The sequence below is a fragment of the Acidimicrobiales bacterium genome, from assembly GCA_036378675.1.
Classification (GTDB): domain Bacteria; phylum Actinomycetota; class Acidimicrobiia; order Acidimicrobiales; family Palsa-688; genus DASUWA01.
This window is the reverse complement of the sequence record DASUWA010000005.1, coordinates 57,672-151,587: the sequence shown is the minus strand read 5'-3', so window position 1 is coordinate 151,587 and position 93,916 is coordinate 57,672. Positions and strand designations below refer to the sequence as shown.

Genomic DNA, 93,916 nt, shown 5'->3' with positions numbered 1-93,916 from the left:
GATCTCCAGTTCATCGCCCCTGCCAGAAAGCACCCCGTAATCCCGGAGAGCAGCGAGCTTCACGCGGAATGCCCCGCTATTGGTGGTGCTGTGACCGAGGTACCCAGCGATCTCGGCCACGGTGTGGTTCCATCCGTGCTGGGCCGCCTTTGTCAGGACGGTTGTGACCTCGGAAAGTCCGATCATCGGAAAGCCGGTCGAGGGCTTACGGCGACGCTTCTGCGTCTCTGGGGCACCCTGGGCCTTAACCGCCCCAGCCATCTCAACCTCCACTTGACTGACTCTACTGCTCGAACTATAGCATAGTCGAATCAGTTGAGTCGGTAGAGCAGCTGAGTCGCCAATCCAGGAGCGGCAGCCCAGTGGGCGGCCGAGTCCACGACCGGATAGCGGTGGTTATCGGCAACAGTCTGATGCAGCTGAGTGGCGCGCTCCATTCCTCAGCAGGTGACTGATTCTGATCAAAGCCGAGCCGCATCGCTGCATCGTATGTAGCCGGTTCCGACTGGAACACGAGCGGGCCGACTCAGTCGGAACCAACCCACTCGTGCGACTCGTTTCAGACCAGATCGTAGACCTCGGGCCAGAAGAGAACGGTCGTGGGACGGTGAGCATTCTGGCGCGGGATGCATGCCTTGGTCACGAGCGGGATTGAGCGCGCAATCGCCGAATCGGGCGTGACGAGTAGTGGCGGGGGCTGGATTTGAACCAGCGACCTTCGGGTTATGAGCCCGACGAGCTACCAGACTGCTCCACCCCGCGGCGGAACAGTCAATCTATCACTCCTCGAAAGTCAGGGGTCAGAGCGAAAAATTTCCTTGACGTTGTCGCACTCGTGTCATTACTATACGAACAGACGTTCGATGCTCGACGTCGAACCGTCGAACCGTCGAACCGTATCGTCGGCGCAGAGCCGGCCTGGTGATCCCGAACAGCCGCCCATGCGGCTCGACCCTCGGACGTGTGCCATGTGCCGTGAGCTGCGCGCTCTTCGACAATCGATCAGCGATTACGCCGGCCGCTTCGACGTTCACGCGCTGGTGCCTTCGCAGGCGGGCGAAGTGGTCAGGGAATGTTCGCGGATTGAGGCGTCGATCGCGGCGATCAAAGCATTAGCGGCCGCCAAGTCGGCGGAGGGGACCGCCTGGAAGCACGCGGGCTACCGCTCCCCGGCCGATCAGCTGGCCCAGGAGACGGGGATGAGCCCCGGCCGGGCCAAGAGAGCCTTGGAGACGGGTCGGCGAATGGCCGAGCAGCCGGAGGTCGCTGCGGCCGCCCTTGCTGGCGATCTCTCCCCCGAACAGGCCGACGCGGTATCCGATGGAGCCGCAGCTAACCCTGACAAGGCGAAAGAGCTCGTCGACAAGGCCAAGAAAATGTCGATGCCGGAGCTGAACGAAGAGGTCGCTCGGACCAAAGCAGCGGTGACCGATCTAGAAGCTCGTCGCCGGCACCTTCATGAGAACCGGTCGTTCCGCCACTACACCGACCAGGAAGGGGCCGGTCACGCTCACCTGTTTGGCAACCCCGAACACAACATCACCGTCTGGGAAGCCATCGACCCCATCAGGCGGCACCTGGTACTTCGAAGGCGTGACAGCGACCACCCCCGAGAGAGGTTCGAGGCGATCGACCACGACGCTCTGATGATCCTCGCCTCGGCAGCCACAGGCAAACCCGCCGAACTGTCCATCACCGACCTACTCGGTCTCGGCCTGTTCCCCGAACTCGACCTGTCAACCCTCGGCAATCGAACCCCTAAGGCCACGCACGCAACGCCAGGCGAGCTCAACCCGCCCAACGCCCATGCGCCCACGACAATCGCGCCGCGGCTCCAGCCCGATCTCCTATCCGGGCTCGCAGGCGACAACGTTCCAGCCCTCGCAGACGCGACTCCCTGCCCGGCCGACCTCCCTCCGTTCCTCGAAGCCGATCCAGATCCCCCGCCCACGCAACCCGGCAGCAGCAAACTGCGCCGCAAGCTCGCCGGCAGACCGGTCAAGCTAGTCATTCGCGTCGACTACGACGTGCTATTGCGCGGCTATCCGCTCGAAGGCGAGCTCTGCGACATCCCCGGCTACGGACCGATCGCGGTATCGCTCATCGAGGACCTGATGGCCACCGGCAACGTCTTCATCGCCGTCGCGTTCATGAAGGCTCTCGAAGTCAAAAGCGTCTACCACCACGGACGCCGCCCGAACGCCTACCAGAAGACCGCCCTGGAGCTGATCTACCCCGAGTGCGCGGTAAAAGGTTGCAACGTCCGGTACGGGCTGCAATACGACCACCGCGAGGACTGGGTCAAGACCCACTACACCGTCTTGGACCTCCTCGATGGTCTCTGCCAGCACCACCACAAGCTGAAAACCCACAAAGGGTGGGCGCTCGTCGAAGGCCGCGGCAAACGGGACTTCGTGCCTCCCGACGACCCCCGCCACCCGCGCAACAAAGCGAGCAGGTCCGAGTCCAATCCCCCTCCGATCCCAGCCGGGTCCAAACCAGCCCCTGGCCCGGCAGTCAACTCCGGCGGACCATGATCTTCCTCGCCGAATCCACACCTTCGCCTATCGACGGCACCCGCCAGGCCGGTCAAGGTCGCAGGAGCGACCACACGACCCGACCCTTCACCGAGCCGGGTGCGACTAAGTGCCTTGACGGGCCGGGAACGTCGAGAACCGCCACAATCGAATCGCTCCGCCGTCAGGCGGGGCATGATCGCCACGGGCTTTGGCTCAAGTCGAGAGCCTCGGCCAACTCCCAGTCCGGTCCCGATGTGGGACGATTTCTCCTGGCTGGAAGGGAGGGAGCTTGAGCCGAATCGACCTTGCCCGCCTCGACGACATCGCCGACGTACTACAGCAAGTGCGCTCCTGGGACGGTGTCGAAGACCGAGGAGGAGGCACCTTCTACTTGAAGCGGAAGCCGTACCTTCACTTCCATGTCGGTCAAGACAGCCGTCGGGCTGATATCCGCCGGTTCGATGGTTGGGTCCAGTTCGACCTACCCGAGCCGCTTCCGGCCGGCCTCAAGCAAGAGTTTCTTGTTCTTCTCGAGGACGAGTACGCCGGCCGCTGACACCTAGCCGCCGAGCACAGACCCCAACACTCAGTGCCGCACAAGCGCGGGCTCCATGACATAGTCGAAACCATGGACCTTTCAGACTTCGAGAAGATCGGCGCCGAGGACAAGTACCTGGCCGTCGTTGCGACAACCCGTGCCGATGGAACCGCACAAGCATCGGTCGTCAACGCGGGGGTACTTCCGCACCCGGTCTCGGGTGAGCAGGTCGTCGGATTCGTAACCTACGGCCCGACAAAGCTTGCCAACATCAGGAAGCGGCCGTGGACGACGGTCGTGTTCCGATCCGGATGGCTATGGGGTGCCGTCGAAGGGCCCGCCGACATCATCGGACTCGACGACGCGTTCGAAGGATTCGATCAGAAGGAGTTGCCCGAACTCCTACGAGCAGTCTTTCGGGCTGCGGGCGGAACCCACGACGACTGGGAGGAATACGACCGGGTCATGGCCGAGCAAAGACGGGCCGCCGTCTTCGTTCATGCCCAACGCGTCTACTCAAACCGCTCCTGACCGAAGCAACACGCGCACGCCCCCCTGCCGACTCCGTAGAAGTTTCAGCCGGCTTCGAGCCGTTTGATCATCCACTCGCCGGCCTGGGCGACCGCCTCGTCAGCTTCCGGTAGCAGTCCGGCGAGCATCTGGAACACGTGGAACGCTTCCGGCCACACCTCGGACTCCACCAGCACACCCGCGTCGCGCGCTCGATCGGCGAAGCGCACAGCGTCGTCAAGAAGCACCTCCGCGTCGCCCACATGGACCAATAGCGGGGGCAAGCCGGCGAGATTCGCATACAGCGGGCTGACCATTGGGTTCCACACATCTCCGTCGGGGACGTAATAGCCCGTGATCCGCTTCGTATCGGATGGATCGATCATCGGATCGACCGCAGCGCGGCTCTTGATCGAATCGCCCGTTGAAGCCAGATCCGTCCACGGCGAGATGAGATAGGCACCGGCCGGGAGTGGATCACCGGCGTCACGCAAATAGACGAGCAGAGCTGCGCTCAGTCCACCACCCGCCGAGTCGCCCGCGACGATGACCCGCGACGGATCTTCGCCACCCGGTCCTATCAACCATCGGTACGCCGCAGCAGCGTCTTCGACCGCGGCAGGGAACGGGTACTCAGGGGCGAGCCGGTACTCCACGCTCAGGCCGCGGACTCGGGCGGCACGACATAACACAGCGACCAATCGCCGGTGGGTAGCGATCGATCCCTCGAAGTAGCCGCCGCCGTGCAGATACAAAAGAGTCCCACGAGACCCGCCTCCCTCCAGCGCCCGAGTCCACTCGACGGGAACCCCGTCCGCATCGGCCGGTTCCATCGCCACACCTGGTATCGGAGGCAGAGCAGCCATCATCTGCTCGAACCCGGCCCGAAGCTCCGCGACCGTCAACGCAGGGCTGCCGCTAGCGAGACTGCGGCGCTCGAACATCAGCCCGGTGAAGTCCTTCATCTGCTGGCTGGCCATGACAGTTCCCCCCGTTCCGGCGTGCAGCGCGACCGTACATGCCGGCGGAGCATGCCGGCGGACCATGCCGGCGGAACACGCCGGCGGAGCATGCCGGCGGAACAATCGGACAAGCCCCTTGCAATCGCAGTAAAAGGCCTGGTATGTCACCGGACCGGAGGGTCGCCGACGGCGACAAGCAGATCAAAAGGGGGTCGCGAGTGCTGGCGATCCGGGCAAGGCGTGTGTTCGACGGCGTGAGACCGATCGCCGGCGGCGCGACGATCCTCATCGACGGAAGCAAGGTCGCGGGCGTCACAGCGTTCGAAGCGGAGCTACCCGAAGGCTGCGAACAGATCACGTTCCCGGACTGCACCGTTCTCCCGGGTCTGTTCGACATGCACGTCCACCTCGGAGGAGACGGTCACCTTGGAGCACTCGACCGCTTGGCACAGTACGACGACGACGAATTGGGCGAAGTGATCACCAGGGCCTTGGAGTCCCAGCTCCGGGCCGGCGTGACGACGGTGAGAGATCTGGGCGATCGCCGCTGGAGCGTGGTCGACCGCAGAGACCGCCTCCTCAACCCTGACGGGACTACGCCGAGCCCGACGATCCTGGCGTCCGGGCCACCGATCACATGCCGCCAAGGACACTGCTGGTCGATGGGCGGCGAGGCGACTGGGCCCGAAGAACTCCGCCGCGCGGTTGACGAGCGAGCCGAGAGAAAGGTCGACGTGATCAAGATCATGGCCAGCGGCGGAGCGTCGACGCCGGGCACCGACATGCTCGATTGCCAGTTCAAGCTCGAGGAGATGCGGGCCGTGGTCGAACGCGCCCACAAGGCGGGGCTGCCCGTGACGTCGCCCTCCCACGGCCTGCCCGCCGTCCAGCGATCGGTCGAAGCAGGTGTCGACGGAATCGAGCACTGCAGCTGCATGACCGATTCGGGCATCACAGTTCCGGAAGGACTTCTCGACGCGTTCGTGGACAAGGGAATCGTCATATGTCCCACGCCGGGAGCGGTCCCCGGGTTCGTGCCACCCCCCCACATCCAGGCGATCCTGGACAGGACCGGCACGACCCGAGAAGCGCGGGTGGCGGCGGTCGGGAAGATGCACCGTCGTGGGGTGCGAATCGTTTGCGGAGTGGACGCCGGGGTCGGCGACTCCAAGCCACACGGGATTGTCGCTCTCGCGATGGCCGACCTCGTCGAAGCGGGCTTCACAAACTCCGAAGCCATTGCATCAGCGACGTCGATCGCCGCCGACACCTGCGGTCTCGGGCGCAGCAAAGGCCGCCTGAAGCCGGGCTACGACGCCGATGTTCTCGTCGTCTCGGGCGATCCGCTCGAGGAGATCACCGACCTGACTCGAGTGGAGGCCGTCTTCGTCGCCGGCCGGAGAGTAAGCCCACCAGTAGGCCCACCAGCCGGCCCAGTCAGCAACCTCACCGCCGGCTAACCGCTTCCCCCATGGCTTCGACGGCCTGGGCGAGGATCGATCTCGACGTCGCGAAGTTGAACCGGACATGCCCCTCCCCCGGGGCCCCGAACGCGGGACCGTGATTGGTAGCCACCCGCGCCTTCTCGAGGAAGAAGTCCGCCGGCTCAACGTCCAGTTCGAGTCCCCTGCAGTCGAGCCAAGCGAGGTAGCTCGCCTCCGGGGGTGTGTAACTAACCGCGGGCAAGTGCGTAGCCAAGAGTTCAGCCAGGTACTTGCGGTTGCCGTCCAAGTAGGTCACCACCGCGTCAAGCCAAGATCCTCCATCCCGATAAGCAGCGAGATTTGAAGCGATGCCCAGCGTCGACGCGCCGTGAGTGTCCAGCATCGACAAGGAGCTCCATCGCTCCCCGTCGAGCGCATTGCTGATTATGAGCTGCGCGCACTTGAGCCCCGGGAGGTTCCAACCCTTGGAAGCGGACGTCAAGGTGATGGTGTGCGAAGCGGTCACATCGGAAAGGCTCGCGTAGGGAGTATGGCGCCGGTCCGGATATGTCAGCGGCGCGTGGATCTCGTCGGCCACCACCCTCCCTGCGTGCAGATCCACCACCGAAGCAAGCTCCGACAGCTCAGCCCGCGAAAACGACCGCCCCAACGGGTTGTACGGATTGCACAGCACTACCGTCCGCGCGCCAGCAGCGAGGTTCGACTCGATCCTGTCGACGTCCATCCTGTAGACGCCGTGATCGAACAACACCGGTACCTCGACGATCCGGCGCCGGGTGACATTCGGCAGTTCGAAGAAAGGCATGTATGCGGGCGTCGAAAGAATGACGGGCGATCCCTCGGGCGAGAAGTGCCTGATCGCAAGCTCGATCCCTTTCAGCACGTCCGGCAACGTGTGCACCCGGGATGGTTCGACGGTCCAGCCGTAACGACTCCGCTGGAACTCGGCGACCGCCTCAGGCAGGCCGTTCATCTCATCGCGCGCCGGGTAGCCGAACTCCTGCCGCTCTACCGCTGCCCGCACCGCTTCGCGTACCGCTGGTGCCGTCGAGAAATCCATCTCCGCGACCCAGCATGCGATGACATCCGGCTCGAACAGAGACCACTTGATCGTCCCCCGCTGCCGAAGGGTCTCCGAGCTGAAATCGTCGAAGACGAACTCAGTCTCTCGATCAGCCATACACCCGCATCACGCGTACGTTCGGACCAACGACAGGACAGCGTCCGCATCAGGGCCTTCGGCGCTCAAACCAGTCGCAGACGCTCGCAAGCGCCGCGCCGCAACAAGACAGAACTCCACGCCGTCCCCCCGAACGACAGTCGTCGGAGATTCGGAGGGAACGAACGACCACGGGTCACCGTTCGGGCCGATCAGCTCGAACGCAACCGGACCCGACAGCGCGACACCCTCGCGCGCGAACGCGTAGGGAAGCGTCCGCCAAGCAAGCCGGGCGATGTGGCGCAACCGGTCATCGGGCTTCAGCTCGACACCAACCGCGTCGGCGATGTCACCGGTGTGGATCCAGGCTTCGGCGAGCCGGGTCGAGATCAGGGTCCGGATCGATAGCTCGCCGACGACCCAGACCACCCGCCGGTGGGAGTCCGCCCCCACGAGCATCTCGTCGAACCGGCTCGAAGCATCACGCCATCGACCGAGCAACACGTCAGGGGAAGCGCCGCGCTCCTGCGAAACCATCCAGTCAGCACCGTCGTCCACCGTGCCGGCCGGGGCTCCTGAGACGTGCCCTGCGATGAAACCGGCGGTCCTTCCTTCGAGACAGGCCACCGCCATCTCGTCGGTCTGCGACAGATGGAGCACCACGTCCGCCACGGTCCACCCGGGACAGCGGGTCGGCCGTTCCCAGTCCTCAACCGCGAGCGACTCGAAGAGCCCAGCCATCTCGGCGTGCTGAGCAAGAAGCGCTGCGGCGGCGTCGACGGAGTCTTTTTCCAACCCCAAACAGCCCCTTCTACGCCGACGGAGCCTTGGGCCGAAGGGCGGGAACGACCGCGCCGATGAGCCCCCTTATCGTCGCGACGATCGTGTCGCCCCAATCGAAGTAGTCCTTCCAGCGGACGATCTCGCCGCCGCGCACGTCGAAACGGCCGCAGACCCAGATCTGGATCCGCACCGGGCCGAAGACGAGCACGTCGGTCCGCTCGGTGAGCACGGTCGGGCCGTCGGCTGAGATCGCGTGGAAATACACCTCGAACCCGGCGCTCGGCCGGCCGAAGGTCATGGTCAAGGCGCGGCGCACCCGTTCCCGGCCCCGGATGGTGGGGAGGGACGCATTTATGTAGTCGACGTCCTCGGCGAGCAGCTCGGTCGCCGTGTCGATGCGGCCGTCTTCCAACAGGAGAAGGAACCTCCGGACGAGGTCTATCGCTCCTGGGGAGACGGATCCGTTCGTTTCGGTTGCTTCGGACAGAGTGTCGGGCACGTCCAGAACGCTACCCCCGTCGTCACTAGATACCGCCGGCGGCATCGCCGGAAATATTCCGACGCCGTTCCACGCTGGAAACCGTATGGTCGGTGGGGTGCAGCGGCTGCGGATGCTCAAGGCGGGACAGGCCACCGACGGGATGGTGCTGGCGCTGGCGTGCGTGGCCCAGTTCATGGTCGTGCTCGACGTCTCGATCGTCAACGTCGCACTTCCCCAGATCGGCAGGGAGCTTCACTACTCCTCCGTGGGGCTGCAGTGGGTGGTCAACGCGTACGTCCTGACCTTCGCCGGCTTCCTCCTCCTCGGTGGGCGGGCGGCCGATCTGTTCGGGCGGAAGCGGGTGTTTATTGCGGGATTGGGTCTGTTTTCGTTGGCGAGTCTCGCGGGTGGGCTCGCCCAGACCGCGGGCGAGTTGACCGTCGCCCGGGCGGTCCAGGGCCTCGGCGGGGCGATCCTGTCCCCCGCCACCCTGACCATCATCACCACCACGTTCACCGACGGGCAGAGCCGCACGAGGGCGATCGGAATCTGGAGCTCGGTGGCGGGCGCCGGCGGGGCGACAGGAGCCGTGTTCGGCGGGATCCTCACCGGCTATCTGGGCTGGCGGTGGGTCCTGTTCGTGAACGTGCCGATCGGTGCGGTTGCTATCGCACTCAGCGCGCTGGTCCTGACCGAGGCGCGGCGTCCGGCAGCCGGAAAGCTCGATATCGCCGGAGCGATCACCGTCACGGGCGGGCTCGCACTTCTCGTGTACGCGATCGTCAGCACGGATACACACCCGTGGGGATCCGGACGGACGATCCTGCTGTTGGTGGCCGCGGCGGTGATCCTTGGACTGTTCGTGTTGATCGAAGCGCGCGGCGCATCGGCACCGTTGATGCCACTTTCGCTGTTCAAGTCGCGTTCTCTCAGCGTGGCCAACCTCACCATGCTGCTACTGGGGGCATGCTTCTTCTCGATGTGGTACTTCCTCACCCTCTACCTGCAGGAAGTCCACGGTTACAGCCCGCTGAAGGCAGGGCTGCTGTTCCTTCCGATGGGCCTGGCGATCATCGCCGGCGCGCAGGGAAGCATCAGGCTCATCAGCCGCTTGGGCGCGCCGCGCGTGTTGACGCTGGGCCTGGTTCTCGTCGCAGTGGGGTTCGTCTGGATAGCCCAACTGAACGCTTCGAGCATGTACCTCTCCGGTGTCCTGCCGGGAACGTTGATGACGTCGTTCGGGGTGGGGCTGTCGTTTACTCCTCTTGCTCAGACGGCGACGAGCGGGGTCCCCATGCAAATGGCGGGCTTGGCGTCAGGGCTTTTGAACACGTCCAGGCAGGTTGGTGGCTCCATTGGCCTCGCGGCACTGGCGACAGTCGCGACCGCCCGGACGCACGCGGTCATCCACTCGACTTCGGTGAAGCAGGCGCTCACCTCCGGATACGACCGCGCGTTCCTCACCGCCTCCATCGTGACCCTCGTCGCGCTGGCGGCTTCCTTCTTCATTCCGAGGACGCATCCGGTCGTCCCCGAGGCCGCACCGGCTCTCAGCCTCGAGCCGGCCACTGCGCCGGCCGACTGACCGACTCGACCAACCAACCAGTCCGACCAGGCCGACAACCCGACCAGGCCGACCAGGCTCAGCCGCTCCCGTACGGCCGAGTGATGATCTCGAGCAGGTGCCCGTCGGGGTCACGGAAGTAGCAGCCTCGCCCGCCATCGTTCCGGTTGATTTGTCCGCTGCGGCTGAGCATCGGATCGGCCCAGTACTCCTGGCCTCGCTCCTCGATCCGCCCGAATATCTCGTCGAACTCCGCTTCCGAGACGAGAAACGCGTAGTGCTGAGACTCGATTTCGGCTTCGGGATTCCAGTGGTCGTGGAAGTCGAGCGACACGCCGTTGTCCACCTCGACGACGAGAAACGGCCCGAACGCTTTGGGTTCGCCCAGCCCCAGGATCTCCGAAAGGTAGCCGGAGGAAACCTTCTTGTCCCGGCACAAGACGATGGTGTGGTTCAGTGCGGGCGCCATGGGTGTCCCCCTTGCCGACAGCCGAGTCGATGTCCGAGTCGATGTCCGGGTCGATGTCCGAGTCGATGTCCGGGTCGATGTCCGGGTCGATGTCCGAGTCGATGTCCGATTACCTGGTCAACTCTACGTTCTCGCCCCCGGCTCTGCCCTCTGACACTGCACTCCGACACTGCCCCCCGACTCTGCCCCAGGAGGCAGACTTCAACATGTGACCGGTTTCGCTTTCCCGGGTCCGCCGTCACCGCTACCCTCGGCCCCACCGGCTCACGTCAGGCAACGAGTTAAAGCGAGTTAAGGGGACACCATGAGGATCGTCATCTCAGGCGGCGGAATGGTCGGGCTCTGCACCGGGATGCTCCTGGCAAAGGACGGGCACGACGTGACGCTGCTGGAACGCGACGGCGCGGCGCCACCGGATCCGGACCAGTCGTGGACCGCTTGGGAACGTCGGGGAGTCAACCAGTTCCGCCTGCCCCACTTCTTCCTCGCCCGCTTCAGGTCGATCGCCGAGGCGGAGCTGCCGGAACTGGTCGACGCCCTAGCCGCCGCCGGCGCGTGCCGCTACAACATCGCCGACAACATCCCCGACGAGATGAAAGGCGGGTCTCGCCCCGACGACAACCGATTCGATGTGATCACCGGTAGGCGCACGGTGGTCGAGTCGGTCACGGCCCGTGTCGCGGAGGAAGCTCCTGGCCTGACCGTACGCAGAGGGGTCGCGGTCCGGGGCCTGGTCACCGGCCCGGCCGCGAACGGCAGCGTGCCCAACGCGGTCGGGGTAGAGCTCGAGAACGGGGAACGCATCGACACCGACCTTGTCGTCGATGCGACCGGGAGGCGTTCGCCCCTGCCCAGGTGGATCGCCGACGCCGGCGGGCCGGCGGTTCCCGAAGAGCTCGAAGACTCGGGCTTCAGGTACTACGGAAGGCATTTCCGGTCCGCCGACGGTTCCCTCCCGGCGATGTTCGGTCCGCTGAAGCAGGACTACGGCAGCGTCTCGGCTCTCACCCTCCCCGCGGACAACGGCACCTGGTCGGTAACCATCATCGCCAGCTCCAAGGATTCGGCCCTGCGAGCCGCGAGCGACCCGAAGAAATGGGAATGCGCCATCAGGACGCTGCCCCTCGCCGCCCACTGGATCGACGGCGAGCCGATAGACGACGGCGTTGCAGTCATGGCGAAGATAGAAGACCGGATTCGCGAATACGCGCCCGGCGGCAAACCCGTCGTGACGGGGGTCCTGGCCGTCGGCGATTCGTGGTCGTGCACGAACCCTTCGTTGGGGCGCGGCGCGAGCATCGGGCTGATGCACGCGGCACTTCTGCGCGACGTAATACGCGACAACGGCGATGCGGACCCGTGGAAGCTGGCGTCGGTCTGGTACGAGCTGACCCGCACGGAGGTCGAGCCCTACTACCGCGCAACTCTCGGGTTCGACCGCGCTCGGCTCGCCGAGGTCGATGCGATCATCGCCGGCAAGCCGTTCACCGACACCAACTCGGAGTGGAGCCTCACCAAAGCTCTCGAAGGACTCTCGCTCGAGAACCCGGACTTCCTTCGCGCCAACCTAGAAATCGGGATGCTCCTCCGGCGTTCGGACGAAGTAGCGCAAGACCCCACCGTCATGGAGATCCTCGACCGCGACGTCGAGGCATCCGACCAGCCGCCGCTCGGCCCGACGAGGACCGAGCTGCTCGCCGCGATCTCGTAGAGGAGAAGCTCTTATGCAAGTCGACAGTGGAGGCGTCAAGCTCAACGTGGAGCTGTACGGTCCGGAAAAAGGAACACCGGTGTTGCTGCTCCATGGCTTTCCGGATACCGGCCGGTTGTGGACGAAGCAGATCGAGCCGCTCGCCGCGGCGGGTTACCGATTGATCGTTCCCGACCTGCGCGGCTACGGGTTGTCCGACAAGCCGGCCGGCGTGGACGCGTACAACCTCCTCTTCCTCGCTGCCGACCCTGTCGCGATCCTCGACCGGCTCGGGGTCGAGAAGGCGCACGTGGTCGGCCACGATTGGGGGTCGGCAGTGGCGTGGGGAATGGCCTCCTTCGCCGCCGACAGAGTCGACCGGTTGGTGGTCCTGTCGGTGGGGCATCCACTTTCGTTCGCGTCGGCGGGGTTCGAGCAGAGAGAGAAGAGCTGGTACATGCTTCTCTTCCAGTTCGAGGGAGTCGCCGAGCACTGGTTGTCCGACAACGACTGGGCCAACTTCCGTGCCTGGGCCCACCACCCGGACACCGACGGTGTGATCAGAGACCTGGAGAAGAACGGCTCGCTCACTCCGGGACTCAACTACTACCGAGCCAACGTGCCCCCACAGACGCTGATCGACCCGCCGCTCGAGCTGCCGAAGGTGACCGTCCCCACCATGGGCGTCTGGAGCACCGGGGACTTCGCCCTTACCGAACACCAGATGACCGGATCCTCAGAGTTCGTCGCCGCTCCGTGGCGTTACGAACGCGTCGAGGGACCCGGCCACTGGTTGCAGTGGGAGGCCCCGGACCAGGTCAACGCGCTGCTTCTGGACTTTCTGTCCGGCTGACAAGCTGGTGTGGCTCCCGGCGCCGCCGGGGGTAAGAACAGCGTCGGGATTCCGAGCAGGAGAGGTGACGATGGCCCGCGAGTGGCACAGGGGCTCTATCGAACTCAGGGACGGCTACACGATCATGGACGGCAGCGGGAACATGGCCCATCAGGTCCCCAACGCCAAGTTCAGCATCGAGGGCGGCTTCCTCTACGTCGACGTCCACGGGGCTGATGACGTGCAGGTCGTGTCGTCGGAAGCGGTCCGTCTGTTGACGTACCAGCGCAAGGCCCGCGAGTAGAGCCTCGGCCGGATCCCCAGCCTGGGTTTCCCCGTCTCGCTTTCCCCGTCTGGTTCCCCCGTCTCGTTTCATAGTCTGGGGCGATGCGCTTCGCCTTCAAGACCGCCCCGCAGAACACGGCCTGGGAGGACATGCTCGCTGTCTGGAAGCTGGGCGACGAGATCGACGTGTTCGAGTCAGGCTGGACGTTCGACCACTTCTACCCGATCTTCTCCGACTCCACCGGACCTTGCCTCGAGGGGTGGGTCACCCTGGCGGCCCTGGCCCAGGCCACACGCAGGCTGCGGTTGGGCGTGATGGTCACGGGCATCCACTACCGCCATCCTGCGGTTCTCGCCAACATGGCCGCGACCCTGGACATCGTCTCGGGCGGACGTCTCGACGTCGGGTTAGGCGCCGGATGGAACGAAGAGGAATCGGGGGCCTACGGGATTCCCCTCGGGACGCCTCGTGAACGGAGCGACCGGTTCGAGGAGGCCTGCCGGATCCTCATCGGGTTGTTCCGCGATCCGACGACCGACTTCGACGGTCGGTTCTACAAGCTCACCGCTGCCCGGTGCGAACCCAAGCCGGTGCAGTCGCCACTTCCGATCTGCATCGGCGGCAACGGCGAGAAGCGGACACTGCGAACAGCCGCGCGCTACGCGAACCACTGGAACTTCGTCGGCGGGACGCTCCAAGATTTCGTCCGCAAGCGCGACGTACTCCGGGAGCACTGCGCGGCGATCGGCCGCGACGCCCGCGAGATCACGCTGTCGGCCCACGTCCCGTTGGGACCGGACAATGACCCCGGCCCCGGGATCGAAACGGCCAACCGCCTCGCCGACGAGGGATTGGACCTGGCCATCTTCCAGCTGCGCCCGCCGCATACGCCCAAGGTCCTCGAAGAGATAGCCGAGGCGATCGCCGGGTCCCAGTAACCAAGACGATGCCAATCAGACGACCCAATCAAACTACGGAGTTGCAACGGTGACTGAAACAACTTCTCGGACGCAGGCCGCGACACCCCCTGGGAAAGACTCCTCCCCCCGGCATCTCGGGATAGCGCTTGCGGTCATCGGAACCGCTCAGCTCATGGTCGTCCTCGATGCGTCGATAGTCAACGTGGCCCTGCCCTCGATCCAGCGGGCCCTCCACTTCGGCGGAGCAAACCTCGAGTGGGTGATCAACGCGTACACCCTCGCGTTCGGCGGCCTGCTGCTGCTGGGCGGCAGGACCGGTGACCTGTTCGGACGCCGGCGCATGTTCGGCATCGGGGTCGGGTTGTTCACCGTCGCATCGCTGCTGGGTGGCCTCGCCAACAGCCAGGCCTGGCTGATCGCCGCCCGCGCCGCTCAGGGAGTCGGCGGCGCGATCGCCGCGCCAACCGCGCTTTCGCTCGTGGCCGCAAACTTCAGGGAGGGCCGGGAACGCAACCGGGCGATGGGCGTCTACAGCGCGATGTCGGGAGCCGGGGGTGCCATTGGTGTTCTCCTCGGCGGCATACTCACCTCGACGATCAACTGGCGGTGGGTGCTGTTCGTCAACGTGCCGATCGGTCTCGCGGTCATCACTCTCGCGCCCCGGGTGCTCGTCGAAACCGAACGTAAGCAAGGAAAGCTCGACCTGTTGGGTGCGCTCACCGCGACGGCGGGCATGTCGCTCCTCGTGTACGGCCTGGTCCACGCCGCGACGCACCAGTGGGGCAACGCCGGCACAATCGTGCCGATCGGCCTCGCCGGGGTCTTCCTGCCGTTCTTCGTGTTGTGGGAGACGAGGGCGCCGGAGCCGTTGATGCCGCTGCATCTGTTTTCGAACAGGAGCCGGTCTGGCGCGTACGCGGTCATGCTGGCGATCGGGACGTCGATCTTCTCGATGTTCTACTTCCTGACTCTGTTCATGCAGGACGTCCTCGGCTTCAGCGCGTTGAAGACAGGAGTTGCTTACCTACCGTTCGCGATCTCGATCATCCTCGTCGCGACGACAGTCGCCCGGGTCGTGACTCGGATCGGGCCGCGGCCCCCGATCATGGTCGGCACCCTGCTCGGTGCGGGAGGCCTGTTCTGGATGTCCCAGCTGACCCCGAGCAGCAGCTACGGGGGTTCGATTATCGGGCCGATGATCCTTGTCGCAAGCGGGATGGCCGCTTGCTTCGTCCCGCTGACGATCACGACGGTGGCGGGGGTGGCACCGCAGGAGTCCGGAATCGCGTCTGCGCTGCTGAACTCCGGGCAACAAGTCGGCGGGTCGCTCGGACTCGCCGTTCTGGGCACTGTCGCCGCGACGGTCACGCGCAACCACTTGATCAGCAGCGGCTTCCCTGCCCTGTCACGCGTCCCCGCAGGCGCCGGCCCGGTGCTCAAGCACCTCCCGCCCCAGATCCACCACACCGTGAACCAGGCCTTCACCAACGGATACGTCGCCGCGTTCCGCGTCGGCACAGTGATACTGCTCACTGCGTTTGTGGTCGCGTCGCTGGCGATCCGGGTGAGGCCGCCGGCCGCGCAGGCCGCCCAGGTGCCCGCCTTGTAACAGGGCTAGAGCAAATCCAACGGTTGGGTCCACACCGATCACCCGGTCGAGCACTGTTGGGCGATCTCGAATCCTCGGTTAGGACCACATACCCGGGGCCGCGTACGCTCTGCCGGCGTGCCCCACCCACGAAAGTTTCGCTTCGGAGTCCAGCTCACCAACGCCGGCTCGCACTCGTCCTGGGCCGATGTGGCCCGAAAGGCCGAGGACCTCGGCTACTCCTCCCTTTTTCTTCCCGATCACTTCGGGGACCAGCTCGCACCGGTTCCTGCGCTGGCCGCGGCCGCCGCGGTCACGACTCAGCTGCGCGTCGGCGCCCTCGTTTGGGACAACGACTACAAGCACCCCGTCGTCCTCGCCAAGGAGGCGGCGACCATCGACGTAATGTCGGGAGGGCGGCTCGAGTTCGGCATCGGCGCCGGCTGGATGAACACCGACTACGAGCAGTCCGGCATCCCGAAGGACCCGGCTTCGGTAAGGATCGAGCGGCTCGCCGAGGCGATCTCGATCTACAAGGGCCTTTGGGGCCGGGGAGAGTTCTCCTTCGAAGGTAGGCACTACCGGATCAGCCACCTGGACGGGCTTCCCAAGCCGGTCCAGCAGCCGCATCCGCCCGTGCTGATCGGCGGAGGCGGGCCGAAGATGCTGGCGCTTGCGGCGCGTGAGGCCGACATCGTCGGGCTCAACCCGGCGATCCCCAAGGGTTTCGTGGACGCGTCGGCGTCGGCGGAGCTTGCCCCTGCACAAGTTGAGAAAAAGGTGGAGCGGGTGCGGGAAGAGGCTGGTGATCGTTTTCGGGATCTGGAGCTGAACGTACTCGTCTTCGTCACCACGATCGGTCAATCAGCGCGCACCCAACGCGAGTCGGTCGCGAATCTGCTCTCGATCAGTGTCGAGGATCTCGACGCGTCGCCTCACGCGTTGGTCGGGGAGACCTCGGCTGTTGCGGATCAGCTGCGTGCAGCGCGTGACCGTTGGGGCACCTCGTACTTCGTGTTGCAGGGAGAGGCCCCAATGGAACAGGCCGCGCCGGTGGTGGCCGAACTCGCCGGTACCTGAGGATCAGTTTGATGCAGTGATCTCTTGCGGGCTTCGTGCTCTAACGTTCGGCGGGTGAAGACGGGAAGGCCGTCCTGGACAGCCCGGTGGGTCGCCACCCGGCGAGCCGCTCTCCACGACAGGCGTCCCGCACGGGGAGACGCCGAGGCAGAGCGGCGGGTCTACGAGGACCTGTCGATCCCCCTCCTCCTACCGGGCTTGGCCCGCCCCGCCGGAATGTGGACCCGTACCCGGTTCATAGATCGTCGGATGGTGGAAGGCTTCGACGGGGGCGTCGCACAGGTCGTGGTGGTCGGCGCCGGGTACGACTGCAGGCCGCTCCGGTTCAGCGAAGCACCGGTCAGGTGGTTCGAGGTCGACCATCCGTCGACCCAGCAAGACAAGCTCCGGCGCTTGGCAAGAACCGGCGCCCGGGCCGATCACATTTCGTTTGTTTCTCTCGATCTCAACGAGGGCGACCTCAGCGCGGAGCTGGATGCTGCGGGGCACGATCCTGAGTCGTCGACGTTGTGGCTGTGCGAAGGCCTGTTCCCGTACCTTTCGCGAGATGTGATCGTCCGTTTGTGCGGGATCTTGCGATCCCGGTCGACCGCTGACAGCGTGCTGGTTTGCAACGCGCTGGTGCGCGGGTCCGGCAGAGCCTTGAGCAGGCTCTTGAGAGCTGGCGTCGACACCGTGCTCGCTGCTGCCGGCGAGCGGCGGAAGGCGGAATTCGCGCCAGGCGACCTCGAGGGCCTCCTCGCCGACTCTGGGTGGTGCATAAGCGAGAAGGAGCTCACCACTCCGGCACGCAGCGACGAGACGTATCTGGTGGCTATCGCGGCGTTCCCCAAGCCTCCCGTTCCCTAGGCGCCGGCGCTGCGGCTGCGCCCATGCCACTACGCGGTGGACATATCCCAGCAGAATGGCTGAATGGAAGGACACCTGATCACTGTTGACGGCGAGAGCCACGAGGTCACGACGGACGCGCTCAAGGGGCTGATCGACTCAGGAGCAAGGTTCTGGCTAGACCTCGCCGGCTTGGACGAGCAGACGGCAAACACGGTCCTGCGGGATACCTTCGGGTTCCACCCGCTCGCGGTGGAGGACGCCGAGCACTTCGGCCAACGCCCGAAGATAGACCCTTATGACGGCTACGCCCTGATCGTGGTGTACGGAGTGTCGCCAGCAGGATCGCTTGTCGAAGTTCACTGCTTCTACACGGAGAACTACCTGGTCACGGTCCATCACGATCCTTGCCCCGATCTCACCAAGCTGGTGGAGCGGCTCCGCGCCAAAGCCGGGCCCCGCCCGGACCACGTGATGCTGCTGTACCGGGTGATGGACCTGCTCATCGACGGATATTTCCCGGTTCTCGCTCATATCGACGACGAGATCGACGAGCTCGAAGACGAGATTCTCGCGCGGCCGACCGAACAGCAACTCGGAACGCTCTTCGACCTCAAACGATCTCTTATCGCGATGAGGAAGGTCGTCACCCCTCAGCGGGACATGTTCGCATCCCTCCTTTCCGGCCGAGACTCCCTGCCCGGGATGACCCCCGACGCGGAGCGCTATTTCAGGGACCTCTACGATCACCTGATCCGCATCAGCGATTTGGTCGACAGCTATCGCGATCTGCTGAGCGGGGCGCTCGACACACACCTGTCGACAGTGTCCAACCGGCTCAACGTGGTAATGAAGCAGCTCACCATCATCGCCACGATCTTCCTGCCGTTGAGCTTCCTGACCGGTTTCTTCGGGCAGAACTTCGGATGGATGGTCAATCGACTCGACAGCTTCCCGGTATTCGTCGGGGTCGGGATCGGGCTGCAGGTGCTGGCCGCCGGGGGGCTGCTAATGGTCTTCCGGCGAAGGGGGTGGATGTCCTCCGAGGGGACCGTGCCCTCGGCGGTCCCCGCCGAGCGGCGGCGCGTCGCCGGCAACAAGCGCTGGAAGATCGTCCACCCAGCGCCTGATCGGCTACCGGCCCTGCCGCATCCGGAGGTTCCTCACCCGCACCTCTCGCTGGAGTAACCCGCACGCCGGCGTGGGTACGATGCTCGTGTGGGTCACGGCATGATCGACGGCGACAAGTGGATCGCTCAGCGCTTGGCCTTCCTGCGTGAGCTTCTCAAAACCGAACTCCCCGATGACCAGCGGAAGGCGGTCGAGGACGAAATAGAGAAGCTCCGAGGGGAGCGAGGGATCCACATTGGAGGGCCACGGCACCGCTGGTTCCCGTCGAGGTGGATCGGCCGGCGCAGAGCCGGCAGTTAGATCCCCGGCGCAGAGCCGGCAGTTAGATCGCCCCTGCCTGCTCAGCCCCAACCGAGCTCCTCGAGCCGGGCGTCCGAGATCCCGAAATGGTGCGCCACCTCGTGGATCACCGTCTCGGTGACCATGCTGACCAGCTGCTCCTCGGAGCGGGCGATCGACGAGATCGGTCCCCGGAAGATGGTTATGCGGTCGGGCATGACCGCCCCGTAGGACAACGGCGACCGCCTGGTGAGGTCGACTCCCTGGTACAGGCCGAGCAGCGTCCCTCTCCGCCCCTCCAGCTGCTCCGGTGTCGGCCAGTCTTCGACGAACACAGCGACGTTCTCCATCAGCCGCCCCAATTCCTCGGGAATGCTGTCGAGAGCGTCGGCTACGAGCTGTTCGAACCTGGCCCGATCGACGTCGATCACAGCTGCGACCCTACGAGCACGCAGCTGATATGGCCGTCGTGAGTGTCGTCGCTTAAGGCCGAAGCTCGAGCCCGTAGCGGGATGCAATCTGGCTCAGCCGTTCCAGGTCCGGCGGTGCCGTCATCGGCGGAGGCACCTCGCGGCGCGGCGCCGGCTCGCCGGCTTCTTCGAAGAACTTGTCGACGCCTCCGGGCGTGTAAATGATCAGGAGCCGCAGCGGCCCCGGGCCGATCGGCTCGAACGTTTCGAGTGTTCCTTTGGGGAAGTAGACAACCGTGCCGGCGTGAGCCTCCCGCTTCTCACCGTCGAACTGGTAGACCGCTGATCCCTCGATGATGTAAGTGATCTCGCCCCCGGCGTGAGTGTGGGGCGGCGGGCCGCTCCCCTCCGGGATCGTCATCTCCATCACGGTCGCCGAGCCACCGGTCTCGTCACCGGAAGCCTTCACCTCGTAGAGGCCACCGAGCATCCAGATCGGCTTGCCCTCTCCCTGCGGCCTGATCACGGTCTTGTCGCTCATCCACTCTCCCCCATGGTCGGTTTGTCCAGCACGGAGCACTGACGGAGGCACCGTACGCTCGCCGCCCAATCACCGGAGCGATCTATGTCCGAAAGTATGGGTTACGGAGGCTACGCTCCGCCGCAAGCAAGAAGGGAGTACTGGTGAGCAACCTGGCTACCGTGCAAGGAATCTACGAGTCTTTCGGTAAGGGCGACGTGCCGGCGATACTCGATGTTCTGGCGGACGACGTCGAATGGGAGTCCTGGGAGAACAACTCAGCCGTCAACGCGGGCGTGCCGACCATGATCCCGAGGCGGGGCAAGGCCGACGTGGTTCATTTCTTCGAAGTCGCGGGTCAAATGGAAATAACCGACCTGCAGATCATCAGCATGATGGAAGGCGGCAACCAGGTCGCGGTGGAGTTCGTGCTCGAGGCAAATCTACCGTCGTGGGGCGGTGGCCACTACCGTGACGAGGAGATTCACCTTTGGACCTTCAACGATGAGGGCAAGATCACCCGCCTGCGCCACTACATCGACACGGCCAAGCACATCGCCGCTTACAAGCTGTAGCCCTCACGCAGCGATGAGCGCTTCGAGTCGAGACGCGTCTCCGCTATCGAGATCGCGGAAGGCGACGCGGTAGCGCCACCCGTCATCGAGCTCTTCGGCTGCGACGGTGGAGGTGGCGCACACGATCGTCGTCCCGTCCGGCAGGCGGAGAATCACCATCGGATCTCCTTCGCCCTCGACGGCCCGCAACGTTTCGATGCACGCTCCTCCGACGCTTATGTCAACCGTCCTGCCGGCGACGCCGTGCACCGACGCCGCGTCGGACACCGGGCACAGCGTGACTGGAAGGTCCATCTGGCGGCGGGGCCACTTACGCCGCTGAATGCGTTCGATCACCATGTCGGTGCACCGCAAGGTCTTCTCGTCAGAGCTGACGTCGCCGATCAGCTTGTAAAGCGCGTCGGGCGCGAACACGCTTACCGTCGCGTGGTTGCGGTCACCGATCGAGAGGAGTCCCCCGTCCGGCAGGACGGTGACAATCGTTCCCTCGACGGACTCAACAGTGCCTGTCAACGCGATCCCGTCGCATTCGATCAGCGCGGTCTGACCGAGTAGGTGATCGAACCAGTCGAGGTGCTCGCTCGGCAACCCGACGATCTGTTTTGTGGCTGGTGGGTCATTCACGTATCAAATTCAAACAGCGACTGCGCACAACCGCAATGGGCTGGGGCTTTTGTCGGATACAACCCAACTGGTCCTTCTCAGGGACCGCTGATCCGCCTGACAACCGCGTCGAGCCTGCGGTCCGGCAAAAGGCGTCTCATCGACGCCATCAAATGCGCATCGCGGCCGACCAGATATCTCGTCTTCGGCCGGCCCGACAGGAGTGCGTGCTCGACCGCTTTGGCGACCTTCTCGGGCGGTACCGCGTTCTTGATCTGAAACTCGAGTCCCTTCTTCACGCCCTCGATGTGGCGCGAATAGAGCTCCCGCGCGTCGGACGGGTATTCCGCTTCCAACCGTGCGACGGTCTCGCTGGCCTTGTTCCATATTTCGGTCCTGATCGCACCCGGTTCGACGATGGCGACCTGGATACCCCAGGGATGCAGCTCCTGACGCAGCGAGTCACCGATCGCCTCTATCGCGTGCTTCGAAGCGTTGTACGGGCCGAGCGACTGCGTCGACACCCTGCCTCCGATCGATCCGATGAACACGATCCGGCCCGCCGCGGACTTCCGCACCAGGGGCAGCATCGCCTTGGTCACCGCGACCTGGCCGAACACGTTCACCTCGAACTGGTCGCGCCATTCGTCGAGTTCGAGGAACTCGATGGGTCCTCCGCGCCCTACGCCGGCGTTGTTGACGAGCCCATCCAGGCGGTCGACCTCGCTCTCCACCCGTTTGGCCGCGGCCTCGATCGAGGCCTGGTCGGTGACGTCCACGATCACCGGAGTGAGCCGGTCCGATCCCTGGGAACGCAACCGGTCGCCGTCGCTCTCACGCCGAACACCCGCGTACACCTGGTGTCCCAGCCGGTCCAGGTGTAGTGCGCAGGCTTCGCCGATGCCAGTGGAGGAGCCGGTGATGAGGATCGTCTTCATATCGAGAACCTAGCCCACCCATGTGGGCGACTCAGGAGGTTCTGGACCTTTTGACGTGTTCGCGAAGCTCGTACTTCAGGACCTTTCCGGCCGGATTGCGCGGCAGCACTTCGACGATGTGCAGGTGGCTCGGCAGCTTGTACCTGGCCAGGGACCGTCCCCCGAAGTCGCGGAGCTCATCCAACGTGAGGGATGCGCCCGGCTTCAACGCAACCACCGCTGCAACCGCCTCACCCCATCGATCGTCGGGCACCCCGATGACGGCCACCTCCGCGATTGCGGGATGCTCGTAAAGCGCACTCTCCACTTCCGCCGGGTAGATGTTCTCGCCCCCGCTGATGACCATGTCCTTTACCCGATCGGCGATGAACAGGAATCCGTCGGCGTCCAGGTAGCCCACGTCGCCGGTATGGAACCAGCCCTTCTCGTCGATCGCGTCTCGTGTCGCGTCCGGCCTGTTCCAGTAGCCCTTCATGATGTGGGGGCCACGGGTGCAGATCTCGCCGCGGATGTCGGGCTCCTCGATCACGTCTCCTTCGGCGTCGACGATCCGAACCTCGACGAACATCGGAGGGCGGCCCGCCGACCCGAGCTTGGCGAGTGAGTACTCCGGGCCGAGGAACGAGACCGCCGGCGACGTTTCGGTTAGCCCGTACCCCTGCTGGATCGGTATGCCGCGTCCGTTGTAGAGCTTGATCAGCGGTTCGGGTACCGGGGCACCACCGCATATCAGCATTCGGAGGCTGGTGAGGTCCGTCGTGTCGAACGCGGGATGCTGGCTCATGAAAAGGAACATCGCGGGGACGCCGAACATCGAGGACACGCCGTAGCGAGGTATCGCTTCGAGGCACGCACCCGGATCGAAGCTGCGAAGCAGCACGACCTCGCCGCCCTTCTGCCACGTGACCAGCGTGTTGACGTTCAATCCACCGATGTGGAACAAGGGCGCCACGACGAGGCTCACGTCGGTCGCGAGCACGTCCATCATGTGAAGGACGTTGGTGTTGTTCCACCAAAGGTTGCCGTGGGTGAGCATCGCCCCCTTCGGCCTCCCCGTCGTGCCGGAGGTGTACATGATGAGCGCCACGCCACCGGGGTCGCCGGGCTCGACAAGCTCGATGGGTTCGTGCGCGCCGACCATTTCCTCGAACGATCTCCAGCCATCCGTCAGAGCACCCTCAACTGCGAGGTACGCGCGGACGGGCAAATCCGAACGTACCGAATCGATCAACCCGCGGTGGTCCGCGTCGACCACGAGAGTGTGCACTCCGGCGTCGTTGATGATGAACGACAGCTCCGGGCCGGTGAGCCTGAAGTTCAACGGCACGAAGATCGCACCGAGACGAGCCGCGGCGAACATGGTCTCGAAGAACGCCGGATGATTGAGCCCGAGGTAACCGACCCGGTCCCCGTTGCTCACACCCCTCGCGCGAAGGCCCGCCGCGAACCTGTCGATCCGCTGAGCGAACTCACCAAACGTGATCGTGGATCCTTCGAAGGTGAGAGCCCGCGCCTCGGGCGTGGCCTGAGCCCGTTTGGCCAGCCAGCTGCCGAGGGTTATGTCGGGAGTGGATCTCATAGCGACTTCAGCCATTCGAGAAGGAGGTCGTTGACCTCGGACGGACGTTCCTGCTGCACCCAATGCCCGCAGCCGGAGAGGATGTGGCTTCCTCGCAGCCCGGGCAGTGTCGTCGGAAAACGGGAGATAGCGTTCGCGCCCCAGATCGTCGGACCGTCAAGCTCACCTCCGATGAACAATGACGGAACCGTGATCGGCCGTCCCTTCCAGGGCTGGAGGTCGAGCCAGTCGCGGTCCACGTTCCGGTAACGGTTGAGCGGGCCGCGAAATCCGGTGCGTTCGAACTCGCCCACGTAGAAATCAAGATCCTGCTGGGTGAGCCACGAGGGCAGCGCATCCGGAATGGTGAACCTGTCCCGGACCATCCCGCCGGGCCGCACGGTCGCGATGGTCCCGCCGTCGGGAGCCCGGATCGCGTCGCCCGAGGCGGCCACCAGGAATCCGAGCACCCAGTACCGCACGTCCAGCTCCGCCTCGGCCTCCGCCCTGCCCGGCTCCTGGAAGTAGAGGATGTAGAACTCCTCCTCTCCGCCCATCGCCTTGAAAGCCTCGGTCGGGCGGCGGCTGCTCGGCGGGCTGTACGGGACGCTCAGCATGGCCACCGCCCGGAAGACGTCCGGTCTCAGCAACGCGGAGTTAGCTGCGATGGGCGAGCCCCAGTCGTGTCCCACGACGACGGCGCTGTCGTGGTCGAGGGCCTCGACGACGCCGAGGTTGTCGTTGACGTGCTGAAGCATGCCGTAGGCGGAGACCTCGATCGGCGCAGAAGACCTCCCGTACCCTCGAACGTCGATGGCCGCTACGTGGTAACCGGCCTCGGCGAGCGCGGGAATCTGGTGACGCCACGAGTACCACGACTCCGGAAATCCGTGCACCAGCAGGATGAGCGGGCCGGCCGGGTCGCCTTCCTCGACCAGGTGAATCCTCGACCCGCGGGCATCGACGATGCGGCTGTTCCCCATACCGGCGACAATAGACAGCGGCGCCCCCCGCCGCGCTGCCGAACGGAACCTGCCGCCAGCTGCCTCGACGCACGACGAGATCGGTAGCGTTTCCAGATGGCCGGCGACCGCGTGCTCACCCCCGCAGAGCAGAGACGGGCGGTGCTTCTCAAACGGACCCGCGGGCAGGCGACCGGCCTTCTCATCGCGGTCACCGTTGTTTTCGCGGCCGCGACCGTCGCGCTGGCCGTCACGGGCTCCTCCGGCCGGTGGCTGACCTGGATCCAGGCGACCGCAGTCGGCTCGATGGCGGGCGGGCTGGCCGACTGGTTCGCGGTGACCGCTCTCTTCCGCCGGCCACTCGGGCTGCCCATCCCGCACACCGCCATCGTCGTGGAGAGGAAGGACCGCTTCGCTGAGACGCTCGGCTCGTTCGTGCAGGAGAGCTTCCTGTCCCCCGAGGCGGTCAGCGAACGGATCCGCGCGGCCCACGCGATACCGCGTACGGCCGCGTGGCTCGCCAACCCGGAGAACGCCGATGTGGTCGCCGCGCGCATTGCAAGCGTCATGCGGAGTGCCGCAGAACTTCTCCGAGACGAGGACGTCAACGAAGTTCTCGACTCGCTGGTCCGCCAGCGCCTCGACCAGGTCGCCCTCGCGCCTCTCGCCGGCCGCGCCATCGAAGAGCTAACCCGCGAGGATCGGCACGAGCCGCTTCTGGACGCGACGCTCGAGGCGTTGGGCCTGTATCTGCACCGGCACGGTGCCGAGCTGCACGAGCGGCTCGGCGTTTATTCTCCGTGGTGGCTCCCCGACCGGCTCGGCAACCGCATGGTGGGACGCCTCCTCCTCCGCACTCAGATTGTCGTGGACGAGATGGCGCGGGACCGAAACCATCCGCTGCGCCAACAGCTCGATGCCGGCCTGGTCAAGCTCGCTCAAGACCTCCAAACGTCGCAGGAGATGCGCTTGCGCGGCGAGAAGCTGAAGGCCGAACTTCTGTCCCAGCCCCAGGTGCGCAACTTCGCCGCGGCGGTTTGGCGAGACGTCAAGGAACAGATCGCCGAGCAGACCGACGACCCGAACTCGGAGCTCCGATCTCGCATATCCGGGCTGGTGGTCCAGACCGGCGAACGCCTGCAACACGACCCCGCGCTACAGCGGGCTGCCGAGCGCGGCCTGGACGCAGCCGCCAGGCTTGTCCTGACGAGCTATGAGAGCGAACTGGTGGCTCTTGTCAGCGGCACCATCGCCCGTTGGGACGCGGTCGAGACCTCACGGCGCCTGGAGCTTCTGCTCGGGCCCGACCTCCAGTACATCCGGATCAACGGAACGATCGTCGGAGCGCTCGCCGGTCTGGCGCTGCACGGCCTGGCTAGCGTCTAGCCGCGATGCGAACCGCCAACATCAACGGCCGCCTGAAGGTCGTCTCCGGCGACGTCGCCTGCGACGTCGCCAACGCGAGCAACGGGCGTTTCAGCCCTGACCCGGCCGCGGTCTACGACCGTTGGGACGATTTCACCGCGTGGGCTCTGGAAAAAGACGCCGACACCATGGCAGCAGAGCCTTTCGACCCGGCAAACGCCGGCCCGCCGAGCCCGCGTCCTAGGCAGGTGTTCGCGGTAGCCCTCAATTACGTGGATCACGCGGCCGAGTCGGGGGTGAAGCCACCGGACGACCCGCTGTTCTTCACCAAATACGTGAGTGCGTTCGGGGGAGCGCACAGCACGATCGATCTTCCGCCCTTCGGCAACGTCGACTGGGAGTGCGAGCTCGTGGTGGTGATCGGCAGCGAGTCCCACCGAGTCGAACCCGAGCGAGCGTGGTCTCATGTCGCGGGAGTGACGATCGGGCAGGACATCTCGGAGCGTAAGCTTCAGCGGTCCGGCCCGTTGCCGCAGTTCTCTCTTGGCAAGTCATACCCGGGGTTCGCGCCACAGGGTCCGGTCCTGGTAACCCCGGACGAACTGGCAGACCGCGACGATCTGGCCATCGGTTGCGATGTGAACGGCGCGCCGATGCAAAAGGCACGAACGTCGGACATGATCTTTCCGGTACCGGAGCTCGTCGCCTACCTGTCCAAGGTGGTGACGCTCTACCCCGGAGATGTGATCTTCACCGGGACGCCACCGGGCGTCGGCATGGGCCGCGACCCTCAGGTGTTCCTCAAGCCGGGTGACCGGCTACGCAGCTACATCGAAGGGATCGGGGAGATGGTTCAGGACTTCCGCTGACCGCCTTGAAGCGATCCGTCCCAGAACGACCGGAGCGAAGTGAGGCGACCTTTACCGTCGGTCTTGTAGATGTTAACGACGTCCATGTCCATGGTCCCCCCCGCAGTGGTGATGTGGAAGGTCACCACTGCCGCAGCTTCGTCGCCACAGACGTAGCAGCGCTCGATCTCGTACTCGAAGTCCTCCATCGTCGCGATGACCGTGTCGCGAAAACGGGCGATCGCTTCCTTCCCCCGATTTCCCCCCACTCCCCCGTCGAAGGGCGACACACCGACCGGGTCCTCCACGACGGCGTCGTCGGTGAACAGCGCCAGCCAGCCGTCGCGATCGCCTTCCTTGGTCAGACGCAGCGAGGTTTCGGCCAGTTCCCTAACTCCCATGGCAGTTTGCATATCAGTCGACGATATCCGCCAGTGCCTCGGCACCACTTAACCAGTGCCTTCCAGCCGTTCGGGCCGCCTCCCATTTGGGGATGCTGACCGAGTCGTCCTGACCGAGGTCGCCCGGAGTCGGGCCTATCCGCTTGACCAGCGGGGCGAGCGCGTCGGCGTCGAAGGTGTACACCTCCGCCGCGGCGAGTCCGAGCATCTCGCGGGTCTCCTCGACGGGTATGTCGTGGAATGAGCGCTTCAGCCATTCGAGGGTGTGCGGCCAGGTGCCCTCGGGATGGGGGAAATCGTTTCCCCACAGCAAGTTGGAGACCCCGATCTCGTAGCGGCGGGCGAGCTCCCTTCGCTCCGTGGTGGTCGCCCCGATGAAGCAGTTGCGGTCGAAGTACGCGCTCGGGGGCATGGTGAGGTCGCCCTCCATCTTGTGGCTCATCTTTTTCGCCGAGTGCTCACGGAGGTAACGGGTGTCCATCAGCCACAGCAGGTCGTTGGCCCAGAATGCGCCGCATTCGGTGACACCCCAACGCAACCTCGGGAAGCGTTCGAACACCCCCGACCACAACGCGAACCACATCGGGCGAACTCCCCACCAGCGGACCTCGGTGACGTAGATCCCCAGGTGCTCGCCGTAGTCCTCCCGCGGCGCCGGTCCCGAGTGGGTGTGCACCGGCATCTGGAGGTCCTGGCAAGCGGCCCATACCGGGTCGTAGCGCCGGTCGTGGTACGGGGGATACTTGCCCCACGTGGCGGGGATGAGTATCCCTCCGCGCAGCCCCGCTTCGGCCGCACGGGTGATCTCTCCGACGGCGGCGTCGATGTCCTGCAAGATCGGCACGACGGCTACACCTGCGCGCCGCTCGGGGCTGTGTGAGCAGAACTCCGCCAGCCAGCGGTTGTGTGCGCGCGCCCCTGCGAAAGCGCGTCCCGGGTCGAGGTCGCCCGTCTGGCCCAGCCCTGCTCCGAACGGCGCGCCTGCCACGCCTGTCACCGCGTCGGCATCCGGGAAGATGACCTCCCCGGCAACGCCGTCCCCGTCCAGCTCCTTGTCACGGCGGGCGACATCCCATCCCCCGGCGATTCCCTCACCGTTTTCTTCGAACCACTTCTCCGCGAACTCTGCATCCATGAAGTCGCCCAGGCGCGACAACTCCTCTTTTTCCCGAAGGTACGCCTCGAACTCCTCGCGGAAGTCGGGATCCAGGTACTCGCGGTACCGCTCGGTCGGAAGTTCTGCGTGGCAGTCGGCAGAGATGATCAGGTAGGGGTCCAACGGTGGTTTCCTTTCACCAAGCCCGGATCGGGTCGGGTTCGAAAGCTGTGCTGCTCGCCCCGGCCGGGACGGCATCGAGAGGAGTGGAGACCTCGTGGGCGGTCGGGCCGATCTTGGCGGCTAGGGGAGCGAGCGCATCCAGGTCGAAGCCGTAAACCTTCGCTGCGTTGCCTCCGACCATCGCCGCGACGTCCGCGGGGTCGACGTCGCTGAACGTGTGTCGCAGGGCCTCCCGCGTATACGGGGACGTCCCTTCGTAGTGGGGATAGTCGGTGCCCCACATGATCCGGTCGATCCCGATGCGGTCGCGCAGGGCGCACTCGACAGGGCGCATGAAGCTCGCCCCCACGTAGCACTGGCGCCTCCAGTAGTCGCTCGGCTTCAATGGAAGCGAACCGGCGGTGGGCCCCGCGAACCGGTTGATCGCCGAACCGGGCCGCCCGTATCGGGCTGCGGTCACGTCCAGCGAGTCGAGGGTCGCCGGCACCCAGCCGGATCCTTGCTCGGTCAGCACCAGAGTCAGCTCGGGGTAGCGCTCGAGGACTCCGCTGAAGATCAGGTGCCACAACACTCGGTGCGCCCACCAATGCGTCTCGTACACCCAGATCGCGAAGTCGCTGCCCCATTCCCAGTTCGGAGAGGGGCCGGCGTTGCCACCGTGGTGGTTCACGACGACACCGGTCTCCGCGCACACGCGCCACAGCGGCTCCCAGTGCTCCGCGTAGAGCGGTGGAACGCCAGTTCCCGGCGCCACGCCGGGAAGCAGAACCCCGCCTCGCAGGCCGGCCTTCGCGATCTCGTGCACGCCGGCTACCGCCTCGTCGAGGTCGCCGAGCAGGATCTGCCCGACGCCGGCGCGCCGTTCAGGTGCCTCGGCGCAGAAGTCGGCGAGCCACCGGTTGTGCGCCCGAAGTCCCGCCCACCTCAGCTCGAGCTCGCGCGCGTCAACCGGGGGAGGTGCGGCCAGGCTCCCTCTCGGGAAGAACGGCGGCACGGTGTTGGGAAAGATGATCTCTCCGCAGACTCCCTCGCGGTCGAGGTCAGCAATCCTTCGTTCGGTGTTCCAGTTGCGCTCCGCGTCCGGTTCGGTCAGGTCGGCGAACGGGTTGATGAACGATGACGCCCAGCTGTCGAACTCTTCGCGGTACGCGGGGTCCAGGTACGGCCGGTAGTGCTGGATATCGGCGCCCGCGTGGCAGTCGGCGGAGATGATCGTGTAGCGGTCGTCCCTGTTGATGATCGGGTTCATTACCGGGCTGTCATGACTCGCGGCGAGGCGCTGCGAGCAGCGCGACGTCGTCGTAACGCTGGTGCACGAAGGGGAGAATCCAGTCCTGAGGGATTCGCTCGGCGATTCGGGCGGTTTGAATCGTGCGCCGCCTGCACCATGTGATCGAGCGAACCTCTTTGACGGACAGATCGGCGACAGGATCCAGCGGAGAATCACCTAGCTGCACGTCGCCGTCGACCGATTCGAACACCTCGTAGTGGCGGTGGTAGCTGCCGTAGACGAGATGCGGATCGGTGATGCCTTCGCCGTCCGGAGCGCGCAGGAACTTGAAGTAGAACTCGACGTTCACCTGGTCGGGCGGGGGGTCGAGCGCACCGGTGACCCGTCCGTTCACGCCGATCAGTTGGTAGCCGAGCCTGGCTACCCGGGCGCGTACGTGGTCGCCTTCGCGATCGACGGTTATCTCGCCGAGCTTCTTCGGCTCGCCGAACGTCTCGCGCCCGCCGATGACCGACTGCTCCGTCGATTGCGGCATGAACAGCGGGTAGTCCCCTTCGACGTCCCCGTGCCGTGCGGCAACCGAGAAGACCGCCGAACCGAACGGAGGCCTCCCGTCGATGACCACCCGTTGCAGGGATATGCGCACGATCGGCTCGGCCGCCGGTTCCAGAGGCTTCGGCAGAACCTCTTCGACGATCGACGGCTCGGTGAGGTAGGTGATCGTCACGGCTTCCGTTGCGATCGGCGCCTTGGTCGCGTCGATCTCGTGGTCGACCCGCTTCTCCGGCGGACGAGGTCCATACCTAACTGTCATTTCGCGTACCTCCAGTTGACGGCCCGGCGTGGGGCTGGGGCCCCCACGCTCTGCAGAGGATGGGGCCAGATGGGTGTCTTTGGGGCCCCGTCCGGGTCATTTCGCAGCCTCCTTTGCCAGCGTGTCGATCAGGTAGTCGGGCGCCGATCGCGCCACGATCGATGCCGCCTTCTTGGTGATGACGTCGTCGCCGGCAGATGGCGGTCCCATCATCCAGAACCTGCCTTCTTTGATTCCGTCCACCACCTGCGCCGCCACGTTCTCGAGGGGGGTGAACTCCACTTTCATCCCCGCCGACTCGAAACGATCCAGGACCGCGTCGAGAGTCTGCTCCGGCGTCCGGCGTTCCTGCGTCGGGGCGTATTGCCCGGGTCGGTTGCGCCAGGATTCCCAGATCCCGGTGTTCAAGAAGCCCGAGGGAAACAGAGCGTGGGCCTGCACCTTCGAGCCGGCGAGCTGCAGGTGGGTGTAAAGGCTCTCGGTAACGCACAGGACCGCCGCCTTGGTCAGCGGGTACACCGCCATCGCGGGGCCGCCGAGAGCGCCGCGCGCGATCGGAGCAAGGCTCCCGTTTCCCGAGCAGGTGTTGACCACGTGGCCCTCGTCCTGCTCGAGCAGAATCGGCACGAATGCCTTGATCCCGTGGATCACGCCCAAGACGTTGACGTCGATCCCCCAGCGCCAGTCGGCGAGGTCGTGCTCCCAGAGGTAACCCTCCGAGACGCCACCGGTGCCTGCGTTGTTGCACACGACATGCACCGCGCCGTACAGGAAAAGGGCCTGCTTGGCGAGATGCTCGACCGACGAGTAGTCGGTGACGTCGGTAAGCACACCTGCGACGTCGAGTCCCTCCGCCCGGAGCTCCGCGACCGCCTGGTCAAGGGGTTCCTCGAGTACATCTGCCAGAACGACCTTCATGCCTTCTTCGCTGAAACGCCGCCCGATCGCCTTTCCTATGCCGCCCGCGCCGCCGGTGACTACCCCGACCTTGCCCTCCAGAACTGCCATACCTGGCCCTCCCATGTGTGGCCGCGCCGGCTCCGAGACATCATGGCATGGTCGTATATCTCGCCACAATGGTCGCAATATGCGACTATCTTCGCGGGTGTGGCACCGCGTCCCTCGCCCCAGACCGACAGGGTCGTAGATCTTTTGGAGATGCTGGCCGCCGATCCGGGACGTGGCCTTTCGCTGGCCGAGATCTCTCGCCGGTTGGGGGTCCACAAGGCGAGCTGCCACTCGATGCTCGCCACCCTCCTCCGAAGCGGCTGGCTGCTTCGGGACCCGACCAGTAAGGAGTACATCCTGGGCCCGGGGATGCTTCGCCTCGGCTCCGCCGCCTCGTCGCGCTACCCCGCGCTGGACGTCGCCAGGCCGGCGATGTCGGAGCTGGCGGCGAGGACCGGCGGGCACGTGATCGCCTTCCTGGTCGATGCCGACCACGTCACGGTTGCGCATCAGGTGCGCAACGTTCGGATCCCTTCGACGCCGATGACCGTCGGGATGGAGCTGCCGACGAGGCCACCGTATGGCGCGGGGCTGGTGGCGTTTTCGGCGCCGGCGGAAAGGGAGAGGTGGCTGTCCGAGCTCCCACCAGAGTCGCGCCGCCGCTACACCCGAGCACTTGAAGCAACCCGGCGGCGAGGGTACGCAGTCGGTCTGCATGTTCTGCCCGACATTCGATTGCAGGAGCTGGCAACTCTCATCCGAGCCGCCGAGACCGGCGGGCGCGGCGGCCGGCTCAGCGATCTCGCCGACGCGCTCACCCAGGAGCTGGTACACAGCGAGGAGTGGTTCCTGTCGTCGATCGCAACCGCTCGCGAATATGACGTGAGCCACGTTGACGCACCCGTTTTCGACTCCACGGGCAAGGTCGCGCTGATGCTGAGTCTCGTACCCGTTCCCTCGCAGCAGAGCGGCGCCGGAGTGACCTTCCTGGGCCGCTCCCTGGTCGAGGTGACCCAACGACTCACCGGGGCACTTGGCGGATCGGCGAACGTAAGTTGAGCGCAGCAGACCGTTGGGCCTCTGCGCTTCACGGCTGGAAGATCCCCGACTCAATCCTCGCCCAGGCTCCCGAGTCTCCGTGGGGCTTCCCGCCCGCGCTGTTCGGTTCGGGTGGAGGCTCCTTCGGCGCATTGCACCGCACCGCACAAGCGGCGTTGGAGGGTCACGGATCCGTCCTGGACGTCGGATGCGGGGGTGGGGCGGCAAGCGTGCCGCTCGTACCGCCGGCAACGAAATTGGTTGGAGTCGACAACCTGCCCGAGATGCTCGAGAAATTCGCCGGCGCCGCTGAGAGCACCGGAGCAGCGCACACCGAGATCCTCGGCATATGGCCAGACGTCGCCGATCAGGTCCCGCGATGCGATGTAGCGGTCTGCCGCAATGTCGCATACAACGTCGCGACGATCGTGCCCTTTCTTACTGCGCTGACCGGCCACGCATCGAAGCGAGTGGTGGTGGAGCTCACCGCCTCACATCCGTCCGTTCCGCTCGCCCCGCTCTGGATGCGGTTCTGGGGGCTGGCGCGACCCGACGGGCCGACATCCGGCATGTTCGGCGAGGTACTGCACGAAATCGGGATCAACGCGGATGTCGTGCACGAAACCCGCCCGTCCGTCAAAGGGGTCATGGACGCCGGCGAGTACGTCGCTTTCGTCCGGCGACGGCTGTGCCTTGACCCTTCGCATGACCCCGAGATCGCGGCCGAGCTGGAAGAACTTGACGTCCCATTCCGTGATGAGACGACCGCGGCGGTCTTCTCGTGGGAGCCCTGAGCTCAGTCGAGACGCATCCCGGCGGGCATTAGTCGTGGATCTCGGCGCCGAATAGCGCTATAACTCCAGCGATGATCGAGACCGAGGGACTGACCCACCTCCACCTGCGTGTCTCAGATCTGGCCGCTTCACTTCGCTTCTACCAGGGCGTGTTCGGAATGCAGGAACTGTTCCGCGACGGCGAGCTGGTGTTCCTCAACACACCGGGGTCGAAGGATCTCATAACGCTGAACCCGAGCGGCGACGGACCGGTCGGCGTGGACGGCGGAGTCGGACACTTCGGGTTCCGGTTGAAGCCATCGGTCCAACTTGAAGCAGCAATCGGAGCGGTTGAAGCGGCCGGCGGAAAGTTGATCAGCAGAGGCGAGCACGCTCCGGGGGTGGGCTACGCGTACGTTGCCGACCCCGATGGTTACGTCATCGAGATCTGATCCCTAACTCAGATTGCTGACAGCGAGCACGCACACCACCGGAGGGTCGAGGTTGAGCTGCTCACATCTGATTACCTCGTAGCCCGCGGCCGATAGCAGCGAGACCAACTCCCTCCTCGCAGCGGCCGACGTCGTCGCGTCGGCGCCGGGGCAGCGCGGCTGGGAAACCAGGGCGATCCGGCCGCCGGGGCGCATCAGCCGGCGAATCTCGGCCAACCGGTCAGCCGGCTCCGGCCAGAAGCCCACGCTGTTCACCGAAAGAACCGCGTCAAACGGACCACCCTCTACGTCGAGTCGCTCGACGCTCGCACACACCAAGTCGACCCGTCCCGATTCGACCGCTGTCGCGTTCCGCCTCCGCGCGTGACGGATCATCACGTCCGAGTGATCGACTCCAACGACAAGGCCGCGATCGGCGCGCTCTGCGAGCGCGGCAACGGCAAGGCCCGGTCCGCAGCCGAGCTCCATGACCTTGTCGTCCGGCTGAACGTCCATCAACTCGACAGCCCACAGACTGCGCTGCACGTTCGACGATCGGTGCGCCATGATCCACCCGACCACGTGCCCGCCCATTCCTCTCGGGTTGTGGAACTGCTTCACGACGCTCCATATCAGACGGCGTTTCAAGCTCACGGGAGGAGTTAACAACTTCAAGTACACTTGAAGTCAATGCCCTCCGAGAAGAACCGTTCGAAATCATCCCGCAAGCGAATCCTGCTCTCGATCGGCGAGCTGTCCGAACGGACCGGGGTGACGACGAGCGCCCTTCGCTATTACGACGATCTCGGCCTTGTCCGACCCGAGGCTCGGGCGTCCGGTCACCGGCGTTACGCGGTCTCCGCGGTTATCGACGTCGGGACGATCCTCTTCCTCCAAGAAGTCGGGTTCACGCTGGCCGAGATCGGATGGCTGGTAGCCGGTGGCCAACGCCGGACATGGCGAGAGATCGTCGACCACAAGCTGGCCGAGCTTTCCGAGCAAGAGAAACGCCTCCGGGTCGCACGAGTGGCGCTGGAGCACGCCAAGCGGTGTCCCGCCGACGCGCCGGTGGGTTGCCCGCGCTTCAGGTCGATCATCGAGGGGCAGCTCGAAGGACTCTCCTGGGAGGAGAGCCACGCGCGGCTGCACGCGACCTAACTAAATATCCGCCGCTAAAAATCAGCGAATTGCCCCGAGGTGAACCACGTACCACTCGCCGCGCCACGAGGTGAGCGAGTGGATTTCGAAGGTGTGCCGCTGACCGCCGGCCATGTAGGTGACGGCGGTGCCGTAGACACGCCAGTAGCTCCCTTTGTTGTATTCGACGCCAGGGAGGATCCATTCGGCGGTGGGCGGGACTTGGACCGATTCGAAGCTCGCCTGCCCCCCAGCCGCAGCGACCGAGGCGTGCAAGGACAGGATGTCCTCGTCGTAGTTGGCGATCAGCCTGGTCTGGTCGTCGTGGACCGGGTCGGAGATCGCCTTTACCTGAAGGTATGCCTGCAAGGGGAAGAAGGCAGGCGCGCCCTCGGAAGGATTGCCGTCGACGATCGCTCGCCACAACGCCTGTACCCGCGCTCGGAAAGCCGGATCGTCTTGGCTCGGCAGCGCCCTCGTTTGAGGAAGCGTTCCCGGGTCAACCGTGGTGGTCGTGGGTGCAACGGTGGTCGGCGCCGCATTGGTGGGCGTGGCCGTGACACCCTCGGGTTTCGGCGCCCCCGGGCTCGTCGAGCAACCGGAAAAGGCTGCAACCACGCAGGTGGCAGCCGCCCCAACAATCCAGCTTCCTCGCCTGCTGCGCCTAGGCCTTGTCGTCCCGCCATTTCTCCGCGGCAAGCACCAACGGATTCCAGACTTGTCCAAGCGGCGGCGTGTAGGAGAGATCGAGTTCCTCTATCTGATCGACGGTCAAGCCATTGAAGATCGCCGTTGAAGCGACGTCGACCCTACTGGCTATCTCGCTTCTGACGTGCCCGAAGAACTGCGCACCGATCAGCCTCCGCGTGCGCAGGTCCCCGGTCAACATCACGGAAAGCTCGCGGGATCCCGGGTAGTAGGAGCTGCGGTCGTCGGTATCGACGCGGACGGTGAGCGGATCGAACCCGGCCGCGAGCGCCTCGGCATCGAGCAACCCGGTGCGCCCGACAGCGTGGTCGAACACCTTCACCAGCTGCGTCCCCAGCGTGCCCGAGAACCTGCGCGATCCCCCGGCGGCGTTCTCGCCGGCAACGCGACCCTGCTTGTGCGCGGTGGTCCCGTAAGGGAGATAGGCGTCCCCAAGCAGTCGGTGGTGGGTGACTGCGCAGTCTCCGGCCGCGAAGACATGAGGAACCGAAGTCCGCATGCCCCCATCCACGCTCACGGCGCCCGACCTGCCGAGCTTCGCCCCGATCGACCTTGCCAACTCGGAGTTCGGCAGGGTGCCCGCCGCCAGGAGCACGATGTCGGCCCGCCGGGCCAGGACGTTCTCGCCTCGCATTGCCTCGATTCGAAAACGGCCCTCGTCCCGACCGGTAGGCCTGATGCTGCGCGGCGCGGTTCCGGTCAGCACCTCGACCCCGCGTTCTTCGAGCTGGCCCCGCACCATCGCGCCGATCGCTCGGTCGACTACCGAGAGCACCTCCGCGCGACTCTCGAGGAGCGTCACCGACATGCCGCGCAGCGCGAACGCCTCCGCCAGCTCCACTCCGACATACCCGGCTCCGATGATCACGGCGGTCTGGGGTTCGATTCGGGACAAGGTCCGTGCGACCGCCAGAGTGTCGGTGACCGAGCGCACGACGTGGACGCCATCCTCGGGCCTCAGCCCGTCCTCACCGCATAGCCCCTCGATATCGGGGATCTCCGGTAGCGCCCCCGTCGCAAGTATCAACTCGTCGTACGAGATGGCCGATTCCCGCCCTTTCGAGTCGCGAAGGGTGACCTTCCGGGCTTCGGCGTCTATGAACAACACCGTGGAATCGAGGAGCAGGTCGACACCTGCCTCCTCGAGACCGGACCCTGCCTGGCCGGCCAGGCTCCCCGCATCGGGAACCTCTCCCGACAAGAAGAACGGAATGCCGCTGGTAGAGAAGTTCGCCACCGGCTCAGCCGAAATGACCGTTAAGTCGACGGAAGGCGCCACGTGGCGCGCCCTGAGCGCCGCGCTTACGCCCGCGTCGCTACCCCCGACGGCAACAAGGTGCAAAAACGAAACCCCCCGATCTTCAGAGCGCCTGCCACCCCTAACGGCGCCAACTGTAGCGAAGGACACGAACGAACGCTCCACGCACCTGCGCTGGGGCCGGACAACTACCGGACAACTAAGGTCTGGCTCAGTGCCGCCCCAGATTGACGATCTTCAAACGCCGGCGCTCCTCGTTGACGCCGCCGCCTTCCGGGACAACATTGCCACGATGTCAGAGGCATTACCAGGGACCCGGTTGCGCCCCCACGTCAAAGCGCACAAATGCACCGAACTCGCCCGCCGGCAGGCCGAAGCCGGGCACGCGAACTTCTGCTGCGCCACCCTCAGAGAGATGGAGGGCATGGCGGCCGCCAGCCTGGGTGAGGACCTCCTCCTTGCCAACGAGGTTGTCGACGCAAAGCGGCTCTCAGGTCTCAACGACCGCGCCAGGATCAGTATTGCGATCGATTCGCCCGAAACCCTCGAAGCCGCTCGGGCCGCGGGCATCCCCGAAGTTCTCATCGACGTGAACGTCGGCCTTCCTCGGTGCGGCTGCGATCCGTCTGAAGCCGGCGCGCTCGCCGACACCGCCCGCCGAGCGGGGCTCGGCGTACGCGGCGTGATGGGATATGAGGGTCACGCGGTCGGCCTGGCCGACCGCGCCGAGCGGACCCGCCAGGTGGAGGACGCCATGGCCATACTGGCCAAGGCCCACGAGGAGGTCGGCGGGGAGATCGTGTCCGCTGGCGGCACCGGTAGCTACGACATCAACGCCGTCGCGACCGAGATCCAGGCAGGGTCGTACGCGCTTATGGACACCGCTTACGCCACCCTCGGACTGCCATTCGCCAATGCGCTAACCGTGATCGCCACTGTTATATCGGTGAACAAGTCCGGATGGGCCGTCGCCGATTGCGGGCTCAAGGCCCTGGGAATGGACCACGGCAATCCGTCGATGCTCGACGGCGGGCTGGTGTGGTTCTGCTCCGACGAGCATGTGACGTTTTCACCCCCCGAAGGCAAGGCGCTACCCAGAATCGGAGACAAAGTGCGCGTCGTCCCGGCCCATGTCGATCCGACCGTCGCCTACCACGAGAGCCTTCACGTTTTCGACGCCGCGACAAACCAAGTGATCGAGACCTGGCCGGTCGATCTTCGAGGCTGGTAACTAACTGCCGGCCGAGTCGTCGGCGGCATGCAGCAGATCTCGCACCAACGCGAGTGCGTCGTACTTGCGCTCGAAGGGACCCCAGTACATCGAGGTCTGCGCACCCTGCCGGTAGCCGACAGAGTCGACAACAACCCGGCGGTGGCGGCTCGACACGATCCCCGTGATCGACTCGCCCGCCTCCGACTTCGACAGAACCCTGCCGGTGATCGCCATGTGCGCCAGCCTGGCGGCCTCCAGCACCAGCGGTCCGACGTCGCGCCTCAACACGAGCAGCCCGTTGGGGCCAGCCGCCAAAGCGCGCAATCGTTCCAGCGCCCAGCGACGCAACACGTCCTGATCGGTCCACGACACCGGCCAGTCCGGGCCGCGGAGGGGCATCGGGTCGTTGCGAAGGATCGTCCACGTCATCGGCGTGGCAAGCGGTGAAGGTTCCTCTACCGCGTCGGGCCCACCCGCTACTTCCTCCCAGTTGGTGTGCCACACCTGCGCGGGCCTGCCAGCCCGCCGGAGGGATCTCTCGGCGCGCCGCAGCCATCTTCGCTGCGACACGTCGAGCCGCGGATCGCCCACGACGACGAGGTCTACGTTGCTCTGCTTCGCGCTGAAGTCGTCCAGGGCGAGCGAGCCGACCGCGTACACCGCGGATACCTGTTCCCCGCCCACCTGCCCCAAGGCGTCGACGTAGCCGTCGACCGGGCTGGCCACCGCCTGGGGCATCATGGCACCAGTATGTTCCGGTTCGTCGTTATTGGCGCGGGGATCATCGGGCTAGCCACCGCACGAGAGCTTCAGCGGCTCAATCCCGACGCCAGTGTGACGGTGCTGGAAAAAGAGCCCGTCGTCGCCGGCCACCAGACCTCTCACAACTCGGGCGTCGTGCATGCAGGTGTTTACTACCCGCCGGGGTCGCTGAAGGCTCAACTCTGCACCAGAGGCCGCACCTTGCTGAAGGATTACTGCGAGCGGAACGGGATCCCGTACGAGGAGTGCGGGAAGGTCGTGGTCGCCCGGGACTCTCGAGAAGTTCCCCTGCTGAGGGAGATAGAGCGCAGGGCATTCGAGAACTCGGTCCCCGACATTCGCTGGCTCGACTCCTCCGCCCTCGCCGACGCGGAACCTCACGCGAAAGGCGTCGCCGCGCTGCACTCGCCGCGCACCGCGATCGTCGACTTTGCACAAGTCGCCCGCGGTCTGGCCAGAGACATCGACGTGCGGCTCGGTTTCGAGGTGACCGGGGTTCGCAGCACGCCGACGGAAGTCGTCTTCTCCGGCCCCGCCGGCGAGGTCAAGGCGGACCGCGCAGTGATCTGCGCGGGTCTTCAAACCGATCGGATCGCCAAGCTCGCGGGCGACGTTGACGGGCCGGCGATCATCCCTTTCCGCGGCGAATACTGGCGGCTGTCCACTGCCGCAGAGCACCTCGTCCGGGGATTGATATATCCCGTGCCCGATCCGGCCTATCCGTTCCTCGGGGTTCACCTGACCAGAAGGATTGCCGGCGGCGTGGACGTCGGGCCGAACGCGGTCCTGGCTCTGTCGAGGGAGGGCTACCGCAGGCGGGACGTGTCGTTGAGGGACACCGCCGACGCGCTGCGGTATCCGGGCTTCAAGGCGATGGCCCGGAGGCACTGGAGGGCGGGAGTGAGCGAGCTGCGCGGCTCTTTTTCCAAACGGGTTTTCGCGAACGAGGCGCGCCGGCTGGTCCCCGAGCTCGACGACGCGCACCTAATCCGGGCTCCCGCCGGCGTGCGCGCCCAGGCGGTCGACCCCGACGGTTCGCTGGTGGACGACTTCCGCATCAGCCGGGCGGGCGGGCGCGGCCAGATAATCACGGTGCGGAACGCACCCTCGCCCGCGGCGACGTCGTCGCTGGCGATCGCCGAGCTGATCGCTGGCGAGGTAGAACACGTGTTCGGTTAGACTGGCTGTGTGGCGACGGCTCCGATCCAGGGCAGCCTCTTCGCCGGCGGCCCGGCGAAGGTTCACGCCGACGCGGGCTTCGAGCGGACCGAGCTCGGAGCCGGGGCCTGGGTGGATGTCTCGAGGGGTTGGCTCGGGGGAGCCGACGACCTTATGGAGCGCCTGGCAGAGACGGTCGACTGGCAGCATCACCGCAGGTGGATGTACGACCGGCTGGTCGACGAGCCGCGCGTCAGCCGCTGGTACGGGTCCGGCGATGACCTTCCCGATCCGGCGCTCGACTCGTTCCGCAAGGCCGTCGGGCGGCATTACCACGTACGGTTCGGCGCCGTCGGGCTGAACTACTACCGCGACGGGCGCGACAGCGTGGCGTTCCACTCCGACCGCGAGCTGCGGCACCTAGATGACACCCTGGTCGCGATCGTGACGATCGGTTCGGCGCGTCCTTTCCTTCTGAGACCATCCGGAGGCGGAAAGTCGATCGACCTGCGGCCCAACTCGGGAGATCTGCTCGTGATGGGCGGCACCTGCCAGCTGCACTGGGAGCACGCGGTCCCCAAGGTCGCTCGGGGCGCCGGCCCGAGGATCAGCGCCTCCATCCGCTGGGCCAAGAAGGGCGGCTACGAACGCGAATGGGCCCCGCCGGACCGCGACGTAATAGCTATACACGACTGACGGCCGGGCATGGGGCAGGGGCCCCCATGCTCCGGAGGAGACTGGGGTTTAGGGGCCCCAGTCGGGTCAGTGTTACGGCCGGGCATGGGGCAGGGGCCCCCATGCTCCCGAGGAGGCCGGGCCTGCGGGGTGCCCGGCCGGGTTAATTACTTCGACAGGGTCTGGGCCTGCTCGATGTAGATCTCGGCCTGGTTGACGTCCTTCTGATATGTCGCCAGGTCGCCGTTCTTCAACGCCGTGTTAGCCGCGTCGAGGGTGACCTTCGCCGAGTTGAGCAGGGATGCGACCGTCGACCCCGGCGGCGGCGGTGGGATTCCACCATTTGGGGCGAGGGTGGTCGGTGTCGTGGTGGTGGTCGAACCGGGTCCGTTGCTTCCCGGAGTCGGCACGTTCGACGGGATCGTCGATGCCGCGGTGGCGGCTGCGGTGCCGCAATACGAGGAGAACGGCTTGCTGCCATCGCTGTTGATCACCTGGCAAAGTGCGTTGTCGAGCGACGCGTTCGAACTGTGGTAGGCCTGACCGCCGTAGACGACGATCACGTCCTTCAGCGTCGGGATCTGGTTGCTCGACGACTCCACGTACACCGGTTGCACGTAGAGAAGGCTCTGATCTATCGGCACAACGGCGACTTCTCCCAGCTCGACCGTCGACCCGTTCTGGTTCAAATAGGAGAGCTCAGTCGAGATGGCCACGTTCGACCGTATGGCGTTGGCGATGAGCGCCGGGCCGTCAACCGTCTGGCCCGCCGGCGTCTCGAATACGCGCAGGGCGCCGTAATCCTGGGGGTCCGAGGAAGCGGTCATGAAGGCGGTGAGGTTCTGCCGCTCGGCGGAGGTCGACACCGGGACGAACGGTGTCAGCAGCATGAAGCTCTGCTGCGTCGACCTGGGAAGATGGGCGAGGATGTACTGGGGTTGAAGCCTCGCGACCGGAGCCGGCTGCAGCTGCCCGTTGCTGCCGAGGACCGTCTGCCCGATCTGACTGGACTGCGAAAGGGTTCCGCTCCCGGGATCCGGCGAGACCGCCCACGCCTGCGCCTGCGTGTAGAAGTCGGACGCGGCGGTCAAGTGGTACCGCCCGTACATGTTGGTCTGCACGCGGAAGATGTCCTCGGGATAGCGGAAGTGCTCGACGATCCCCGGGATCATCGAATCGGCCTTCGAGATCGGGGTGAACAAGTCGGAGAAGGCCCGCTGGTACACCTTGATGATCGGGTCGTCGGTATTGGTGACGAAGAAGTGCATCGACCCGTCGTACGAGCTGACGACGACCTTCACCGAGTTGCGCACGTAGTTGAACGTCGAGGACAACCCGCTCGTCGTTCCCACGCGATCGGTGTTGGCGTTTTGCGAGTAGGGGTAGTTGTCGGTCGTCGTGTACGCGTCCACCACCCAATAGACCTGGCCGTCGAGCACCACGGCGTACGGATCGGAGTCGTACTTGAGGAACGGGGCCGCTTTGCGCACCCGATCGTTGATGTTCCGTATGAACATCACCTTCGACGATGGGGTGAGCTGGCCGGAGAGGATGAAGTTGGCATCCGTGAAGCGAAGCGCGAACGCGGCCCTCCGGAAGATGCTCCCAGCGTCGACACCGCCGCGCCCGGCATAACGGGTAGTCACCTCGGCTCCGCTCGAGCTCTCGTAGTCGAGCTCGCGCGTCTTGGACGCGGCGATCACGTAACCGCCGGTGTCCGAACCGACTCCGTAATAGACCTGCGAGCCGTTGGGGCTGAGCTGCGGGTTGCCGTTCGGAGGAAGGTTGGAAAGGCTGAAATTCGGCGTGCCGTCCGCGTTCACCCCCGCCTCGCTGATCGGAGCGAGCACCGCTCCGTAACCGTGCGTGTAGTTCAGGTGTTGGTTAACGAATCCTGACGGGACCGACGTGTTGAGCTCACGAACCGACGCGATGGTTGCGGTCAGCTGGCCAGACTGGGCCTGACCGGTCGGGTCGGCGAGCACGTACCGGTCGAGGTCGAGGTCGTTGAACCCGTAGTACTGGCGCAGCGCCTGGTACTTATCGAAGGTGTTCTTCAGCTGCACCGCGGGGTCGAGAAGCCGCACGTTTGCAAGGGTCTGCTGGTTGGCGAGCGCTACGGGAGTGCTCGCCTGAATCTGCGATCCGTTCACAGTCGGGCTGTACGAGTACCCCGAATCGACCTGGGCCTTGTCGAGCCCATACGCGGCGCGGGTCGCGTTGATGTTGCGCTGGATGAAAGACGACTCCTTGGTGAGCTCCGAAGGGCTGACCCGCAGGGCCTGGTAGATCGCCGGGTAGGCGTCGCCGACGAGCAGGTACACCAGCGCCCATAGCGCGACCGCCGCGATCGGCAGGGTCCATCCCTTCTGGCGGATGTTGTAGAAGAAGAGCCCTGCCGCTATGACCGCGATCGCGATGAGCAGGGTGCGCGCCGGGATGGTCGCATGCACGTCGGTTGCGGTGGCACCGTTCACCACGTGGTTCCGGTCGAGCACAAGCTCCAGACGCTGGAAGTAGTAGTCGACGCCCTTGATGATGGCGAGCGCGCCGAGGAGCACAGACAGGTGGGTCTTGACCGCGGCGGTCACCCGGCGTTCTCCCTGGAGGTGGATGCCCCCGTTCAGGTAGTGGGCGACCGCCGTGATAACCAGAACGATGATCAGAGCCTCGAACGCCCATCCCAGCAAGAACTTGATGAACGGCAGCTCGAAGACGTAGAAGCCGATGTCCTTGTGGAACTGCGGGTCCTTGGCGCCGAAGCTGAGGTGGTAGCGGAGGAGATCCCAGTTGTTCCACTCCCGGTTGGCGCCGATGCCTCCCAAGAGGGCGAAGATGAACGCCGTCCCCAGTCGGACCCAGCGACCCTGGGGGTAGACGTACTCACGGTAACGCACGACCAGCTCGTCGGCGCCGCCCGAGGTCACGTCCAGCGGGGCATACCGGTCGGCGAGGATGAGGTTGCCCCACATGAGGAAGAAGAAGATGGCGATGAAGACCAGCGCGAGAAGCACCTTGGTCAACAGCACGCCGCGGAAGACCGATGTGAACCCGACCGACTGGAACCAGAGATAGTCGGTCCAGAACCGCGCCAGTCCGCTCAAGGAGGCGATCAGGATGATCACCAGCACCACGACGGCGGCGATGATTATCCGGGCACGTCGGGTGGTGCGCGGCAGCCGTCGAGGCGGCATGTCGGCGGGGGTTCGCATGCGGTCGGCGAGCCTACAAGGAGGAAAACGGTGTCGGTTCGCGACCCGTCAGCTGCTGACGGGTACCAGCAGGCAGCGGCAGCCGGAGTGCGCCGGCGGGTAGGGCTGGCCGGTCGGGAAAGGCTCACCCTTCGGCAGCTCGCCGGCGAGTGCGTCGTCGTCGCAGTCCGGGCAGGGCCCGTCGGCGTCCTCCACGACCCAGCGGAACAGCGTGCCGTCGGGCGTGGCGTTCCATGTTCCCCGCGAGAACGCGGCCGCCAGGGCGTCGCCCGCCACCCGCTCGATGCGGTGGCTCTTCCACTCCCGGTAGGCCGCCCCGAGGGACTCCACCAGGACCGACTGCTCCTCCCCGGCACCGGCCGTGATGAGGTGCTCGAGGCGCCGGCGAAGGGGCACGACGATGACCGACGCGGCATCGGTCGCGAGGTCGGAGACGTCGGTTGGCGCGGCAGTCGTCCTCGGCGAGCCGACCACCTCGCGGGCGAACGCCGCGCCGGCCGAGGCGGCCTCTTCCAGGACGGGCACCGAAGTCCTTGCGTACCGAGCGTTGTGCGAGTCGAGGTCGGGTAGCAGATTCTCTGACGTCGGCTCGCCGCGCAACCCCCGCAACCGGTCGAGCAGATCGTTCTGCTCGTCCTGCAATGCGCGCTTCAGCTTTCGGGTCAGTCCGGTCTCGAGATCGACGAGTCGGGACTCCCGACGCTCGAGCCACTTGTCGGGGCTGATTTCGCCGGGGCCGGTTTCCTCTGCCACGACGTCCTCTTGCCCGGCTGGCGTCTCAGCTGCGCTCACCCCGGCGGCATCCGGGGCGGCCTCCGCGTCTCGGGGTGACTCAGTTCCCGCTTCGGGCTCGCCCCCTGTAGCGCTTGACAGCACCCGCTCGAGCGCGACCGTGGGCTCGTCCTTACCCGCGCGGATGCGCGCGAACAGCTCCTCGACCGGGCTAGTCCTGCTCGCCACCGATTCGACCGCGTCGACCGGTTCCTCGGCTTCTACAGCTTCCTCGGCTTCGACGGCCGGCAGAACCGCCGTTGCATCCTCGGAGTCGATTTCTCGTTCGCCGGCTGCTTCAGTCTCAACCGCGCTCGCCTCGGCGGTCTCGACGTCATGCGAGTCGTGCTCCAGCTCCTCCTGGTGCTCTTGCTGCATGCGCCTACCGACCTCGTCTGCGGCCGCACGGGCCTCGGCATCCGCCTTGGTGAGATCCTCCTGAGCCTCCTCGAGCGTTCTGCGTACCACCGCGTACGCCTCGAGAAGTCGCTCCCTCCCGGCGCGCAGCTGCTCGATCTGGACGGTCGCGACCCTCCGCCGGCGACCGAGGTCCTCGAGAATGCGTTCCCGGGTCGCGTTGGCCCCTTCCACCGTGAGCGCACGTTCCTGTTCCGCCTTCGACTTGATGGCTTCGGCTTCCGCGTTGGCGCGGTCGAGGAGTTCAGAAGCATCGCCGCGTGCGGCCTCGACTATCCCGGAGGCCGCTTCCTCCGCCCTCTTACGTTCTTCGACGAGGACTGTCTCCGCGTCGGCTCTGATTCGTTCGGCCTCTTCTCTGGCTTCCGCGACCGCGCGTTCAGACTCATCAGCGGCCTTATTTCGCAGATCCTGCGCAGCCGCGCGCGCAGTGCGGAGTATCGCAGCCGTCTCGTCTCCTACGGCCGCCATCAATGTGTCTTCGTCGAGCACGGGCGGTCTGGCCGCGCGCTCCTCCGCCGAACGCCAAGCCGACTCGAGTTGATCGGCCCGCTCGCGCAATGCCCGCACTTCGGCTGCGATCCGGGCCAGAAAATCACGTACCTCCGACTGGTCATAACCGCGAAAGCCTGACGTGAAGGTCCTCGCCTGGATCAGTTCAGGCGTAAGGGCAGGGTCAGGGACCATCCCTGTCAGCCTAGGGCGGTCGACTTGTCGCGATGGGTGATCATGTCCGCCTGATCAGGCACCGGAATCCGCATGTAAAAAGTGCTCCCGCGTCCTATCTCGGACCTGCAGCTGATCGACCCTCCGTGGCCTTCGACGACCCTCTGGGCAAGGGTGAGACCGAGCCCCAAGCCGCCAAACGCACGGGTGTCCGACGCATCCCCCTGGACGAAGTCGCCGAACATCCGCTCCGCCTGATCTCGCGCCATACCAACTCCGTGGTCCGTCACAGATATCTCCACGAAATCCTTCCCGCTCCTGGCGCCGTTCGTCGGCGCCCCCGGGACCATCGACGCCGACACCACGATCCGCCCGCCGTTCGGCGAGAACTTCACCGCGTTTCCGATCAGTTCGTCGAGAGCCTTTCCCAGCCACCGTTTGTCGACGAGAAGCACGGGAAGTTCCCGTGCGACCTTTCTCCCGATCGTCAGATTGCTGGGGATCCTTTCCGCCCAAGTCGCCGCGACGCTGTTGACGAGACCGCGAACGTCGACCGGCTCGAAGCGCATCAGCATTCGACCCGCACCGCTCGACGCCGAAAACTCGAGCATTTCGACGATCCGTTGCAGCTGGTCGGAGGAACGCCGGATCTCGCTGTACCAGGTCCCGGCCTGCTCGGGCGGGACGCTCTGCTTGCGGAGCAGGAGATCCGCGTAGGCCTTGATGGGTGTCAGCGGGGTGCGCAACTCGTGGCCGATGCGCGACAGGAACTCGTCCTTCATTCGCTCGACCTCGCGCTCGCGGCGAAGGTCGCGCAGCAGGAAAACGTTACCGATCATCTCCCCGTTCGGGCCCCTGACGGCACCGGACGAGACCGCGACCGGGACCGAACCGTTCTCCGGTGATTCGACGGACGCGATCCTCGCCCAGGGGGTGGGGCCAGGATCGACCAACCGCGGACCGAGCGGGACGCCGTCTTCTCCGGTCGCCGACACCACCTTGTCCACCGACTGCCCGACCGCGGCTGTCGCGCTCACTCCGGTGAGTTCCTCCGCAGCGCGGTTGAAGTCGGTCACCCGTCCGGAGCTGTCGACCGCGACAAGGGCATCGGTCATGCCGGCAACCACGGCCTCCATACGGTTCCGCAGGCGGGTCTCGACGTCGGCCGCGGCTTGGAGAGCGTTGGCCTGATCTTGGACGGAATCGAGCATGGAGTTGAACACCGCCGCGAGCGTCGCGACCTCGTCATCACCGCGCACATCGGCACGCAGCGCCGAGTCCCCGCGACCGATTCGCGACGCCACCTGGGTGAGCCGGCGCACGCCGGACGTGATCCGGTCCCCGACGAAAACGGCGAGTCCGAGCGCCAGCACCGTCCCGCCGAGAGCGATGAGGAACAAGGTCCGGTAGAGCTGTGTGCGTGTGGACAGCTCGTTAGTCGCCGGCGCCACGAGCAGTACCGAAAGCGGCGGCGACGACGAGGCAACCGACACTGGCACCGTGCTGACCAGGCTGTCCCCGACGACCCTCGTCCCTCCGGGTGTGCCCGCGGCAACCAGCGCGGCGGCCGACGGTCTGGGCCCAGTGAACGACAGCAACGACTGGAGAGAAACGAGCGCGAGCGTCGGGACCGGGTCAGCCGCTGATCGACCTGCTAGATAGCTGGAGTCGAGCGGTACCGCGTCGATCACCGCGCCGAGAAGCCGGCCACCGGTCAGGCATATCGGGAATGCGGCGGCCGCCCATGCGCCATTTCCTTCGACGTACACACCTTGACTCGTCTCTCCCGTGACGCAGGAGAGAGCGGGAACACCGAGGTCCTTCGACAGCTGGCCGGCCGAACTGCTGTCCATGCTGCCCGCCGCCCCGACGACTGTCGCATATGGGTCGGAATAGGCGAAACCGGAGGGATACAGCGAAGCAAGCGTCTTGAGAGCAGTCGAGACCTGCTTGGCCGCGGCTGCGGGCGGCTGCGAACCGGGCGGGTCGTTGCCGATCACTATCAGCGGATCGTTGGTTGGATTGTTGAACGTCGTCCCGATCGCGAGAGCGCCGAACCGGGCGTCTTTTACTGCATTGTTCGCCACCGCCACCATCTGCGCGTTCTCGGTGCGCGCGCTCGACGACAGCTGTTTCAGGTCATCCCGCTGCAGCGACGAGGAGATGACCGCTGACAGCGCGACGGCCAGGACAACGACCACGAGCAGGAGGGTCGTCGCTGCGCTGGCCGCGACTTTGGCAGCTACCGAGTTCCGGCTGACCCAGATGATCGCCCCGCCGAGAAGCAGGCTTCCAGCAACGAGAAGCCCGTCGACTTCCAGGCCGGACTTGGACACGTCGTAGAGCTCGGTGACGCCCGCCGCTATCCAGCAGAGCAAGGCGAGCACGAGAAGGATCCGGAGCCGGACTCCCCCACCCCACGCGAAAGCCAGAGGGATAAGGGCGATCCCGGACGCGATCCTCGCCACACCGAGCGCCCCCTCCGGGTCGCCTGTGACGATCAGCGACCCGTGCGCGAAGGCCGCCGCGCCGGCGATGAGGAAACCGAGAACCGCCAAGGCCGCCGCGCTGGACATCTCCCTGTACGGGATCGACCCGATGACAATTCCGGCCGGCCGCACGCCTGGCGGCCTGAGAACCGCGATCGCAATCCCTGAGGCCGCGACTATGAGAGTGACGAACTCGGCTGCGAATTGGATCTGCGTGTCGGTAAGTGACATTCCTGTGTCACCTATTTTGTCCGCTCGGAGGCGCCGGCACATGGCCTCCCAGCAATTCGAGGTCGTTCAGCGCCTGCTGCAGCGTCGATACCGCGTAGACCTTCATCCCGCCGGCGTGGCGGCGCGCCGCATTGAACTCTTGCGGCGGGACCAGAAACACCTGCGCCCCGGCTTTCCTCACCGCCACCGCCTTCTGGGCCACTCCGCCGACGTCGCCCACCGTTCCGTCGATCGAGATGGTGCCTGTCGCGGCCACCAGGTGCCCCCCGGTGAGCTGGCCGCCCGACAGCACGTCGATGAGACCGAGGGTCAGAGCCAGACCGGCCGATGGCCCGCCGATGTCTCCCACGTTGATGTTCACGCCGAACGGGAATGAGAAGGTCGTGTCGTCCTGCGCTACAACACCAAGGAACGGCTTCTGCGGGTTCGCCGCCTGAGTCCCGATCTTCGGCGTCCCGGTCAGATGAGGAGTGACGGTGACCGTCCTCTTGCGGCCCTGGCTGTCGGTCCGGTCCGCGGTGACGGTGACCTGGTCGCCCGGCTTGTGGGTGCGGATGATGTTGACCAGGTCCTGGGCGGTGTGAACCGTTTTGCCGTTGATCGACGTGACCACGTCGCCGCATTGCACGCCGGCGACCGCAGCAGCCGAGCCTGGCTGGATCTGATAGAGCTGGGCGCCGAGGTTGTTCTCGTTGACCGTGTAGCCGAGGCGCCGGACTGCTACGACTGCGGCCGAAGAAGTCGAACCCTGCATCTGCTGGGTGTCCTGGCATGTGAGCTGCGACTGTGGAGTGGAGCCGAGCACAGCTCTCCTCGGAACTAGTTGCGTGCCTTCCTCGAGCGCTCCGACCGGCCCGAGCTTGGAACGGAGGTAGTCGAGTGGGGTCGCCTGCCCGACGTATACGTCGACCATGAACAACCCACCGGCGATCTGGTGGCTGAGGTTGGGAGGCACAGCCAGGCGGGCGCAAGGGGTCCCGTTCGGAAACGACAGGTTCCCGCTTCCCGTGTCCTTGCACGAGGCGCTCGTCGTGATGACCGGTGCGGTTCCTGGGGAGAACACGTAGTAGTTATCAGCGCGGAGCGCCAGCCATGCGAGACCATCCCCGAGAAGCACTGCCACAAGGACGACAGTCATGATCCAAGTGAACGGGTTCAGCCGTCGCGACCACGTACCCTCCTGTACCATCGCCTTCGTCGCCATCCCTCTTGCAAATGGCATATCGCTAGTGGCCACGTACCTGCTTTCCCGATCGGAGGCCCCACAGCCTGCCATGCCGGGAGTCGCTCAATGGAGGCGGCCCCGGTGACTCGGACCGGCGCGACACCGTCTCCGTGGGGCGAGCCGGCCCGCATGCCGCCGGCGACCAGCGATGCGATTCGTTGGGAGCGTCCCGGGAGCAGGGAACGGGCCCGCGCGGTGCTGACCATGTTCTTCGTCGCCATCGTGCTGGGCGCCGCCGCGGCCGGCGTGCTCGGCATCGCGGTTTGGGCGATCGCGGCTCTCTTCCACCACGCCGCCTCTGGCTGATAGCCCGTGACGAACGAAGCTCAGCCGCAGGCTGGGGAGAGTGACAGGCGAAAGGCTGCTGCGATCGCCGGCCACCGCGAAGACCAGCAGGCAGCAAGGCAGGCACTGACGGACGACTCCGGGTCGGTCCGAGCAACCGCGCTCGGCGCCCTGGCGCGGATGGGCGCCCTGCAAGAACCGGATGTCCGAGCCGCGAGCGGCGACCGTGACGCCCGCGTCCGAGCGCGGGCCGCCGAACTCGCCGCAACGCTCGAACCTGACCGAGCCCTTCCGCTGCTGCGTCAAACCTTGAACGATCGCGACGCGCCAGTCGTCGAAGCGGCCTGCTTCGCGCTCGGCGAGCTAGGTGAGGCATCAGCCCCGGCGGTCGAGAGGCTGTCCGACATCGTCCGGCAACACCGTGAGCCGCTGTGCAGGGAAGCCGCCGTCGCGGCGCTCGGCGCAATAGGCGACCCGGCGGGACTTCCCGCGATCCTCGACGCGACCACCGACAAACCCGCCGTTCGCCGGCGCGCGGTTATCGCCTTGGCACCGTTCAGCGGCGACGAGGTCGACGCAGCGTTGCAACGCGCGCTCGAGGACCGCGACTGGCAGGTCCGTCAAGCCGCGGAGGACCTAACGGGGACTGTTACATAGCCCGGGCGGGGCCCCAACCCGCCCTCCTCCGAAGCGTGGGGTCCCCAACCCCACGCCGGCCGTCGTTACATGAACAGGTCTTTGACCGCGTCGAACTCCTCGAGGCACTTGCCGGCGCCAAGGACAACGCACTCCAGCGGCGCGTCAACAAGGTGCACGGGAAGAGACGTCTCCTCGGAGAGCCGCCGGTCGAGCCCGCTGAGCATCCCGCCACCGCCGACGAGGTGGATGCCCTGGCTGATCAGGTCCTGGGCGAGCTCAGGCGGCGAATTGCCGAGGCATTTCACGACCGAGTCGACGATCGCGCCGACCTGTTCCTCGATCGCCTCGCGGACTTCTTCCGGTGCGAGGATCACAGTCTTAGGAAGCCCGGTCATCAGGTCGCGGCCGCGAACCTCCGCCTTCACCGAGTCGTCAGTCGGCCAAGCCGAACCGATGGCGAGCTTGATCTCTTCGGCCGTTCTCTCACCCACTGCGATGCCGTACTCGCGCCGGACGTACGTCTGGATCGATGCGTCGATGTCGAAGCTACCGACCCTGATCGCTTCGAGCGAGACGATCCCGCCAAGGGAAATGACGGCCGTTTCGGTCGTCCCGCCGCCGACGTCGACGACCATGTTGCCGAGCGGTTCGTGGATCGGAAGCCCGGCCCCGATCGCAGCGGCCATCGGCTGCTCGATCAGGTATGCCCCGTTCGCGCCGGCGCCTCTCGCGGCTTCTTCCACCGCGCGTCTTTCGACCTCCGTGATCGCGGACGGAACACAGATCAGAACGCGCGGCCGGTTGAAGCGCGACACACCTGCCCGTTGAAGCAACAGGCGGATCATCCGCTGGGTAATGTCGAAGTCGGTGATCGCGCCCTTGCGCAAAGGCCTCACCGCCACGATGTAGCCGGGCGTCCGGCCGATCATCTGCCAGGCCTCGTGACCCATCGCCAGCACGTCTTGAGTGCGCGAGTTCAGCGCGATGACGGTCGGTTCGTTCAGAACGATTCCGCGAGCTCGCGAGTAGACCAAAGTGTTGGCGGTGCCGAGGTCGATGGCCAGGTCTCTAGCCATTTGCCGATCCCGATTCACCTGAGCCGATGTCACTGGGCCCGATGTCACCGGACCCGATGTCGCCGGAGCCCGTGTCCCCGCCCTCGACCTCGTCGGGCTCACTTCGGATAATCCGCAGCCCACCTGGACGCGGCTGGATCCTCACCGGGTTTTCGCCAACCGCCCGGCTCGGTTGCTCGAGGGTCAAAGTCTCAGGTGCAAGCGCGCGAAGCCCTCGGTTGAACGACGCGACATTCGCGTCCACCGACTTCGGTTGTCGATGACGCAACCACACGACGGTTCCGCCGATCACGGCTAGCACGACCGCGCCGATGAGGTACGCGAGGTTGGCGAGGACGACACCCGACGACGCGCTCACGTCCCCGCCCCAGCAGCATCCCCGACCGGTGAAGCAACCTCTTCGACCGGTGCCGAGCCGGTTCCCCAATCCTCGCCGCCGCTCCAACGTTCACGCTTCCAGATCGGAACCGTCCGCTTCAACGTGTCGATGCAGTAGCGCGCCGCTTCGAACCCCTCAGCACGATGACCCGCGGACACGGCGACGATTACCGAGCAATCGGTCACCGCCAGCACGCCTATGCGGTGTAGGAGCGCGACCCTTCCTACGCTCGGCCACTTCGACTTCGCTTCCGCTGCGATCTCCTCGAGGCGGCGCTCCACCTGCCCTTCGTAGGCCTCGTACTCGAGCTCGCTAACGCCCGGCCGTCCTTCCGAATGGTCCCTCACCGTTCCGCCGAAAAGAACGACGGCCCCACAGTCAGGCCGAGTGACCCACTCCGCGGCGCGCTCGTACGACAGGGGGGCATCAGTCAGTACCACCCAGACGTTCGCGCCCTCTTCTCCAACCCTGCTCGGTCCGTGCGCGGCCGCGCTTTGCACGCAGACAATGCTACGGCGGCGGCGCTCGCCCGTGTGCCCGCTTTCAACCGGGCGGCGCGCGACGTCCAACTTCGACCTGTCCTCGTTAGGCTCGAAACCTGTGGAACCAGACGACGGCATGGAGGAAGAGCGCCCGCTCACGCCGTTGTTACCGCCAGACGACAGGCTGTGGCGGCATCCCTCGGAGATGCATCTTGCCCCCGGAACGGGTGGCGGGGGGCCCGGAAAATTCACCGATGGACCGCCATCTGGGGGCCTCGGGTCGGAACGATCCGGGGGCCACCGGATATGGGTCGTGGCGGTCGTCGCCGGCTTCGTAGGAGCCTTCGTCGCATCGGGCGTGGGCATGGTCACGGGGGTCTTTGAGCAGCAGACAACAGTCGTGCGCTCGGTCACATCAGGTGGGCCCGGGCTCACGCTCACCTCCGATAGCGCGGGGAGCGCGGCATCGATCGACTGGACCCAGATCGACGACACCCTCGCCCAATCGGTCGTGTCTGTGAGCGTCAACGGTGCGAGCGGTCCGGCGACGGGTTCCGGGCTCATGTTCCTGCAGGGAAGTTCGAACTCCTACATCGTCACGGACAGCGCTCTCTTCGACGGTGGGGGTGCGATCACCGTGTCGTATCTCTCCGGCGAGACTGAAAGAGCCCACTTGGTCGGCTCTGATCCGATAAGCGGAATTGCTCTGCTGTCGGTCGCGAGCCGGGAGGGGCTGATCCCCGCACTGGGTTCGGTGGCACAGCTCAGAGTCGCCAGCCCGGTACTTGCGATCGGGGCGAGGACGTCGGCGGGAGGATCCGTTTTCGCCGGGTCGGTCACCGCCGAGGACCGTCAGGTTGATGTCGCCGGCGGACTCGTCATGCAGAACATGATCGCGGCGGCGGCTTCGCAGGTGCCCGAATCGATAGGCGGCGGACCTCTCGTCGACGGCCAAGGACGCGTCGTTGGCATAACCGTTGCGCTCGACCCGACCAACGCGACCGATCAGGGACTCGTCTTCGCCGTACCTGTCGACATGGCCGTTCGTGTCTCGCAGGAGCTGCTGTCAGGCGGCAAGGTCGACCACCCGTGGCTGGGGATCTCCGACGCGGCGGACCTCTCGACCGCAGTCGCCCGCCAGCTCGGCCTGTCGGGCGGGGCGCAGGTCGGTCAGGTCCTCCCGGGAAGCCCCGCCAGCCGGATCGGGCTCAACCCCAACGACATCATCACGTCGTTCAACGGGTCGCCGGTCACCTCGACTGGAACGTTCACCCACCTTCTCTCCGTGTGCACGCCCGGAAAACAAGCTCCCATCAGCTACATCCACGACGGCCTCGCCAGGACCGCGTCGGTGTTGGTTTCGAACCAGCCCGACGGCTACTAGGCGCGGTTCCGTCGCCGGCGCCGCGACCTGATCGCTGCGACCAGCGCGCCGGCGCCTGCTACAACTCCGGCGACTGCGATCACCGCGACGATCAGGTTGTAGTTCTGTCGCTTCCCCGGTGGCAGGTCGTCCCAGTGCGGGCGTGCATCCGTGGCCACGAGTGCCTCCTCGCTCGAATACGCGGGAGCCCATCCTTCGGCCTTGAGCTTGTCCGGAGCGACGACCCACGGGTGGATCGCGTACGCCCTCGCCTCCTTCGGCACGCCCGATCGCCAAAACCGCCACGCCAGGTCCGAAACCTCCTGAGCCACCCGCGACGGCAGGGTCAGCTTGGCGACGCCGCCGGCCAACGCGCGGGCCTGGTCCTCGGGGACGCCAGCGTCGGGGGCGACGTTGAAAACTCCCCTCAAATGCCGCTCCCACGCCACCACCACGGCGGCGGCGAGGTCGTCCACGTGCAGGTATTGCACCGGGCGGGAGCTGTCAGCGGAGCGTGGGGTCCTCGTGGCGCCGAGTGCCTGGTACAGCGGTCGTCCGGGTGAACCGAGCGTGACCGCCGGCCTGAGCACGACCATATCGACCGCGGCGTGCGCGGCGGCCCAGTCGGCGGCGACCCGTTCCGCCTCCGCCTTGGCGACGGCGAAACCGAACTCCGGGTTGGGACGGAGAGGGGTGTCCTCGGTCAGGGGAACCTTGTTGTCGGGCCACGCCCCGTAGACGGTGGCGCTCGATACGAACACGACCGAAACCACGTCGGCCTCCGCGGCGGCTTGCAGGACCCGGGACAAAGATGTCCGGTTGGCGACGGCCGCCTCTGCCACATCACTCGGGCGGCCGCGCTCGTCAGGGGTCCTCCAGGCGAGGTGGAGAATGCCGTCAACGCCCCTGAAAGATTCGCGCAGCTGCCCGTCCGCACCACCTGGCACCGAGAGGTCGACCATCCGGAACTCGAGCTTCGGGTGGCTGAATGCGGGCGCAACCATGTCGATCCCGACGATCCGGTCGACGTCGTGGTGTTCGGCGAGCAGCCGGGCCACTCGCTGTCCGAGCGAACCTCCCACCCCGGTGACGACAACGGATCGCACAGCCCTACGATGCCTCAGTGACTGAAGTTGTCGAAGACCTGAGGATCACCGGCCGGTGAGCAATCCCGAGTTCTTCGGCCCCGGCGGTCCCTTCGCAGGCGGCCCGTTCAGCGATCTCATGCGGGATCTTGCGCGGCTGTTCGCGACGCAGGGACCGGTCAACTGGGAGATAGCCGGCCAGATGGCGACCTGGGCGGCCACCGGCGGCGAGCCCCAGCAGAACGTCGATCCCGTCGCCCGGGTGAGGCTCGAGGAGCTGATCCGAGTCGCGGAACTGCACGTCGCCGAGGCTACCGGCCTGGCAGTTTCGTCCAGCGGAGTTCTCAGAGTTCGCGCGGTGAATCAACCCGAGTGGGCGCTCCGAACCCTCGATGCTTGGAAGCCCCGCCTGGAGGCACTGGCCGAGCGGATGAACTCGGCGATGACCCCGGGGTTGTCCCCGCCCGGCGTGCCGGAAGCAGGTGCTGAAGCTGCGGACGGCCCCGGCGACCCCATGTCCCAGGATCCCATGTCCCAGGATCCCATGTCACAGGATCCCATGTCACAGCTGTTCTCGAACCTACCCCAGGTGCTTGGCCCGTTCCTGTTCGGGCTGCAGGCCGGTTCGATGGTCGGCCAGCTCGCAGCACGCGCGATGGGCCAGTACGACCTTCCGATTCCCCGCCCACCGAGCGACGAGCTGCTGATGGTGCCTGAAGCGATCGACTCGTTCGCCTCGGACTGGAGCCTGAACGCCGACGACGCCCGCCTTTGGATCTGCGTTCGCGAGACGGTGAACCACGCGGTGCTGGGCCGTCCGCACGTCAGGGCACGGCTCGACGAGCTGATCGACGCGTACGTCGCCGCTTTCGATCCGAATCCTTCGATGCTCGAGGAGAAGCTCGGCGGCGTCGATCCCACCGACCTCTCGTCGATGCAGGAGCTTCTGGGAGACCCAGAGACCCTCCTCGGCGAAATGGAAAACGACGAACAGCGCCGCATCAAAACCCAGATTCGCTCCCTGCTGTCGGTGGTGACCGGCTACGTCGACCACGAGATGGACTCTGTCGGCCGGCGCCTGATCGGGTCCTACGGCCCCCTCACCGAGGCCCTACGTAGGAGGCGGCTCGAGGAGAGCAGCGGAACACGGATCCTGGCGAAGCTGTTCGGAGTGAGCCTCGACGAGGCGGCCTACGAGCAGGGAAGGGAGTTCGTTCGTGGCGTCGTCGAGCGGGCCGGCGAAGAAGGCCTCGCCCGCCTCTGGGCGAGCGCCAAGGAGCTCCCCACAACGGCCGAGGTGGGCGCCCCGGGATTGTGGCTGGCCAGGATAGATCTGCCTGACTGAAAGACCTGGTGGATCGCCCGTCTGTCCTCTCAAGGACGCGGTCACAGTGCCGATAGAGACCATATGCCAGCAGAGGACGGCGGTGGCCGTAACTTCGACCGTCAGGCCCTACAAGCGACCTTGGCGGATCTTGTCAAGGCTGCGGAGGAATCCCCCGACCCAGCTGCGGACGCCGGCGCCCCCGAAGCCGATGCAGTCGAGCAGCCCGCCGCCCCGGCGCCACGCCCCCGAATCCCGACGGTGCGCGCCCCAGGTCAGCAGGTTCCCGGCCTGCCCTCCCCACAGGGTGGCCCGCCGCCTGGCGTCCGTCCCCCGGGCCCACCGTCAGGCGCAGATCAGGGGATGCCCCCGGGCGGTCGCCCCGCGCCTTCTCCCCGACCTTCCCCCGCTGCCTCTCAGGACGCGGAACCCGCCCCTGTTCCGAATCCTGATGCCGTGCGCCCCCCGACGTCCGGGCGTCCGCGTCTCCCGTTCAGCCCCAACCCGAGCCCTGCTCCGCAAGGGGGCCAGGTTGGGACTGTGCGCCCGGGCTCGGGGGGTGTGGCGGCCTCCACCGGTGGTGTGATGGGTTCAGGCGTTCGTGCCCCAAGCTTCAGCGGTGGACTGGTCGGCGGCCTCGGCGGCATCAGCAACGCCGACGACGACGTGGTGATGCCGGGCCGCTCGCTGAACCCCAGCTCCGGATTGGCTGGAATCGGCCGCATGTCCGGTGCGCAGGGTGACAACCTCGCCCGGCTGGCGCCCACCGCAGCCGAGCAGCCGACGGTCCCCCTCCGCAAGCGCAAGCCGGCGGACAGCCCTGCTCCCGAAGCCGAGGCTCCCGCAGGCAAGGGAGGACCGGCTGCCCCGCCCCAGGCTTCGCAGCAGGCCCCCCGGCCGCAGGTCGCCGTTGAGCCTTGGATGCCTAGCTACGACGACATCCTCCCGCAGCGGGCATCCTCGGGTAAGTCGTTCCGCTTCCGCCGGCGCTAGCCCTCCGCCCGGGCGGCAGCTCCGGATTCGAACTTGTAGCCGAGCCCTCGGACGGTCGTGATCCTCGACGGCCTCGAAGGGTCGTCCTCGATCTTCGAGCGCAGGCGCTTCACGTGCACGTCCAGGGTCTTGGTGTCACCCACGTAGTGGGGACCCCACACCCTGTCGATCAGCGTCTCCCGGGTCAACACCCGCCCGGCGTTCGACATCAGCAGCTCGAGCAGCTCGAACTCCTTGAGAGGCATTGCCACCTTCTCGCCCCGCAAGTGGACCTCGTGCCGCTCCGGATCCAGGCTGAGCCCTTCGACCTCCATGACCTCGCCGGGCTCGTCCTCCGAGTGAGCCGTCGGCGACCGGCGCAGGACGGCCCGCATTCTGGCGACCAGCTCCCGTAGGCGGTAGGGCTTGGTGACGTAGTCGTCGGCGCCGACCTCGAGGCCGACGACGGTGTCGATCTCGCTGCTCTTCGCGGTGACCATGATGATCGGCACCCGGCTCCGTGATCGGATCTCGCGGCACACATCGATCCCGGACTTACGGGGGAGCCAAACGTCGAGCAGCATCAGGTCCGGGCGAACCTTGTCGAACCTCTCGATGGCCTCGACGCCGTCGCGTGCGACGGTCACGAGAAATCCCTCGCGCTTCAGGCCCACGACCAGCGCTTCGACGAAGGACTCCTCGTCCTCGACGACCAGCACCGAGTAAGGGTCAGTCACGGGCAATCGCTTCGACCTCTCCTGATAATGGAAGGCTCAACGTGAACGTCGAACCTTCGCCCTCAACCGACTCCACGCTCACCCCTCCACCGTGGTTGGCGGCGACGTGGCGAACAATCGACAACCCCAGCCCGGTACCGCCGGTAAGCCTCGACCGGGCCCGGTCCACGCGGTAGAACCGCTCGAAGATCCGCTCGAGGTCGCGAGCAGGTATCCCGACTCCCGTGTCCGCGACCGCCAGTGCGACCCGTCCCTCTTCGACCTTCGCGACGACCGTTACTGTGCCGCCGGGCTCCGAGTATTTGACCGCGTTGTCGATCAGGTTCGACAGCGCCGACACAAGGTCCCTCCGGTCCCCGCGAACGCTGACCACCGGCGGCTCGTCGAAATGCAGGACCACGCCGAGGCTGGCCGCAACGGGCGCGATCGACTCGATCGACTCGCGCACCACCGACGGGACGGGTACGTCCTCCGGCTCGGCGGGCAGGCCCGCTTCGATGCGGGACAGGTCGAGGAGGTCGTCGATGATCCGTACCAGTCGCTCCGATTCCTGCCCGATGCGGGCCGCCAGCCGTACGACTACCTCCAGGTCGTCCTCCCCGTCGAGCGCCTCGGCGAGGAGCGACAGGGCACCGACCGGCGTCTTCAGCTCGTGGCTGACGTTGGCGACGAAATCGCGCCGTACGGACTCGAGCCTCTGCCGTTCGGATACGTCCTCGATGATCGCCACGACCGAGCCTTCCCGGAGGGGGTAGCCGCGTATCAGTAGGTCCCGCCGGGTCGGGATCGACAGCTCGAGCCGGCGTTCCTGGGGGGCTCCGGTGTTGGCGACCTCCTTGGCGAGTTCCTCGACTGCGTCGCCGGCGAGCAGTGCCGCCGGTCCGTTACCGAGCAGACGGTCGGCGACAGCCGAACGGAAGCTGACGTCACCTCCGGCGTCGAGTATCACGACCCCCTCGGTGACCAGGTCCAGGACCTTTCCGAGCTCGATGTCAGAGGCCTCTGAGCGCTCGGTCCACGCCACAGGGTAGGACGGCACGAAATCAGCGTAGGTAACAAGTGCGTCCGTCGCGGTAGGGGAAGGTGACCAACAGGTAAACAGTCGTTGAACGTTCTTCCTTTTTCCCAGGTGAGCGGTGGGGCAGCCGCAACACTGGGGCCAATGTCGCAGGAAGAGGCGGTCGAGGCGGGAGGACTTGCCCCCGACCAGGTCGACCAGCTCGAGCACCACGACCTCCTGGTCCGTGACTGCGTGTTCGGAGTCAAGGACCTGTCCTTCTACTACGGGGACGTCAAGGCGCTTCAGTCGGTGAGCCTGGACATCTACCAGAAGGAGATCACCGCTCTCATCGGGCCGTCGGGCTGCGGGAAGACGACCTTCCTGCGCTGCCTGAACCGGATGAACGACCTGGTGCCGGGCACCAAGATCGAGGGCGACATCCTCTACCGCAACAGCGACCTGTATGGAGCGTCGGTCCGGCCGATCGACGTCCGCCGGAAGATCGGGATGGTCTTCCAGCGGCCGAACCCGTTCCCGAAGTCGATCTACGACAACGTCGCCTTCGCGCCGCGGCTGGGCGGCGTCCGCCGAGCGGACCTTGACGACCTGGTCGAATCGTCGCTGCGTCGGGCTGCACTGTGGGACGAGGTGAAGGACAAGCTGAAGAAGAGCGCCTTCACCCTTTCGGGTGGACAGCAGCAGCGGCTGTGCATCGCTCGGGCTATCGCCGTGTCGCCGGACGTGATCCTCATGGACGAGCCCGCTTCCGCGCTCGACCCGATCGCCACCCGGTCGATCGAGGAGCTGATGCGCGAGATCGCCTCCGAGTACACGATCGTGATCGTGACCCACAACCTCGCCCAGGCTCTACGGGTGGCGGATGTGACCGCGTTCTTCACCGCTCAGGTGGAGGACGGCAATCGGACCGGTGTCCTTGTCGAGTCGGGCCGCACCGAGGACATCTTCTCGAACCCGAAAGACCAGCGGACCGCGGACTACGTGGCCGGCCGCTTCGGCTGACCGTTTTCCACGCTTCACTCCTTATAGGGACATACGCTCGATGCTGCGGCGCGAGCGCCTGGAAATCACCTGCCCCAAACCGATCAGGATGAGGAGGATGATCAGCGTCACCGCGCCGGCCGCCGCTGCGGTCGCGTGGGCTCGCTGGCCGGGAAGGGCGAGGTCGTTGTAGGTCACCCCGGTCAGGTAACCGAGGGGATGGTGGAACAGGCTGAGTTGCGGGTTCGAGTCGCTGAAGCCGGCGGTGAAAAGAAGCGGCGCGGTCTCACCGGTCGAGATGGCGAGGGCGACCACGAGTCCGCTGACGATCCCCGGCAGCGCCGGCGGGATGAGCACCGAACGCACTGTGCGCCAACGACCGATCCCGAGGCCCGCTGACGCCTCCCGCAAGGCAGTCGGGACCTGCCTGACCGCCACCTCCGTGGTCCTCACCACGTACGGCACTACCAGGATGGAAAGGGCGAGCACCGCCGCAGCCAGGGAGAAGCCCCAGTGGAACTGGATCACCAGAGCCAGGTATCCGACGTACCCCACGACGATCGAGGGGACCCCGGAGAGGACTTCGGAGAAGAAGCGCAGCGACCGTTCCGTCCTCCCGGCGGCGAACTCCGCGAGGTATATCCCGGCTGCCACCCCGATGCCACCGGCGACGATGAGGACGCCGAGGAGCATGAGGAGGGTGCCGTAGAGGGCGTTCTGCAGGCCGATCCCATGCGTCGACTGGGTGAACAGCGACCACCCGAACGCCGGCGCCGCCTGGTGGAAGATGCTCACGAGCACCCATATCGCCGGCGTCGCGATCAAGCCGAGCGCGAGCCAACCCAATCCCCAGAAGATGCGGTCCTTCCACATCCGGCTACCGCTCATTTAGACACCCCTGCCGACGGGTAGGCCGGTGTCGGCGAAGCGCCTTGTCAGCAGCCGGCCGCCGAAGTTGGTGATGAGTGTGATCCCCAGAAGCACGAGGCCGAGCTCGGCAAGCGAGTGGATTCCCATTTTGGTGGAGTCGGTGAGCGCTCCGTCGAGGAAGGACGCGATCGTCGCGGCCATCGTCGAAAACGGGGCGAACACGCTGTGGGGGTAGGCGTTCAGGAAGTTCCCGCTGATGATGAGAACGGCGATGGTCTCGCCGAGCGCGCGGCCCCACCCGAGGATCGTTGCGGCGATGACCCCGGTGCGGATGTAGGGCAAGGTCACGACGCGCACCATCTCCGACGAGGTCAACCCCAGCCCTATGGCGCCCTCCTTGGCGGTTGCCGGGACCGAGCGGACCAGCTCCCTGGTTATGGAAGCGATGATCGGGATAACCATTACCGCCAGGACGACGGACGCTGTGAGCAGCCCCTGACCCGAGCCGACCGGCCGTTTGATCCAGGGGATGTGCAGGTCCGCGAGCAACGGGTACACGTTTCGGGCGAGCAGCGGACCGAGCGTGTAGAGGCCCCACAAACCGAAGATCACGCTCGGTATGCCGGCCAGGAGATCCAGGAACACCCCGAGCGAGTACTGGAACCGCTGCGGGATCTTCTCCACGAGAAGGATCGCCCCGCCGACCGAGACCGGCAGTGCGATGGCCAGGGCGATCAGCGAGCAGACCAGCGTCCCGAATATCAGGGGCAGGATCCCGTAGTGCGCGCCGGACGCGGCGTGGTAGCCGTGGCGGACCTCGTCGGCGCCGCCGTAAAGGTTTCCGAGGCTGAAGATCTTGCCGGTGAAAAAGCCCCAGCCGTTGAAGACGATCGCCGGATACGCCGACTTGAACATCTCGTAGGCCAGGAAGGCCAGGCCGGCCACCGGGGCGATCCCCGCGATGGTGAGGATCCCGCCGGCGATCCGGTCGGTTCGGGTCAGTTCCAGGCGCCGGCGCGCCCGGGCTGGCAAGCGGTGAAAGCTCGTCAGCCGGGCGCTACCGACGGCGGGACGCCGGGAGAGTTGGAATCTCCCGATCAAACGCACTGCCCCCTTAGCTGCTTATCGACGCAATCGCGGCGTTCACCTTCGGGAGCACCGAAGACGGCAGCGCGACGAACTGGTCCTTCGCCAGGAAGGTCGGGGTGCTACCGCCGTTGGGATCGATCGCGAACACCAGGAAGTCGCGGATCGCGGTGGCGAGATCGGCAGTGGCCTGCTTGTTCTTGACGATGATGTACTCGAAGTTCACGATCGGGTAAGACTGCGCGCCCGGCTCATAGATCAGCGAGGCCGCGAGATTGTCCGGTACGTTGCTGGCGCCGGCAGTGACAGCGGCGTTCACGGTGCTCGTATTGGGCTGCAGGTAGTTTCCGGCCTGATTCTGCAGCAACGCCTCACCGAGCCCCGCCGTCTGCGCTGTTGCCTCGGCGCTGATGCCGATGTAGGCGACGCAACCGGGGGTGGCTTTGCAGGTCTGGACCATGCCCGGGTTTCCGCTCGCTGTCAGCTCACCGGGGGCCGCCGGCCAGGTGACCGTCGTCCCGAACGCGGGGCCGTTCTTCCAAGTGGCGTTCGTGGCTGACAAGAAGCTGGTGAAGAGGAACGTGTCACCCGAGGAATCGACACGTCGGACCGGCACGATCGTCGTAGCCGGAAGGGTGACGCCGGGGTTGAGCGAAGCGATCGCTTGGTCGTTCCACTTGGTGATCGAACCCTGGTAGACCTTGGCGAGAACGTCGCCGGTCAGCTTCAGGTCCTTCACGCCGGGAAGGTTGTAGTTGACCGCCTGAGAGGAAACTGCGATCGGGATGTTCAACAACCCGGGGTTGGTCGTCAGTTGGCTGTTCGACAGGTAGGCGTCGGAGCCGCCCATCTGGGTTACACCCGCGATGGCGTCGCTGATCCCCTTCCCGGACCCGCCGGCCGAGGCGGCCAAGGTCACGTTGGAGAACTGTGTCTTTAGCGGGGTAACCAGCTGCTGGAGGAACGGGAACAGAAGACTGGACCCGGATTCGTTGAGTGTCTGCGCGGTGCTCGGATTGGAAGTGGACGGCGTGGCCACTGTCGTCGGTGGTGTGGTCGATGCCGTGGTCGAAGACGTATTCGATTTTGTGCTCGAACTACAAGCTCCTGCGAGACCGGCCGTCACGACCAGCGCGAGAGGGACAAGTCGCTTCACTGTGGTTCTCACCTCTTATTCGGGGACGCGTCAGGGTTACCCAGCCAGATGAACTACTAATGACCACTAGGTGTACTCAGCCTTAACAGTTGGCAAAGCGTCGGCCAGGGCGCGAAGCCAGGTGACGCCGGTCACCCAGGCTGCCCTCTTATAGGGACGGTCCGGCCGCTAGTACGACGGCGGCAGGTACTCGGCGCCCACGAATCGCTCGCCCGAAGGCTCGAGCACCCAGACGGATCCTTTCGCCTGGCGGGGCTCGGAACCTAGGTCGAGGCGATCCTCGTCGGCGAGCGCGGTCAGCACCTCGGGGATGACGTCCCCGTGGGTGCACAGCGCGACGTCCTCGCCTGCTAGAGCCCGGATCAGCTTGAGCGCGTCCTCCGCGCGGCCCTCCGCGAGCTCCTCGTGGACCTCGATGGCCAAACCGAGGGCGGCCGCCGCCGGCTCCAGGGTGTGAACGCAACGCAGGTACGGGCTCGACAACAACCTCACCGGCCCGTACTTCTCCACCACCCGAACCAGAGCGTCCGCCTGTCGCCGGCCCTTCTTCGAAAGTCCCCGCTCCTGGTCGGTTCCCTGCCAGTCGCGGCGCGGCCCGGCATCCGCATGGCGGATGAGGAGAACCGGCATACCCGAAGTTTGCCATGCGTTCAGGACGTCCCGCCCCGGGCGTTCACCCGAATGCATGTATCAGGTGACAGCCGCCGAGCGCCGCGCCCGCTTACCCTTGCCGCATGTCAGAACCAGTCCCGATGGGCCCCCTGCGCCGCGGCGTGCGGGAAATCGGGCTCGGTCTCATCACCCTTGGGGTGATCGTTCTGCTTTTCGTGGCATACGAACTGCTCGGGACCAACATCGCGGAGGCGCACAGCCAGTCCAACCTCAAGCGGTCGTTCTCCTCCGCCGTTTCCGCGAGCAAGACCTCCGGGTCCGACGCCCCCACGCTGGGGTCGGGCGCCGGGGCAACGAACTCGGACCTACCGCCGGGAGGCGCGATCGACCACCTGGTCATCCCCAGGATCGGAGTGGACAAGTACGTGGTTCAGGGGATCGGCGAGGCCGACCTGCGCAGAGGGCCCGGCCACTATCCCGAGACCGTGATGCCCGGGCAGATCGGCAACGCCGCCATCGCCGGCCATCGCACGACCTACGGGGCGCCCTTCTTCGACCTCAACCAGATGAAGGACGGAGACGACATCTTCCTCACCGACACCCAGGGGAGGCGATGGGACTACAGGGTGACCCGCAGCTTCGTCGTCACCCCGACGGACGTGTCGGTGCTGGACCCGACGCCGATCGCGCAGTTGACGCTGACCACCTGTAACCCGCGTTTCTCGGCGACCAACCGGCTGATCGTTACTGCTCAGCTGTACGGCCAGGCCCCCTTGCCGGCCCCAGCGCCGCCGACGGTTCAGTCGGCCCCGAAGCTCGTCGCCGACAAGACCCTCGGGCACGGCAACTCGAACGCGTGGACGCCGGCGATCCTCTACGGCCTGCTCGTCGCCGGTCTGTGGGCGATCGCTCGCATCTTCATCAACCGCACCCGTCGTTGGTGGCGTCTCGCCGCCTACGTCGTCGGTATCGGCGTGAGTCTCGTGCCGCTCTGGTTCTGCTTCGAGAACGTCTCGCTTCTTCTGCCTCAGAACATCTGAGTCCGTCGCCGTTGGGCTCGAGGTCCTGGAGCTCAACCGGCCCGCCGCGTCCCTGCTGCGCAGGAAAACGACGGCGGCCCGGTCGCTCCTCTCGTCCTCGGCCCTCGGACGTCGTCCTGTGTCCAGCAGTGAGACTCGAGCTGCAGCGAAGTCCGGAGCTCGACGGCCGCTTCATGGGCCCACAAGGGTCGCAGAGCCGCCTCTCACTCCGTTCGGTCAAGGCGGCGAGGCGACGGCAGAAACGGAGCCGAAAACACCGCTACCCCAAGGATCTACGACCTCTGGAAACTCTTAGCCTTTCACCAGGGTCCTGCGAGATTAGTCCTTCAGGCCAGACGGCCATCTGCCCATCAACTGCGACGAGAAGCGCCCACAGATCAGTGCTCTCCGGACGGAAAGCGGCGACGCAAGCTGAATCCCCGCGGAATCAGACGCACTCCTCAGGCTGGCGACCGAAAGGAGTGAAAGGCGCCGTCGCCTACCCGTTGCGTGTCTTCATTAGGCACGACGTCGCTGCCTAGTACCCGCTGGATGAAGTTCAGCGCAGTCTGGGCGACCTCACGCCAGCCGTGGTCGATTGTGAGGGCGTGCCCTCGGCTCGGGATCTTCACGATCTCCGTGACTCCAGGATTGCGGGCTTGCCGCTTGTAGGCCGCATTGGCGAGCGCCCACGGTACGGTGTGATCCCTCTCGCCCTCGATAATCAGCAGCGGGCCTCGATCGGGGTTCTTCGTGTTCACCTTCGCTTGCGTCCACGGGTTGACGTTGGCGAAGCCCATCTGTGTGAGGGAGATCCCAGAGCCGGCGACGTGAAAGGTGTGGTAAAGGTCCTTCGCCTCACGCGCATCCAGCGCGTTTGCCCAGCCGTAGGTGAACTGCTTGAACGTAAGCGTGATCGAGCGGCCGCGCGTGAGCGGGTTGATCAGGAACGGACCCGACGACCTGAGCACTGGGGGCGGCAGGGGCAGGACGCCGCGGAAGACTCCGGGGTCGATCGCCACCGTGGCAGCCGAGAGACCCCGGCCCGCGAGCATCTGGGCCAACAAGCCCCCAGTCGAATGCCCCATGACCACTGGTTTCTCATCCAACCCGTCGATTATCTGTGTGGTGTGATCGGCGACCTGCTTCAAGGTCTTCCTAGCGAAGACCTTCGGGTTCGCCCGGGCCGCTTCAACCGTTGCCGGATCGTCGGGCCAGTCCGGCGTCAGCGGTGCGTAGCCGGCCTGCCGGAGGAAGTCGGCCCAGTTTGCCCAGCTGCTCGGCAACAGCCATAGGCCGTGGATCAACACGACCGGCTTCTTGCCGGACGCGTTCGCGGCCTCGATCTCCCCCCGCTCCCGTTCGGAGATTGACGTCACGGTGAACTCCTCCTTGCTCGGTGGAACGACATCGTCGTGTCCTCTGTCATGGCTTCACCGTCGCACAGCTCGCCCTGGATCGCCTCCGTTGGACTCCCTAGTCCCGACACCTACGCGAGACTGAGACCCGTCCATCGAAACATCGCCGCGAGCCTTGCCCGCGCTCCCTGTGAACCACTCCTCGTAGCACGTCGTGCCGAGAACGGCGCTGTCGCCGGGCAAGAGTGACTGGTGGTCGAGTTCAGTCCCGAGGTAGTGGGCGTACGGATCCCCGACGACGACCCGTTGAACTCCGCGACCGATTAGGTGTCGCTGCACGAGCTCGTTGAAGCAAAACTGCTCGGGGCCGGCCACTTCAATGGCGCCCACAACGGGACCGGCCAACGCAATCGTGGTCACGGTAGAAGCCACGTCGCTGGCAGCAACCGGTTGGACCAGCACGGGCGGGAGCAGGACCGTCGAATAATGTGTGGCGTCATCCGCTATCCCGGCAATGCTCTCAAAGAGCTGCGTGGTGCGAACCATGGAAAACGGGATCGATGAGTTCGCAATGAGCTCCTCTTCTCGGTTCTTCGCTCGCAGGTAACCGCTATCTGGCAGGCGGTCGCCGCCGACCACGGAAAACGCGACGAGATGGCCTACGCCCGCCCTCAGGGAGTAATCGAGGATGTTGCGGGTCGAGGTTTCAAAAAACCTGAGGAGCGCCGCGTCATCGCGGGACTGCGACTTACACACAACAATGACGACCGCCGCTCCTCGGACGGCCTTGGCAAGTCGTTCGCCCGTGAGAGTGTTTGCATCTAAGGCCGCCACAGCCTCGTAACCCCGGCCGCGGAGTTTCTCGACGACCATAGAGGCTACGAAATCGATGCCTCCGACGACGACGATTCTCTTCATGTCGCTTCCGTGCTTTCTCGGGGCACTGTCGGCGCATCGCTCACCGGCACGTTATCGATCGCGTGTTCCCAAGGCCGGCCGTCCTGGAGTGTTCGGTCGCGGGCGCTCCCGCTCGCTGGTTGTCCAACGAAAGCGTGACCGATCGAAGCTGTCGAATGTTGGTCAGACATTGGCTCCCCTTCCTCGTGGATCGACAAACACATGCTCGCGGGAACGCCAAACAATCGAGTCCTGGTAACACCCCAGTTGAGGCCCAAAGGATCGACCGCCAGATACTTCGAGGCCCGGTCAGACGCTTCAGACTTGGAACGGTGGCTCCCGAGCAGGATCAGAGGTCAAGCGTGGTCAGCGAAGCGCTGGATGCCGATCTCGTGAACGGCCCAGGAGTGCTGAGGTCGGCGAGCCACTCGATACGGTGGACGACTGCGAGAAGCTCTTGAGAGGTTGTCCGTAGCTGTCCGGCTTCCATTTTGAAGTCAGAGAGGCTGTCGGTGACAGCGGATAAGCGAACCCTGACCTCTTCGAAAAGTCTGCGCCGGTCAAGCACGGCGGGAGAATCGGTTAACTGGTCGTCGGCATCACTCATAATGATCCCTTCTCATCGATTGGTGACGATTCGAAGGGGGCGTTGTCCCGCTCTGCTGCCCCGATCTGCTCAAGTGCTGACTCGGCGTCAGCGCGGTTGTCAAACTCGGCGACAATCACCTCGCCGTCGACGGGGATGGACCCGTATATCGCCCAGGTCTCACCGCCGATCGGAACGAGACCCGATACAAGAACGCCCTCGTCGAGGACCTCTCGGACAACTTTTTGTTCGGCGTCGGTGAGATCACGGCATGTTTCGGGCATGGCAACTCCTTTTCGATTAACGGCGATGGGGTCAACGAACCGCGATCCCGAGCATCGTGGGGTGACAACGCCGGACCCCGCATGACCAGGGCGCGTAACGCGCGCCGGACCTGGGCTCACGTCGGGTTGCCTGCGTTTCGTGCGAGTGCGGTAAGTTCGGCCGGCTGGCGTTCCACCGGGGCGAGGCGTACGAGAGCCTGAGATGGTACGAGGAGGGCGGTCCCGTTCGGGAGATACACCGTCACCGATCCCGTAGGCCGGACTTGTTTACTGACGCGAACGTGAACATAAGCGTCATTGTCGTTGGGGTCAGGCCACCATCCGTCTGGGAAGGAAGCGAAAAAGGTATCGCCGGCCGGCTCGCCGGATCCCGCTAGCACGCTGCGCATCTCTACGACGCCTTACTCGCGGACCGCGCCAACCAGTCCTCGTATCGAGTCCCGCCCAGCCGGGCCCCAGCATCGGGCACCAAGGAGCGCTCGTCGAGTTCGGTACCGAAGTATCGAGCGTGACGGTCTTCCACGACAGGGCGCGGATCTCCGCGTGCGATCAAGTCCCTCCGGACCAGCTCGTCGAAGCGAAACTGTTCGGGCCCGGCCACTTCGAGCGTGCCCATGAGCGGAGCTCCAACGGCGACCTCGCTCACGGTCAAGGCGACGTCGTCCGCGGCCACGGGCTGGAACAGCACCGATGGCAATCTCACGTTTCCCCCCTCGGTGGCAGCGTCCTCGATGCCGCCGATGAATTCGAAGAACTGGGTGGCGTGCACGATCGAGTAGGGGATGGAAGATCTTTTGATCAGGTTCTCCTGTGCGACCTTCGCCCGCATGTACCCGCTGCCGGGCAGGCGTTCAGTCCCGACGACCGACAACGCCACAAGGTGACCCACTCCCGCACTGGCGGCCTGGTCGAGGATGTGCCGGGTCGAGGTCTCGAAAAACTCCACCACTGCCGCGTCCTCGAAGGATGGAGAGTTGGACACATCGACGACGACCGCCGCACCCTTGAAGGCAAGCCCCAGTCCTTCGCCGGTGAGAGTGTTCACACCGGAGTTGGGTGAGGCCGGGAGAGCGTCGTGCCCCTTTTGCTCGAGGTCGAGAACCACCTTGGAACCGATGAGGCCAGTACCCCCAATGACGGTGACTTTCATGATGATCCGTCCTTTCGGATTATTGGACGAGTTCATCGTCGCTGCTTCGCCTCGTGAATCGAGTCCGTCTAACTCCCCAGTCCGATTTCCCGCGGGACCACCGGGGAGCGCCCCGACGAGATGTCGAGCCACCTGGCCCGATTCACCGTCCGCAGGCACACGTTGGGGTGGCGGGGGCGGCGACGCACAGCTGAGACAACTCAAGACTCAACGTTGAATCGCTGGATCGCAATCTCGCGGGGCGGCCCGAAAGCTGAACTACCTTCCCATTCGCCGGTCTCGTCGAGCACGGGAGCGACGCTGTACTGCTCCTCGACGTGGTAGAGCGCACTGTGCTCGCTGACAAAGACCCGTCTTACCTCGAACCCCAGGCCGTTGTGGAGCTCGGCGGTGCTGACGATCCACACCTGCGGCTGACTGTCATTGTGAGGGACAGTGCTGTTCTTTCGGTTGGCGCCTGGTTTCCGACGCGCGGCAAGGTGCGTATCACCTCGTTCGGCGCTTGATGCAAAAGGCGTCACCTCTGAACTCGGTTGATCAACGACAATTTTCTGGTTGTCTGTGCGTCTTCAAAATGCAACTCAATACTCATACCATCAACGTCGCGCAAACGGCGTTGGATCGCCTCCGTAGAACACCCCGGTCCGCGCTCACGTTGACGATACGCCGGCTCTTCAACGCACATCGCCGAGATCGCCGCTTAACTCTTCATAACCCGGGCCGTCGGATACCGGCAGGGGAAGGCGGCCATCAAGATCTACTGACAAGTTGCAGAGACCCTCCCGGAGTGCAGACCTACTAAGGCCTCGACCCTGGGAGGACGTCGCTCGCGTTACGGATCACGCCACTCCCGACTGGGGCATTCCACTGATGCGATCACAGCTGTGCGCAGGTGACCATGCTTCGCGTCGAGCTTGCGTCTGCAAGGAGCACCATGAGCACTATCGCCGCCGAACACGGCATGACATCTTTCATGAAGACTGGTACCGACAGATTGAAGGGAACGTGCGATGCAACGGAGTGACGTGGTGGCGACACTGCATAGTGCTCATTTGCCGGATATTGCGGAACTTGCGGAGCATTCTCTACCTGACGAAGTCGAACTCAAAGAGGTGCAAGACCTGTCAGCACGCTACGGCGTGACTCGGGATGTCCTCACGGACAGGATGGGCGGCAGTCCCTGAACCAGCACGAGCGTCCGCCTAATGGCGGACCTCACCGCAGCTGGATTGCCCCGGCACCGTCTTGTACCTAAAGGCCGCCGGGAACGCCGCCTGCACACCGCTGATCAGAGAACACCACGGCGCCAGGAGGGTCGGAGCACGGCAAGGGTACGCACGGTGTTAGCTCAGGTTAGGCGGGTGTCTCTTGGTCGACCCATCGTTGGAACACGTCGGTTCTGGCTTCCGGCCACGCGCCGTCGCAAGGCATGCTTCCAGAGCGCAAGCGATCGAGGATGGATCGGGCATGCTCCTTGACGTCGTCGTATGACCAAAGATCGAACGCGAAGGACATCGACTGACGGTCGCGTTCTCGGAAGAGGGGGCGAATGTGGGTTCCGAAGCTGAGGGGCATGTCCGGGCGCGGGAGTTCTGGCTCAGCCTGTTCCGTGCCGCTAGTTGGTTCCGTGGGCGCTTGTGGGGGTCCGGCCGGGCCCCAGTCCCACTTGGTCACCGAAGCGTCGGTCTGGCGGGATGCCCATTCGATGTAGGAACTGAAGGCAGCCGAGAAGTTCGCGTCGGTGAGCAGGCCGGTATCTCTCGCTGATTGCCAGATGAGGCTCACCCAGCGTTGTCGCTCGGCCTCGGAAAAAGCGTTTCCGTCGTGCGCGAACATGATCCCGGCGCAATCGGGGTGATCTTCCGGCGGGAGCGAGGGCCCGCCGAGGGCGTCCCCGATCAACGAAGCTAGACGTTCGGGTAGATCGGCTGTCGCGTCGGCGAACAGCGGAGCCAGCAGAGCGTCCTGCGGGATGTACTTCTCGAACAGCAGCCGGGTCACCCGGTTGAGCGCCAAGATGCCCCCGCTCCACTCGTACAGGCTCGGAGACCGGGACGGGTCCGGTAGGGGGTCGCGGAACTGGACGTACCAGTGCATTCCGCTGCAGAACGGTTTGTTCTGGGATTGGCCACATCGGCATAGGGCGTAGTGCTCGGTAGAAACGCCTGTATTTCTGACAACCGGGTCACCCGTCGCCTCTAACAGTGGAACAGACCCGGTCACTCGGTAGGGCCCGTCCTTGGAAACCGTGACGCGAGGCGGGCGCCGGTTGTGCCAGTCGACTTGGTCGCGCTCCTCGCCATCTTCGATGGCGAAACTCAAGGCGCCGGACGGACAAGCCCGGACTGCCCTGATGATCTCGTCGGCCCGCGCTCCGCTCGCGGCCACGAAGGGCTCCTTGTCGACTCGGAAGGCGGCCGGGATCCGGTCGGTGCAATAGCCCGAGTGCTGGCAGATCCCGCGATTGTCGAAGACGGTGATCGAGACGCCTTTGTAGGTGTCGCGACGATCGGGGACCCGCTTCGGGTCCTTGGAATCCTCGAAATCGGCCAGCGCGTGGCTGCCGTCGCACCACGGTTTGTCCCTTGATTGGCCGCACCGGCAAACAGCCATCTGTGGCCGACCCGGGATCGAGTCCCCTAGCCCGTCGTTCAGTTGCTCGACATTCGTAAGCAAATAGGGTCCATTGCGGACAAGCTGGATCGACATTGGCTGGACCACCCCGATGCTGGCGAATGTGTCGAGCAGCCGGGTGCGCTCGCCGTCATCTCTGCACGTGAAGGAGAGCGCTAGGTCCTGCAAGGCAGCGGTCGCTTCGAGGACTTCAGGAGCGGCGTCCTTTAGGGCGGCTCGGATCTCGCTCGCCTTGACGGCAAGAGATCGGATCTTCTGATCGGCGTCTGAGGGCCTTTCTGTACCACGCGAACGGTATTTGTCCCGGAGAGCCACCATTGGCTCGCTGATCTGCTGGCAGAGCGCTTCGGCGATCGGCCGGAGCACCCTCGATCGCAACCTGGACAGGATGTCACGAAGACGGTGGCGGGCGGCGACGACATCCCGTTCGGATCCGACAGCGCACCCCAGGACGGACAGCGTCAGGTCGTAGGCGTCTGCAAAGAGCCCTGCTAGGGCCGAGATCGATGAGGCATCGCCGGCCGCTGCAAGACCGCCCTCGGCTCGTCCCGGATCTCTGCTGCTGCTCTCGTCAGGAGGCTGTGATCGGGTGATCTTCTCAACGAGCGCTATGGCGGAGGATGTGTCCACGATCCCGGCCAACGGTTGGCGCCGCTCCTCGGGTGCATACGTCGGGGACGGGTGGGGATCGACGAGGAGTCCCTCGGTGGGCACGGCCAGCACGAGCTGGCTGATCTTGTGGTAGTCGACAGCCGCCGTCAGGTCCGACGCGGATCCAAAATCTGGCGGTTCGATCTCGGTATCTCCGTTGACGCCAACGAGCAGGTCGGCCACGTCGACCAGAAGCTCGAACCGTCGCTCCCATTCCGCAAACAGCGCCCGACGCGAGGCCCCCTTGGCGGCTTCTTCTTTAGGCTCCGACGCCGCTTTGAACAGTGCCTCCACCGCAGGGGTTTGTTCGATCAGCAGAGCTGCCCTCAACGCATCGATTAGCCGGCGAACTGGTCCTTCTACCTCAGGATTGGCCCTGGCTCTCTCGGCGCCGCGGCGGCGGTGGCGCACCGTCACTTCACCGGTGTGGTTGCGACCCCCCCAACCCGCCCGGCACGTGGCAAGTTGATGCGCGAGCATCAGTAGCGCTGAGCTAACCGGTTCGAGGCGGGCGGCGACGTCAGGTGGTCCCTCGCTTCTGAGGCGATCCGAAAACGCGGCTGCCTCGCGAATGCGCTCCTCGATCAAAGCCCACGCCGCATCCCGGTGAGGAAAGACGTAATCGCTCTCGTAGAACAGTTCGAAGCTCGGTCCCGCGGACATTCCCGGGAAGGTGTTCCCGACGGGAAGCTCCGTTACTAATTGGCCGAGAGGTTTGATCACGTTGAACATCAGACCGAGAGTGACCTTGGCTAGCGACGTCATTTCGGGCTCGGTCTCTTTGGTGTGCGCAAAGTAGCGAGCCAGAGTCTGCAGTAGGACCTCGTAGCTGACGTTGAACAGGTCGACGCAGCGACCCGTGAAATGATCTTCAATGAGAGGCGTGTTTTGCTCTCCTTCGCTTGGCCTGACGGTGGCCGGGAGGACCGAGCGCGCCGGCTCGAAGTCCGGGTTCGCCCGCTTGAGCTCCTGGAACTCGTCGAGGACCTCGACGAACGACCCGAAGTGGGCATTGCGCCAGTCGCCACGCGGACCCTCCCCCTGCTCGAGGATGGTGTCGATCGCCTGTTGCGCCGAAGCCGCATCGACAACCTGGACGAGCTGCGACCACCCGAAGTGTGGCTCGGAGGCCTGCGCTTCGGGAGGCCCGACGAACAGCCACGGCTCGCCGTACTTGTCGCAAAGGTGCTTGATGCCCTCCTCGATCGACCGGTACAGGTGCCCGACCGTTGCGAAATCCTGTAACCGGGGGACGATCTCGCCTTCCTGCATCACCGGGGCCGCCCGCTCGACAGCGGCGAGGCCAGGGGCGTCGGCGAGGTCCATACCCTCTGGTCTCTCGAGGAACATGAAGTGCTCGAGGGCAGCCTCGCCGAAGGGCAGCAGAGTCAGTATCACCCCTGGCGGATAGTGGCCGGCGGGTTGCGGGAGGTTAGGGCGGCTCAGGTGGGGCGCCGCGCCAATCGCCGACAGGATGTTCTGCACCAGCGCGAGGTGGAGCATCTCCTGGGTAGCGATATGCGATACAGCCTTCCGCCACCCATCCACCGCAGCCAGTTCCTCGACTGTCAAACCCTCGTCTGTCCTTTGCTTCAAGGAGAATGCCGCGAACAGGTACTCACACATGAGCGCGTGCTCGAGCTCCGCGGCTTCGCAAAGCATGTAGATCAGCGCTTCTCGGTGCTCGATCACGAAAGGAGATTCGGGTGCGGCGTGTCCCCCGCGTGTCGCGATCACCTGGGCGAGCGCGCCCTGGCCGGCCAAAGTCTGAGTCATGAAATTCCTCCATTACCTCGCATCTCAGCAACAAGCTCATCGGCTCGCCGCGCATTTCCGCTGCGGCACCCAGCCGGGGCGGATACGCCACTGATTCGGTGGACGCGGAGCTGGGGCACTAACGCTATTTCGCCGCCGTAGCCGAAAATGCCCGAGTCGGGAGCCCGGCGGGGGTCATCGAGGCCAGCTCAATCGGTTTGGAAGGCTTGACGAAGGAAGGCGGTGGCCTGGGCTATGGCGGCTCGTGTGGCCCTGGTCTGGCTGAGCGCGTTGAGCATCATGAAGTCGTGACAGGTCCCGTCGTAGCGAACGGTCGTGACCTGGACGCCCGCGAGACGTAGCTTGGCGGCGTAGGCCTCGCCCTCGTCTCGCAGCACATCCGCCTCATCGACAATCAGGAGGGTGGGGGGGAGCCCCCTTAGCTGCTCGATGGTGGCGTTATTTGGCGATGCTGTGATCTCCAACCGTTGCGCCGGATCGGCGATATAGGCGTCCCAGAACCACTCCATGCCGTTGCGGGTGAGCCAGGGACCGTCAGCAAACTCGTCGTACGAGGCTGTATTCATGGCAGCATCGGTAACCGGGTAGTACATGCCGACGTGGACGAAGCGCACGTCGCCGCGTTGTTTGGCGATAAGGGCCAGGGCTGCAGTCATGTCGCCGCCAACCGACTCGCCGACCACCGCGATCCGGCTGGGATCCAGGCCCTTGGACGCGCCTTCGCGGGCGATCCATTGAGCGGTGGCGTATCCCTGCTCGATCGCTACCGGGTAGCGCGCTTCGGGCGAGTTCGGATACTCAACAAAGGCCAAAGCAGCATTAGCGCCGACCGCTAGCTCTCGTACAAGCCGATCGTGTGTGCCGGCGTTTCCCAGCACCCAACCACCCCCGTGCATGTAGACGATGGCGGGCAGGATGCCCTGGGCGCCCTGCGGCTTGATGATGCGTACACGTGCGTCACCGAAGGAGGAGGGCACTGTCGTCCACTCCTCGTCGATAGGCAGCTTGACGACCGGTGTCGCGGCCTGAAGATCGTCAAGGACTTTGCGGGCGGCTGCATAGTCCAGCTGATAGACGAACGGCGGTTTTGAGGTGGCCTCGGCCACTTCCTGAACGGCGGGCTCAAGAACGACCTTGTTTGTAAGCAGTGACATTGACAGTGCTCCTTGCAATCGCTGGGTTTCCCGAGTTGAATCCTGCATCGATCGACTAGCTATCGAGTCTGTGAAACTCCCTAGTCGAGCTGTGTGCCACGCGAACCTCGTACCTCGGTCGGATCGCGGCATCAGTCCGGCGAACTGCCTGACTCGCAACGGCCGGGCAGGAACTCCTTCCGGAAACCCGAGTGCCCGGAGGGCCGAAGAGGGTCTAGGCAGGTATTGGTCCTTGCTTGACCCGTGGGAGCGCCGTGCGGAGTTCTTTACGCGAACTTATTCCGAGCTTTGCGAATACCTTGCGCAGGTGGTACTCGACGGTCCGAGGGCTGACGAACAGCTGGGCGCCGATCTCCGGGTTGCTGTACCCCTCGCGAGCGAGCCGGGCAACTTCGGCTTCCTGCGCGGTGAGATCCTCGCTGGTATCGACCGTACGCTTGCGAACCGTCTCACCAGTCGCCAATAGCTCGCGCCGGGCGCGCTCGGCGAACGCTTCTGCGCCCATGCGACTAAACATCTCGTGGCAAGCGCGCAATTGCTCGCGGGCGTCAACGCGACGGTTCTCACGACGCAGCCACTCGCCGTACACGAGCCGGCTGCGTGCCAACTCGACCGTCGCACGGCTCCGCGCCAGCCGTTCAACCGATTCCTGATACACGGACTCGTCGTCGGTGAGTAGCCCCCGGCAGCGGGCTTCGATCCCCAGCGCCCACTCGGTGCCGCTCGCCTGTGTGCGTTCGGTCAGGCACTCGAGCGCGGCGACGGCTGCATCGGAACGACCGCTGCGGACACCGGCCTCGATCAACTCGACCAGCGCCCAGCCGTAGCCAATAACCTCCTCGCGCTCGCACGCCTGCCGCGCAGCCGTGAGCGCCTCGCTGTAGTGGCCGTGCCCGTTGTACAGCAACGCCCGAAGCCCCCAAACCATCCCAACCGCCGAGCCCTCGCCCCGCTCCGTCGCATTCCGCCAACCCCATTCGAACAGCGCTTGGGCCGGCCCCTCGTCGCCGCGAGAGGCGGCCAGCATGGCTGCCGAGTACTTGAGCGGCGGGAGTCCGGTCGCCTGCGTGATCGCATCGACCTCGTCGATCAGCACCGCAGCTGTGGCGAACGCGCCCGAATGGACATTTAGCGCGGCGAGATAGTTCAGTGCGATCGGGAGTAGGTGAAGCTCGCCCGTGTCGCGCGCCCGGCGCACGCCGCGGGTCGCAAGTAGGTGCCAGAGCTCGTCGTCCCAGAGATCTTGGGCGAGGCGGCACGCCAGCCACAACCACCGCCGGTCCGATCCCACGCCTTCGGGTTCGACGAACAAGCGCAGGGCCTGCGAAAGCGGCTCGACTGCGGCCGCGTACCCCTCAGTGAAGCGCGTCACTAGCGCGTCGAGAAGCACGTCGGCTGGGCCCGGCTCTTGCGGTCGGTTCGACGCCCGGGCGGCCTCAGCCACCTGGCGCTCATCGGGGCCCACGCCCAACCGTCCAGCGAACATCGCCGACGCCATCGCCTCTAGGTAGGTCTCCCGGGCCATCGCTGCATCGAGGTGATCAAGCCCCCTCGCGGCCTCGAGCAGGAGCGGCGGCGCGTCGCGCCCGCGCTGGCGGGCGAACACGATCTGCGCGCCCAACCGGTCCAGCCGGGCGCGCTGAAATCCGTCGACCGGCCCAAGCTCGGCGGCGGCTAAGAGCTCGGACGCCGACCCGGCATCGGCAACGTCGAGCTTCGCTTGGGCGGCCGCGAGAGAGCGTTCGACGCGCACCGCGGGATCCGGCGTCAGCTCGGCCGCACGCTGCAGGAACGCGGCGGCCGCAGACAGCCCACCGCGTGCCTGCGCCCGGTCAGCCGATCGCTCCAGCTCGCCGGCCACGACCTCGTCGGGCCCGTCGGCAGCCCGAGCGAGATGCCAGGCTCGTCGATCCGGGTCCACTCGCGCGTCCGTCGCACCGGCGAGCGCCCTGTGGACCTCGCGTCGCGCGGCTTCCGGCGCGGCCCGGTAAGCCGCTGACCGGACGAGCGGATGGCGGAACCGCACCCGGGCGCCAATCTCCAGCAAGCCAGCGGCCTCGGCCGGCGCCGTCGCCTCGGGCCCGATGCCGATCCTCTCTGCGGCGCGCCACAGCAGCGTCACGTCGCCAACCGGCTCCGCCGCCGCCAGGAGCAGCAGCAGCCGGGTGTCTGTCGACAACGATTCCAGTTGCCGAACGAAGCCCTGTTCGATACGGCTGGTCAGCGGCATTTCCCCGGGCAGCCCAAATCCCCCCGCCACTGCCATCGGTGTCAACCCGCGCGGCAGCTCAAGGAGCGCGAGGGGGTTACCACCTGCCTCGCCCAGGATCCGATCCCGCACCTTGGCGTCGAGCAGACCGGGGATAGTCGCGTCGAGCAGAAGCCGGGCGTCAGCGGGCGGCAAACCTTCGACCATGAGCTCCGGCAACCCCTGGAGCTCGTTAGCGTCGTCGGATCCGCGGAGCGCGAACACCAATCCCACCCGCTCGGCCAAAAGCCGTCGCGCCACGAAGGCGAGGGTCTGCGCGGACACTCGGTCGAGCCACTGCGCGTCGTCGACTACGCACACAATCGGCTGCTCCTCGGCGCCGTCGGCCAACAAACTCAAGACCGCCAACCCGACCAGGAAGCGATCCGGCGGGGGACCGGCGCTGATGCCGAACGCCGTGTTCAACGCGTCGCGCTGCGGGCCCGGCAGACGCGCGAGACGGTCGAGCATGGGCGCGCACAGGGTGTGCAACCCGGCGAATGCGAGCTCCATCTCGGATTCGACGCCCGCCGCCCGGGCAATCCGGCATCCCTCGGCAACGGCTGCCAGATGGTCAAGCAGGGCCGTCTTGCCGATTCCGGCCTCGCCGCGAAGTACGAGCACACCACTCTGGCCAGCGCGCACTCGCCCCACGAGTTCTTCTAGGACGTCGCGCTCGCTGCCGCGGTCGAGCAACCCCGAGGCCGGCAGGTGAGGGGCATGCCTCATGCTGGTGCCGCGTTGTCCTGGGCCACGACCTGGCCGCCATCGCTGGAGGCTAGCGAAGGTGCGGTGACGAGATACGGCCCAGGGCGGCACAGCAACCAATACGCCAGCCCACCAAACGCGATCGACGACAGCCACGAGAAGTCCACACCGTTAGTAGCCCGCGAGATCGGACCCTGGAACAGCGACGCACTGCCGTGTTCGAGCGTCCATCCCGCCACCAGCCCGACCCCCAGCGCGACGAGCGAGCGCCAACGAATGTCGCCATAACGCGATGTCGCAGCAGACGCGTACAGCGCGGGCACGTCGGCCCGGTCGCGGTTGAGAACGAAGAAGTCGATGATCACGATCACCCCCCACGCGGCCGTCCAGATCACGAACGAGTTCATGTAGTTGGTGAACGAGGTAACAAACTTGGTTGACTCCAGGAACCCAACCATGACGGCACTGGCGACCACGCCGCTGATAACGCTCCCCATCCAGCGTTTAATCTTGATACCGCCCGCCAGAAAGCACAGCGGCGCCGAGTAGACACACTGGATGTTCCCGGCGACGGCGCCGTGGATGATCACCAGCAGGACTGGGATCGTCATCACCCCGAATAGCGAGGCGACGAGCTCAGCGGGGTCGCTGCGGGTCGAGCTGCTGGCCATCGCGGCGCCGAGAACACCGAGCCAAATCACCGCGATAAACGTGCCACTCGCGGACGCCCAGTACAGGCGCTTCTCGGTGACCTCGCGCCGCGTAAACCGCGAATAGTCTGAAGCCCAGGGCGCCCAGCCGAGCCCCAGGCCGATCCCCACCGCAGTCATCAGCTCGCTCGAAGCGGTGATGAGCCCGGACCCGTGTACGGTCGAGCGGTTCCACACAATGTGTCCCTTGCTGAACGCCAGAACCGTCATCACCGCCATTACCGCAGCGAATATCGGGACGGTCCACTTTTCGAACGTACGAATGGCGTAGAAGCCGAGCGTTCCGATGACTATCTGGATGATCATGATCACGGCTGCGACGCTGTATTCGGTGGTGTGATTGTTCGGCAACCCGAGCTTGTGGAGGCAGTAGGTGGCCAGGCTGAGGACCACGTAGGTGTTCAGCCCGATCCACGACAGGGTGATAACGCCATTGATGATCGATGGGAGGTTGTTGCCCCTCCGGCCGAACGCCATCCGGCCCATGGCGAACTGCGACACGCCAGTCCGCTTGCCCATCAGGGTAAAAGCGCCGAAGATCAGCGCGCCCACAGCCTGCCCAACCGCCATGATCACGATCGACTGAACCAAACTCAGGCCAAGCTGAGGCCCGATCGCTCCGGCCACCCATTGAAGCGGAGAGATATTGGCGCCGAACCAGATCCAGAACTGCTGCCAGGCCGTCGAGTCGCGGTCGCCATCGGGTATCGGCTCGATCCCGTGCTGATCGACCGATAGCGCCCGAACGAGCTCTCCGACATCCCCCAGTTCCGTAGCCGACATGGAACCTCACCGTTGTTAGACGGCGCCGGCCCCGTTAGAACCGTTAAGAGACAAATTTTGGCTTTGAGTGGCGTTACGACGGGGGCCCTCCTCTACGCTAACCCCGGCAGGCCCCGGGAACAATGGCCGCGCCAGGTAGGCGCGTCCTATCCCTAAAGCCCACGGCTTCGAGGAGCCGAACCGTTTGCTCACGGAGCGGCCTAGGGTGATTCCCGTGACCGCTCCACAAACGACCGACCTCCAGGGCCGGTGCGAAGTGTTGCGGTCGCTGCATCGCCCCGGGGTTCCTCTCCTGCTTCCGAACGTATGGGACGTGGCCACCGCGAAAGCCGTGGTCGCGGCCGGGTTTCCCGTGGTCGCGACCACCAGCGGCGGAGTGGCCGCGACGCTCGGCTACGCAGACGAGGAGGGTGCACCAGCCGATGAGATGTTCGCCGCAGCCGCGCGGATAGCGAGGGGGGTCGAGGTGCCCGTGACTGTCGACGCTGAGGCCGGGTACGGGATGCAACCGGTCGAGCTGGTCGCTGCGCTGCGCAGCGCGGGGGCGGCGGGGTGCAACCTCGAGGACACCAACCATTCGGCGGGAGGCCTCCGAGATCCGGACCGGCATGCGGAGTGGCTCAGGGCGGTTCGTCAGGCCGCGTCGGAGGATGGATACCCGCTCGTGATCAATGCCAGGGTCGACGTCTTCCTTGGTCCATTCCTCGCGGGCGCTGGGCCCGGGACCCAGGAGGAGCTCGTTCCCGAGGCGCTCAGGCGGGCAACTGCTTACCTCGAGGCCGGAGCAGACTGCGTCTATCCGATCGCCCTGTGGGAGAGGGATCCGCTGCGCCACTTCATCTCAGACATCCACGGCCCGGTGAACGTTGTGCGCGCACCCCAGACGCCATCGCTGGCGGATCTGGCCGCGCTAGGCATAGCCCGCGTCAGCTGGGGGCCATTCCTGTACTTCGATGCGATCGCTCGGTTCCAGCAACAGCTCGACACGCTCCAAGGCTGATCGGACGACTGACCGGGTCGGCCGGATGCGAAAAGTTTGACTCGCGGACGTCGTCCTGTGTCCAGCAGTGAGACTCGAGCTGCAGCGAAGTCCGGAGGTGAACGGCGGCCACCTCGTTTTCCGGCGTTAGCCGGGACGGGGGGCCGTTGTCCAACTCCCGGTGTTGGCTGGCGCGGCTAACTCACTGCGAGCTGCAGTGCGTCCACCAGCTCGACGTCGCGCGGGTAGCTGAGCAACGACCGGGCTTCGTCGAGCTCGACCCACCGCGCGTCGTCGACCTCGTTGGCGCCGGCGGGCTCGGTTCCGTCGGCGACCGTCATCGCCCAGTAGCGCACTCGCTTGTGCTTGCCGCTCTTGTCCAGGTAGGTCGTGGAGGGGAGCTCCGGCCCGAGCCGCACGGCAAGGCTCGCCTCTTCCATCACCTCACGGACCGCCGCTTGCTCGTCGGTCTCGCCAGTGTCCAGCTTCCCCTTCGGAAAAGTCCAGTCGTCGTAGCGCGGGCGGTGCACGAGCACCACCTCGATCCGCGTGTCGCAACGGCGCCATACGACGCCTCCCGCGGCAAGCACCAAGGTGGGATCGCTCACTGCGGCGTGCGGGCGCCGTGGATCGCCTCGGACTCCCGCCAGCGCCTGGACCGGGCGACTGCCCGCTCCTGCAAAACCTTTTGCGCGTTGACGCCCTCGAGAGTCGGCACCTTCAGCCAGCCCGAGGACGGGCCGAGCTGCCACGAACCCACGTCGTCGCTGAGCTCAACGTCGAGGATCTCCCTCAGCCGACCTTGCAACTCCGCCGGGCCTACCGGCACGACTACCTCGACGCGACGGTCCAAGTTGCGGTCCATCATGTCAGCCGACCCGAAGTAGTACTCGCCTCCCGAGCGGCCTACTCCCCCGGAGCCGTCGGGATCGCTGCCGGCGCCGAAGTAGTACACCCTGGAGTGCTCCAACCAGCGTCCGACAATGCTTCGCACCGTTATATTCTCCGACATCCCCGGTACTCCCGGCCGCAAGCAGCAGATCGCCCGCACTAGGAGGTCGATCTGCACGCCGGCCTCGGACGCCTTGTAAAGCTCGTCGATCACCCGCTTGTCGACCACATTGTTGAGCTTCCAAACGATGCGCCCGCGCGGCCCGAGCATCGCCTCTCGCTGGATGAGCTCGATGATCCGCGGTCGCAGATTCGCCGGCGCAACGATGATCCGCCGGTAGTCGAACTGCCGGCTGTACCCGGTCAGGTAGTTGAACAGGTCAGTTAGGTCGTTGCCAAGCTCGTCGTCGGCCGAGAGCATCCCGATGTCCTCGTACATGCGAGCTGTAGTCGCGTTGTAGTTCCCGGTGCCGATGTGGCAGTAGCGCCGTATCCCGTCACCCTCCTGCCGGACAACCAGCGACGTCTTCGAGTGGGTCTTCAACCCCACCAACCCGTACACGACGTGCACTCCCGCCTGCTCCAGCGCCTTCGCCCATCCGATGTTGGCGGCCTCGTCACCTCGCGCCTTCAATTCAACGAGTGCCGCGACCTGCTTGCCCCTCTCGGCGGCGCGTATGAGTGCGCGCACGATCGCGCTGTCGCCGGAAGTTCGGTAGAGCGTCTGCTTGATCGCAAGCACGTCCGGGTCGCGCGACGCCTGGACGACGAATGCTTCGACCGACTCGCTGAAGCTTTCGTAGGGATGTTGGACCAGGATGTCGCCCTGGAGCATTGCGGCGAATATGTCGACCGACTCACCGTCGGTCGCAGACAGCCTCGCTGGCGTCACGGGGGAGAAAGGCTCGTCCTTCAACTCTGGACGGTCCATCCCGTAGAGCACCCACAGCGCGGTCAGGTCGAGCGGACCCTCGACGTCGTACACGTCGTCCGGCTCGAGGTCCAGCTCACGCGTCAACAGCGTGCGGACCTCGTCCGACATCGTCAATTCGACCTCGAGGCGAACCGCCCGGCCGAAGCGCCGGCGCCGCAGCTCCATCTCGACCGCTTCGAGAAGGTCGTCCGCCTCTTCTTCCTCGAGGGTGAGGTCGGCGTTCCGGGTAACCCGGAAGGCGTAGTAGCTCTCGATCTCCATCCCCGGGAACAGCAACGCCAGGTGCGCGGCGATCACCTGCTCCAACACGACGAACCTGTGGCCGTCCGGCATGGTGATCAGCCCCGGAAGCACGGGCGGGACTTTCACGCGAGCAAACCGCCTCTCGCCGCCGACGGGATCCCGGACGATTACCGCCAGGTTGAGCGACAGGTTGGATATGTATGGAAAAGGATGCCCCGGGTCGACTGCCAGCGGCGTCAGGACGGGAAAGATCCTCTCGGCGAACATGTGCTCGACCCAGGTGCGGTCATCATCGTCAAGACTTTCGAACGAGACGAACTCGAGCCCGTGCTCGGCGAGCTCCGGTACAACCTGTTCGTGAAAAGCCACCCGCCGGCGCTCGACGAGGTCCTTGGTCCTATCCCGGATCGCCGTCAGCTGGTCCGAGACGGACAACCCGTCCGGAGCCGTTCCCGAAAGGCCTGCGGCTTGCTGGTCCTTCAGTCCGGCGACGCGGACCTGGAAGAACTCGTCCATGTTGGCGCTGAAGATCGCCAGGAACCGGACCCTCTCGAGCACCGGCAACTCAGGATTTTCGGTTAGGGCAAGCACCCGAGAGTTGAAGTCGAGTGTCGACAGCTCCCGGTTGATGTAGCGCGTCGTGGGTGCGCTGGCCTCCGCGCCGTCGAGCGCTACGCGCTCCACCGCACTGTCGGAGGTCCTCACCATCGAATCAATCGCCTTGTGCGTCTTCTTCGGGCTGGCCCAGGTCCCACTCCAGGATCAGATTCTCGCGCTCGGCGTCTCGCACCACCCGTTCGCGGTTTCGCCTGAACTGGGGGTCGTGCGGGGGTAGCAGCAACAGGCGGGCCAGTGCCCGCTGACGGAACTCCTCGATCACGTTCCGGTCGCCGAAGTCCGAATCGACCCGCCAGTGGGGGGCGACCGGTCCCTGGTAGACGATCCGCACGTGACCTTTCGGAGGGCCCTGCTCTTCTATGGGCTGGGTCGACATGGTCGTTCAAGACTACTGGTGTTTTCGGATTCGATTCGCAGCGCTGATGACTGCCTCCAGGGAGGCGTCGAGCGTGCTGGAGTCGATTCCGACGCCCCACACCCGTCTTCCGTCGTCGGCCGTGACCTCGACGTAGGCGGCGGCGGTCGCCTCGCTGCCGGCCGTCAGGGCGTGCTGGTGGTAGTCCTCGACGGCGAGGGCAACGCCGAGCTCCGATTGAAGTCCATGTACAAGCGCATCCACCGGCCCGTTCCCGTGCCCAGAGATCGTCCGGTGCGTCCCGTCGACGAGGACCTGCGCGACGACCGAGGTCCCTTTTTCGGCTCCCGAGGAAACCTCGGTGGAGATGAGACGGATTCCGTCCTCATCGAGGCCTGTGTCGTCGGGCAGATAGGTGCTTGCGAACACGTCCCACAGCTCGGCTGCCTTGATCTCGGTGCCGGTCGTCTCGGTGATCGCCTGCACCTGCTTGGAGAACTCGACCTGGAGCTTCCGCGGGAGGTCGAGCCCGTGCTCGGTGTCCATCAAATAGGCGACGCCGCCCTTCCCAGACTGGCTGTTCACCCGGATGATGGCCTCGTATGTTCGCCCGACGTGCTTGGGGTCGATCGGCAGGTACGGCACCTCCCACGTCTCGTAGTCTCCGGGAAGCGCGTCCATTCCCTTCTTGATGGCGTCCTGGTGGGAGCCCGAGAAAGCGGTGTACACGAGGTCGCCGACGTAGGGGTGGCGAGGGTGTACCGGGAGCCGGTTGCAGTACTCGGCGACTCTGCGCAGTGCGTCGATGTCGTGGATGTCGAGCTTCGGGTCGACCCCCTGGGAGAAGAGGTTCATCGCCAGGTTCACCACGTCGACGTTGCCGGTCCGCTCGCCGTTGCCGAACAGAGTCCCTTCCACTCGGTCGGCCCCGGCGAGTTGGGCGAGTTCGGCGGCTGCGACCGCGGTTCCCCGGTCGTTGTGGGGATGTACCGACAACACGATCGTGTCCCGCCCGTGGATGTGCCTTCCGAACCACTCGATCACATCGGCGTACACGTTGGGCCCGTACATCTCGACGGTGTTAGGCAGGTTGATGATCATCTTGTTGTCGGTGCTCGGCTCGATGACGTCCATGACGGCCTCGCAGATCTCGACTGCGTAGTCGGGCTCGGTACCGGTGAACGACTCGGGTGAGTACTCGTAGCTGACTCTGGTCTCGGGGATGGTTTCCGCGTACTTCTTCACGAGTCTCGCGGCGCTCGTCGCAATGTCGGTGATGCCCGCCCGGTCGAGACCGAAGACGACCCTTCGTTGCAATTCCGAAGTCGAGTTGTAGAAGTGAACGATCGCGTGGGGCGCACCGGCGATCGCTTCGAAGGTGCGCTCGATCAGCTCAGGGCGGCACTGGACGAGAACCTGGACGGCGACGCCGTCGGGGATGCGATCCTCTTCGATGATCTGCCGGATGAAATCGAAGTCCGGCTGGGACGCAGCGGGAAAGCCGACTTCTATCTCCTTGAAACCCATGGACACGAGCGTTTCGAAGAACTTCAGCTTCCGTTCTGGGTCCATCGGGTCGATGAGGGCCTGGTTCCCGTCGCGCAGGTCGACGCTGCACCACGTGGGCGCAATTGACAGCTCGCGATCGGCCCACGTCCGATCGGTGAGGACGAGCGGCCGGAATGGCTTGTATCTCTGGAAGGGCATGTCGCAGGGAGTCGGGTATGCGTATGCAGCCATCGGAACCTCTCGTCGGTATCGGTCTTTTTTGATCGGGCGGTCAGCGGAGCGGGTGGTCGGGGCAACAAAAAACCTCCTGGCCCTTCGGGCGCAGGAGGCTCGGCGAGCACCTATGTGGTGCTCGCCTACATGAGAAGGAGGAGTCCAGCGTTGAGGCGGAGCGCGGTCACGACCTTGATGCTACCACGGGCTCAGAGTGCCCGCCATAGGCGATCATTTGGCACCAACGTCCCTCTCCGTGTCCCGTCACCATGACATCGTGGTCGCCGGCGAGCAGCTGGTGATGTAGCCCGACTCCTCCGGCCGCTCGAACACCGATTGCACCGCGACCCGCCCCGGTCCCCACATGCGCAGCCATACGTTGCGATAGCTGTAGTTGCGCCCAAAGCCGAACTGGACGCCGCCGGAATTTGGGTACTCGATATGCAGCTGCATCCCGACGCCCGGGTCCTTATAGAGAAGCGAGCTCGGCTGAATGCAGATTGTCTCGCCGGGACCGAGATCTCGGATGAATGTGTTCCCAGGCGAGTGAAGGAGAAGGAGCCCAGGACCGTCTTGGGCGCCAAACAGATCGAGGAACACCCCCATCGGGTAATGGGTCTCTTGCTCGTTTCCGGAGCCGGTCGTGATCCACACGTTCGATTGCTGCCAGGTGTACCCGACGTTGGTAGTCGCGGCCAGGAATCTGTGCTCGCGCACGATGACGGATTGCCCGTGCTGGAGAGGAAGAGCGAGGATCTCGCCGGGCGCGTCTTCGGACAGAGCGATGTGACCGGAAGCTCCCGCTTCGAGCATCACCAGAGGCAGGCCGGCCCGCATTCTGTTCCACCCTCCGGCCATCGCCGTCGTTCCCATCTGAACCGACGGCTCCGTCCAGAGGAGAGTGTGGTGGGAGAAGTAGATGCGCTCGCCGCCCGCGAGGCGGAAGTCCGCGGTGGGCACGAACTTGCCTTCGATTTGAACCGTCGACTGGCCGAACTGGATACGGGCCATGTCGGCGATCGGCGGCTGCTTCTCCCATCCGGAACGGCTGACCGCCGCGGCGACGTCGACGGGCGCTCCGCAGTGCGGGCAAGCGGTCAGCGCGCCGGCGCTGAAGTCGCTCTGCAACCGGCAATACCGGCAGGTGTAGATCGAAGTCGGGGAGGTCATGTGGCGGCTCGGAGCTTTCCCTTGACTCGGGTGTCTAAGAAGTGTGCCTAAGAAGTGTGCCTAAGAAGTGTGGTGATGGACGTACATGGACTGGATCCCCACCCGTCCGGGCCCGGTCATCTCGGCGAGAAACATCCCATGCCGCATGAGGCCCGTCTTGACGTTCTGTTGAACCGTGTTCATCGTCACCGACGAGTCCTTGTAAAGGAAGCCCCCGGGTTCGACCATGATCTTCTCGCCGGCGCCCAAGGTTCGCTCGAACACGTTGCCGTAACCGTGCAGCAGAAGAATGCCGGGTTCGCCTGCCGTCACGAACCGGTCCATGTACATGCCCTCGCCGTGCAGGATGTTGTTCATGCCCGTGATCCGCTGAAACGAGTAGTTGATCGAATGGGACGCAACGAGGAAGGCGTGCTCTCGCACGTCGATCTCCATCCCAGGATGCAATGGAAGGACCACGAGCTCACCGGAGGCGTCACGCGAGAACGCAACTCGTCCCGGACCGTGCGCGATCGTCACCACCATCGGCATCCCGCCGAGCAGCCGTTTGATTCCTCCCGACATGGGCAGCGCTGAGAGCGGAGTTGATTCGTCCTTCCAAAGAAGGACGTGATGCTCGAAGTACACCGAGTCCCCGGACGCCAGGGCGATCTCCGCGACCGGAACGAGTTCCCCCTCGACCTGGCAGGTGCTGTTCGAGAATCGGAATTCGGTCATGTCCCGCAGGCGAGGTGCCTCCCGCCATCCCGAATCGCTGACTACATCACGAGCATCGAGCGGGGCACCACAGGTTTCGCAGGTGGTCCGGCTTGGGTCGTTCTGAGCGTTGCACCAATGGCACTGGAGCCGATCCATATGCGCGGACGGTACCAGTGCCTGCCGGCGTAGAAGGTGAACGCCGCCCCGGCGGTGAAATCTGGAGCGACGCTGGTTTAGCTGGCGAATCTGGGGAATGAGGGGCTATGAGGGGCCGGGAAGAAGCGCCTGTTGGCGGAGGATTGGGCGACCAAAGCGTGAGTCCGGGTGGAGCATCGGGTAGGATGTTGCCCTCGAACACAAGTGCCGTTTTGCAACGTCAGGGCATGGGAGAGGTTGTCGGTCGTAAGGGGCCAGGCAACCAACGGGCGGTTTCTGACGTACTTACCGTTATTGAAACCCCCATTCGCCGCCGATACAGGATGCAACCAGTGCTCGACACGAGAAACGGAATGACTTGGCGGCGGGTCGACCACGGAGGTCTCTGAAGTTGGACACCACATGGATGGCAAATGGCAAGTGCCGGGACTTGCCGCCCGAGACGTTCTTCCCCAGCGACGGGGTGGGAGTCGAGATAGCCCGTCGTATCTGCGCCGATTGCCCGGTTAAGACGCCGTGTCTCGAATACGCCCTGTACAACAGGATTGAGCACGGCGTATGGGGCGGCGCCTCCGAGCGTGAGCGCCGGCGGATTGCCCGCCAGCGTCGCGGAGCCCGCGCAACGGTCGAGTCCTAGGAAACTCTTCACGCGATTTACCGCGATTTAGGTAGCCCGCGGCGGGGCGGGCTGCCGGAGGACTAGTTGGTCGGGCCCTCGCCTCGAACCTGCTCCTCGCGCGCCTTCAGGAGTGCGTCAAGTTCTGTCCGGGTCAGCTGGATCGAATCCTCGGTGGTGCCGGCCGGCACAGGGGCCTGTTGCGAACCGGGCGATGCGGGCGCGGTAGGCACGGAGGACGGCGCCGCGGCAAGCTGGCCCGCCGGCGCGTTGGCTGCTTCCCGGGCGGCTTTGGCGGCCTTGTCCCGCTCTGCTTCCTCTTCGGCTTCCTGCTGCGCCTTGCGGAACTCCCGGCCGGCCGTCCCGACATTGCGGGCAATCTTCGGCAACTGGCTCCCGCCGAGCACCACGACGAGGATCACCAGGACGATGATCCCGAGGTCGGGCCCGAAAATGTTGGCGGTCATGTACGCGAGGGTACTGCTGTTAGGCGTTGATCGCTCATCACGCAGGCCTTCTGGCCACCGGCAGCCGCCGAGCCGGTCCCGCCGGCGGGTCACAGCCGCGTGAACCGGCATTACTTCACCTGAATTCGGACGCTAACCGAGGAGCGCCGGCGAGCTCGGGCGGTCGAGAGCTGGCCTCCGCTTCCCTTTTTTCACGATTCGGCGCCTAATAGGTGCCAAATTGCAAGAAAAACGTTAATAGTCGCACCCGTGGGGCAAGCTCACGCCATGGGTGCCGCCCTACATCGCCAAATGGATCAGCTGGCCCGGCGCCAGCTCGGGCTGGCTTCGACCCGTCAACTGGAGGAGCTGGGCTTCGGCCGACGGTCAAGGGCTCGGGCGGTGGCATCGGGCCGGCTGGTTCGCTTCCGGCGGGGCGCGCATCTCACCGCTGCACGTCTCTGGCAACTGGAGCCAGATCGCAACCTCGAGGGCGATGTTGGCGCCATCCACCTCACCGCTCCGGCTGGCATTCGAATCGCCGGCGTCGTGGCTCACATCCGCAAGCTGAGATCCGTTGCGGAAGCCGGAGCTACCGCGTCGATCGGGCGATCGTTGAGCTACGGCTGGCGGTCGAGTGGGTGGGAACGGAGTACCACGGTCAGGTGGGCCGTTTTCGGCGGGATCGGAAGAGGATCAGCGACTTGGCGCTTGCCGGTTGGGACGTCATCGAGGTGACCGCCGACTGGACCGCCGAAAGGGTGAAACGAACGGTCATGGCAAAGGTCACAGAGCGCCGGCGCCTTCTCGCCGTCAGCTAACCGAGCACCAACGAACCGCCAACGCCCGGAAACCCGGCGCCTCCGCCGGCGCCTCCGGCCCGCGATCTCGCGCCGGATCAGCCCGCCAGCAACGACTCGTACAACCGAAGCGTTTCGGGATCGAAAGCGATCAGCCGAGCGAGCGAAACGGAAGTGCGATCCGCGACCGACTGAAGGGTCGACACCGCGATCCTCGCAGCGTCGTCGCGCGGATAGCCGTAGATACCGGTGGAGATCGCAGGAAACGCCAGGCTGCGCGCGCCCAGGTCGTCTGCAACTTCGACACATCTGCGGTAGCAGCTAGCAAGTAGCTCCGCCTCGCCGGCATCGCCGCCTCGCCACACCGGACCCACCGTGTGAATGACCCATCGGGAACGAAGCGCGAACCCGGGAGTCGCCTTCGCGTCGCCCGTTTCGCAGCCGCCCAGTGAGCGGCACGCGCTCTGCAAGTCGGCGTGGCCGGCCGCTCTATGAATCGCGCCGTCGACGCCGCCGCCGCCGGCAAGCGCCGAGTTGGCGGCGTTCACGATCGCGTCGACCTCTTCCTTGGTGATGTCGCCTATCGAGGCTTCGATCCTCATCAGCTCACCGGGTACCAAATTTCGCCCAAGAAATCCACGATTTCCCTTGCGCTCGGCCCCTGAGAGGACGAATATCACATCATTGTAGTTACATAAGTGGAATCGCTTCGGTGGCCCACGACTATCACCGACTGAGGGGAGCCATGCGGTGAACGACCTTGCAGACCTGGTAGCGCAACCAATACAACGAGCCTGGCAGAAGCAGGCGAACTGCATGGGTGTTGACCCCGACCTGTTTTTTCCAGAGCGAGGTGCGTCAACGCGTGAGGCCAAAGAGGTCTGCCGGGGCTGCGTAGTTCGCGAGGACTGCTTGGAGTACGCGCTGGCCAACGGCGAGAAGTTCGGGATTTGGGGCGGCCTGAGCGAAAGAGAACGGCGCAAGATCCGCCGGCGCAGGGCGCTCGAACGTAGGGCCGCCGCAGCGGGATGACCCCACCGCGGGGATCAAGGCCCGGTTGGCGCCGACCCGTGCAGATCGAACCTTCCCCCGTCGAGGCCCGCCAGTTGGAGGCGGGCCTCGATTGTTCTTGATGGGTCGAGGTCAAGCTCCTCCCAGCGGCGGGTCGGCTCAGCGTTTAGGACGCCACGCGGGACTAGGCCGACGAGCTCAGACCGCGAGATTGCGACCCGACTGGCGACGGCATCGAAGACAGTCCCGGGGCCAACGATCCACGGATCGATAAGGTTGCACGACACTTGCACCTCCCGCCCGGCCGGCAGTGCAAGCGTCCGAACGTGTGGCCCTCGCAACTCGCCAGCAAGCCTCCGAGCGAACTCGAGGTCGCATTCGGCCCACATGTTGTAAGCCACCAGGACCCGCCGGGCGCCCACCGCGGCAGCGCCGGCGGTCGGGTGCGGCACATGTGGGCCGAAGTCCGGCTGCAGATCCCGCCAAGCCGAGCGCCGTAGCTCGGGAAGCGACCGCTCCGGCCCGTAAAGAAAACACGGCAGGCCCACCTCTCCGCCCGCCCACTCGGCAAACTGATCGCGCGCTCGCATGGCCGGTCGGTCCGTCGCATCAACCAGCTCCGCGCCCGCAACACCGAGGCTCACGAACGGGACGACGTCCAGCGCTCCGATTCGCGGATGAACTCCCTCGTGTGACGACACGTCGACTCTCTCGACGACCGCAAGGGCCAGAGAACGCGCCGCGCGCGCTACTGCATCGTGAGGCCCGCACAAAGTGAAGACGGAACGGTGATGATGCGGATCGCTGTGAAGGTCGAGCAGCACCCGCCCGCAGGCCGCAGCCAAGTCAACCAGCAACTCGGTGTTGCGGCCCTCGCTCACGTTTACAACGCACTCGAGGAACCCCGAGGTCAACCGACGAGTATCCGCCGGACCGCGTCCTCCGATTCCGAAGTCACCAGCGCGATGACCTCGTCGCCGGCCAGCAACACCGTGTCACCGCGCGGCACGACCACACGACGGTCGCGTACAACCGCGACAACACTGGCATCCCGCGGCATCCCAAGATCCGCTATTTGACGCTCGAGGGCAGGGCTGCCATCGGCAAGCCTCACCTCGACCAGTCCAGCCTTCCCTTCGGCGAAATGAAGCAGCCGCACGAGCGTCCCCACCGACACCGCCTCCTCCACCAATGCGGTGATCAGCTGCGGGGTCGACACCGACACGTCCACCCCCCACGTCTCGGTGAACATCCATCGGTTCTTCGGATGGTTCACCCGTGCGATCACTCTCGGGACCGCGAACTCCTGCTTGGACAACAACGACACCACCAAGTTGTCTTCGTCATCCCCTGTCGCGGCCACCACCACCTCGGCTTCTCCCCAACCGGAACGCACCAGCGTGCTCACCTCACACGCGTCACCGGTGAACCAACGCAAGTTCGGCTCGTGCTGATCCTGCTTGGCGACAACCCCTGCATCGGACTCGACTATCAGAACCTCGTGGCCGTTCTGCACGAGGTCCGTCGCGATCGACGTCCCCACCACCCCGCCGCCGGCTATCGACACCTTCACCGCTGCATGCCTCCCCTGGCGAGGTCTACACCGGCTTGGTGCATTCGGGCCGCAAGCGCATCGGCTGCGTCGCTTCGGACCAGAAAGTGCAAAAGGTCCCCCTCCTGCCCGATCATCGCCGGAGTCACCAGCCGGGCAAGACCGGCTCTCGTCACCAGCACGGGCCGGTAGCGGTCGCCTTCAGCCAGCTCCGACACGTTCTTCCCGCACAGCACATCTGGCAACAGGTACTCGACCATGTTCACTTCACCGCTCGGGTCGGTCCACGCGGTCACCGACTCCTGCGGGAGAAGTCGTCTCATCACCTGGTCGACCGTCCAACTCACCGTGGCAACCGTCGGTATGCCGAGGCGCTGGTAGATCGCAGCCCGCCGCGGGTCGTAGATCCGGGCCACCACCCGCTCGACCTCGAACGTCTCGCGAGCGATGCGCGCCGTCAGGATGTTGGAGTTGTCCCCGCTGGTCACCGCAGCCACCGCGCCGGCGCGGTCGATTCCCGCTCGCCTGAGGTCGTCGCGGTCGAACCCGAACCCGACGACCGTCTCGCCCTGCCACTGCTCCGGCAGGCGCCGGAACGAGTTGGCGTTCTTGTCGATGATCGCCACCTCGTGGCCCTCACGAGTCAGGCGCACCGCAAGCTCGCTTCCAACCCGGCCGCAGCCGACCACGATTACACGCATTCGCAAGAACCTAGGCGGGACGCCGCCTCGCGCGCTTCTGATCCAGAAAATCCACCAGGACGTAGTCGCCAAGTGTCTCCGGAGTGGTGAAGAACGCGCGCCCCCGGTTCAGCTGCGTCATCTTCTCCACGAAGTTGCGAAGGTAACCGGTGGCATCGAGCATGAACGTGTTGATGGTGATCCCCTCGCGGGTCGCCCGGACAACCTCGGACAGCGTCGCCCTGATCGTCTCCGGTGCGGGCGGGTAGCTGAAGAAGGGGTCGCCGCCCGGCAGAATGTGGGCAGTCGGTTCGCCGTCGGTGATCATGATCACCTGCTTGGTTCCCTGCTGTCGCGCAAGCATCCTCCGCGCAAGGACCAGAGCGTGCTGCATGTTCGTCCCATATGTGTAGTCCCAGGAAACCTCGGGCAGCTGCGCCGCCCGCAACTCCCGAGCGATCTCGCCGAAGCCGACCAGACCGAGGTAGTCACGGGGGAACTGCGAGGTGATCAGCGCGTGCAGCGCCATCGCGACCTTCTTGGCGGCGAGGAAGTTGTCCCGCATCGGCATCGACAACGAAAGGTCCAGCGCGAGCACCGTCGACGTCGACGTAAGGCTCTCGGTGCGCTCCACCTCGAAATCGTCCGGCGAAAGACGCACCGGAGTTCCCGACCCTGTTCGCGCCAAAGCGTTGCGGACCGTCCGCTCGATCGACAGGTTGAACGGATCGCCCCACTCGTAGGCCTTGGTCTCGTAGGCCCGCTCGTGGCCCACCCCGATGCGCTCGACGACGTGGCGACCCATCCGGTCCTTTATCAACCTGGAAAAAAGGTCCGAGAGGGCGTTCTGCCCGATCCTCCTCAACCCTCGCGGGGTGAGCTCCAGGCGTCCCTCCCTTTGGTCAACAAGACCAGCATCGGCGAGCTGGCGGGCGAGCTTCGAAAGCTGCTCCAACGACTTCGCTGCGTCCTGCCCGAGAAGCTGTTCGGCTCTTTCGATGTCAACCTCCGCCAGCGCTCCCGGGTTCGACGCCGTGGTCAGCATCTGCTCGAGCTGGTCCATGTCGCCGAGCTGATTCATGACTGCGGCCGCCTCGGCGAACCCGAGCGGATCCTGCCCCGAAAAGTCGAACTGGCGCTCCCAGCCGATGCTGGGGAATGCCTGGCGGAGGTTTCCGCCAAGACGCTCGACCTGCCAGCGAAGGTCCATGTCCTCGAGCAGCGAATCGGCGAGCTGCTGAAGCTGCGCGCGCTGCTCGGGGCTCATCGAGTTGAGCAGCTGCTGCATGGCCGCCATCTGCCGGGCCATCTGCTCGAGCAGCTCGTCGAGGGTCTGCGGAT

At 65.4% G+C, this 93,916-nt stretch carries 94 protein-coding genes and 1 tRNA gene (1 of these 95 running past the window's edge); 36 read left to right on the top strand and 59 right to left on the bottom strand.

The genetic code is table 11. From position 1 onward, the window contains the following. The 3 genes from VFZ97_01920 to VFZ97_01910 all read right to left on the bottom strand — a co-directional run. Positions 1 to 273: hypothetical protein (locus tag VFZ97_01920; GenBank protein HEX6392167.1), on the bottom strand; the 273-nt coding region annotated here is incomplete at its 3' end. A 38-nt stretch (positions 274 to 311) separates the two neighbouring features. After that, a complete protein-coding gene (locus tag VFZ97_01915; GenBank protein ID HEX6392166.1) occupies positions 312 to 437 on the bottom strand; it encodes a hypothetical protein in 126 nt (41 codons plus the stop codon). A gap of 251 nt (positions 438 to 688) precedes the next feature. Continuing rightward, positions 689 to 762: transfer RNA gene (locus tag VFZ97_01910), tRNA-Met, on the bottom strand. Between the two features lie 179 nt (positions 763 to 941). Between VFZ97_01910 and VFZ97_01905 the strand changes: the two genes are divergently transcribed. The 3 genes from VFZ97_01905 (at position 942) to VFZ97_01895 (ending at position 3,588) form a co-directional block, all read left to right on the top strand. After that, complete coding sequence (locus VFZ97_01905; protein HEX6392165.1) at positions 942 to 2,537, top strand: DUF222 domain-containing protein; 1,596 nt, start codon at positions 942 to 944, stop codon at positions 2,535 to 2,537. Between the two features lie 271 nt (positions 2,538 to 2,808). Continuing rightward, positions 2,809 to 3,075 carry a hypothetical protein gene (locus VFZ97_01900; protein ID HEX6392164.1) on the top strand — a complete coding sequence of 89 codons (267 nt, stop codon included), beginning with the start codon at positions 2,809 to 2,811 and terminating at the stop codon, positions 3,073 to 3,075. Positions 3,076 to 3,147: 72 nt separating this feature from the next. After that, complete coding sequence (locus tag VFZ97_01895) at positions 3,148 to 3,588, top strand: hypothetical protein (protein HEX6392163.1); 441 nt, start codon at positions 3,148 to 3,150, stop codon at positions 3,586 to 3,588. 44 nt (positions 3,589 to 3,632) lie between these two features. Here the strand turns inward: VFZ97_01895 and VFZ97_01890 are convergent, their stop codons facing one another. Continuing rightward, positions 3,633 to 4,697: an alpha/beta hydrolase gene (locus tag VFZ97_01890; protein ID HEX6392162.1), complete on the bottom strand. Its 1,065-nt coding sequence runs from the start codon at positions 4,695 to 4,697 to the stop codon at positions 3,633 to 3,635. On the opposite strand from VFZ97_01890, the gene VFZ97_01885 reads away from it, so the two are divergent. After that, a complete protein-coding gene (locus VFZ97_01885; GenBank protein ID HEX6392161.1) occupies positions 4,691 to 5,989 on the top strand; it encodes an amidohydrolase family protein in 1,299 nt (432 codons plus the stop codon). The two genes, VFZ97_01890 and VFZ97_01885, sit on opposite strands and share 7 nt — an antisense overlap. Here the strand turns inward: VFZ97_01885 and VFZ97_01880 are convergent. The 3 genes from VFZ97_01880 to VFZ97_01870 are packed head-to-tail and all read right to left on the bottom strand — an operon-like array spanning position 5,976 to position 8,415. Then, positions 5,976 to 7,154, bottom strand: coding sequence for a MalY/PatB family protein (locus VFZ97_01880; GenBank protein HEX6392160.1), 1,179 nt, complete (start codon positions 7,152 to 7,154; stop codon positions 5,976 to 5,978). The two genes, VFZ97_01885 and VFZ97_01880, sit on opposite strands and share 14 nt — an antisense overlap. 9 nt (positions 7,155 to 7,163) lie before the next feature. Further along, positions 7,164 to 7,928, bottom strand: coding sequence for a maleylpyruvate isomerase family mycothiol-dependent enzyme (locus VFZ97_01875; GenBank protein ID HEX6392159.1), 765 nt, complete (start codon positions 7,926 to 7,928; stop codon positions 7,164 to 7,166). A gap of 16 nt (positions 7,929 to 7,944) precedes the next feature. Further along, complete coding sequence (locus VFZ97_01870) at positions 7,945 to 8,415, bottom strand: limonene-1,2-epoxide hydrolase family protein (GenBank protein HEX6392158.1); 471 nt, start codon at positions 8,413 to 8,415, stop codon at positions 7,945 to 7,947. A gap of 97 nt (positions 8,416 to 8,512) precedes the next feature. Between VFZ97_01870 and VFZ97_01865 the strand changes: the two genes are divergently transcribed. Then, positions 8,513 to 9,982 (top strand): MFS transporter, encoded by a 1,470-nt coding sequence (locus VFZ97_01865; protein ID HEX6392157.1) that lies wholly within the window; start codon positions 8,513 to 8,515, stop codon positions 9,980 to 9,982. A 58-nt stretch (positions 9,983 to 10,040) separates the two neighbouring features. Here the strand turns inward: VFZ97_01865 and VFZ97_01860 are convergent, their stop codons facing one another. Next, positions 10,041 to 10,430 (bottom strand): VOC family protein, encoded by a 390-nt coding sequence (locus VFZ97_01860; GenBank protein HEX6392156.1) that lies wholly within the window; start codon positions 10,428 to 10,430, stop codon positions 10,041 to 10,043. 11 nt (positions 10,431 to 10,441) lie between these two features. Here VFZ97_01860 and VFZ97_01855 point away from each other — a divergent pair, with 11 nt between their 5' ends. The 10 genes from VFZ97_01855 (at position 10,442) to VFZ97_01810 (ending at position 19,085) form a co-directional block, all read left to right on the top strand. Further along, positions 10,442 to 10,642, top strand: a complete 201-nt coding sequence (locus tag VFZ97_01855; GenBank protein ID HEX6392155.1) for a hypothetical protein — start codon at positions 10,442 to 10,444, stop codon at positions 10,640 to 10,642. Positions 10,643 to 10,734: 92 nt separating this feature from the next. Continuing rightward, entirely contained in the window at positions 10,735 to 12,141 is a 1,407-nt protein-coding gene (locus VFZ97_01850) for a hypothetical protein (GenBank protein ID HEX6392154.1), read from the top strand. Positions 12,142 to 12,154: 13 nt separating this feature from the next. After that, the gene (locus VFZ97_01845) at positions 12,155 to 12,973 is read left to right on the top strand and encodes an alpha/beta fold hydrolase (protein HEX6392153.1); all 819 of its coding nucleotides are present in this window, start codon (positions 12,155 to 12,157) and stop codon (positions 12,971 to 12,973) included. A 70-nt stretch (positions 12,974 to 13,043) separates the two neighbouring features. Then, the gene (locus tag VFZ97_01840) at positions 13,044 to 13,256 is read left to right on the top strand and encodes a hypothetical protein (GenBank protein ID HEX6392152.1); all 213 of its coding nucleotides are present in this window, start codon (positions 13,044 to 13,046) and stop codon (positions 13,254 to 13,256) included. Between the two features lie 83 nt (positions 13,257 to 13,339). Then, positions 13,340 to 14,176: an LLM class F420-dependent oxidoreductase gene (locus VFZ97_01835; protein HEX6392151.1), complete on the top strand. Its 837-nt coding sequence runs from the start codon at positions 13,340 to 13,342 to the stop codon at positions 14,174 to 14,176. Positions 14,177 to 14,225: 49 nt separating this feature from the next. After that, the gene (locus VFZ97_01830) at positions 14,226 to 15,767 is read left to right on the top strand and encodes an MFS transporter (protein ID HEX6392150.1); all 1,542 of its coding nucleotides are present in this window, start codon (positions 14,226 to 14,228) and stop codon (positions 15,765 to 15,767) included. Positions 15,768 to 15,884: 117 nt separating this feature from the next. Further along, positions 15,885 to 16,826: a TIGR03621 family F420-dependent LLM class oxidoreductase gene (locus tag VFZ97_01825; GenBank protein HEX6392149.1), complete on the top strand. Its 942-nt coding sequence runs from the start codon at positions 15,885 to 15,887 to the stop codon at positions 16,824 to 16,826. Positions 16,827 to 16,880: 54 nt separating this feature from the next. Continuing rightward, positions 16,881 to 17,675, top strand: coding sequence for an SAM-dependent methyltransferase (locus tag VFZ97_01820; GenBank protein HEX6392148.1), 795 nt, complete (start codon positions 16,881 to 16,883; stop codon positions 17,673 to 17,675). 63 nt (positions 17,676 to 17,738) lie between these two features. After that, complete coding sequence (gene corA, locus VFZ97_01815) at positions 17,739 to 18,842, top strand: magnesium/cobalt transporter CorA (GenBank protein ID HEX6392147.1); 1,104 nt, start codon at positions 17,739 to 17,741, stop codon at positions 18,840 to 18,842. Between the two features lie 30 nt (positions 18,843 to 18,872). Beyond that, positions 18,873 to 19,085 (top strand): hypothetical protein, encoded by a 213-nt coding sequence (locus VFZ97_01810; GenBank protein ID HEX6392146.1) that lies wholly within the window; start codon positions 18,873 to 18,875, stop codon positions 19,083 to 19,085. Between the two features lie 41 nt (positions 19,086 to 19,126). On the opposite strand, the gene VFZ97_01805 is transcribed toward VFZ97_01810, so the two are convergent. Next, positions 19,127 to 19,495: a metallopeptidase family protein gene (locus tag VFZ97_01805; GenBank protein HEX6392145.1), complete on the bottom strand. Its 369-nt coding sequence runs from the start codon at positions 19,493 to 19,495 to the stop codon at positions 19,127 to 19,129. Between the two features lie 52 nt (positions 19,496 to 19,547). Continuing rightward, positions 19,548 to 20,015 (bottom strand): cupin domain-containing protein, encoded by a 468-nt coding sequence (locus VFZ97_01800; GenBank protein ID HEX6392144.1) that lies wholly within the window; start codon positions 20,013 to 20,015, stop codon positions 19,548 to 19,550. A 143-nt stretch (positions 20,016 to 20,158) separates the two neighbouring features. On the opposite strand from VFZ97_01800, the gene VFZ97_01795 reads away from it, so the two are divergent. Next, positions 20,159 to 20,569 carry a nuclear transport factor 2 family protein gene (locus VFZ97_01795; protein HEX6392143.1) on the top strand — a complete coding sequence of 137 codons (411 nt, stop codon included), beginning with the start codon at positions 20,159 to 20,161 and terminating at the stop codon, positions 20,567 to 20,569. A gap of 3 nt (positions 20,570 to 20,572) precedes the next feature. Here VFZ97_01795 and VFZ97_01790 read toward each other — a convergent pair whose 3' ends face one another. The 4 genes from VFZ97_01790 to VFZ97_01775 form a co-directional block, all read right to left on the bottom strand. Then, the gene (locus VFZ97_01790) at positions 20,573 to 21,193 is read right to left on the bottom strand and encodes a PilZ domain-containing protein (GenBank protein ID HEX6392142.1); all 621 of its coding nucleotides are present in this window, start codon (positions 21,191 to 21,193) and stop codon (positions 20,573 to 20,575) included. Between the two features lie 77 nt (positions 21,194 to 21,270). Next, positions 21,271 to 22,110, bottom strand: coding sequence for an SDR family oxidoreductase (locus VFZ97_01785; GenBank protein HEX6392141.1), 840 nt, complete (start codon positions 22,108 to 22,110; stop codon positions 21,271 to 21,273). A gap of 31 nt (positions 22,111 to 22,141) precedes the next feature. Next, the gene (locus VFZ97_01780) at positions 22,142 to 23,704 is read right to left on the bottom strand and encodes a long-chain fatty acid--CoA ligase (GenBank protein HEX6392140.1); all 1,563 of its coding nucleotides are present in this window, start codon (positions 23,702 to 23,704) and stop codon (positions 22,142 to 22,144) included. Beyond that, the gene (locus tag VFZ97_01775) at positions 23,686 to 24,651 is read right to left on the bottom strand and encodes an alpha/beta hydrolase (protein HEX6392139.1); all 966 of its coding nucleotides are present in this window, start codon (positions 24,649 to 24,651) and stop codon (positions 23,686 to 23,688) included. Before VFZ97_01775 ends, VFZ97_01780 begins: the two co-directional genes overlap by 19 nt. Positions 24,652 to 24,747: 96 nt before the next feature. On the opposite strand from VFZ97_01775, the gene VFZ97_01770 reads away from it, so the two are divergent. Together VFZ97_01770 and VFZ97_01765 are read left to right on the top strand one after the other, a co-directional pair. Further along, positions 24,748 to 26,016 carry a DUF445 domain-containing protein gene (locus tag VFZ97_01770; GenBank protein ID HEX6392138.1) on the top strand — a complete coding sequence of 423 codons (1,269 nt, stop codon included), beginning with the start codon at positions 24,748 to 24,750 and terminating at the stop codon, positions 26,014 to 26,016. A gap of 5 nt (positions 26,017 to 26,021) precedes the next feature. Further along, entirely contained in the window at positions 26,022 to 26,864 is an 843-nt protein-coding gene (locus VFZ97_01765; protein ID HEX6392137.1) for a fumarylacetoacetate hydrolase family protein, read from the top strand. Here VFZ97_01765 and VFZ97_01760 read toward each other — a convergent pair. From VFZ97_01760 to VFZ97_01740, 5 genes are all read right to left on the bottom strand, one after another. Further along, entirely contained in the window at positions 26,849 to 27,256 is a 408-nt protein-coding gene (locus VFZ97_01760; protein HEX6392136.1) for a nuclear transport factor 2 family protein, read from the bottom strand. The two genes, VFZ97_01765 and VFZ97_01760, sit on opposite strands and share 16 nt — an antisense overlap. A gap of 1 nt (position 27,257) precedes the next feature. Continuing rightward, a complete protein-coding gene (locus VFZ97_01755; protein HEX6392135.1) occupies positions 27,258 to 28,523 on the bottom strand; it encodes an amidohydrolase family protein in 1,266 nt (421 codons plus the stop codon). A 13-nt stretch (positions 28,524 to 28,536) separates the two neighbouring features. Next, positions 28,537 to 29,772, bottom strand: coding sequence for an amidohydrolase family protein (locus VFZ97_01750; GenBank protein HEX6392134.1), 1,236 nt, complete (start codon positions 29,770 to 29,772; stop codon positions 28,537 to 28,539). A 10-nt stretch (positions 29,773 to 29,782) separates the two neighbouring features. Continuing rightward, on the bottom strand, positions 29,783 to 30,568 hold the full coding sequence (locus tag VFZ97_01745) for an acetoacetate decarboxylase family protein (protein ID HEX6392133.1): 786 nt from the start codon (positions 30,566 to 30,568) through the stop codon (positions 29,783 to 29,785). Between the two features lie 96 nt (positions 30,569 to 30,664). Next, positions 30,665 to 31,576, bottom strand: coding sequence for an SDR family NAD(P)-dependent oxidoreductase (locus VFZ97_01740; GenBank protein ID HEX6392132.1), 912 nt, complete (start codon positions 31,574 to 31,576; stop codon positions 30,665 to 30,667). Between the two features lie 99 nt (positions 31,577 to 31,675). Here VFZ97_01740 and VFZ97_01735 point away from each other — a divergent pair, with 99 nt between their 5' ends. The 3 genes from VFZ97_01735 (at position 31,676) to VFZ97_01725 (ending at position 33,779) form a co-directional block, all read left to right on the top strand. Continuing rightward, positions 31,676 to 32,575 carry a helix-turn-helix domain-containing protein gene (locus tag VFZ97_01735; GenBank protein ID HEX6392131.1) on the top strand — a complete coding sequence of 300 codons (900 nt, stop codon included), beginning with the start codon at positions 31,676 to 31,678 and terminating at the stop codon, positions 32,573 to 32,575. Continuing rightward, positions 32,572 to 33,348, top strand: coding sequence for a methyltransferase domain-containing protein (locus VFZ97_01730; protein ID HEX6392130.1), 777 nt, complete (start codon positions 32,572 to 32,574; stop codon positions 33,346 to 33,348). Before VFZ97_01735 ends, VFZ97_01730 begins: the two co-directional genes overlap by 4 nt. Positions 33,349 to 33,419: 71 nt before the next feature. Continuing rightward, complete coding sequence (locus tag VFZ97_01725; protein ID HEX6392129.1) at positions 33,420 to 33,779, top strand: VOC family protein; 360 nt, start codon at positions 33,420 to 33,422, stop codon at positions 33,777 to 33,779. Positions 33,780 to 33,782: 3 nt separating this feature from the next. Here the strand turns inward: VFZ97_01725 and VFZ97_01720 are convergent, their stop codons facing one another. Then, on the bottom strand, positions 33,783 to 34,412 hold the full coding sequence (locus VFZ97_01720; protein ID HEX6392128.1) for a class I SAM-dependent methyltransferase: 630 nt from the start codon (positions 34,410 to 34,412) through the stop codon (positions 33,783 to 33,785). A 36-nt stretch (positions 34,413 to 34,448) separates the two neighbouring features. Between VFZ97_01720 and VFZ97_01715 the strand changes: the two genes are divergently transcribed. Next, positions 34,449 to 34,916, top strand: a complete 468-nt coding sequence (locus tag VFZ97_01715; GenBank protein ID HEX6392127.1) for a MerR family transcriptional regulator — start codon at positions 34,449 to 34,451, stop codon at positions 34,914 to 34,916. Between the two features lie 21 nt (positions 34,917 to 34,937). Here VFZ97_01715 and VFZ97_01710 read toward each other — a convergent pair whose 3' ends face one another. Both VFZ97_01710 and VFZ97_01705 read right to left on the bottom strand, forming a co-directional pair. Next, positions 34,938 to 35,513: a hypothetical protein gene (locus VFZ97_01710; GenBank protein HEX6392126.1), complete on the bottom strand. Its 576-nt coding sequence runs from the start codon at positions 35,511 to 35,513 to the stop codon at positions 34,938 to 34,940. 46 nt (positions 35,514 to 35,559) lie between these two features. After that, the gene (locus VFZ97_01705; protein ID HEX6392125.1) at positions 35,560 to 36,945 is read right to left on the bottom strand and encodes an FAD-dependent oxidoreductase; all 1,386 of its coding nucleotides are present in this window, start codon (positions 36,943 to 36,945) and stop codon (positions 35,560 to 35,562) included. Positions 36,946 to 37,075: 130 nt separating this feature from the next. Between VFZ97_01705 and VFZ97_01700 the strand changes: the two genes are divergently transcribed. After that, positions 37,076 to 38,092, top strand: coding sequence for an alanine racemase (locus VFZ97_01700; GenBank protein HEX6392124.1), 1,017 nt, complete (start codon positions 37,076 to 37,078; stop codon positions 38,090 to 38,092). Here the strand turns inward: VFZ97_01700 and VFZ97_01695 are convergent, their stop codons facing one another. Then, the gene (locus VFZ97_01695; protein HEX6392123.1) at positions 38,093 to 38,812 is read right to left on the bottom strand and encodes a hypothetical protein; all 720 of its coding nucleotides are present in this window, start codon (positions 38,810 to 38,812) and stop codon (positions 38,093 to 38,095) included. A gap of 12 nt (positions 38,813 to 38,824) precedes the next feature. On the opposite strand from VFZ97_01695, the gene lhgO reads away from it, so the two are divergent. Both lhgO and VFZ97_01685 read left to right on the top strand, forming a co-directional pair. After that, positions 38,825 to 40,015, top strand: a complete 1,191-nt coding sequence (gene lhgO, locus VFZ97_01690; GenBank protein HEX6392122.1) for an L-2-hydroxyglutarate oxidase — start codon at positions 38,825 to 38,827, stop codon at positions 40,013 to 40,015. A 9-nt stretch (positions 40,016 to 40,024) separates the two neighbouring features. Continuing rightward, on the top strand, positions 40,025 to 40,690 hold the full coding sequence (locus tag VFZ97_01685) for an alpha-ketoglutarate-dependent dioxygenase AlkB (GenBank protein HEX6392121.1): 666 nt from the start codon (positions 40,025 to 40,027) through the stop codon (positions 40,688 to 40,690). Between the two features lie 146 nt (positions 40,691 to 40,836). On the opposite strand, the gene VFZ97_01680 is transcribed toward VFZ97_01685, so the two are convergent. From VFZ97_01680 to VFZ97_01665, 4 genes are read right to left on the bottom strand one after another with little or no spacing between them, the layout of a single operon-like run. Further along, complete coding sequence (locus VFZ97_01680; protein HEX6392120.1) at positions 40,837 to 43,881, bottom strand: UPF0182 family protein; 3,045 nt, start codon at positions 43,879 to 43,881, stop codon at positions 40,837 to 40,839. Positions 43,882 to 43,929: 48 nt separating this feature from the next. Beyond that, positions 43,930 to 45,756 carry a DivIVA domain-containing protein gene (locus tag VFZ97_01675; protein ID HEX6392119.1) on the bottom strand — a complete coding sequence of 609 codons (1,827 nt, stop codon included), beginning with the start codon at positions 45,754 to 45,756 and terminating at the stop codon, positions 43,930 to 43,932. 5 nt (positions 45,757 to 45,761) lie between these two features. Next, entirely contained in the window at positions 45,762 to 48,455 is a 2,694-nt protein-coding gene (locus VFZ97_01670; GenBank protein ID HEX6392118.1) for an ATP-binding protein, read from the bottom strand. Between the two features lie 7 nt (positions 48,456 to 48,462). After that, positions 48,463 to 49,593: a PDZ domain-containing protein gene (locus tag VFZ97_01665; protein HEX6392117.1), complete on the bottom strand. Its 1,131-nt coding sequence runs from the start codon at positions 49,591 to 49,593 to the stop codon at positions 48,463 to 48,465. Positions 49,594 to 49,761: 168 nt separating this feature from the next. On the opposite strand from VFZ97_01665, the gene VFZ97_01660 reads away from it, so the two are divergent. Both VFZ97_01660 and VFZ97_01655 read left to right on the top strand, forming a co-directional pair. Then, complete coding sequence (locus VFZ97_01660; GenBank protein HEX6392116.1) at positions 49,762 to 49,986, top strand: hypothetical protein; 225 nt, start codon at positions 49,762 to 49,764, stop codon at positions 49,984 to 49,986. Positions 49,987 to 49,992: 6 nt separating this feature from the next. Further along, positions 49,993 to 50,622 carry a HEAT repeat domain-containing protein gene (locus VFZ97_01655; GenBank protein ID HEX6392115.1) on the top strand — a complete coding sequence of 210 codons (630 nt, stop codon included), beginning with the start codon at positions 49,993 to 49,995 and terminating at the stop codon, positions 50,620 to 50,622. Between the two features lie 65 nt (positions 50,623 to 50,687). On the opposite strand, the gene VFZ97_01650 is transcribed toward VFZ97_01655, so the two are convergent. Genes VFZ97_01650 through VFZ97_01640 form a run of 3 tightly spaced genes read right to left on the bottom strand, consistent with a single transcriptional unit; the run spans position 50,688 to position 52,559 of the window. Further along, entirely contained in the window at positions 50,688 to 51,680 is a 993-nt protein-coding gene (locus VFZ97_01650) for a rod shape-determining protein (GenBank protein HEX6392114.1), read from the bottom strand. After that, positions 51,673 to 52,038 (bottom strand): hypothetical protein, encoded by a 366-nt coding sequence (locus VFZ97_01645; GenBank protein ID HEX6392113.1) that lies wholly within the window; start codon positions 52,036 to 52,038, stop codon positions 51,673 to 51,675. The genes VFZ97_01650 and VFZ97_01645 overlap by 8 nt, the downstream gene beginning before the upstream one ends. Beyond that, entirely contained in the window at positions 52,035 to 52,559 is a 525-nt protein-coding gene (locus tag VFZ97_01640) for a molybdenum cofactor biosynthesis protein MoaE (GenBank protein ID HEX6392112.1), read from the bottom strand. Before VFZ97_01640 ends, VFZ97_01645 begins: the two co-directional genes overlap by 4 nt. Positions 52,560 to 52,659: 100 nt before the next feature. On the opposite strand from VFZ97_01640, the gene VFZ97_01635 reads away from it, so the two are divergent. Further along, on the top strand, positions 52,660 to 53,925 hold the full coding sequence (locus VFZ97_01635; protein HEX6392111.1) for a PDZ domain-containing protein: 1,266 nt from the start codon (positions 52,660 to 52,662) through the stop codon (positions 53,923 to 53,925). Here the strand turns inward: VFZ97_01635 and VFZ97_01630 are convergent. Next, a complete protein-coding gene (locus tag VFZ97_01630) occupies positions 53,922 to 55,010 on the bottom strand; it encodes an NAD-dependent epimerase/dehydratase family protein (protein HEX6392110.1) in 1,089 nt (362 codons plus the stop codon). The genes VFZ97_01635 and VFZ97_01630 overlap by 4 nt on opposite strands. A 55-nt stretch (positions 55,011 to 55,065) precedes the next feature. Here VFZ97_01630 and VFZ97_01625 point away from each other — a divergent pair, with 55 nt between their 5' ends. Next, entirely contained in the window at positions 55,066 to 56,334 is a 1,269-nt protein-coding gene (locus VFZ97_01625) for a zinc-dependent metalloprotease (GenBank protein HEX6392109.1), read from the top strand. Between the two features lie 519 nt (positions 56,335 to 56,853). Beyond that, positions 56,854 to 57,306: a hypothetical protein gene (locus VFZ97_01620; GenBank protein ID HEX6392108.1), complete on the top strand. Its 453-nt coding sequence runs from the start codon at positions 56,854 to 56,856 to the stop codon at positions 57,304 to 57,306. On the opposite strand, the gene VFZ97_01615 is transcribed toward VFZ97_01620, so the two are convergent. Continuing rightward, positions 57,303 to 58,022 (bottom strand): response regulator transcription factor, encoded by a 720-nt coding sequence (locus VFZ97_01615; protein HEX6392107.1) that lies wholly within the window; start codon positions 58,020 to 58,022, stop codon positions 57,303 to 57,305. The genes VFZ97_01620 and VFZ97_01615 overlap by 4 nt on opposite strands. Then, entirely contained in the window at positions 58,015 to 59,061 is a 1,047-nt protein-coding gene (locus VFZ97_01610) for an ATP-binding protein (GenBank protein HEX6392106.1), read from the bottom strand. The genes VFZ97_01615 and VFZ97_01610 overlap by 8 nt, the downstream gene beginning before the upstream one ends. Positions 59,062 to 59,184: 123 nt before the next feature. On the opposite strand from VFZ97_01610, the gene pstB reads away from it, so the two are divergent. After that, on the top strand, positions 59,185 to 60,042 hold the full coding sequence (gene pstB, locus VFZ97_01605; GenBank protein HEX6392105.1) for a phosphate ABC transporter ATP-binding protein PstB: 858 nt from the start codon (positions 59,185 to 59,187) through the stop codon (positions 60,040 to 60,042). A gap of 21 nt (positions 60,043 to 60,063) precedes the next feature. On the opposite strand, the gene pstA is transcribed toward pstB, so the two are convergent. The 4 genes from pstA to VFZ97_01585 form a co-directional block, all read right to left on the bottom strand. Further along, positions 60,064 to 60,909, bottom strand: a complete 846-nt coding sequence (pstA, locus tag VFZ97_01600; GenBank protein ID HEX6392104.1) for a phosphate ABC transporter permease PstA — start codon at positions 60,907 to 60,909, stop codon at positions 60,064 to 60,066. Next, entirely contained in the window at positions 60,910 to 61,923 is a 1,014-nt protein-coding gene (gene pstC / locus VFZ97_01595; GenBank protein ID HEX6392103.1) for a phosphate ABC transporter permease subunit PstC, read from the bottom strand. 82 nt (positions 61,924 to 62,005) lie between these two features. After that, positions 62,006 to 63,133: a phosphate ABC transporter substrate-binding protein PstS gene (pstS, locus tag VFZ97_01590; GenBank protein ID HEX6392102.1), complete on the bottom strand. Its 1,128-nt coding sequence runs from the start codon at positions 63,131 to 63,133 to the stop codon at positions 62,006 to 62,008. 168 nt (positions 63,134 to 63,301) lie between these two features. Continuing rightward, entirely contained in the window at positions 63,302 to 63,763 is a 462-nt protein-coding gene (locus VFZ97_01585; GenBank protein ID HEX6392101.1) for a phosphoglycerate mutase family protein, read from the bottom strand. A gap of 104 nt (positions 63,764 to 63,867) precedes the next feature. Between VFZ97_01585 and VFZ97_01580 the strand changes: the two genes are divergently transcribed. Continuing rightward, positions 63,868 to 64,785 carry a class E sortase gene (locus VFZ97_01580; protein HEX6392100.1) on the top strand — a complete coding sequence of 306 codons (918 nt, stop codon included), beginning with the start codon at positions 63,868 to 63,870 and terminating at the stop codon, positions 64,783 to 64,785. 440 nt (positions 64,786 to 65,225) lie between these two features. On the opposite strand, the gene VFZ97_01575 is transcribed toward VFZ97_01580, so the two are convergent. The 10 genes from VFZ97_01575 to VFZ97_01530 all read right to left on the bottom strand — a co-directional run bounded on the left by VFZ97_01575 (position 65,226) and on the right by VFZ97_01530 (position 79,703). Then, positions 65,226 to 66,143: an alpha/beta hydrolase gene (locus VFZ97_01575; GenBank protein ID HEX6392099.1), complete on the bottom strand. Its 918-nt coding sequence runs from the start codon at positions 66,141 to 66,143 to the stop codon at positions 65,226 to 65,228. A 54-nt stretch (positions 66,144 to 66,197) separates the two neighbouring features. Continuing rightward, a complete protein-coding gene (locus VFZ97_01570; protein HEX6392098.1) occupies positions 66,198 to 67,040 on the bottom strand; it encodes an NAD(P)H-binding protein in 843 nt (280 codons plus the stop codon). A gap of 328 nt (positions 67,041 to 67,368) precedes the next feature. Further along, positions 67,369 to 67,626 carry a hypothetical protein gene (locus VFZ97_01565; protein ID HEX6392097.1) on the bottom strand — a complete coding sequence of 86 codons (258 nt, stop codon included), beginning with the start codon at positions 67,624 to 67,626 and terminating at the stop codon, positions 67,369 to 67,371. Beyond that, positions 67,623 to 67,889 carry a hypothetical protein gene (locus VFZ97_01560; protein ID HEX6392096.1) on the bottom strand — a complete coding sequence of 89 codons (267 nt, stop codon included), beginning with the start codon at positions 67,887 to 67,889 and terminating at the stop codon, positions 67,623 to 67,625. Before VFZ97_01560 ends, VFZ97_01565 begins: the two co-directional genes overlap by 4 nt. A gap of 391 nt (positions 67,890 to 68,280) precedes the next feature. Next, positions 68,281 to 69,075 carry an SDR family oxidoreductase gene (locus VFZ97_01555; protein ID HEX6392095.1) on the bottom strand — a complete coding sequence of 265 codons (795 nt, stop codon included), beginning with the start codon at positions 69,073 to 69,075 and terminating at the stop codon, positions 68,281 to 68,283. A 164-nt stretch (positions 69,076 to 69,239) separates the two neighbouring features. Beyond that, positions 69,240 to 69,446, bottom strand: coding sequence for a hypothetical protein (locus VFZ97_01550; protein HEX6392094.1), 207 nt, complete (start codon positions 69,444 to 69,446; stop codon positions 69,240 to 69,242). A 946-nt stretch (positions 69,447 to 70,392) separates the two neighbouring features. After that, complete coding sequence (locus VFZ97_01545; GenBank protein HEX6392093.1) at positions 70,393 to 74,100, bottom strand: ferritin-like domain-containing protein; 3,708 nt, start codon at positions 74,098 to 74,100, stop codon at positions 70,393 to 70,395. 188 nt (positions 74,101 to 74,288) lie between these two features. Further along, positions 74,289 to 75,254 (bottom strand): alpha/beta hydrolase, encoded by a 966-nt coding sequence (locus VFZ97_01540; protein ID HEX6392092.1) that lies wholly within the window; start codon positions 75,252 to 75,254, stop codon positions 74,289 to 74,291. A 214-nt stretch (positions 75,255 to 75,468) separates the two neighbouring features. Beyond that, positions 75,469 to 78,231, bottom strand: coding sequence for an AAA family ATPase (locus VFZ97_01535; protein ID HEX6392091.1), 2,763 nt, complete (start codon positions 78,229 to 78,231; stop codon positions 75,469 to 75,471). Beyond that, entirely contained in the window at positions 78,228 to 79,703 is a 1,476-nt protein-coding gene (locus VFZ97_01530) for a cytosine permease (GenBank protein ID HEX6392090.1), read from the bottom strand. Before VFZ97_01530 ends, VFZ97_01535 begins: the two co-directional genes overlap by 4 nt. A gap of 214 nt (positions 79,704 to 79,917) precedes the next feature. Here VFZ97_01530 and VFZ97_01525 point away from each other — a divergent pair, with 214 nt between their 5' ends. Further along, positions 79,918 to 80,703, top strand: a complete 786-nt coding sequence (locus VFZ97_01525) for an isocitrate lyase/phosphoenolpyruvate mutase family protein (GenBank protein ID HEX6392089.1) — start codon at positions 79,918 to 79,920, stop codon at positions 80,701 to 80,703. Between the two features lie 176 nt (positions 80,704 to 80,879). On the opposite strand, the gene VFZ97_01520 is transcribed toward VFZ97_01525, so the two are convergent. From VFZ97_01520 to VFZ97_01495, 6 genes are all read right to left on the bottom strand, one after another. Beyond that, on the bottom strand, positions 80,880 to 81,290 hold the full coding sequence (locus tag VFZ97_01520; GenBank protein ID HEX6392088.1) for an NUDIX hydrolase: 411 nt from the start codon (positions 81,288 to 81,290) through the stop codon (positions 80,880 to 80,882). Beyond that, on the bottom strand, positions 81,287 to 83,455 hold the full coding sequence (gene ppk1, locus VFZ97_01515) for a polyphosphate kinase 1 (protein ID HEX6392087.1): 2,169 nt from the start codon (positions 83,453 to 83,455) through the stop codon (positions 81,287 to 81,289). Before ppk1 ends, VFZ97_01520 begins: the two co-directional genes overlap by 4 nt. 7 nt (positions 83,456 to 83,462) lie before the next feature. After that, positions 83,463 to 83,744 carry a hypothetical protein gene (locus tag VFZ97_01510; protein HEX6392086.1) on the bottom strand — a complete coding sequence of 94 codons (282 nt, stop codon included), beginning with the start codon at positions 83,742 to 83,744 and terminating at the stop codon, positions 83,463 to 83,465. A 12-nt stretch (positions 83,745 to 83,756) separates the two neighbouring features. Beyond that, positions 83,757 to 85,463, bottom strand: coding sequence for a 2-isopropylmalate synthase (gene leuA / locus VFZ97_01505; protein HEX6392085.1), 1,707 nt, complete (start codon positions 85,461 to 85,463; stop codon positions 83,757 to 83,759). A gap of 246 nt (positions 85,464 to 85,709) precedes the next feature. After that, positions 85,710 to 86,615 (bottom strand): AIM24 family protein, encoded by a 906-nt coding sequence (locus VFZ97_01500; GenBank protein ID HEX6392084.1) that lies wholly within the window; start codon positions 86,613 to 86,615, stop codon positions 85,710 to 85,712. 60 nt (positions 86,616 to 86,675) lie between these two features. Next, the gene (locus VFZ97_01495) at positions 86,676 to 87,332 is read right to left on the bottom strand and encodes an AIM24 family protein (protein ID HEX6392083.1); all 657 of its coding nucleotides are present in this window, start codon (positions 87,330 to 87,332) and stop codon (positions 86,676 to 86,678) included. Positions 87,333 to 87,861: 529 nt separating this feature from the next. On the opposite strand from VFZ97_01495, the gene VFZ97_01490 reads away from it, so the two are divergent. Beyond that, positions 87,862 to 88,107 (top strand): WhiB family transcriptional regulator, encoded by a 246-nt coding sequence (locus tag VFZ97_01490; protein HEX6392082.1) that lies wholly within the window; start codon positions 87,862 to 87,864, stop codon positions 88,105 to 88,107. A gap of 62 nt (positions 88,108 to 88,169) precedes the next feature. On the opposite strand, the gene VFZ97_01485 is transcribed toward VFZ97_01490, so the two are convergent. Beyond that, the gene (locus VFZ97_01485) at positions 88,170 to 88,553 is read right to left on the bottom strand and encodes a twin-arginine translocase TatA/TatE family subunit (protein HEX6392081.1); all 384 of its coding nucleotides are present in this window, start codon (positions 88,551 to 88,553) and stop codon (positions 88,170 to 88,172) included. Positions 88,554 to 88,824: 271 nt separating this feature from the next. Between VFZ97_01485 and VFZ97_01480 the strand changes: the two genes are divergently transcribed. Next, entirely contained in the window at positions 88,825 to 89,103 is a 279-nt protein-coding gene (locus VFZ97_01480) for a hypothetical protein (protein HEX6392080.1), read from the top strand. 327 nt (positions 89,104 to 89,430) lie between these two features. On the opposite strand, the gene VFZ97_01475 is transcribed toward VFZ97_01480, so the two are convergent. Beyond that, positions 89,431 to 89,934, bottom strand: a complete 504-nt coding sequence (locus VFZ97_01475; protein ID HEX6392079.1) for an O-acetyl-ADP-ribose deacetylase — start codon at positions 89,932 to 89,934, stop codon at positions 89,431 to 89,433. Positions 89,935 to 90,148: 214 nt separating this feature from the next. Here VFZ97_01475 and VFZ97_01470 point away from each other — a divergent pair, with 214 nt between their 5' ends. Further along, positions 90,149 to 90,364, top strand: a complete 216-nt coding sequence (locus VFZ97_01470; GenBank protein HEX6392078.1) for a WhiB family transcriptional regulator — start codon at positions 90,149 to 90,151, stop codon at positions 90,362 to 90,364. Positions 90,365 to 90,378: 14 nt separating this feature from the next. Here the strand turns inward: VFZ97_01470 and VFZ97_01465 are convergent, their stop codons facing one another. The 4 genes in view from VFZ97_01465 to VFZ97_01450 are tightly spaced (at most 10 nt apart) and all read right to left on the bottom strand, a layout consistent with a single transcriptional unit that may run on beyond the window. After that, positions 90,379 to 91,257, bottom strand: a complete 879-nt coding sequence (locus tag VFZ97_01465) for a hypothetical protein (GenBank protein ID HEX6392077.1) — start codon at positions 91,255 to 91,257, stop codon at positions 90,379 to 90,381. Further along, on the bottom strand, positions 91,254 to 91,916 hold the full coding sequence (locus tag VFZ97_01460; protein HEX6392076.1) for a TrkA family potassium uptake protein: 663 nt from the start codon (positions 91,914 to 91,916) through the stop codon (positions 91,254 to 91,256). Before VFZ97_01460 ends, VFZ97_01465 begins: the two co-directional genes overlap by 4 nt. Further along, positions 91,913 to 92,596, bottom strand: a complete 684-nt coding sequence (locus VFZ97_01455) for a TrkA family potassium uptake protein (protein HEX6392075.1) — start codon at positions 92,594 to 92,596, stop codon at positions 91,913 to 91,915. Before VFZ97_01455 ends, VFZ97_01460 begins: the two co-directional genes overlap by 4 nt. Positions 92,597 to 92,606: 10 nt before the next feature. After that, a protein-coding gene (locus VFZ97_01450; protein ID HEX6392074.1) for a hypothetical protein crosses the window boundary here: on the bottom strand, positions 92,607 to 93,916 show its 3' portion. It continues 694 nt past the right edge of the window; only the last 1,310 of its 2,004 coding nucleotides appear in the window; its start codon lies off the right edge, out of view — the gene reads right to left on this strand; the stop codon is at positions 92,607 to 92,609.

Bases quoted from the DNA above. Each gene is read 5' to 3' on its own strand.
- VFZ97_01915 (HEX6392166.1), bottom strand. From the start codon at position 437: ATGGAGCGCGCCACTCAGCTGCATCAGACTGTTGCCGATAACCACCGC.
- VFZ97_01905 (HEX6392165.1), top strand. From the start codon at position 942: ATGCGGCTCGACCCTCGGACGTGTGCCATGTGCCGTGAGCTGCGCGCT.
- VFZ97_01895 (HEX6392163.1), top strand. From the start codon at position 3,148: ATGGACCTTTCAGACTTCGAGAAGATCGGCGCCGAGGACAAGTACCTG.
- VFZ97_01885 (HEX6392161.1), top strand. From the start codon at position 4,691: ATGTCACCGGACCGGAGGGTCGCCGACGGCGACAAGCAGATCAAAAGG.
- VFZ97_01880 (HEX6392160.1), bottom strand. From the start codon at position 7,154: ATGGCTGATCGAGAGACTGAGTTCGTCTTCGACGATTTCAGCTCGGAG.
- VFZ97_01860 (HEX6392156.1), bottom strand. From the start codon at position 10,430: ATGGCGCCCGCACTGAACCACACCATCGTCTTGTGCCGGGACAAGAAG.
- VFZ97_01850 (HEX6392154.1), top strand. From the start codon at position 10,735: ATGAGGATCGTCATCTCAGGCGGCGGAATGGTCGGGCTCTGCACCGGG.
- VFZ97_01845 (HEX6392153.1), top strand. From the start codon at position 12,155: ATGCAAGTCGACAGTGGAGGCGTCAAGCTCAACGTGGAGCTGTACGGT.
- VFZ97_01840 (HEX6392152.1), top strand. From the start codon at position 13,044: ATGGCCCGCGAGTGGCACAGGGGCTCTATCGAACTCAGGGACGGCTAC.
- VFZ97_01835 (HEX6392151.1), top strand. From the start codon at position 13,340: ATGCGCTTCGCCTTCAAGACCGCCCCGCAGAACACGGCCTGGGAGGAC.
- corA (HEX6392147.1), top strand. From the start codon at position 17,739: ATGGAAGGACACCTGATCACTGTTGACGGCGAGAGCCACGAGGTCACG.
- VFZ97_01800 (HEX6392144.1), bottom strand. From the start codon at position 20,015: ATGAGCGACAAGACCGTGATCAGGCCGCAGGGAGAGGGCAAGCCGATC.
- VFZ97_01785 (HEX6392141.1), bottom strand. From the start codon at position 22,110: ATGAAGACGATCCTCATCACCGGCTCCTCCACTGGCATCGGCGAAGCC.
- VFZ97_01780 (HEX6392140.1), bottom strand. From the start codon at position 23,704: ATGGCTGAAGTCGCTATGAGATCCACTCCCGACATAACCCTCGGCAGC.
- VFZ97_01775 (HEX6392139.1), bottom strand. From the start codon at position 24,651: ATGGGGAACAGCCGCATCGTCGATGCCCGCGGGTCGAGGATTCACCTG.
- VFZ97_01770 (HEX6392138.1), top strand. From the start codon at position 24,748: ATGGCCGGCGACCGCGTGCTCACCCCCGCAGAGCAGAGACGGGCGGTG.
- VFZ97_01765 (HEX6392137.1), top strand. From the start codon at position 26,022: ATGCGAACCGCCAACATCAACGGCCGCCTGAAGGTCGTCTCCGGCGAC.
- VFZ97_01760 (HEX6392136.1), bottom strand. From the start codon at position 27,256: ATGCAAACTGCCATGGGAGTTAGGGAACTGGCCGAAACCTCGCTGCGT.
- VFZ97_01750 (HEX6392134.1), bottom strand. From the start codon at position 29,772: ATGAACCCGATCATCAACAGGGACGACCGCTACACGATCATCTCCGCC.
- VFZ97_01745 (HEX6392133.1), bottom strand. From the start codon at position 30,568: ATGACAGTTAGGTATGGACCTCGTCCGCCGGAGAAGCGGGTCGACCAC.
- VFZ97_01740 (HEX6392132.1), bottom strand. From the start codon at position 31,576: ATGGCAGTTCTGGAGGGCAAGGTCGGGGTAGTCACCGGCGGCGCGGGC.
- VFZ97_01725 (HEX6392129.1), top strand. From the start codon at position 33,420: ATGATCGAGACCGAGGGACTGACCCACCTCCACCTGCGTGTCTCAGAT.
- VFZ97_01715 (HEX6392127.1), top strand. From the start codon at position 34,449: ATGCCCTCCGAGAAGAACCGTTCGAAATCATCCCGCAAGCGAATCCTG.
- VFZ97_01695 (HEX6392123.1), bottom strand. From the start codon at position 38,812: ATGCCCCAGGCGGTGGCCAGCCCGGTCGACGGCTACGTCGACGCCTTG.
- lhgO (HEX6392122.1), top strand. From the start codon at position 38,825: ATGTTCCGGTTCGTCGTTATTGGCGCGGGGATCATCGGGCTAGCCACC.
- VFZ97_01680 (HEX6392120.1), bottom strand. From the start codon at position 43,881: ATGCGAACCCCCGCCGACATGCCGCCTCGACGGCTGCCGCGCACCACC.
- VFZ97_01675 (HEX6392119.1), bottom strand. From the start codon at position 45,756: ATGGTCCCTGACCCTGCCCTTACGCCTGAACTGATCCAGGCGAGGACC.
- VFZ97_01670 (HEX6392118.1), bottom strand. From the start codon at position 48,455: ATGTCACTTACCGACACGCAGATCCAATTCGCAGCCGAGTTCGTCACT.
- VFZ97_01665 (HEX6392117.1), bottom strand. From the start codon at position 49,593: ATGACTGTCGTCCTTGTGGCAGTGCTTCTCGGGGATGGTCTCGCATGG.
- VFZ97_01650 (HEX6392114.1), bottom strand. From the start codon at position 51,680: ATGGCTAGAGACCTGGCCATCGACCTCGGCACCGCCAACACTTTGGTC.
- pstB (HEX6392105.1), top strand. From the start codon at position 59,185: ATGTCGCAGGAAGAGGCGGTCGAGGCGGGAGGACTTGCCCCCGACCAG.
- pstA (HEX6392104.1), bottom strand. From the start codon at position 60,909: ATGAGCGGTAGCCGGATGTGGAAGGACCGCATCTTCTGGGGATTGGGT.
- VFZ97_01585 (HEX6392101.1), bottom strand. From the start codon at position 63,763: ATGCCGGTTCTCCTCATCCGCCATGCGGATGCCGGGCCGCGCCGCGAC.
- VFZ97_01580 (HEX6392100.1), top strand. From the start codon at position 63,868: ATGTCAGAACCAGTCCCGATGGGCCCCCTGCGCCGCGGCGTGCGGGAA.
- VFZ97_01570 (HEX6392098.1), bottom strand. From the start codon at position 67,040: ATGAAGAGAATCGTCGTCGTCGGAGGCATCGATTTCGTAGCCTCTATG.
- VFZ97_01565 (HEX6392097.1), bottom strand. From the start codon at position 67,626: ATGAGTGATGCCGACGACCAGTTAACCGATTCTCCCGCCGTGCTTGAC.
- VFZ97_01560 (HEX6392096.1), bottom strand. From the start codon at position 67,889: ATGCCCGAAACATGCCGTGATCTCACCGACGCCGAACAAAAAGTTGTC.
- VFZ97_01555 (HEX6392095.1), bottom strand. From the start codon at position 69,075: ATGAACTCGTCCAATAATCCGAAAGGACGGATCATCATGAAAGTCACC.
- VFZ97_01545 (HEX6392093.1), bottom strand. From the start codon at position 74,100: ATGACTCAGACTTTGGCCGGCCAGGGCGCGCTCGCCCAGGTGATCGCG.
- VFZ97_01540 (HEX6392092.1), bottom strand. From the start codon at position 75,254: ATGTCACTGCTTACAAACAAGGTCGTTCTTGAGCCCGCCGTTCAGGAA.
- VFZ97_01535 (HEX6392091.1), bottom strand. From the start codon at position 78,231: ATGAGGCATGCCCCTCACCTGCCGGCCTCGGGGTTGCTCGACCGCGGC.
- VFZ97_01530 (HEX6392090.1), bottom strand. From the start codon at position 79,703: ATGTCGGCTACGGAACTGGGGGATGTCGGAGAGCTCGTTCGGGCGCTA.
- VFZ97_01510 (HEX6392086.1), bottom strand. From the start codon at position 83,744: ATGTCGACCCAGCCCATAGAAGAGCAGGGCCCTCCGAAAGGTCACGTG.
- leuA (HEX6392085.1), bottom strand. From the start codon at position 85,463: ATGGCTGCATACGCATACCCGACTCCCTGCGACATGCCCTTCCAGAGA.
- VFZ97_01500 (HEX6392084.1), bottom strand. From the start codon at position 86,615: ATGACCTCCCCGACTTCGATCTACACCTGCCGGTATTGCCGGTTGCAG.
- VFZ97_01495 (HEX6392083.1), bottom strand. From the start codon at position 87,332: ATGACCGAATTCCGATTCTCGAACAGCACCTGCCAGGTCGAGGGGGAA.
- VFZ97_01485 (HEX6392081.1), bottom strand. From the start codon at position 88,553: ATGACCGCCAACATTTTCGGGCCCGACCTCGGGATCATCGTCCTGGTG.
- VFZ97_01475 (HEX6392079.1), bottom strand. From the start codon at position 89,934: ATGAGGATCGAAGCCTCGATAGGCGACATCACCAAGGAAGAGGTCGAC.
- VFZ97_01470 (HEX6392078.1), top strand. From the start codon at position 90,149: ATGGGTGTTGACCCCGACCTGTTTTTTCCAGAGCGAGGTGCGTCAACG.
- VFZ97_01455 (HEX6392075.1), bottom strand. From the start codon at position 92,596: ATGCGTGTAATCGTGGTCGGCTGCGGCCGGGTTGGAAGCGAGCTTGCG.